The sequence below is a fragment of the Afipia sp. DC4300-2b1 genome (genome assembly GCF_049895725.1).
Taxonomy (GTDB): Bacteria; Pseudomonadota; Alphaproteobacteria; order Rhizobiales; family Xanthobacteraceae; genus Afipia; species Afipia broomeae.
The window spans coordinates 623,312-734,728 of record NZ_JAFCSX010000003.1 but is presented as its reverse complement, the minus strand read 5'-3'; the positions used below and the strand labels follow the sequence as shown (position 1 = coordinate 734,728).

Below are 111,417 nucleotides of genomic sequence, written 5' to 3'. Positions count from 1 at the left end.
ATCCTCATCGCGATCGAATCCCGCAGTCCCCATCCAGTCCTGCAGAGCGAGGTCATGGGAATCCTTGATGCCAAGCCGCCGCTGTTCGGGTGTATCGACAAGAAATAACCCGCCGAGCGACCAGAACGCCTGCCCGCCGAGATTCTGCTCGCCTTCCTGATCGACCACGATCACGCGCTTGCCGGCATCGGCCAGTTCGTTCGCGGCCACGAGGCCCGCCAGTCCTGCGCCGACGACAATTACGTCCGCATCATTCGCCATTTTTGATTTCTCCCCAGGTTCCGGATTGAAGCGCGACGCGCAAAGCCGGGTCAACGGAAATTGCGGCCAAAAATGGCAGCGCGCGCCTCAAGTCGTTCACTGGACCACGCACGCCATGTTCCAATTCGGGATCGGCCAGTGCAGGTGCAGCAAGCCAGCAACACTGCAATAGAATCCGTCCCCGCACTGCTGCGCGATCTGGACAAAATTCCAGACTCGCAACACGCTGATGTTGCCCCGATCGATACAGGCAGGGGGCGACGGGGCCGGCAATGAAGATTGTGACGGGGTTTCTGACGGCGGTGCTTATCCTTGGCGGAGTGGGCTCGAGTCACGCTGTGGTTCGGATTGCTGAAGACCGCGGCGGCCGGATCGGGACCTATGTCGACAAGTATCAAAGCCTCAAAGGCTCCGGTGAGACTGTTGTGATCGACGGCCTGTGCGCGTCGGCCTGCACCATCGTGCTCGGCGCCGTGTCCCACGACAAGATTTGCGTGACCTCGCGCGCCAGCCTTGGATTTCATGCGGCCTGGGACTTCGGAGCCAGCGGCCGGCCGGTGACGAACCGTGAAGCGACACGGATGCTGTACGATATGTATCCGACGTCGATCCGGAGCTGGATTTCACGGCGCGGCGGCCTGAAGCCACGGATGATTTTTCTTCGTGGCCGCGAACTGACGAGCATGTATCGTCCGTGCTATATGGACGCCCAAGCCTCCGCACACGTTCGCTAACGCCAAAACCCCAGATCGGGCAGACGGTTGCTCCCGGTCATGTGATCGGGCATGCCCGCGCGACACTTGCTCGCCATGGCTGTGCGCTCTATCCCATGCCCAACCTGGAACAAAGCGGCCAGCCTGACGCGGCCTGCTGCTGATTGAGGAATTTATTGCGATGGACAGGACGACCCGGCCGCTGGTGATTATCGCGGCGTTTGCCGGCAGCCTTGCGATCGGTCTGCTGGTCACGTTGTGGCTGCTGGGTGGCTTGCGCGGCGCCACCGCGCCGGCTGCGATCGGGGGGCCGTTTCGCCTGACCGATCAGACAGGACAAACGGTCACTGAGAAAAATCTCGTCGGCCGCCCAAGCATCGTCTTTTTCGGCTTCACGCACTGCCCGGATGTTTGCCCGACAGCACTGTTCGAGATGTCCGAGGTTCTGCGCGCCATGGGCCCCGATGCCGGCAAGCTGAACGCGTATTTTGTATCCGTCGACCCCGAACGCGACACATCATCGGTGATGAAGGATTACATTGCGAGTTTCGATCCGCATCTCAAGGGACTGACCGGCAGCCCGGATGAAATTGCCAGGATGATTTCTGCCTATCGGGTTTACGCCAAGAAGATTCCCCTGAAGGACGGCGATTACACGATGGATCACACAGCGCTGATCTATCTGATGGACAAAAATGGAAACTTCGTGCGTCCGTTCGATCTGAAGCGCAAGCCCGAGGAAGCCGCGGCGGATCTCAAGCGCTATCTCTGATCCGCCTTAGTCGCTCTGGCCGCGCATCCCGTCCGGTTGAGATCTCCGTACAGACATGCGTGACGTTTGCGCGAGACCGTGCTCGGTCTTCTCCCAGTGATAGGGTTCGGTTAGCAACTGATAGAGCGCGCGCCAGGCTGCGAGGGACAGGAAAATCCAGTAGACCGGAGTGAGAGCGAGCACCCATGCTTCGCGCAGCAAATTCCGCTTCGCAAGGCCGATCAGTCCGATCACGATGGTGGTCAGATAGCCTGCCGCAATCGTCGCCAGATAAAGTTCGATGAATGGTTTGGCAAAGAATGACGCAACGCTGTCGTCAAACGCGCTCATCACACCCCGCACCAGAAGTTCGCCAAGCAGGAACGGATGCGCAAGCGCGGTCAGAACGTTTCCACCCACGATAATGTTGAGGGTGAAGAAGCCGCCGGCGCCGGCATCGCGCCAGAGCTTGCGCGGCGAGCGCATGTGAACGCTCCAGGTTTGCATCCAGCCCTTCATCCATCGCGAGCGCTGCCGCAGCCATGCCGTGAACCGTGCCGGCGCCTCTTCATAGGTCGTTGACGGAAACATCACGCAACGATACCCGAAACGCGCGAGCCGGAAGCCGAGATCTGCGTCTTCGGTCACGTTATAGGGGTCCCAGCCGCCGACCTCGCGCAGCACGCTGGTGCGGAAATGATTGGACGAGCCGCCGAGCGGCAGCGGCATCTCGAAATTGGAAAAGCCCTGCAGGAAGACATCGAATTGCCCGGCGTATTCGGCGGTGAACATCCGCGGTATCCAGCCGTCTGCGGTGTTGTCGATGCAAAGACTTGCCTGGGCGCAGGCGACTTCTGGTCCGTAGGTCCGGAAGACATCGAGCGCATCGCGAAGCTGGCCCGGTTCGGGCCGGTCCTCGGCATCGAAGACCGTGATAAAGGTGCCGCGCGCGAAGTTCAGCGCGCAGTTGAGGGCCTTGGGTTTTGTGCGGGGGCCCACGTCGGGCGCGATGATGACCTGCACATGCGGCATAGGTCCGAGCCTGGCGATCGCCGCGCGGGTTCCGAGATCGTCGGTCTCGATGACGAGCTTGATGTCGAGTTTTTCGGGAGGATAGTCCAGCGCACCGATGTACTGCATCAGCGGCGCGACGGATGAGGCCTCGCGATACAGCGCTGCGATCACGGTGTAGATGGGCAATTGACTGTCAGGCAGCCGGGGGCGCTGACGCCGCCGTTTGGGCGGCGAAAGACACCCTGCAAGCCGCAGACTCGTAAACAGCAAAAACCATATGGCGAGGATCAGGCCGAAGGTGTCGATCACCAGCATGGGTGCCAGCGTCAGCAGCGCAACGGGAGCCGCAAGCCGCAGAAGATTGCGGCCGAAACGAAACAGGCGGCTGCTCGAAGCTGGAACCGGTGCGGCTGACAGCGGGGGAAAACGCGTGAGGAGGTTTTCCGCTGCGGTGCGGGCCAGGATATTGCCGGATTGATTTTCGAGAAATGCGTTGAACCGTGCGGTCGATGCGAGCCGAACGCGCGGGAGAAGAGATGGATACTCCGTGATCAGCCGGATGATGCGCCGTGCGGTGTATCCGTGTGGTGCGGACACATACGCCAGTTCCCCCCGCTGCCGGATGGGAAGGATGCCGTGCCGCGCGCAGAGGTGAAGGCCGTCATCGGGCAGGAGACAGTCAGCAAGGCTGAGGTCGTCGAGGGTTTCGATTTGCAGTCCGGTATGGATGGCAAGCTGGTCGAGATATGCGTCTTCGCTGATGACACCCCACTGGATCAGAACCCGTTCAGCGCCGACCCCGATCTCGTTGCTGCGCCGCTCGGCCGCGGCGATCAGCGAAGGGGCGAACAGGTGGCGCAGGCAATCGAGCTCCACCGCTGGACCGGGCTCGCGTATCCCCGGCCGGTTGTCGTTCTGTGAGGGTGGAGGCCCGAGCAGTCCAGCGATGTATGACGTGAGATTCCGGGCGGACGCCGTCAGGCTCGCGAAACGTTGCGGCCTGGCCCCGTCAACCTCGCTTGCCCGCCCAGCCACGGCCATCAGACCGCTACCCCACGCCACAAACGCACTCGAATCCGCCTGTGAATGGTCTATAAGACCCGATACGCGGAACCCCGGGTCAATGCAACCACAGATGGTATCTTCCTTCAATGTCCAATTGCGCGGCGCTGTCCATGCAGCCGCCGGTTTGGCCGTCTGGGCTGCTGTGACGTGGCTCGTGCCGCCAGCACTCGCGCAAGGCGTTCCAGCAACCTCCCAGTCGCCTTCGCCTGCGGTCATTCCGCAGCCCGCAGCGCCTCAGGCTGTGCCGGGATTCTGGGATCCGCGGCGCCGGCCGGATCGGCCCGACCTGTCGCGCCTGACTGTCATCCGGTTCCTGACAGAGACGGACTATCCGCCCTTCAACTTCACGGGACCGGACGGCAACCCGGCCGGATTCAATGTCGATCTTGCCCGGCTGATCTGCGATGAAATCAAGGTGGCATGCACCATCCAGATGCGCCGGTTCGAGACGCTGGTGGACGCGATCAACGGTAACCGCGGCGATGCGATCATCGCGTCGCTGGCTGTGACGCCGCAGCTTCGCGCCAAGCTCGATTTCAGCGATCCCTACTACCGCTCGCCCGCGCGCTTCGTGTCGCGTAAGGACGCTGTGATGGCGGAGGTCCGTCCGGAATACCTCGAGGGCAAGAAGGTCGGGGCGATCGCGGGCTCGTCCCATGAAGCCTATCTGAAGACGCTGTTTACCGACGCGCAGATCGTCAGCTTTCCGAATGACGACGCGCTTCGCGTTGCGCTGCGCCGGGGCGAAGTCGATTTCATTTTCGGCGACGCGATTTCACTGGCGTTCTGGATCAACGGAACCGATTCCGGCGACTGCTGCGCTTTCAGCGGGGGCCCCTTCACGGAGAGCCGGTATTTCGGCGAGGGCGTCGGAATCGGGGTCAAGCGCGGCAACGACGTGCTGCGGCAGGCGCTGAACTGGGCGATGTTCCGGCTCTGGGAAAAGGGCCGCTACACCGATTTATGGCTGCGCTATTTCTCGGTCAGTCCGTTCTAACGTCTCGGATGCGGCAATGACTTTGACGCGAACGGCGAAACTCAAGCGAACCGCCGCGGCGCTTCTTGCGCTGCTGGGATGGGCGACGCTCCTGCTGCAGTATTGGCTCTTGATGCGAACCGCTGGCGTGATGGCGCTTTCGCCGCTTGAGGCCACCATCCGCTTTTTCTCCTACTTCACGATCCAGTCGAATATTCTGGCGGCCCTGGTGCTGACCGCATTTGCCATCAAGAGCGGCCCGGAGGAATGGCTGGTGCATCCGTTCGTGCGCTCTGCGGTGGCGGTTTACATCGCCATGGTTGGATTGGTTTATGCCGTGCTGCTGCGGCAGCTCTGGTCGCCGGTGGGCGCGCAGTGGATTGCAGACGCGATGCTGCATTACGCCATGCCGGTGGCCTACCTGCTGTTCTGGCTGACCTGTGTGAGCAAGGCGGGGCTGCGCTGGTACGATCCGCTGCTGTGGCTAATCTATCCGCTGTTCTATCTTGGCTTCGTCCTGGTGCGCGGAAAGATATCCGGCTTCTATCCGTACCCCTTTATCGACGCCAAGACCTTGGGTTATGCAGGTGTTGCGGCTAATACAGCCGGATTGCTGATCGTCTGCGCTGCGATTGGCATGTGTCTGGTGATGACCGGCTGGTGGCTCGCGCGCCGGCAGCCGGTTTGATTTTTGCGCGGAGATTCTTGATGTCGACTGAAATGCCTTCATCCGCGAGCGACCTGCGGGCGCTTGCCGAACAATCCAACGCCTGGCCGTTCGAACAGGCGAAGCAGATTGTCGCGCGGCTGAAGAAAAAACCCAAGGACGAGGTGCTGTTCGAGACCGGCTACGGTCCCTCCGGGCTGCCGCATATCGGCACCTTCGGCGAGGTGGCGCGCACCACCATGGTGCGCCATGCGTTTCGCGTGCTGACCGAGGACAAGATCAAGACCAAACTGCTGGCGTTCTCCGACGACATGGACGGCCTGCGCAAGGTGCCGGACAACGTGCCGAACAAGGAGATGCTGGAGCAGGATCTCGGCAAGCCGCTGACGCAGGTGCGCGATCCGTTCGGTACCCATCCGAGTTTCGGCGAGCACAACAACGCGCGGCTGCGCGCGTTCCTCGACACCTTCGGGTTCGACTACGAATTCGCCTCATCCACGCAGTACTACAAGTCGGGCCGCTTCGACGCGACGCTGCTGAAGATGCTGGAGAACATCGACAAGGTGATGGCGATCATGCTGCCGTCGCTGCGCGAGGAGCGCGCCGCCACGTACTCGCCGTTCCTGCCGATTTCGCCGCGCACCGGGGTCGTGCTGCAGGTGCCGATCGTTGAACACGATGCGAAGGCCGGTACGATTTCGTATGACGATCCGGACACCAGGGAGCGCGTCACCGTTCCGGTTACCGGCGGGCATTGCAAATTGCAATGGAAGCCGGATTGGGCGATGCGCTGGGTTGCGCTCGGCGTCGATTATGAGATGGCGGGTAAGGACCTGATCGATTCGGTGAAGCTGTCGGGCAAGATCTGCTCGGCGCTCGGCGGCACGCCGCCGGAAGGCTTCAACTACGAACTGTTTCTCGACGACAAGGGCCAGAAGATTTCCAAGTCGAAGGGCAATGGCCTGACCATCGACGAGTGGCTGCGCTACGCCTCGCCGGAATCGTTGTCGCTGTTCATGTATCGTGAGCCGAAGGCGGCGAAGCGGCTGTATTTCGATGTGATCCCGCGCAATGTCGATGACTATCAGCAGTTCATTGACGGCTATCCGCGTCAGGACGGCAAGCAGCGCCTCAGCAATCCGGTCTGGCACATCCACGCGGGCAATCCGCCGCTGGCCGATATGCCGGTGACCTTCCAGTTGCTGCTGACGCTGGTGTCGTCATCGAACGCGGAGAATGCCGAAACGCTATGGGGCTTCATTGGCCGGTATCGTCCGGGTGTCACGCCGAAGACCCATCCGAAGCTCGACGACATGGTCGGCTACGCGATCAACTATTATCGCGACTTCGTGGCGCAGACGAAGACCTTCCGCCAACCGACCGAGAGCGAGCGCGCAGCTTTGACCGATCTGCGCAACGCGCTGGCGCAACTGCCGCCTGAGGCATCCGCGGAAGACATTCAGAACGTGGTCTATGAAATCGGCCGCCGCGAACCGTTCCTGGATCACAAGAAGGCCGGCAAGGACGGCCGCCCGGGCGTGTCGCTCGACTGGTTCAACATGCTCTATCAGGTGCTGCTCGGCCAGGAGAAGGGCCCGCGCTTCGGGTCGTTCGTAGCGGTCTATGGCGTGGCGAACGCGATCGCGATGATCGATGCTGCGCTGAAGCGAGCGGCGGCCTAGCCGCCGCCTCGGAGCCACGCATGTCGAAGGTGACGCGCGCGACCAAGATGCTTGAACAGGCCGGCGTCGCCTTCACCGTTCACACCTATGATTACGATGGCGACGCAGACCGGATCGGATTGCAGGCCGCCGAGGCGCTCGGCGAAGATCCATCGCGCGTGCTCAAGTCGCTGATGGCGCTGGTCGACGGAAAGCCGGTCTGCGTCATCGTTCCTTCCGATCGTGAAGTGTCGATGAAAAAGCTCGCCGCTGGGTTCGGCGGAAAATCCGCGCAGATGATGAAGCCGGCCGATGCGGAACGCCTGTCGGGCTACAAGGTCGGCGGCATCAGCCCTTTCGGACAATCGAGGCCGCCGCGCGCAGCCATCGAGGAGCAGGCGATGGCGCAGGATCTTGTCTACATCAATGGCGGGCAGCGCGGATTGCAGGTGCGGCTCAATCCGCGCGACGCGGCAAAAGTGCTGGGCGCGATTGTTGCGCCGCTGGTGGCTTGAGGCGGAGTTTTACTGGCTCGCCCAGACGATGCGCGCGATCCATTCGACGTTCTTGGCGTCGATGACGCGGTCCTTGTGCGCCGGATTGAGCGATTGCAGTTCGATGACTTTCGCGGTCCGGCGTTTCAGTTCCTTGACCATGACCTCGCCGTCCTTGGTCTTCACCACGACACGGTCGCCGCGCCGGATCGGTGAGCCAGGTGAGACGATGATGACATCGCCGTCACGATAGGCGGGCTTCATCGAGTCGCCGGAAATTTCCAGCGCATAGGCATGCTCGTCGTTGACCGAAGGAAGCCCGACTTCATCCCAGCCCTTGCCGACCGGAAAGCCGCCGTCGTCGAAATAGCCGCCGGTGCCCGCTTCAGCGAAGCCGAGCAGCGGCACCGCCTGCACCGAGCGTGCGGTGTCCTCGATGAACTGCACGAACGTGTCGACGGTGGTGCCGGTCGCGGCCAGCGCTTTCGCCACCGATTCAGTCGATGGCCAGCGTTCGCGTCCGTCCGGCGTGATCCGCTTCGATTTGTTGAAGGTGGTGGGATCGAGGCCCGCACGTTTGGCCAATGCGGATGCCGATAAACCCGCGCGTTCGGCGAGGCGATCGAGCGCATTCCAGATTTGATCGTGGGTCAACATGGGATGGCCGGATGTCTGGCCCAGCCGACCGGACCGGGCAGTGAATTTTATCAGGAACTAGGAATTATTACCTCGAAACGGGCGTCTCTGCAATGCATAGCGATCAGATGAACGCTGCCCTTGAAGTGGCCGGAGCGCGCCGATACGGTCTGCGGGGCGCTCGGCAGAGCTCCGAAAAATCCCAAATGAATTCAATAACTCACGAGAGTCCGCCCGCCGTGTCCACGATCTACAAGATTTGCCCCGCGTCGGCCTGGCGCGAGGCCGAGCGGCAGGGCGCCTTTCGCGGCAGTGCCGACGACAAGCGCGACGGCTTTATCCATTTTTCCACCGCGTCCCAGGTGGCGGGGACCGTCGCCAAGCATTTCGCAGGGCAGACGGGGCTGTTTCTGATTGCGGTCGATGCCGAGGCGCTGGGCCCGGCGTTGAAATGGGAACGCTCGCGCGGCGGCGAGTTGTTTCCGCATCTCTACGGCGAACTCGACACCGGCGCTGTGACAGACATCCTCGACCTGCGTGCGCGCTCCGACGGTTCGCACGATATTCCGGAGCTTGCGTCGTGATCCGCGCTTTCGATGCTCTCACGTTGCCGCTGCTGCGCCGGCTCGATCCGGAAGACGCCCATCGGCTGGCGATCGGCGGGCTGCGGCTGTTGCCGCCGGCCAAGCCGCGCCCCAGCGATCCCAAGCTTGCGGTGCGTGCCTTCGGCCTGAACTTCCCCAATCCTGTCGGCATGGCCGCGGGTTTCGACAAAAATGCCGAAGCACCGGACGCGTTGCTGCGGCTGGGTTTCGGCTTTGTCGAGATCGGATCGGTGACACCGAAACCGCAGGACGGAAATCCGCGCCCGCGGCTGTTTCGCCTCGAGCAGGATTCCGGCGTCATCAATAGGATGGGTTTCAACAATGACGGGGCGGAAGCCGTGCTTCGGCGGCTCGCCGCGCGCTCGCGTCTCGGCGGCATCGTCGGCGTCAATGTCGGCGCCAACAAGGATTCGATGGATCGCACGGCGGACTACGTCCGGCTGATTGAGCTGTTCGCGCCGGTGGCGAGCTACTTTACGGTCAACGTGTCGTCGCCCAACACGCCTGGCCTGCGCAATCTGCAGCAGGCGGCGGCGCTGGACGATCTTCTGGCGCGGGTGGTCGATGCGCGCGAGCGCGTGCGCAAGAATGCCGGCGATTCGCCGCTGCTTCTGAAGATCGCGCCGGATCTGACTTTGCAGGAACTCGACGATGTTGTGCACATTGCCCGCTCGCGCCGGGTCGACGGCATGATCGTCGCGAACACCACGCTGGCGCGGCCCGCCTCACTGCGCGAACAGGCCCGCGCGAAGGAGCAGGGCGGATTGTCCGGGCGGCCGCTCTTGAGGTTATCCACGCGCATGGTCGCGGAAACATACGTACGCGCTGAAGGCGCGTTTCCGCTGATCGGCGTCGGCGGAATCGATTCTGGCGGGGCTGCGCTGATGAAGATCCGCGCCGGCGCCACTCTGATACAGCTCTATTCGTCGCTGATCTACAAGGGCCTCGGACTGGTCGAAGACATCAAGGCCGACCTCGTATCCACGTTGCGGCGGACCAGCCGCGACAGTCTCTCCGAAATCGTCGGCGCGGATGCTGCGACGATTACCGCGGAGCCGTGGCCGGACTAAGCTTTCCGTTGCCGAATGAAGCCCTGAACAGCGCGGGATAACGCAGCGCCTGCAAGCCGCCGCGCGCGACATAATGAATCAGGAGCGCGCTCCACAGGCCCGCATTGCCGAACGGCCGCAGCAGCGCCCAAGCCGTGAGGAAGATCACCAGCGACAGCAGCATGAGATTGCGCATGTCGCGCGCCCAGGTCGCGCCGATGAAAATGCCGTCATAGGCGAATGCGAAAAAGCCGACGAGCGGCGCGAGAATGACAAAGACGAGATAGTCGTTCGCCACGCCCTGAATATCGAGATTCGGCGTCATCACCGCGATCAGACCCGATCCGAAAAAGAAGTAAGCGGTGCTCACGGCGAGCGCGAACACCGATCCCCACAGCATGATGAGTCGGGTTGCGGTCAGGAAGCCCTCGCGGTCGCGCTTGCCGTAGGTGCGCCCGCAAATCTGTTCGGCGGCATTGGCGATGCCGTCGAGAAAGAAGGCGCTGATCAAAAGGAAGTTGTTGAGTACCGCATTGGCGGCGAGCACGGTGTCGCCGGCGCGTGCGCCTTGCGACGTAAAGAAAAGAAACGCGGCGATCAGGGCCGCGGTGCGAATCAGAATGTCCCGGTTGACCGCGAACATGTGCAGCAGCCGCTCGCGATCGAACAGCCGCTCCGTGCTGATATCGAATACACCGCCGAGCAGACGCCAGGCCAAGGCCGCGCCGACAATAAATCCGGTGGTTTCCGCCAGCACAGCCGCTATCGCCGCACCCGCGATGCCCTTGTTCAGCACCAGGACGAGCCACGCGGTCATTGCGATGTTGGCGACATTGATCAGGATTTGCAGGGCAAGCGCGGTTTTCGCGCGCGCCTGGCCGACGAACCAGCCGAGCAGAACATAGTTGCCGAGCGCCATCGGCGCGGACCACAGGCGGATCGCGAAGTATTCGCGCGCGGCCGCCGTCACAGGCTCGCTGCCTCCCATCAATGACAGGATGACAGTCCCGAGAGGTTTGCTCACGGCAATCAGTAGCAGGCCGATAGCCGCCGCGATGATAATCGCGCGAAACAGGGTTGCGCGAATTTCAACATGATCCCGCGCGCCGAGAGCCTGCGCGGTGAACGCGACAGTGCCCATGCGCAGGAAACCGAACAGCCAGAACAGGCAATCGAAAACCACCGATGCGATGGCGACGCCGCCGAGCAGGGCGGGGTCACCCAGTCTGCCGATACAGGCCGTCGCGACGACACCGAGCAGCGGCGTCGTGAGGTTGGCCAGCATCGCCGGACCGGCGATGCTGAAAACCTGTGCGGTTGTAACTTTGGCCGCGTCTCTCAATCAGCGCGGCCGCTGGGTGCTGAACAGCCGCGAAATCAGCCAGACCGGGATCACGATCACTGCGCCGAGCAGGAAGTAACGCCACACGCCGTTGATGAAATCGAAGCCCAGATTCCAGATCCAGTCGATCAGCCGGCGGATGCTGTAGATGATGTTCCACGGATCGAAGCCGATCGCGGCGAGCACGACGCCGACCAGCAGCGACAGCAACACCAGCCGCAGCAGCACCGCCAATGGCGAGCCGCCGAGAAAACGCGACAGATTGTCGTCGTTCCTGGCTGGGATTTCTCTCACGTCGTCCGGCATTGTCGTCTCCTCGGTGGGTGCGCCATCGCACAATAGCACGCCACATGGGGAACTGTCTCGGTTGCGTCAATGGCCGCTGGCGGTCGCCGGAGAGGAAATCTCGCTCTCGGAGATTAACATCCGTTCAAGTGTCTCCAGCCGGTCGGCATCGCGCGGCGGCTTGTCCCACCGCAGCCGGCTGATCCGGGGGAAGCGCATGGCGACGCCGGACTTGTGCCGCGCCGAGCGCGCCAGTCCCTCGAAAGCCACCTCGAACACCAGTCCCTGATCGGGCTCGTGCACCACATGGCGCACCGGGCCGAACTTCTCGGTGGTGTGGCGGCGGACGAAGCGGTCGATTTGAATCAACTCCTCGTCGGTGAAGCCAAAATAGGCCTTGCCGACCGGCACGAGCTGATCGGCGCCGTCGATGCTGGTCCAGACGCCGAAGGTGTAATCGGAATAATACGACGAGCGCTTGCCGTGGCCGCGCTGCGCATACATCAGCACGGCGTCGATGATGTGCGGATCGCGTTTCCATTTCCACCACTGGCCTTTCGGCCGGCCCGGCAGATACGGCGCGTCGCGGCGTTTGAGCATTACACCTTCGACGGCCTCCGAATCTTCCCCGGCTCCGGCGCTGGCCGGATCGGCCCGCGCGGCGGCGAGATCGTCCCAGGTCTTGAACGGCACCTGAGGTGACAGGTCGATATGCGGATCATTGAGTTGCGCCACAAAGGCTTCGAGTTTTGAGCGCCGCTCGGCGAAGGTCAGCATGCGCAGGTCGTTGTCGCCGTCACTCAGCAGATCGTAGGCGCGCAGATGAATCGGATAGTCCTTCATCAGCTTCGGCGTCACGGACTTCCGGTTCAGCCGCTGTTGCAAAACGTTGAACGTCTGCACGCGTCCATCGCGCAGCACCAGCAGTTCTCCGTCGAGCGCGCCGGGAAATCTTAAGGATGGCACCAGATCAGGAAAGCTCTTGGTGATGTCTTCGCCGGTGCGCGAATAGAGACGGGTGAGGATGTTGCCGCGCTCGTCCCTACCGCTCACAGCCTGCACGCGGATGCCGTCCCACTTCCATTCAGCGGTGAAGTCGTCCGGTGCGAGATTGGCGAAATCCGTATCCTCGATGGCATGCGCCAGCATCACCGGACGGAACGGCGCCGGATCGCGGTTGACCGGCTTGTCGGCGCGGCCTTCCAGCCACGCGAACAGATCGAGATAGGGCGGCACAAGTCCTGGCCAGATCAGTTCGACATCGTGGGCGTCCTTGTCGCCCAGCGCCGCAGCGGCGGTTTTTGCCAGCCGTGCCGACACGCCGATGCGCAGGCCGCCGGTGACGAGTTTCAGCAGCGCCCAGCGACCGGTCTCATCCAGTTCGTCGAGCCAACGTACGAGCTGTGCCGGGATGCCTGTCTTGCCGAGGGTGTTAAGGGTGGTCACGACTTCCGTCAGCGTCGGAGGCGGCGGAGAGTTGGTAGCGCGCTTGTCGGCGGGCCACATCAGCGCAACTGTCTCAGACAGGTCGCCGACATAGTCATACGACAGCGCAAACAGTGTCGGATCGGTGCGCGCGGCAATCAGGTCGCGGATCAATCCTGCCTTGGCGTGACGAAACGACAGCGCGCCGGTCAGCGCCGCCAGCGCCCAGCCGCGATCTGGGTCCGGCACCTCGCGAAAGTAGTTTGTGATCAGCCGCAGCTTGTTGTTGCGGCCGGGCTCATAGGCAAGGCGGTCGAGCAGATGCGCAAACCGGTTCATGACGTCGCCTCTTCCGGCGCAGCGCCTTCGTCCTCGTCACCGTAGCCGACCAGATCGAGCGGCCGCGCTTTGAGGCCCTTCGACTGACACCAGTGAACCAGTGCGTCTTCCTGGCCATGCGTCACCCAGACCTCGCCTGCGCCGGTCGCGTCGATGGTCGCACATAATCCGTCCCAGTCGGCGTGATCGGAAATCACCAGCGGCAGTTCGATCCCCTTTTGCCGCGCGCGGGCGCGCACCCGCATCCAGCCCGATGCAAACGCCGCGACCGGATCGGGAAACCGCCGCGTCCAGATGTCGGTGATCGCCGAAGGCGGCGCGAGCGTAATGGTCCCGGCAAGGTCAGTCTTCTTCACGCCTTTCGCCAGCCGCAGCTCGCCGAGGTCGATGCCGCGGCTCTCGTAGTAGCGCGTGATTTTCTCCATCGCCCCGTGCATGTAGATCGGCGCGGTGTAGCCTGCCGCGCGGATCATCGCGATGACGCGCTGGGCTTTGCCGAGTGAATACGCGCCGACCAGATGGGCGCGCTCCGGAAACAGCGCGACCGATGCCAACAGTTTGGCAATCTCGCCCTCGACGTTGGCGTGGCGGAACACCGGCAGTCCGAAGGTGGCCTCGGTGATGAAGACGTCGCACGGCACCACCTCGAACGGCGCGCAGGTCGGATCAGGCGTGTCCTTGTAGTCGCCCGAGGCGACGATTTTGGTCTTGCCGCTGCTGACGGCGATCTGCGCCGAGCCCAGCACATGCCCGGCGGGATGGAATGTGACGCTGACTCCGCCCAGTTTGATTGTCTCATCGTAGGAAATCGCCTGCGTGCTGCCGGCGAAATTGTCGCCGTAACGCAGCCTCATGATGTCGAGGGTTTCCCGCGTCGCCAGCACCGCACCATGGCCAGGGCGGGCATGATCGGAGTGGCCATGGGTAATCAGCGCCCGCTCCACCGGCCGTACCGGGTCGATATGAAAGCCGCCGGGCTTGCAGCAAAGTCCGGCGGCGACGGGCATCAGGATGTCTTGCGGGCGCATCTCTAGTGGTCCGATTCTAACATTCGCATCGCGTCTCGGCAGGCACCCTTGCGAATGTTAGAATCAAGGGACCACTAGCAAATACAGGTTTCTAGTGGAGTTTTGGATTTGACATTCGCTTGCGGACTCGCGGGAGCAGGTAGCGAATGTCAAATCCACTCCACTAGGTTATATAGTCGCTCGGAAGCTGCATTGGAGTCTGGTAAGTCGTGAGCGGCTTCCGTTTTGGGGTTCAGATCAAGTCCATGCCTGCGTCCTTGTTCCTGTCATCGGGGAATCTCATCGCCGACCGGCGCTATGATTTCGGACGCGACCTGCAGTTGCGCGGCGATCTTGCCGCCGCCGCCGATCTGATGATGCAGGCAGCGGAACTCGAACCCGGCTTTGCGTCGGCGTGGTTCGCGCTCGGCGATCTACGCGAGCAGATGGGCCAGCGCGACGACGCGGTGAACGCCTATCTCCGTGCCCGCGATGCCGACCCGGACGATCGCCACGGCGCGAAGCTGCGGCTGATGCGTCTTGGCGTCGAAGATCTCTCCGCCATGCCACCGGGTTATGTGCGTGCGCTGTTCGATCAGTATGCGCCGCGGTTCGACAAGACGCTGGTGAACGATCTGGAGTACCGCGGGCCGGCGGTGTTGCTGAAGGCGGTGCTGGCGGCGCGTCATGCGGCAAAGCTGCCGGCGCATTTCAAGCGCGCGATTGATCTTGGCTGCGGGACCGGCCTTGTCGCGCGCGAGTTCGGCTCACTCGCCGATGAATTTATCGGCGTCGATCTGTCGTCCGGCATGATCGAGCGCGCGCGTGACACGGGCCTTTATGCGCGTCTGGATGTCACGGACATGCTGCAGGGCTTGCAGGCCGAGAGTGACGCGAGCGCAAACCTGGTCATCGCGGCGGACGCCTTCGTTTACGTGCCGGAACTGGATGCGTTGCTGGTCGAGACGGCGCGTGTTCTGACGCCGCAGGGTTTGCTGGCGTTCACGGTGGAGACGCACGTTGGCAAAGGTGTAATTCTCGGTCCCGGGCTGCGCTACGCCCACAGCGATGCCTATCTGCGCAAGGCAATTGCCGATGCCGGATTGACGCTCTGTGAGATTACCGCGGTATCCACCCGCATCGAAGCGAACGAGCCCGTACCGGGACTGGTCGTCACCGCAAGCAAGGCCTGACCGCTGCGATCAGTACTTCGCGGTCACCGGCGCATCGAAGTGGTAATTCACGCCGGTGCGGAAGATGTGATTGGTCTCTTCTGTCGTCAGGTTGTGCTGAACGCCGTTGAGATTATAGCTGTTCGATGCGCTGCCGAGATCGATGTAGAGATACTCGGTCTTTACGGTCCACTGACCGGGCTTGAACCAGTCGAACAGTTCGAGCGGCGTTTCGACGCCGGCGCCCAGCGCCCAGCCGGCGCGCACATCCTTGAAACTTGCGGTGCCGTTGATTCCAAGCGTGGTGATGTTTTCGGTGACGCGGGTCTTGACCTCGCCATAGGCGAGACCGCCGGTGGCGTAGAACAGCGTCGGGCCGACGCCGTATCCGATGCGCGCGCGAACGGTGCCGAACCAGTCAAGCTTCTGACGATAGACGGCTGACGTAGCTGCCGTGCAGGTGAACAGGCAGCTTCGATCGGTCTCCTGGGTCGAATACTGGATGTCGCTCTCAAAACCGTACACGACATTGCCGCGCTGCCAGTTGTAGCCGGCCTGCAGGCCGCCATTGTAGCCGCGCGGTGCAAGGTCGAAATTGTTGCTGGCTGTGACGCCGGACAGGACGGTATGGGTCGTGGCATCGCGCGCGATGCCTGAACCGCCGTTGCCACCGGCGTAGAAGCCGGTCCAGTTCGCGGCAGGCGTCTGCGCAAACAGGCTGCCGTTGCCACCAATGCGGTAATTCACGCCTGCACGGAAAATGCTCTCGCGCACCTCGGTGCCAATCACATGGGGCGTTCCACCAAGCACAAAGGCCTGGTTGATCGATCCGAGATCGACATAGAGATATTCGATCTTCGCGGTCCAGTTGCCGCCGACCGCCGCCTCGATGCCGCTGCCCAGAGCAAACCCGGCCCTCGTCTGCTCAACTGCGAAAGTGCCAGCGTTGACGCCGATGAGGCGTTCAGTATCGCTGACCTTGACGCCGCCATAAGCGAAACCGCCGGTGAAGTAATTGAGGATCGGGCCGGAGGCATAGCCGACGCGGCCGCGCACGGTGCCGAACCAGGTCATGTCCTGCCTGAGTGCGGCGGCGCTCGGCACGCTGCAGGTCAGGATGCAGTTGGCGTGATTTTCCGTCCCGATGCTCTGAATGTCGGCTTCCGCGCCGATCACCCAGTTGCCGAACTGATAGTTGTATCCGGCCTGGCCGCCGCCAACGACGCCCAGCGAGGCGAGGTTGAAGGTTTCGAACGAGCCGCCGAAGCCGAGCACATTGAGTCCGGAGCGGCCTTCGCCGCCAACAGCAACGCCGGCATTCACGCCGGCATACAAACCGGTCCAGTCATAGGTCGTCGATGCGACAGGCGCTTTCCTGAAGACAAGTTTGGCAGGAAGGTCCGCAGCTTGGGCGCTTACCGTCATTGCGACAAGCGCGGCCGCGATCAAAAACTTCTGCATGCTATTCCAATTCAAAACCCGGGTGCTGTTTAGCGGGCGGCGAGGTATTCCGCTGTACCTTCCCGGCCACACATGAGCCAAATTGTCGCGGTGCGGCTTCACGAAATTTTGCTGGAGCTAGAGGCGGTTACGGCGCGGGCAAGCAAAATGACCCGGCGGGCGTGCAAAACGATCGGGGTGACGTCAAAACGCAAGACAGGGCTCCCGAGCACGGCAGGATGCCGTGATCTGCGTCCGACCCGGGATGAATCGCCGGAAAAAAATCAAAGGCATCGCAGAATGCTGCTGGACCAATTCAGGGAGACAACACGAAAATGAAAACGACGATGACATCGTTCGCGGCCGGCGCGGCGCTCGCCGCTGCCGTCCTGATGGGAGCGTCCAGCGCGCAGGCCCAGAAAAAATACGATCCGGGCGCTAGCGACACCGAAATCAAACTCGGCCAGACCGTGCCGCATTCGGGACCGGGCTCGCTCTATGGCGTGATCGGCCGCACCCAGGCGGCGTATTTCCAGATGCTGAACGAAAAGGGCGGCATCAATGGGCGCAAGATCACGTTCCTGACGCTGGATGACTCGTACAGCGCGCCGAAGACCGTGGAGGCGACGCGGCGTCTGGTCGAGCAGGAGGAAGTGCTCGCGTTGTTTGGCTCGCTCGGCACCGGCCCACAGACGGCTGTGCAGAAATATCTCAACGGCAAGAACATCCCGCAGCTCCTGCTCAACACCGGAGCCGGACGCTGGAACGATCCGAAGAATTTCAAATGGACCACGCCGGGTCTGCCGCTCTATCCGACCGAGGGCCGAATCCTTGCGCGCTACCTCTTGCAGAAGAAGCCGGACGCCAAGGTCGCCATCCTCTACCAGAACGACGAGTTCGGCCGCGACTACATGAATTCGTTCAAGGAGATTTTGACGGAAGCCGGCGACAAAGTGAAGGTCGTCGCGGAGGCATCCTATGATCTGACCGATCCGACCATCGATTCACAGATGATCAATCTGTCGAAATCCGGCGCGGATGTTTTCTACAATATCTCCACCGGCAAGGCGACGTCGCAGTCGATCCGCAAGGTTGCCGAGCTTGGCTGGAAGCCGCTTCATCTTCTGGTCAGCACATCGAGCGGACGGTCGATTTTGAATGCCGCCGGCGCGGATAATGCCATTGGCATCGTGGCCGCGAGTTACACCAAGGAAGTCGGCAGCCCGAAATGGGCGGATGATCCCGATGTGAAAGGATTTCAGGAACTGCGGACAAAATACCTGCCGAACGTCGATCAGGACAACACGATCGCGTTTCAGGGTTATTCGCAAGCGGTGACGATGGCGCGCATTCTCGAAAAGTGCGGTGACGAACTTACCCATGCCAATGTTCTGAAGCAGGCCACATCGCTGGCGGGTTACAAGGCACCGATCTTCCTGCCCGGCATCACCTACTCAACGTCTCCGGATGATTATTCGCCGATCAAGACGCTGTTCATCGGAACTTTCAACGGCAAGGACTGGGATCTAGATACAAAGCCGGTCAGCCAATAACCTAATACGTGCGAGGGCAGGGTGGAATTTCCACCGCTGCCCTCGACCGTGACCGCGCGACGTCTTACCTCTAGGGCGTGAAAACCAAAACCCCGGCATCGCCTGATTTGCTGCCCGAGATTTTCCAGCGCTGGTTCGCGGCGCGGGGCTGGTCGCCGCGCGTGCATCAGCTCGATCTCCTGGCAAAGGCGCGGGACAACCGGTCAGCTCTGCTCATCGCACCGACGGGTGCGGGCAAGACGCTGGCAGGATTTCTGCCGACGCTGGTGGAACTGGGCACGCCTCAGCCGAAATCCGCGAAGACGATATCGACCGGCCGCAGCGTGGTGCGCAGCGGTGGTCTGCACACACTCTATATTTCTCCGCTCAAAGCGCTGGCGGTGGACATCGCCCGCAATCTAGAACGTCCTATCGCCGATATGAAACTGCCGGTCCGTGTGGAAACCCGCACCGGCGACACGCCGGTGTCGCGGCGGCAGCGACAGCGTAAATATCCGCCGGATATTCTGCTGACCACGCCCGAGCAGCTCGCGCTACTGCTGTCGTCCGACGATGCGCCGTATCTGTTCTCATCGCTGAAGCGGATCGTGCTCGACGAACTCCACGCGCTGGTGACATCAAAGCGCGGCGATCTGCTGTCGCTTGGTCTCGCGCGGCTGTGGCGGCTTGCGCCGCAGGCGACGGCGGTGGGCCTGTCGGCGACGGTCGCGGAGCCTGACGATCTGCGGCGCTATCTGGTGCCGCAGACCGGCGGCGTGCAGACCATGGCCGATCTTGTCATCGCGGATGCTGGCGCTGCGCCGATCGTCGAGATGCTCGATACCAGGGAGCGGCTGCCGTGGGCCGGCCACATGGCGCGTCATGCGCTCGGCGAGATTTACGATCTGGTCAAGTCTAACAAGACCTCGTTGATGTTCGTCAACACCCGCGCACAGGCGGAAATGCTGTTTCAGGATCTCTGGCGCATCAACGACGACGGTCTGGCGATTGCGCTCCATCACGGTTCGCTCGATGTGGCACAGCGCCGCAAGGTCGAGGACGCGATGGCGGCGGGCAAGCTGCGCGGCGTGGTCTGTACCTCGTCGCTCGATCTCGGCATCGACTGGGGCGACATCGATCTCGTCATCAATGTCGGCGCGCCGAAAGGCGCGTCGCGGCTGATGCAGCGGATCGGCCGCGCCAATCATCGTCTCGATGAGCCGTCGCGCGCCGTCATGGTCCCGGCGAACCGGTTCGAGGTGCTGGAGTGCCGCGCCGCCATCGATGCGGTCGCGGAGAATGCGCAGGACACGCCGCCGCAGCGCACCGGTTCGCTCGACGTGCTGGCGCAGCATGTGCTTGGCTGCGCCTGCGGCGAGCCGTTTCTCGCCGATGAACTTTACGCCGAGGTACGGAGTGCCGCGCCGTATATGGATCTGCCGCGCAAGGATTTCGACGATGTGATCGATTTCGTCGCCACCGGCGGCTACGCGCTGAAAAGCTACGAGCGTTTTGCCCGTATCAAGCAGGACAAGGCCGGCAGGTGGCGGGTCACCAATCCGCGGGTGCGCCAGAGCTACCGTCTCAATGTCGGCACCATTGTCGAAGAGCCGATGCTGAAGGTGAAGCTGGTGCGTGGCAGCAACAAGGGGGCCGGCTCGACCGGAGCCATCGCGCGCGGCGGGCGGATGCTGGGCCAGATCGAGGAATATTTCATCGAGGGACTCGTGCCGGGCGACACCTTCGTCTTCGGGGGCGAGGTCGTGCGTTACGAAGCGCTGATGGAAGACGAGGTTTATGTCTCGCGCAGCAACGACGCCAATCCCAAGGTGCCGTCCTACATGGGCGGAAAGTTTCCGCTCTCGACCTATCTCGCCGAACGCGTGCGTTTGCTGCTGGCCGACCAGCGCGCATGGAAGGGCCTGCCCGATCAGGTGCGCGAGTGGTTGTCATTGCAGGCCGCGTTCTCCCGTGTGCCGGATTCGCGCGAACTGATCGTCGAAACCTTTCCGCGCGCCGACAAGCACTATCTCGTCTGCTATCCGTTCGAAGGGCGGCTTGCACATCAGACGCTCGGCATGCTGCTGACGCGGCGGCTGGAACGCGCGCGTGCCAAGCCGCTCGGCTTTGTCGCCAACGAATATGCGCTCGCCGTGTGGTCGCTCGGCGATATGTCGGCGATGGTCCGCAATGGCCGTCTCAACCTCGACGCGTTGTTCGATGCCGATATGCTCGGCGACGATCTCGAGGCGTGGCTCGCAGAATCCGCGCTGATGAAGCGCACGTTCCGCACCTGCGCGGTGATTTCAGGATTGATCGCGCGCCGCTTCACCGGCGAGGAGAAATCGCGGCGGCAGGTGCTGTTCTCGACCGACCTCGTCTACGACGTCTTGCGCAAGCACCAGCCTGATCACGTGCTGCTGCGCGCCGCGCGGTCTGATGCCGCAACCGGCCTTTTGGATATTCGCCGCCTGAGCGATATGCTGACCCGCATCCAAGGCCGAATCACGCACAAGGAACTCGATCGGGTTTCGCCGCTGGCGGTGCCGGTGATGCTGGAAATCGGCCGCGAAGCGGTTTATGGCGAAGCATCGGACGAGTTGCTGGCGGAGGCCGCCGAGGAACTCGTGAAAGAGGCGATGCCGCCCGATCAGGATTGACAAGAGATGCAAGGGGCGCAGGCGACAGATCGAATTCAGGCCGTTACCGTCGCCGGCATTACCTTTTTAGCTGACCTCGCCGGCGCGCTGTTCTGGGAAGACGAGCGCCTCCTGGTTGTCTCCGATCTGCATCTGGAAAAAGGGTCCAGCTTCGCGCAGCGCGGCGTGCTGCTTCCGCCGTTCGATACGGCGGCGACGCTGGCTCGGCTCGGTGCCGTGATGGCGCGGCATGACCCGCGCATCGTGATTGCGCTCGGCGACAGCTTCCACGACCGCGACGCGCATGAGCGGCTGTTACCGGACGACCGCGATGCGCTGTCCGCCTTGCAGGTACGGCGCGACTGGATCTGGATTTCGGGCAATCACGATCCGGCCTTGCCGCGCGATCTCGGCGGCACGGTCGCGGATGAAGTCGCGATCGGGCCGATCATGTTTCGTCATGAGCCCACCGGATCTGTGGGCGAAATCGCAGGCCATCTTCATCCCAAGGCGCGGGTCTCGACGCGTGGACGCTCCGTCGAGCGGCGCTGTTTTGCCAGCGATGGCGAACGCGCGGTGATGCCGGCGTTCGGTGCCTATACCGGAGGCCTCAGCATTCGCGATGTCGCCTTTGCGGCGATCTTCCAGACGCTGGCTTTCACTGCACATGTGCTGGGTGACCGGAAAGTGCATAGCATCGCGGCGTCGCGCTGTTACTGAGATCTAAGCTGCTGGCGGCTGCTGGGTGCTTTTGCCTATCTCGTGTTGCTTGGCTTGATCCTTGTTCGTGTAGATGGTGCTCGGCGAACACGTCGCGGCATGGGACCTGCTCGGCATCGTTCCGGTTGCGCTTGGTATTTATCTCGTGACCGGCCACGGGCGCCGTCCATCAAGGCGTGAAGGAACCCTCGCGCGCGACAGCCGTTATCTGCCGCGGCTGGATATGGGCATGGCAAACCACAAGATCGATCATCGAAAGACAGATCATCCGGGACGGGTGGCTCAGCACGATAGCAAGCCTGAGCCGTTCAGCCTGCGCGGCTTTCTGAAAACCCTTGGCCCCGGCCTCGTCACCGGTGCCTCGGATGACGATCCGTCCGGCATCGGGACTTATAGCCAGGCGGGCGCGCAACTCGGTTACGGCATCGGCTGGACCATGCTGCTGACATTCCCGCTGATGGTGGCGATTCAGGAAATCTCTGCCCGTGTTGGTCGCGTCACAGGCCTTGGCATCGCCGGCAATGTCTGCCGCCACTACCCGGTCTGGGTGCTCAACATCATCGTGGCGCTGCTCTTCATTGCCAACACGATCAATATCGCGGCGGATCTGGCAGCCATGGGCGATGCGCTCAAGCTATTGATCGGTGGTCCGGGCTTTCTCTACGTGCTGGTGTTCGGTGTTGCCTCGACGGTTGCCCAGATTTTTCTCGACTACAAACGTTACAGCGCCGTGTTGAAGTGGCTGACTCTCAGCCTGTTCGCTTACGTCGCCGCGCTTGCGGTGACGAAAGTCTCGTGGGGCGATGCCTTGCGCGGAATCGCCATTCCGCATGTGCAATGGACTTCGGCCTTCCTGACCACGCTGGTCGCCATCCTCGGCACGACCATCTCCCCCTACCTGTTTTTCTGGCAAGCCTCTCAGGAAGCGGAGGATCAGCGTATCGATGCGAAGAAGCAGCCGCTGGCAGAGAAGCATTACGGCGCACAGAAGGAGTTTCACCGCATCCGCGCTGACACCATTGTGGGAATGGCGTTCTCGAATCTGATTGCGGTCTCGATCATCATCACGGCAGCGGCGACACTGAATGCCGCGGGTAAAACCGACATCGAAACGTCCGCGCAGGCGGCGGAAGCACTCAAACCGATTGCCGGAGTTTTTGCCGAGTTCATCTTTGCGCTGGGAATCATCGGCACCGGGTTGCTGGCTGTTCCGGTGCTCGCGGGGTCCGCAGCCTACGCGATCGGCGAGGGCCGCAGATGGCCGGTCGGTCTTGCCCGAAAGCCGCGTGAAGCGAGGGCGTTCTATTCGGTGCTGGCATTGTCGGCCGGTATCGGCATCGGTCTTAATTTTACGCCGATCAATCCGATCTCGGCATTGTACTGGAGCGCTGTGATCAACGGCGTGCTCGCGGTGCCCGTCATGGTTCTGTTGATGGTCATGGCGCGCCGCCGCGATGTGATGAGCAAGTTTGCGATCACCGGTCCGCTGTTCTGGCTGGGGTGGCTGTCGACGGCAGCAATGGCGATTTGCGTTGTGGCGATGATCGCAGGTTTCTTCTTCTAGTCCCTGCGGAAGACGACAGACGCCAGCCATCCGGTCATGATCGCCATCATCGCGGTCGCGAGACCATAGAGCAGCCCATGATAGCGGGCGGAATTGGCGACGAACTGTTCGAAGCCGACCTTGACGATTTCAAACGCGGTTTCCGTTTTGGCGAGAACCGCGCCGTCGGCGAACAGCTTGATGTCGACCGTGTAGGTTCCGGTCGGCACCTCCGCGGGCAGCGGAATTCCGGTCCGAAACAGCGTCGGCGTAAGGAATGTCACCGCATTGGTCTGTTCGCGGTAAAGCCCGTGGTCGGTACGCAGCCGGACGAAGGCGGTTCGGAACGGGTCGCTCGCGACCGTGTTGGCGACATCCGGCCCCATGCGCTGCGGCAGCGGGAAACTGGCCATGCCGATCTGCTGTCGGCGCTGCACATCCGGCGCGGCGATGTTGTCGATCGGGCGGTTGGCGAAGATCCCGAGATAGGCCGGGACCTGAATGAACTCGCGTGAATCGACATTGATCCAGATGCCGAGCTTGCGTTCCTTGCGCCGCGTGACCATGTCGGCGCGCGGCCCGCTCACCGTCACCACGATGTCGTAGGCTGTGCCGGGCGGCCTGGATTTGCTGTCGCGTTCGATCGATCCGAACAGCACGAGTTCTTCGCCGGAATAATTCGGCGTCACCGTGATGCGGTGGTTGGAGACCGAGACGATCAGGTTCTCCGCGCTCGCAGTCATGCTCGCGGCGAGGGCGAGCAATAGCGCGGCGAAGAAGGGGAGTGCGCGATGTTTCATCCGCCAATCCCCAGATCGCGAATGGAGTAGAGTTCATTCGGCCGGATCACCAGTTCAACCGCAAAGCGAACCCCGACCGACAGGATCAGAAGCCCGAGCAAGAGGCGCAGATGTTCACCGCGGATTCGCTGGCCGGCCCGCGCGCCGAACTGTGCGCCGATCACGCCGCCCACCATCAGCACCAGTGCCAGCACCGCATCGACCAGATGATTGGTTACGGCATGCAGTATGGTTGCGACCACCATCGTCACCAGTGTCAGCGCCATCGAGGTGCCGATCACGGTCGCGGTGGGCACCCGCAGGACATAGATCATGATCGGAATCAGCAGGAAGCTGCCGCCGATGCCCATGATGGCGCCGAGAAAACCGACCAGCAGCCCGATGGCAACGACCGGGATCACGGAGAGATAGATCTTGGAGCGCTTGAAGCGCATCTTCAGCGGCAGGCCGAGTATCCATCCCTGAGCGCGGGCCCGCCGGGTGATGGCCGTGTTGCCGCGCCTTGCACGCAAGATGGCGCGCAGGCCTTCGAGGAACATCAGGGTGCCGACGGCGGTCAGCAGCACCACGTAAGACAGCGCGATGATGAGGTCGAGCTGACCGACCGATCGCAGCAGTGCGAAAATCCAGACGCCCAGCGCGGTGCCAGTGACGCCGCCGCAGAGCAAAACCATTGACAGCGCCGGGTCGATCGCGCGCTTGCGCCAGTAGGATAATGCGCCGGAGAAAGACGACGCCGCCATGTGGCTGGATACCGAGGCAACGGCGACTGCGGGCGAGATCCCGACGAAGATCAATAGCGGGGTCATCAGAAACCCGCCGCCGATGCCGAACATGCCGGACACGAATCCCACCGCCGCACCCATCGCCAGGATGAGAAACACATTGATCGGAATGTCGGCGATGGGGAGGAAAAGTTGCACGCGCGTTCGCTTGAATTTTGGCGCGGGGCCGGGCCCTCGCAGCAGTGGATATGCCGCGACGCGGGTTATGCGCCGCGCCCCTGCTTAGCCGAAATCGTTTGCGGGCGCGCTAAGGAATCCGGCAAGCGGTCCGAAAAATGCGCAGTGTGGTTTCGGGATTGCGCCGCGTTAATGTTAACGCGAGCGCGGGCCCCGGCGCCGCAGCTTCGGGGATTTACGGGACGCGGCTCGCGCTCTTAGCGGCCGTCTTGGCGGCCGGCTTCGCCGCTGGGGTTGCAGGCGCGGCAACGTCCCATCCGCCGGCAGGCGCGCCAACGGCGGTGGCCTCGTCTGGCTGTGCTTCGGGCACGAAAGTCTGTGTCGCGAGCTTCGCTGCGGCAAGCGACTGGGCATCTAGGCGCTTTGCGATGTCATCCCGCTTGCGGCCGGAATCCGCGTCGCCCTGGGCCGCGGCCAGGCTGAACCACTTGAAGGATTCAGCGAGATTCTGTTCCACGCCGATGCCGCGGGCGTAGAGAATTCCGAGATTGAACTGGCTGTCCGCGACGCCGCGTTCGGCCGCCTTGCGGAACCATTGCGACGCGCTCTTGTAGTTCGGTCCCGCACCGCCGCCGTCAGCGTCGAGCACCGCGAGATTGTGCATGGCCTTGGCGCTGCCCTTCTCGGCGGCCTGCAGGTAGAGGTTGCGCGCGGTCTCGACGTCTTTCTTGAGACCGAGACCCTTCTCGTACAGCGTGCCAAGACGGAATGTCGCCGGGACGATGCCGCCCTCCGAGGCGCGCTCATACCATTTCGCGGCCGTGGCATAGTCCGATGCAACACCGCGGCCTTCGGCGTAGCGCACGCCGATTTCAAAGGCTGCCCCCGGCTCGCCCCTGTTGGCCGCGTTACGCAGCGCGGCGCTGCCGATCGTCTCGGGCAACTTGTCCGCGACCGGGGTCAGCTTGATCTTTGGATTGGTCTTCGGCGCGGGCGGGACTGTCACGGAAACCCGTTCACGCGGCGTGGCGATCGAGCCGGTGACATCGGGCGCAGCAGGAGCGGCAGCAGGCACGGCGACAGGTTCAGCCGGTGCCGCAGCGGGGATCGCCGGCATCTGGGGGACGGAAATGATCTGTGGGCCGCTCATTGGCGACTGGCGCGTGAGCAGCGTCGGCGACGTCATCGACGGCGTGATCGCAGGCGAAGCATCGGAGCGCGGTCCGTCTTCCGGCGCAGGCGGTGGTGCCGGCGGCGTCACGCTGGATTCGGCGGGGAGCGACGAGCTCGAACTGTCGTGTCCGCTCAGCAGGTTCATACCCATCTTGACGGTGCCGAGCACGATCACGACCACGCTCGCGCCCACCAGGAGCGCGCGGATCTTCGAGGAGATGCCGGAATCTCCGATCGCCGCAGCCTTGGCGGCGTTGCGGGCAGCATCGTTGAGCGCGGTCACGCGGTTTGGTTTCGGCCCCGTTGCCGCGGGGGGTGCAGCAGCGGCGGCCTGCGCGGCGCGGCGTGCGGCCTGAATGAAGTTGGTCGAGCTGACGGGTTCCTGCTTGCTCGCGGAAATCTCGTTCAGAACGATTTCCGACGCGGCAATGCGCTCGGACGGACTGGATCCGCCGCGCGATGCTTGCATGCGGGTTCCCGGCTCAAGCGGATGATCCGGCGGCAGGCTGGGATCGATGGGGCTGCGCGGGCTCGGCGGCGGGCGCACCGATGCGGGTGCGGCAGAAGGCGCTTCCACGCGGGAAGGCGGCGCGATGTCGAGTGCCTGCGCGGCAGATTGCGCGACTTGCGGACGTGCGATGGGAGCCTGCGCCGCAGCCGGATTTGGCATTTCGGGACGCGGCACCGGTGCGAAGGATGTTGCCGGACGCGGCGGCTCCGGCGCATAAGCCTCGCGCGCGCGGGGTTCGGGCATCGCCTGTTCGCGCGGCATCTCGCGCGGTGCGGAAGCCGTTCGGGCATTGCGCAGGTCGCCCTCGATCTGAGCCAGCCGATCGACGACGTGGCCGAGCGTATTGTGAACCGCTTCGAGCGAGTCCTGCGTATTCCGGTTGGTTTCCGACTGGCTGAAACGGATGTCGGTCAGTTCGCGCTTGATGGTATCGACAAGCTCGCTGTCCATCGGCGGCGCCATGCGCAGGCCTGGATCGGCGGCTGCGCTGCTGGTGCGCTGATTTTCAAGATGACGGAGAATGTCGGACAGGCCTTCCTCGACCCGTGCGAGATTGCCGCCGCGGGTCTCGGAGGCTTCAAGCCGTTCGAGCAGATGATGGACGCGCTGCTCGACATGGCTGAGCGACGCGGCGCTGTCGTTGCCGACCTGAAGGTTGTCGAGCCGGTCCGAAATCGTGCGGACGGCATTGTCGAAATAGACGGTGTCGCCCGCGGGCGGACGGTCGCGCTGCTCAAGCGCCGTGGTCAGCACGGCGATACGCTGTTCGAGCGCCGACAGGATATCGCCGCTGCCGCCCGCTCGTGCGAGTTGATCGACCTTGACCGACAGTGTCTGGACATGACCGGCGAGTTCGTTCAGCGCGTCATTCGATGCGACATTCGAGACGATCACCTTGAGCGCTGCGATGGCGTCTTCAAGCTGGCGCACCGTTGCCGGATCGTGGCTGGACCGCACGATGGTGTCGATCTTGCCGCCAAGATTGCGGATCGCATCGTCAAAGCCGGCGAGCTGTTCGGCGGGCTTGAGTGCGCGCAGTTCGCTGTAGATGTCGGACAGCGCGCGTTCGATCCCTGACAGCGCCGTGCTGTCGATGCCGCTGGAGCGCGTCTCGTCGATGCGCCGTCCGAGCGAGCGGATTTCGCCTTCGAGGGATTCGATCGCGCGGCGCGGCATCGCCTCGGTGATCGCCTGCCGGATCTCACTCAGCTCGCTGCGGAACGAGGCGATCGACTGCTCGATGCCATCGGGCCGGCGCAGCATTTCGATCTGGCTGGTGATCTGGGACAACTGCCGTTCGAGGCCGGAGAAGTCGGCCTGCGGCTGGATCGGTGGTGCATGGTTCACGAACGACGGCGGCGGCATCCGCGTGGACGATTGCGGCATGGCACGAGGCGCACCGTCGAGTTCGCCCTGCCGCGCAACGATTTCCGCGATGGAGAAATCCATCGGAGACAAACTGGGCGACATCGCGGGCGGCATGACAGGGGCAGCGCGGGTGGCCGGAGCAGGCTGATAGGGCGGATGAGAGGACGGAGCGCCGGCCGAGATCTGCGACAGCCGCGCGTCCAGCCGCGAAATGGCGTCGTTCAATTGCCGGGCCACGGCAGGATCGTTTTTCGGGGCACCCGGAGCACGCGACATGTGCTCGACCTGGCGGCTGATGGAGTCCAGCCGCTTGTGAATTTCGGCGACGTCCTGGGCTTCGCGGGGTGCGGCTGCGGGCGTCCCAATTGCCGAATTCAGCCAATCTCCCAAGGACATACCGGCACGGCGCGCGGAAGCTTCGGCCCTTTCGCGGACCGATGGCTCGATTCCGTCAACACTCCACGATACGCGCGCTGTCATGCCTTGGTCCGGTCTTGGCGCTGGCTCCTGCCAGTGCGCTTCAGACCCCCGCGTCCCATTGAAGAGACAATCAAATTTCGACGCGAGACGTCTGTTTCCAGCCCCGACTTTTTCGCGTTACGGTAAATACCGGGTTAATGAAACGGCAGCGGCCGGATTATTAATTCGGCCTTATGACTTTGTGGGCCGGAGGCGTCAGTTCGAGGACGGCCGGGTGAACAGGCCGCTGAGATCGCCGAGATCCGCTTCGGTGATCGTTCCATGAGCGGAATTCATGACCGACGACTGCCCGATATAGGCCCAGTAAATGAACTCCGCGCGGGGCATCGACGCCTTGGCGTCAACGCCGGATTCGCGAAGAAGCTTGGCGATATAGGCGACACGCTTGGCATCGACCGTTGAGACGACCTTGGCGGCATCGGCATCCGTGGCAGCCCATGAGCGGAAGGCGCGATCGAGGCTTCTGTCTTCCTTGAAGGCCAATTTCATCAAATAAGTCAGCCGGGCAGGTCCCGTGATCGACGAATCGATCTCGCGGACCACGCCATCCGTCGCGCGTTCTTGCCAGGTCGCCAGAAGCTGGGTGCGAAAATCGGCAATGCTCTCGAAATGCCAGTAGAAGCTGCCCCTTGAAACCTGCAGTCCCTCGGCCAGCATGCCGGTTTTCAGGGCCGCGGCGCCTTGGCGGGCAAGAGTCCGCAGCCCGTGAGCAATCCATTGCTCGCGGGTGAGGCGGTCTTTCGAGAGTGAAGATTCGGCAGTTTCCACCATGCACAAGTGTATTGACACAAAACGGCGCCTCACGCTAGGCTCCGTACAGATGTGTACGGAGAAATGTGACACCGGAACTGGCGTCGGTATGACTGGTGCCCGATACTCTCGCGCCTGCTGATGACGGCGCGTATCGCGCATTTCCATGTCATGGTGAGGTCATCGACGGCAGTCCATTTGCTCAAGCGACGCATCGCCAACAATTCGCGCATCCACGTCCAATTGTGAGCCGAGAGACATTCCATGACGATCTATAAAGCACCCGTCGAAGACGTGACCTTCCTTCTCAACGACGTCTTTCAGATCGACAAATACAACAACCTTCCAGGCTTCAGCGACGCGACGGCGGATGTCCGCGCCGCGATTTTTGACGAGGCCGCCAAGTTCGCCGAGCAGGTGCTTCATCCGCTGAACCATAGCGGCGACCTTGAAGGCTGCACGCGCCACGACGATGGCCGTGTCACCACGCCCAAGGGATTCAAGGAAGCGTTCAAGCAATTCGCCGATGGCGGCTGGATCGGTCTGGCGGCTCCGCAGGAATACGGCGGGCAGGGCCTGCCGGCGTCGCTGTCGGAAACCGTCAGCGAATTCATGTCGTCGGCCAACATGGCCTTCGGCATGTACGGCGGCCTGACCCAGGGCGCGATGGCGGCGCTTCTCGTGCACGGCACGCCGGAGCAGAAGAAAACCTTTGTGCCGAACATGGTCACCGGCAAATGGACCGGCACCATGAACCTCACCGAGCCGCAATGCGGCACCGACCTCGGTCTGATGCGCACCAAGGCGGTCAAGCAGGCCGACGGCACCTACAAGATCACCGGCACCAAGATTTTCATCTCCGGTGGTGAGCAGGATCTCACGGAGAACATCGTTCACCTCGTCCTCGCGCGTATCGAAGGCGCGCCGGCCGGCATCAAGGGCGTCTCGCTGTTCGTCGTCCCGAAAATGAAGCTCAACGCCGACGGCTCACTCAGCGGCGAGCCGAACGGCGTGTCGTGCGGCTCGATCGAACACAAGATGGGCATTCACGGCAATTCGACCTGCGTGCTGAATTTCGACAACGCGGTGGGAACGCTGGTTGGCCTTGAGAACAAGGGCATGGAGGCGATGTTCGTGATGATGAACGAGGCGCGCCTCGGCGTCGGCGTTCAGGGCCTGTCGCAGTCCGAAGTCGCGTACCAGAACGCAGCCGCCTACGCGAAAGACCGCCTGCAGGGCCGCTCCATCAGCGGCGTGAAGGCCCCCGACAAACCTGCCGATCCGATCATCGTTCATCCCGACGTGCGGCGCACGCTGATGTCGATCCGTGCGTTTAACGAGGGCGCGCGCGCTCTTGTGGTGTGGACATCGCTGAAAGGCGACGTGGCGCATCGCTCCGAAGACCCGAAGGAGCGCGAGGCCGCCGACGACCACATGGGCCTTCTGACGCCGGTCATCAAAGGCGTGCTGACCGATCAGGGCTTTGCCAACGCGGTCGCCGCCCAGCAGATGTTCGGCGGTCACGGCTTCATCGTCGAGACCGGCGTCGAACAGTTCGTGCGCGATGCGCGCATCACGATGCTGTACGAAGGCGCCAATGGCATCCAGGCGCTGGATCTGGTCGGCCGCAAGCTCGGCCGCGCCGGCGGACGTGCGATCACCACGTTCTTCAACGAAGTCGCTGCCTTCTCCAAGGAGAACGCCGCCAATGAAGCGATGAAGCCCTACATCGCGCCGCTCAGCGCGGCGGTGAAGGACCTTCAGCAGGCGACCATGTGGCTGATGCAGAATGCGATGGCCAAGCCGGACAATGCCGGTGCGGCGTCCACCGACTACATGCATCTCTTCGGTCTGGTCGCGATCGGCTACATGTGGGCGCGCATGGCGAAAGTCGCGCAGGACAAGCTGGCGGAATCCGGCGAGCAGCCCTACCTGAAGTCCAAGCTGGTGACGGGCAGGTTCTTCATGGAGCGGATGCTGCCTGAAACCGCGCTGCGTCTCTCGCGCATCCAGAGCGGCGCGGACTCCATGATGGAATTGTCTGCCGAGGCGTTCTGAGCTTTCAAGTTTCCTCGCGCCGGGCTCCGGCGCGAGGTCCTGTGCAAATTCATCAATCACCGGGATTCCAGGGAGGGCGTCATGCCTGAGGCATTTATCTACGATCATGTCCGCACGCCGCGCGGCAAAGGCAAATCCGACGGCTCGCTGCACGAAGTCACAGCGCTGGCGCTGGCGACCGCGCCGCTGAAGGCCCTCAAAGAACGTAACAATCTTCAGGAAGACACGGTCGATGACGTGATCCTCGGTGTGGTCGATCCGGTTGGCGAGGCCGGCGGCGACATCGCGCGCTTCGCAGCGCTGGGCGCCGGTCTCGGCGAGGCGGTTCCGGGGATCCAGATCAGCCGCTTCTGTGCCTCCGGTCTCGACGCCGTCAACTTCGCTGCCGCACAGGTCATGTCGGGGCAGCACGAACTCACCATCGGCGGCGGCGCGGAATCCATGAGCCGCGTCGGCATTCTGTCGTCGGGCACGGCGTGGCCAGTGGACCCCTCCATGGCGGTGCCGAGCTACTTCATGCCGCAGGGCGTCGCGGCGGATCTGATCGCCACCAAGTACGGCTTCTCCCGCGATGACGTCGATGCCTACGCGGTACAAAGCCAGGATCGCGCGGCCAAGGCGTGGAGCGAAGGGCGCTTCAAGAATTCCGTGGTTCCGGTGAAGGACATCAACGGCATCACCATTCTCGACAAGGACGAGCATATGCGTCCGGGCACGACGATGCAGTCGCTCGCACAGTTGCAGCCGTCGTTCGCCGTAATGGGCACCATGGGCGGCTTCGATGCCGTCGCCGTGCAGTCGCATCCGGAAATCGAGGGCGTGAACTACGTGCACCACGCCGGCAATTCGTCGGGCATTGTTGATGGCGCAGCTGCCGTGCTGCTCGGCAGCGCCGAAGCCGGCAAGAAGCGCGGCCTGAAGCCGCGCGCCAAGATTCGTGCGTTCGCCAATATCGGCTCCGAACCTGCGATGATGCTGACCGGTCCGGTCGATGTCACCAAGAAGGTGCTGGAGCGTTCCGGCATGAAGCTGTCGGACATCGATCTGTTCGAACTCAACGAGGCGTTCGCCTCGGTTGTGCTGCGCTACATCCAGGCTTTCGACATCGACAACGAGAAGATCAATGTCAACGGCGGCGCGATCGCCATGGGCCATCCGCTCGGCGCGACCGGCGCGATGATCCTCGGCACCGTGCTCGACGAGCTTGAGCGCACCAACAAATCCACCGCTCTCGTCACGCTGTGCATCGGCGGCGGCATGGGCACCGCGACCATCATCGAGCGCGTTTGAGGCAACCGCAGCACGTCATCCTGAGGTGCGAGGGCAACGCCCGAGCCTCGAAGGATGACGGAGAGTTTCATCAGATCATCCTTCGAGGGCCGCGCAAAAAGCGAGGCCACCTCAGGATGACGACAGGAAATTGGGAGCGATCACATGACCTACAAGAATTTCAAGGTTGAGACCGACGCCGACGGCATTGCGCTGGTGACGTGGGATATTCCCGGCAAGTCGATGAACGTGCTGGACGAAACCACCGGCACCGAGCTCGCCGCGATCATTGATGCGACCACCAAGGACGCAGCGATCAAGGGTGTCGTCATCACCTCCGGCAAGGAAGCGTTCTCCGGCGGCGCCGACCTGACCATGCTGGAAGGCATGAACCGCAATCACGCGGAGATGCTCAAGACCAAGGGCGAGGAAGCCGCCAACAAGTACGTGTTCGACGAAGTCTCCAGGCTTTCGCAGAACCTGCGCAAGATCGAGACATCGGGCAAGCCGTGGGTCGCGGCGATTAACGGCCTCGCCTTCGGCGGCGCATTCGAACTGGCGCTGGCCTGTCACTATCGCGTTGCGTCGGACAATCCGAAGACCCGTCTCGGCCTGCCCGAGATCAAGGTCGGTCTGTTTCCAGGCGGCGGCGGCACGCAGCGGCTCCCGCGCATGATCCAGCCGATGGAAGCGGTGCAGATGTTGCTCAAGGGCGACGCCATCGATCTTAAGAAGGCTACGGCGCTCGGCATCGTCGGCGCGGTGGTGCCTGCGGCTGACCTTATCAAGACCGCGAAGGACTGGATCAAGGCCGGCGGCAAGGCCGTCGCGCCGTGGGACGAGAAGGGCTTCAAGCTGCCCGGCGGTGCGGTCTATTCCAAGGCCGGCATGCAGTTCTTCCCGCCGGCGAATGCGATCCTGCGCCGCGAGACTTACGACAACTATCCTGCCGCGCGCGCGATCATGCAGTGCGTCTATGAAGGCTTGCAGTTGCCGATGGATGCGGCGCTGCGCGTCGAGTCGCGTTACTTCTCCAAGATCCTGCGTTCGAAGGAAGCGGCGGCGATGATCCGCTCGCTATTCGTTTCGATGCAGGAACTGAACAAGGGCGCGCGCCGTCCCGCCAACATTCCGCCGACCAAGGTCAAGAAGCTTGCCGTGATCGGCGCGGGCTTCATGGGCGCCAGCGTCGGCTTCGTGTCGGCGCAGGCCGGCATCGACGTGGTGCTGATCGACCGCGATCAGGAAAGCGCCGACAAGGGCAAGGGTCACGCCAAGACCATGCTCGACGGCCAGATCGCCAAGGGCCGCATGAAGCAGGACAAGGCCGATGCCATCCTCGCCCGCATCACCGCTACGCCGGACTATAACGCGATCAAGGACTGCGATCTGGTGATCGAGGCCGTGTTCGAGGACCGCAAGGTCAAGGCCGAGACCTACGCCAAGGCTCAGCCGCTGCTGCGCGAGGGGGCGATTTTTGCGTCCAACACCTCGACACTGCCGATCAACTCGCTCGCCGAGGAATGGAAGGACCAGTCGAAGTTCATCGGCATCCACTTTTTCTCGCCGGTCGAGAAGATGATGCTGGTGGAGATCATCGTCGGCAAGAATACCGGCGATCTGGCGCTTGCCACCGCGCTGGACTACGTGAGGCAGATCAACAAGACGCCGATCGTGGTCAATGACTCGCGCGGCTTCTTCGCTAACCGTTGCGTGCTGCGCTACATCTCCGAAGGCTACGAGATGTTCAAGGAAGGCGTGCCGCCTGCGATGATCGAGAATGTCGGCAAGATGGCCGGCATGCCGGTCGGCCCGCTCTCGCTCAACGACGAGGTTGCCATAGATCTGTCGCTGAAGATCCTCAAGGCTACCGAGGCCGACATGGGTCCGCAGTCCGTCGATCCGGAGCAGAAGGCGCTTCTGGTCGAGATGGTGGAGAAGCGCGGACGCTTCGGCCGCAAGAACGGCAAGGGCTTCTATGACTATCCCGAGAAGGGCAAGGGTCAGAAGAAGCTGTGGCCGGAATTGACCTCGCTGCAATCCAAGCATCTCGATCCGGATACGCTGGATGTCGAGGAGTTGAAGCAGCGTTTCCTCGTGGTGCAGGCGGTGGAGGCCGCGCGGACCGTCGAGGATCACGTCATCACCGATCCGCGCGAGGCCGATGTCGGCTCGATTCTCGGATTCGGCTTCGCGCCGTTCACCGGCGGCACGCTGTCCTACATCGACTTCATGGGCACCAAGAACTTCGTCGAACTGTGCCACAAGCTCGAGAAGAAGTACGGCTCGCGCTTCACACCGCCGAAGCTTCTGGAAGACATGGCGGCCAAGGGCGATACGTTCTACGGCCGCTTCGCACCGAAGAAGGCCGCGGCGTAATGGACTTCACCTCTCCCCCTTTACGGGAAGAGGTCGCCCGCATATGCGGGCGGGTGAGGGGCTCCTCACGAATTCCAGAAAGATTTGCCCCTCACCCCAACCCTCTCCCCGCAAGCGGAGAGAGGGAGAGCATCTTTGCCGCTGATGGCGCATGGCAAAACAAAAGGCGGGATCATCGATCCCGCCTTTTTCATTCTCAAAGTTGCGAGCGCTCTTACGACGCTTTCAGCAGCCCTTCGGCGGTGAGGGCTTCCTGCACTTTCGGCCGCGCTGCAACACGCGCCTTGTAGCCAACCAGATTCGGAAGGCCGGAAATATCCAGGCCCACGCGATCCGCCCAGGCGAGCATCGTGAAGAGATAGGCGTCCGGCACGGTGAAGTGCTGGCCCATCACGTAATCCCGGCCCGTCAGCGCCTGGTCGATGTACTTGAACTTGCCCATCAGGCGGTCCTTGAAGAACGCCTTGGTGTCGTCGGACAGGGCCGGCTGGAACAGCGGGCTGAAGTTCTTGTGCAATTCGCTGGCGATGAAATTCAGCCATTCCTGCAGCTTGTAACGCTCGCTTGAGCCGTGGGCGGGCGCGAGGTTCTTGTGCGGCGCCTTGTCGGCGATCATCTGGACGATCACGGCGCCCTCCGTCAGCAGATCGCCGCTTTCCAGCCCGAGCGCCGGGACCTGGCCCTTGGGATTGATCTGGGTGTAGTCGCTACCGTCCTCGAGTTTCTTCGCCTTCAAGTCGACCCTGACCAGGTCGAACGGGAGACCGGCCTCTTTCAGGGCGATATGGGGGGACAGCGAGCAGGCGCCGGGCGAATAATACAGTTTCATGGGAGGTATCCCTTTTTAAAATTTGAACATTGGGGCATTGGCAAGGCCTATGACCGTCTCCTAAATGCAGGTATGTCAAGATTGATGCAACTGCATTTATTGGGGTAGGATCGGAAAAGCCCCAAGGCACGGACGACACCATGAAGCGCAAACCATCCACCGAAGCGACAGAGGTCTGGATCCGTCTGATGCGGGTTCAGGGCAAGGTGCTCGGCGCAGTCGAGCAGGATCTCAAGAAGGCCGGCTTTCCGCCGCTCGCCTGGTACGACGCGCTGCTCGAGCTGTCGCGCGCGCCAAGCGGTGAACTGCGTCCGGTCGAACTCGAGAAGCAGATGCTGCTGCCGCAGTATTCGACGTCGCGGCTGATCGATCGTCTGGTCGAGGAAGGTCTTGCCGCGCGGCGCGAATGCAAGATGGACAAGCGCGGCCTGTTCGTCGAGATCACGGATGCCGGACGCGAATTGCAGAAGAAGATGTGGAATTCATATTCCGCCGCGATCGAGCGGCATATCGGCTCGAAACTCTCCGACGCCGATGCCGTAAAGCTGAGCGGGTTGCTCGATCGCCTCGGATGTTGTGCGGGTGCGCCGCAGGCTGTCACTGTCACCAGAGAAGCCGTCAAAGAATCAGCCAAAGAAAACACGTCGGCGCGATGATCCTTTCTTTACCTCTCGCGGTTACGGATGCCCGCGTCCGTGGCATCCGCCTGCATCGTGCACTGACTGTCAAACCGAAGCCCCTTACCTGGATGTCCCATGGCGCGTGATCAGATCGATATGACACCGCTGGATTCGCGGGATGAACTGGTCGCGTGGCTGGAGGCTGGCGTAAAGCCGAAGTCCGAATTCCGCATCGGCACCGAACACGAGAAGACGCCGTTCACGCTGGAGGGCCACAGGCCCGTGCCTTATGAAGGCACGCGCGGCATCGGCGCTCTGCTGGAGGGAATGCAACTCCTGCTCGGCTGGGAGCCGATCACGGAGAACGGGAAAATCATCGGGCTGCATGATGTCACTGGTGGCGGGGCGATCTCGCTGGAGCCCGGCGGACAGTTTGAACTCTCCGGTGCTCCGGTCGAAAACGTGCACCAGACGTCTTCCGAACTGATGGCGCATCTGGCGCAGGTCCGCGAAGTCGCGACTCCGCTCGGAATCGGATTTCTTGGGCTGGGCATGACGCCGTCATGGTCGCGCAAGGAAATGCCGGTGATGCCGAAGGGCCGCTACCGGATCATGACCAACTACATGCCGAAAGTCGGTCAGTACGGCCTCGATATGATGTACCGGACCTGCACGGTGCAGACCAATCTCGATTTCTGTTCCGAAGCTGACATGGTCAAGAAGCTGCGCGTGTCGGTGGCGTTGCAGCCCGTCGCCACCGCGCTGTTCGCGAACTCGCCGTTCACCGAGGGCAAGCCGAACGGCTTTCTGTCGTTTCGTTCCGAAATCTGGCGCGACACCGATAACGCCCGCGCCGGCATGATTCCATGGGCGTTCGAGGACGGTATGGGTTTCGAGCGCTGGGTCGATTATGCGCTCGACGTGCCGATGTACTTCGTCAAGCGCGGCGACGACTACATCGACGTGTCCGGTTCGTCGTTCCGTGATTTCTTCGACGGCAAGAACAAGATGATGCCGGGCGAGAAGCCGACCCTGTCGGACTGGGCCAATCATCTCTCGACGATTTTCCCCGAGGTGCGCCTGAAGCGTTATCTCGAAATGCGCGGCTCCGACGGCGTGCCATGGCAGCAACTGCCGTCACTGCCGGCATTCTGGGTCGGGCTGCTCTACGACAACGACAGTCTCGAAGCGGCGTGGGACATCGCCAAGCGCTGGAATGCGCATGAGCGGCAGGCGCTGCGCGACGACGTACCGCGGCTCGGCTTCAAGGCGAAAATCGGCAACCGCTATCTGTTCGAGGTCGCCAAGGATTGCATGGCTCTGGCGCACAAGGGTCTCGCCCGGCGCGGCAAGATCGACCATCTCGGCCGCGACGAGACGCGGTATCTGGAGCCGCTGGATCACATCATGGATACGGGGCATACGCCGGCCGAGGAACTGCTTGAGAAGTTCAACGGCGCCTGGCGGCATTCCGTCGATCCGGTCTATAGCGAATACGCGTTTTAACTCAGCAAGTTACCGTCATCACGCGAATGTTGTTCCGGCATTTATCTGCCGTTCATCTGCCATACATCCGCGCGGCGATTGAATAGGCGTCACCAAAGTCATCACGCCTGTTCTCCGCTGAAAGCGATGGCATGCTTCCAATCTGCAATTTCAGATCATGCATCAGCTTTTGCGTTGCATTGGTAGCCGCGCTGGCGCTGTCGTGTCTTGTCAATGTTCAGCCAGCGCGTGCGCAGGCAAGCTTCGACCGTCCCGGCAATGATTATTTGCGGACACCGATCCCGTCGGGCGATCCAGCCCTGTGCGCTCTTCAATGCGAGCGTGATCGCCGCTGCCGCGCATGGAGCTTCAACTATCCGACGGTGAGTGACGAAAGCGCGATCTGCTGGCTCAAGAATGCCGTGCCGACACGGGTGCCGAGCAATTGTTGTGTCTCCGGCGTGCGGGGCGCAGGCGTTGTGGAGCCGCGCAACAGCGCGCTTGAGGTCGAGACCGACCGTCTCGGCGGTGATTATCGCAGTGTCGACGTGGACGTCGATCCGAAAGGCGAGACCTGCAAGACGGTGTGCGATGAGGATCAGAAATGCCGCGCATGGACCTATGCGCGGCCCGGCTATATCGGGAAATCAGCGCGCTGTTTCCTGAAAGACCACGTCAAACCGCCGCGCCGCAAGCCGGGGTTCATTTCCGGTGTGGTGCGATAGCCGGTTCCGCAGCCAAACAATACTCCGATTTGTGAGTTAAGGCTGGGACCGAACCACGTCAGGAGCGTCCCGATGATGCCTGTCCGCGCCGTACCCGCCATTCTTTCGATCGTCGTGCTCACGAGCGCAGCCGCGTTCGCGCAGCGCGGGTGGGAGAGTTATGACGCCGGCCATCCGGTCACCGTGGAGGGGTCGATCCTGGTCAGCACGTTTGAGGATCCGCAGGCGACGATTTCTGTAAAGGGCGCTGACAAGATCTGGACGGTGACGCTGGCGCCTGTCTCGCAAATGATCGAGCGCGGCGTGAAGGCGGATCTTGTCGCGGTCGGCAAGAAGGTGTCGGCTTACGGATATCCGTCGAAAATCGAGATGAATGAAATGCGCGCCGAACGAATCTCGATGGACGGCAAGACCTACGAACTGCGCTGACAAGGTCAGCGTTCGGGCAAACCCTCGAATGCCTTGAACGTCATCGCTGCGGGTCCGGTTCAATGCACCGACGTGAACGATCGTGCGAGCCGAAGCCCGGACAGCCACGTCCAGACCGGCTGGCTTTTCATGCCGAGGTCCCACGAGCCGACGATGGCATCGACGCGCCCGACCAGATTTTCGACCGGCAGCAATCCGACGCCGCCATCGGCGACGGACACGCGGCTGTCGGAAGAATTGTCGCGGTTGTCCCCCATGACAAACAGGTGGTCCGGCGGCACCGTGACCTCGCGGGTGTTGTCGAGGAAGCCGTGCTCTTTCAGCTTGAACAGGGTGTGCTCGCGCCCGCCCGGCAATGTTTCAGCAAAACGTGCGGCAGGTGTGACCCGGCCGTTTTCATCTTCAGCCTGAGCGCGGCCGTCCGGCCGCATCGCGACCGGCTCGCCGTTGATCCACAGCCGGCCGTCGCGCATCTGCACGCGATCGCCGGGCAATCCGACCACGCGCTTGACCCAGACCTGCGATGTATCGCCGGGCCAGCGAAACACGACAACGTCGCCGCGATCGGGCAGGGCGCCGAACACCCGTCCCGTCGCGGGCAGCGCCACGTTCACCGGCAGCGATGCCGCGCTGTAGCCGTAGGGATACTTCGACGCGAGCAGTGCGTCGCCGATCAGCAGCGTCGGCTCCATCGAGCCCGACGGCACATAGAACGGCTCGGCCAGCGCGCCCTTGGCGGCCATCACGACCAGAAATGCTGCAACGATCTCGGCCAGCGAGCGCGTCCACGAGCGGGACGGCTTTTGCGCGGCCGCGGCGGTGTCTTGCTGGTCGGACATGATCGTCTCCGTATGCCGATGGTTTTCGAGGTCGCGCGCTAGCCTGTGCCGCCGACCGTGATGCGGTCCATGCGCAGCGTCGGCTGCCCGACGCCGACCGGCACGCCCTGGCCCTGCTTGCCGCAGGTGCCGATGCCGTCATCGAGCTTGAGATCGTTGCCGACCATCGAGATGCGATGCAGATCGGTGGGGCCATTGCCGATCAGCATGGCGCCCTTCAGCGGCGCGCCGAGCTTGCCGTTCTCGATCCTGTAAGCCTCGGTGCACTGGAACACGTATTTGCCCGAGACGATGTCGACCTGACCGCCGCCGAAATTCGCGGCGAAAATTCCGTTCTTCACCGATGCCAGAATTTCCGCCGGATCGCGGCCGCCGGCGAGCATGTAGGTGTTGGTCATGCGCGGCATCGGCACGTGCGCGTAGCTTTCACGGCGTCCGTTGCCGGTCGGCTTCATGTTCATCAGCCGCGCGTTCTGCCGGTCCTGCATGTAGCCGACAAGAATGCCGCCTTCGATCAGCACGGTGCGGTTGGTCGGCGTGCCTTCATCGTCGATGGAGAGCGAGCCGCGCTTCGACGAAATGGTGCCGTCGTCCACCACGGTGACGCCCTTGGCCGCGACCTGCTGGCCCATCAATCCGGAGAATGCGGAGGTCTGCTTGCGGTTGAAATCGCCTTCGAGCCCGTGGCCGACAGCCTCATGCAGCATCACGCCGGGCCAGCCGGGACCGAGCACCACGTCCATTTCACCCGCAGGCGCGGGGACTGATTCCAGATTGACCAGCGCCTGGCGGATTGCGCCGTCGGCGGCCGAGCGCCATGCCTTGGTTTCGATGAAGCGCGCATAGCCTTCGCGGCCGCCATACCCGGCGCTGCCGCTTTCCTGCCGATCGCCATTGCCTGCGACCACTGAAATGTTCACGCGCACCAGCGGACGGATGTCGCGATAGCTCTCGCCATCGGGACGCACGATTTCGACCACCTGCCAGGTCGCGCCGAGCGACACGGAAACCTGCCGCACGCGCGGGTCCTTGTCGCGGACATAGGCGTCAATCTCGGCGAGCAGCTTGACCTTGGTCTCGAAGCTCTGGCCGTCGAGCGGATTTTCATCGCCATAAAGACGCGTATTGGTATGGCCGGGCGCGGCGGCGAATGTTCCCGAATATCCGCCGCGCACGGCGCTGACGGTATCGGCGGCGCGGATCAGGGCGGGCAGGGAGACATCGGAAGAGTGGGCGTAGCCGACAGCATCGTCCTTGACCGCGCGCAGGCCAAAACCCTGGGCGGTATCATAGGTCGCCTGCTTGAGACGGCCGTTGTCGAAACCGAGCCCTTCGGACTGGCGGTATTCAAGAAATAACTCGCCGTCATCGGCGCCAGCCAGCCCGCGCACGATTTCCTTGCGGACGGCATCGCGGTCGAGCCCCGCGCGATCGATCAGGGACGTGGTCACGGGTACGGCGTCGGACGGATGACTCATGAAGGAACTCCGGGATCGCGGGATTGCAGCGAGGATCAGGCCTTCAAGATAGGGACGATCATGCCGGAGGGCGAGGGGCCCGGAATATGGGCGGCTGCCTATGGCAGCTTGTCATAGCCCTCGCCGAGGCCCTTCAGGCTGAGCGGGAAGCCGATGCCTTCTTCCGGTGTCTCGAAAATAATGAAGGTCGCGGTCTTGGCGGTCTTGAGCTGGTTGAGCAGTGTATCTTCCATCACGACCTCGGCGACGCAGCCGTTGGGCAGGCAGCGTACGAAGCCGGCCCGTCCCACGTCCTTGTCGTCGAGCTTGAGGCCGAGGCCGGACGGCAGCAGCACGCCCAGCGGCGCGACCACCCGCATCAGCTTGCTCTTCTGGTCGGCGGTCTTGAGAATAATGACCGTGAGGCCCGCGTTGGAGCGGTCCTCGGCCACAACGCTTTGAATCAGGGCACATTGTTCGGCCTGCGCACCGGCGGGGGTGTCGCAGCGGATTTGCCAGTCGCCGTGGACCGATTTCACGGCTCCCTGCGCCTGAGCGGCGGCCGGGGCGGCCAAAACGGACATCCCTGCGACGATCGCAAGCCAGATCCGCGCCCTCGCACGGCTGCGGATTGAGAAAGGTTGGTTTCGCACGCCCATCAGGCTCGATTCCTTGGCAATGATCTCGGCAATTCCCGACGATTCCGGCGGTTTCCCGCAGTTTGGCCCGCCTGATAGCTGGATTGACAGCGCAATGACGGCGTCTTGAGGGCAAGCCTGTTGAGGGCAAGGCCTATCGCCGGGATGCACCACCTCGCAGCCGCGAATCGGGCTTTCGCCGCATATCTGCCCGTGGGTACAACGGACAATCCAAGTGTCAAGCATTCTCCAGCCGCCGGACCGCCGGTTTTGGCCCATTTGCCAATGGGATTCAGGCTGTGCGCGCACCTTATTACGTGCATTGCGGTAGTCATGGAATTATGGTTTGAGAAGCGGGAAATTCGACGCGTTCTAACCTTTGGCCTTCGGCCGAAATCATGACCGCGGCTGATAAACAGGCTTAAGGCAGATCTCGCCGCCCGGTGGGATCGCTGGGGTGACGAGAGCAGGAGCGAGAGCGGCATGAAGATGTCGAAGGGCCAAAATGGCCGCCGAGTACTGGGTTTTGCGGTGGCTGCCACCGTGCTTGCCGCGGCCGGGGCAGCTTTCGCAGCAGGCGGGACACTGGGTCAGCCGTCGCCATGGGAATATACGCTCCAGCCATCCGCCTCGCCGGTGATGGACAACATCACCTGGTTCCACAACTTCCTGCTCTGGATCATCACCGCGATCACAATTTTCGTCGCGATCCTGCTGGGCATCGTGGCGGTGAAGTTCAACGCCAGGGCGAACCCCGTACCCTCCAAGACCACGCACAACACGCTGATCGAAGTGGTCTGGACCATTGTGCCGGTCCTGATTCTGGTCGGTATCGCCGTGCCGTCGTTCCGCCTGCTGTTCCAGCAGCTCGACATTCCGAAGGCCGATCTGACGATCAAGGCCACCGGCAAGCAGTGGTACTGGACCTACGCCTACCCGGATAACGGCAAGTTCGAATTCGATTCGCTGATGGTCGCTGACAAGGCGCCGCGTCTGCTGGCCGTGGACAACGAGGTTGTCGTGCCGGTGAACAAGGTGATCCGTGTCCAGACCACGGGCGCCGACGTGATCCACTCCTTCGCCATCCCGGCGTTCGGCATCAAGATCGACGCCGTCCCCGGCCGTCTCAACGAGACCTGGTTCAAGGCGACCAAGGAAGGCATGTATTACGGTCAGTGCTCCGAACTGTGCGGCAAGGACCACGCCTATATGCCGATCGCGATCAAGGTCGTGAACGATCAGGAATTCACCACCTGGGTCGAAGCGGCGAAGAAGAAGTACGCAACCAACCCCGCGAATTCGTACGCGTCGATCGGGGCTGCTGCGCAGTAAGCGCATTGACGGACAAGGGCGGGCCGGGCGCACGGCGCTCACACCGCAAGGCTGACGGGACTGCAAGGCTTAAAGGATTTGAAAATGGCCACCTCCGCTGCAACACATGATCACGCTCATGACGACCATGCGCACGATCACCCGACCGGGTGGCGGCGTTACGTCTATTCGACGAACCATAAGGACATCGGCACGATGTACCTTATCTTCGCGATCGTGGCGGGCGTCATCGGCGGCGCGATGTCGGTCGCGATCCGCATCGAGCTGATGTATCCCGGCGTCCAGCTTTTCCACGAAGCCCACACCTACAACGTGTTCGTCACCTCGCACGGCCTGATCATGATCTTCTTCATGGTGATGCCGGCGATGATCGGCGGGTTCGGCAACTGGTTCGTGCCGCTGATGATCGGCGCGCCGGACATGGCCTTCCCGCGCATGAACAACGTCTCGTTCTGGCTGCTGCCGGCCTCGTTCGCGCTGCTCCTGATCTCGACCTTCGTCGAGGGCGAGCCGGGCGCCAACGGCGTCGGTGCGGGCTGGACGATGTACGCTCCGCTCTCGACCTCGGGTCATCCGGGGCCGGCGGTGGACTTCGCAATTCTCTCGCTCCACATCGCAGGCGCGTCGTCGATTCTCGGCGCGATCAATTTCATCACCACCATTTTCAACATGCGCGCGCCGGGCATGACCCTGCACAAGATGCCGCTGTTCGTGTGGTCGATCCTGGTCACCGTGTTCCTGCTGCTGCTGTCGCTGCCGGTTCTCGCCGGCGCCATCACCATGCTGCTGACCGACCGCAACTTCGGCACCACCTTCTTCTCGGCTGAGGGCGGCGGCGATCCGGTGCTGTTCCAGCATCTGTTCTGGTTCTTCGGCCACCCCGAAGTGTACATCCTGATTCTGCCGGGCTTCGGCATGATCTCGCAGATTGTCTCGACCTTCTCGCGCAAGCCTGTGTTCGGCTATCTCGGCATGGCCTACGCGATGGTCGCCATCGGCGGCATCGGCTTCGTGGTCTGGGCGCATCACATGTACACGGTGGGCATGTCGTCGGCGACGCAGGCCTATTTCGTCGCGGCAACGATGGTCATCGCGGTGCCGACCGGCGTGAAGATCTTCTCGTGGATCGCCACCATGTGGGGCGGCTCGATCGAATTCCGCGCTCCGATGCTGTGGGCGATGGGCTTCATCTTCCTGTTCACGCTGGGCGGCGTGACCGGCGTGGTGCTGGCTAACGCCGGCGTCGATCGCGTCCTTCAGGACACGTACTACGTCGTCGCGCACTTCCACTACGTTCTGTCGCTGGGCGCCGTGTTCGCGATCTTCGCGGGCTGGTACTACTGGTTCCCGAAGATGTTCGGTTACATGTACTCGGAGACCATCGCCAAGCTGCACTTCTGGGTCACTTTTATCGGCGTGAACCTGATCTTCTTCCCGCAGCACTTCCTTGGCCTGTCCGGCATGCCGCGCCGCTACGTTGACTATCCAGACGCGTTCGCGGGCTGGAATCTGGTGTCGTCGATCGGCTCGTACATCTCGGCCTTCGGCGTGCTGATCTTCATCTACGGCGTGATCCAGGCCTTCGTCCGCAAGGAGCAGGCTGCCGACAATCCGTGGGGTGCAGGTGCAACGACGCTGGAATGGACGCTGTCGTCGCCGCCGCCGTTCCACCAGTTCGAGGTTCTGCCGCGCGTTCAGTAACGCGGCAAAGAGACATCCGCCGCGGCCGCGTGGTCACGGCGGATGAAACGATCAGGAAGTGAGTTAGATCTTGTCGATTGTCGACCATCACGCGATCGGTCTGTCGCCTCGTATCTCCGAGGCAGGCGTCGCTGATTACATCGCGCTGCTGAAGCCGCGCGTGATGTCACTGGTGGTGTTCACTGCGCTGGTCGGCCTCGTCATCGCGCCCGGTCATTTCCATCCTGTGCTCGCGATCACGTCGATCCTTTGCATCGCCGTCGGCGGTGGTGCGGCGGGTGCGCTGAACATGTGGTACGAACACGACATCGACGCCCTGATGTCGCGTACTGCCAACCGTCCAATTCCGCGCGGGCGCATCCTGCCTGGTGAGGCGCTGGCGTTTGGCCTGACGCTGGCCTTCTTCTCGGTGATGACGCTCGGCATTCTGGTGAACTGGCTGGCCGGAGCGCTGCTGGCTTTCACGATTTTCTTCTACGTCGTCATCTATACGATGTGGCTGAAGCGCTGGACCGCACAGAACATCGTGATCGGCGGCGCCGCTGGCGCGCTGCCGCCGGTGGTGGCCTGGGCCGCCGCGACGGGTTCGCTGTCCCCTGAGCCGATCCTGCTGTTCCTGATTATCTTCCTGTGGACGCCGCCGCACTTCTGGGCGCTGGCGCTGTTCCGCACCGACGATTATCAGCGCGCCAACATCCCGATGCTGCCGAATGTCGCCGGTCCCGATGCCACGCGGCTGCAAATCCTGCTGTACACAATACTGCTGGTTGCGGTCGCAGCGTCGCCCTGGCCGCTGGGTTATTTCAGCGCGGTTTACGGCGTGACGTCGCTGGTGCTCGGCGCGGGTATGCTCTGGTATGCCGTGAGCGTGTACCGTCATCGCACCGGCAGCGCCGGGCTCCGTGCCACGCGCGGGCTGTTCAAGTTTTCGATCCTGTATCTCTTCGGATTGTTCGCCGTGTTGCTGGCTGAAGTTCTGGTGTCCGCAGCCGCGCGGATGATCTGGTCATGAGCGCGGGCATCGTCATGGACAGCAACAAGAAGCCGCAGCAGGGTATCGTCCTCACGCCGGAGCAGAAGAAGCGCCAGCGCGAGCGGTCGATCGCCATAGCGGTTGCGCTGGGTATTCTGGTGATCCTGTTTTTTGCGGTCACCCTGGTGAAGGGCCCTGCCGTCCTTCATCGGCCGATCTGACGGGGATGCGGGCGAGATGACGCAGCAACCCACCAGCAAGAAGCCTCGCCTCAGCCGCGATGTCATGGTCGCGTCGATCTGCGGCTTCGTCGTTGCATTCATGGTCGGCGCATCCTACGCGGCGGTGCCGTTCTACGACTGGTTCTGCCGCGCCACTGGCTTCAACGGCACCACGCAGGTTGCGACTTCTGCGCCGGAAAAATCGCTGGAGCGCCGCATCGCGGTTCGCTTCGACTCCAATGTCAGCGGCGGTCTGCCGTGGAAATTCCAGCCGGAGCAGAACGAAATCACGGTCAAGATCGGTGAAGTCGTCACCGTCTACTACACCGTCACGAATCAGGCCGCGCGCGCGACCACAGGCGTTGCCGCGTACAATGTCGCGCCTCTCACCGTCGGTGCGTTCTTCCAGAAGATCAATTGCTTCTGCTTCACCGAGCAGACGTTCGGTCCGGGCGAGAAGCGCGAGATGGCGGTTGTGTTCTATGTCGATCCGGCGCTCGCCGCCGATCGCGAATACGACGATCTCAACACCATCACGCTGTCCTATACGTTCTACCCTGTGAAAGATCCGGCACCGAAGCCGCTCGCGGCAACGGAGACGGACAAGCGCAAGGGCAATCTTTGAGTTTTCGGCTATAACGCGACACGCGCCGGATAAGACCGGCATCACGGAGAGACCACATGGCAACGGGCCAAGCCAAACACCACGACTATCATCTCGTCGATCCGAGCCCGTGGCCGGTCGTCGGCTCGATCTCGGCCTTCATCATGGCCGTCGGCGCCGTCGCATGGATGCACAAGATGTTCGCAGGCGCGCCGATCGTGTTCGGTGTCGGCACCATCGGCGTGCTGTACACCATGGCGAGCTGGTGGGGTGACGTGATCCGTGAAGCCCAGAACAAGGGCGACCATACCCGCGTCGTGCAGTTGCATCACCGCTACGGCATGATCCTGTTCATCGCCTCCGAAGTCATGTTCTTCGTGGCGTGGTTCTGGGCCTACTTCAACGCCGCATTGTTCCCGGCTGACTCGGTGCACTATGTCCGCGACGCTCTCTTCGGATGCGGCGCCGGTGTGTCTCCGGCGGATTGCAAGGTGCCGGGAGTCTGGCCGCCGAAGGGCATCGAGACCTTCGATCCGTGGCACCTGCCGCTGCTCAACACCCTGATTCTGCTGACCTCGGGCACCACGGTGACCTGGGCGCATCACGCGCTGCTCGAAGGCGACCGCAAGGGCCTGAAGTGGGGTCTGATCCTGACCGTGCTGCTCGGTGCGCTGTTCACCTGCGTTCAGGCGTTTGAATACAGCCACGCTGCGTTCAGCTTCGCCGGCAACGTCTACGGCGCGACCTTCTTCATGGCCACGGGTTTCCATGGCTTCCACGTGCTGGTCGGCACCATCTTCCTGCTGGTGTGTTTGTTCCGCGCGTACGCGGGTCATTTCACGCCGAAGCAGCATCTCGGTTTCGAGTTTGCGGCCTGGTACTGGCACTTCGTCGACGTGGTCTGGCTGTTCCTGTTCATCTGCATCTACGTCTGGGGACACGGCGCATCAACCATGGCGCACGGCGCGCACTGATTGCGTAACCGGTTCATCATTCAGGGCGGCCTTCGGGCCGCCCTTTTTCGTGATCGGTTATGTCTTGCGGACGAGCGGTTGCGGGCGTAGCGAAGGCGAATGAAAGCATGCCATGACCGATAGTCCTGCTTCTGCCAGTGTGTCACAGGCCGCGCTCCGCGGTCTTGCCTGCAGGTGTCCGCGCTGCGGCGAGGGCAGGCTCTATGCAGGGTTTCTCACGCTGCGCCCGTCCTGCGATGTCTGCGGTCTCGACTACGCCTTCATCGATGCGGGTGACGGCCCGGCTGTGTTCATCATCATGATCGCGGGCTTCATTGTGGTCGGTGCTGCGCTGGTTGTGGAGATGAAGTATCAGCCGCCGTTCTGGGTGCATGCCGCGCTGTGGGCGCCGCTGATTCTCGCGACGACCCTGCTGCCGTTACGGTCGATGAAGGCGTTGCTGATCGCCTTGCAGTATCATCACAAGGCCGCGGAAGGTCAGTTGATCGGACGCGAGCCGAAATGAACCAGACGCAGACAGCGGCGCCTCGCCGACGAGGCATTTTTGGTCTCGCCTTGATCGCGCTCATCATGGTGTCGGTGCTCGCGAGCCTCGGCGTCTGGCAGCTTCGCCGCAAGGACGAGAAGCGCGCGCTGATTTCGGCGTTGACCGAGCGGCTCGCCGGTGTGCCGGGTGCGTTGCCGGCGGTCGTGGAGTGGCCGGCGCTGACACCGGCGCGTGACGAATTCCGCCGCGTCAGTTTCAGCGCGAGCTTCGAGTCCAAGCCGGACGTCATGGTCTACAGTTCCGGCTCCGCCGTGCGCGACGATATCAACGGGCCGGGCACCTGGGCGTTTGTGCCCGCGCGTCTGGCGGACGGCCGCAGCGTCGTCATCAATGCGGGGTTTGTGCAGAACACGATGCAGGACCGCGCGCAGCAGGATCGCGCGGTGAAGCCGCTCGTCACCGGAGCGCCGGTGACATTGACCGGCTATCTGCGTTTTCCGGAAACAGCCGGCACGCTGACACCGGCGGATGATGTGGCCAAGCGGCTGTGGTTCGTGCGCGACCATCGCACCATGGCAAAAGCGTTCGGCTGGGGCGAGGTCGCGCCGTTCTATATCGATCTGGAATCTCCAGCGCCGGCGTCGGGCGTTCCGAAACCGGGTCCGCTGCACGTCCATCTCAAGGACGATCATCTGCAATACGCCATCACATGGTTTGGCCTGGCGCTGGTGGTTGCCGCGGCCTTCGGATTCTGGGTCGTGGGCCAGCGCCGGAGCTAAATCATCGCAGGTGGCTTTCCTTGTGAAGCCGGATCGCAGCCGATATGGTGCGTTTCGATTTCGCCCAAGGCGAAGTTAATAATCCAACTTTATCAAAGGCTTGCTTCAGGCTTGAGCCTTTGGAGGGTCGCTTGACGAGCTATATTTCGACACGGGGCGAAGCCCCCCGGCTGGGCTTTTGCGATGTGATGCTGACCGGGCTTGCCCGTGACGGCGGCCTCTATGTGCCGGAGGTCTGGCCGCAGCTCAGCCCCGAGACCATCGCCGGATTTTTCGGCCGCCCGTACTGGGAAGTCGCGGTCGAGGTGATCCGCCCCTTCGTTGCGGATGAAATCTCCGAAGCCGATCTCGGCCGCATGGCGATCGAAGCTTACGCGACCTTCCGGCACCCGGCGGTGGTGCCGCTCAATCAGATCGCGCCGGATCGCTTTGTGCTTGAGCTGTTTCACGGTCCGACGCTCGCCTTCAAGGACGTGGCGATGCAGTTGCTGTCGCGGCTGATGGATCATGTGCTGGCGAAGCGCGGCCAGCGCACGACCATCGTGGTTGCGACATCCGGCGACACCGGCGGCGCCGCGGTCGATGCCTTTGCCGGCCGCGACAATGCCGATCTCATTGTGCTGTTTCCGAACGGGCGCATTTCCGACGTGCAGCGGCGCATGATGACCACGAGCGGCGCGGCGAACGTCCACGCGCTGGCGATCGAGGGCACCTTCGACGACTGTCAGGGCATCGTGAAAGGCCTGTTCAATCATCACAAGTTCCGCGATTCCGTCTCGCTGTCGGGCGTGAATTCGATCAACTGGGCGCGCATCGTCGCGCAGGTGGTTTATTACTTCACGTCGGCGGTTGCGCTGGGCGCGCCTGCGCGCGAAGTCGATTTCACCGTGCCGACCGGAAATTTCGGCGACATCTTCGCGGGCTATGTCGCCAAGCGGATGGGCCTTCCGGTCCGCCGTCTGCGCATTGCCGCCAACGTCAACGACATTCTGGCGCGCACGCTCAAGACCGGCATCTACGAGGTGAAGCAGGTCCACGCCACCACATCACCGTCGATGGACATTCAGATCTCGTCCAACTTCGAGCGCTTGCTGTTCGAGGCCACCGGCCGCGACAGCGCGGTGATCCGCGCATTGATGGGGTCGCTGGCGCAGTCGGGACGCTTTGTGCTGAGCGATGCGGTGTTGAAGCAGGTCCGCGAAGACTTCGATGCTGGCCGCGCCGACGAAACGGAAACCAGCGCCGCGATCCGCGCTGCCTGGAAGGAAGCGGGCGAACTGGTCGATCCGCACACCGCCGTGGCGCTTGCGGTCGCCGATCAGGACAAACCGGTCTCGACCGTGCCGAACATCGTGCTCTCCACTGCGCATGCCGCCAAGTTCCCCGATGCTGTCGAGGCGGCGTGCGGAGTGCGGCCGCCGCTTCCGGCATGGCTCGACGGCCTGATGACAAAGTCCGAACACATCAAGGTCATGAAGAACGATCAGACCGAGGTCGAACGGTTCATTCTTTCGGTGAGCCGCGCTGCCAAGCAGGGAGTCGCTGGATGAGCGTCAACATCACAAAGCTGCCTTCGGGTTTGACCGTGGTCACCGACACCATGGCGCATCTCGAAACCGCGGCGCTCGGCGTGTGGACCGGTGTCGGCGGCCGCGACGAAAAGCCCGACGAACACGGCATGTCGCATCTGCTCGAGCATATGGCGTTCAAGGGCACGACGCGGCGGACGTCGCAGCAGATCGCCGAGGAAATCGAAGCGGTCGGCGGCGATCTCAATGCCGCGACCAGCAACGAGACGACCGCGTATTATGCGCGGGTGCTGAAGGCCGATGTGCCGCTGGCGCTCGACGTGCTGTCGGACATTCTTGCCAATCCGTCGTTCGATGCCGAGGAACTGGAGCGCGAGAAGAGCGTGATCGAACAGGAAATCGGCGCCGCGCAGGACACGCCGGACGACTTGGTCTTCGAGCACCTCAGCGAGTTGAGCTATCCGGATCAGCCGATGGGCCGCTCACTGCTCGGCACGCCGCAGACCCTTGCCGGCTTCAGCCGCGACAATCTGCAAAACTATCTCTCGACGCACTATCACGGTCCCGACATGGTGGTCGCTGCCGCCGGAGCAGTCGATCACAAGAGCGTCGTCGCCGAAGTCGAACAGCGTTTCGCGAGTTTCGAGGCTACGCCGGCGCCGAAGCCGTCGCCTGCGATGTTCGGCAAGGGCGGTTCGCGCGTCATTCACCGCGATCTCGAGCAGGCGCATCTGACGCTGGCGCTTGAAGGGCTGCCGCAGTCGGATCTGTCGCTGTTCAGCTTGCAGGTGTTCACCAATATTCTCGGCGGCGGCATGTCGTCGCGGCTGTTCCAGGAAGTTCGCGAGAAGCGCGGGCTTTGCTATTCGATCTACACTTTCCACGCCGCCTATTCCGACACCGGATTTTTCGGGCTCTATACCGGCACAGATCCCGCCGATGCGCCCGAGATGGTGGAGGTCATCGTCGATGAGATGAACAACGCGGTCGAGACCTTGACCGAAAAGGAAATCGCTCGCTCCAAGGCGCAGATGAAGGCCGGCCTTTTGATGGGGATGGAAAGCTGCAGCGCCCGCGCCGAGCAGATGGCGCGGCATATGCTGGCCTATGGACGACCGCTGACGGTGGATGAACTGGTGGCGCGCATCGATGCGGTCACCGTCGAAACCACCCGCGATGCCGCGCGCGGATTGCTGAGCCGCAGCCGTCCGGCAGTGGTGGCGCTGGGTGGGGGCCGCGGCCTTGACACTGCGGTCAGTCTGGCCGAGGGCCTGGCGCGGCCGAAGGCCAAGGCGCTGCTGCACTGACGAAAGATCCCGCATGTAACGAGGTGAGCAGCGATCCTGTAAGGGCTCCGCGCTTCTCCCGTCTTGTGCGGGCTCTCTTCCTAGGCCTTGGATTCGTCTTCGTTGCGCTTGGCGTGATCGGCGCTTTTTTGCCGGTGCTGCCGACAACGCCTTTCCTGATCGTGGCAGCCGCATGTTTCGCGCGGTCCTCTCCCCGGTTCGAGGCGTGGCTTCTGGAGCACGAGCGTTTCGGGCCGACCTTGCGCGCGTGGCGCTCGCGCGGCGCCATTCCGCGCAAGGCGAAGATGGCGGCGCTTGCCGGAATGATCGTGGGCTTCACCCTGTTCTGGTTTGCCGCCAATCCCGGCCTGCCGCTCACCCTCGCCGTCTCGGGGTTGATGCTGACCGGCCTTGCCTATGTGTTTTCGAGGCCGTCATAGGATCGCAACCGGGGCGGACGAGCCGGAAAACTGTGCTAGAAAAGGTATGTGGATGCATGTGTGCATCCGCTTACGGGAGGGGTTTCGGGATGGCCCTGTTTCGCTTGCCCACAACAACGGCTCCGGCGCTCGCCCCGCGCGGACACGGGCTCCTGCTGCGCGCCCCGCAGATGCCGGATTACGTGCAGTGGAGCGAATTGCGCGAAATGAGCCGGCTGTTCCTGACGCCATGGGAACCGATCTGGCCGTCCGACGACCTGACGCGTTCGGGATTCCGTCGCCGCCTGCGCCGCTATACCGAAGATATTGCCGAGGACAGGGCCTATCCGTTCCTGGTGTTTCGCGAGCACGACGGCGTGCTGGTGGGCGGCGTGACCCTCGCCAATGTGCGGCGCGGGATCGTGCAGGCGGGCACGCTTGGCTACTGGGTGGGCCAGCCGTATGCCGGCAAGGGTTACATGACCGCGGCTTTGCGGGTGTTGCTGCCGACCCTGTTCGGCGAGCTTAATCTGCATCGCATCGAGGCCGCCTGCATCCCCACCAACCAGTCCTCGATCCGGGTGCTGGAGAAGTGCGGCTTCGCCCGCGAGGGCTTGGCGCGGCGCTATCTGTGCATCAACGGCGTCTGGCAGGACCATTACCTGTATGGCCTGCTGGATGAGGACTTCCGCGGTTAACCAGCCCTGCCTGAGCGTGGTGTTGCGCCTTTGGTTCGCCGTCTTTGGCCTGCTATAAGTCCGCCTGATCCTTTCCTTTTTCCTACAATCCTTGGGGCTGACTGGAAGCAATGATGGCTGATGGCAGGCGTTTGAAGCGCGCGGCAATGGCTGCGCTGGCTGTGGCGGCAGGGGCCGCCCTGTCGGGTTGCGGCGGCGGCAGCATGTTCGGCGGCTCCTCCGGCAGTTCGTCCACCGGCTCGTCGATCGGCAGCAGGTTCAACCAGTTGTTCGGGTCCAACACGCAGGAAGCCAGCACGTCATCCACCCCCTCCACGCAGTCGACCCAGAACAGCGAACTGACCTGTCCAAGCGTCGCGATCCGCTTCGGAGCGTCGACGCTCTCGGTCGGGCTGCCCGGCAAGCCGGCCTCGGGCAGCGATCTGCGCTACCAGGGCACGATCACACGCACCGCGCGCGACTGTAATTTGCAGGGCGGGCAAGTCACCGCGCGGATCGGCGTGATCGGCCGGATTATCACCGGTCCTGCGGGCGCGCCGCCGACCGTCGATGTGCCGATGCGCGTCGCCGTCGTGCAGGAGGGCGCACCGGAGAAGGTGATCGTCACCAAGGCGTTCCGCACCGCGGTTGCGCTCGAGGGCGACAACACCGAGTTCAGCATCGTCGCCGAGGACGTCACCTATCCTGCGCCGACGGAAGCTGCGAACGACAAGTATATTTTCTATGTCGGCTTTGATCCGGCGGCGCTGAAGCCCGAGCCTGCGGCGCGCAAACGCAAGAAATAGCGCGCGCGGGTTTCGATCGAAAAAAGCCGGCCTCGCATCAACGAGGCCGGCTCTTTTTGTCAGAGAATGTGAAGCGTCAGTTCAGCTTGCTGCGAACGTCCTGGATGCCCTTGGCGATCAGGTCGCCGGCGACCTGACCCTTGACCGACTGCGTCATGATCGAGGATGCGGCGGACACGGCGGCTTCGGCAGCGGCTGCGCGGACATCCGCGATGGCCTGGCTTTCGGCCTGGGCGATCTTGTTTTCCGCAGTCTTGGTGCGGCGGGCGACGAAATCTTCCATCTTCGCCTTGGCTTCGGCCGCGATGCGCTCGGCATCGGCCTTGGCGCTGGCGACGATGTCCTGCGCTTCGCGCTCGGCGCTGGCGCGGCGGGCACGATACTCGGCGACCAGCTTCACGGCCTCTTCCTTGAGGCGGCGGGCGTCGTCGAGTTCTTTCTGGATACGGTCGCGGCGACGATCGAGCGCCTGCAGGATGGTGCGGTGAACGCCGAAATAGCCGAACACACCCATCAGGATGACGAAGGCGACGGCGACCCAGAATTCTGCTTGGAACATCGTCGTTATCCCTTCAAGGACGCATCGACGGCGCTGTCGACAGTCTTGCTGTCGGGCGCAACGCCGGTGAGGCGCTGAACAATGGCTGTCGCCGCATCCGATGCGATCGAACGGACATTACCCATCGCGGTTGCGCGCGTTGAGGCAATGGTCTTTTCGGCATCGGCCAGCTTGGCCGCGAGGGTTGCTTCAAGCGCCTTGCGGTCGCTTTCGGCTTGCGCGTTCAGCTTGTCGCGAGTCTCGGATCCGATGGCCTGAGCCCGCGCCCGCGCATCGGCGAGTTCGGTTTCATAAGCCTTCAGAGCCTGATCGGACTCGTCCTTCAGCTTCTGCGCCTCAGCGAGATCGTTTTCGATCACGCCTTCGCGGTTCGCGATGATGCCGCCGACGCGCGGAAGCGCGAACTTCGACACGATGAAGTAAAGCAGCGCAAAGGCGATCGCGAACGACACCAGCTGCGAGGCAAACGTCTCCTTCTGGAAAGGCGGAAAGCCCGCCTTGCCATGACCGTCTGCTTCGGTGTGGGCGGTCGTGCCCTTTGCAGTGCCCTGACCCGTCGCCATGAGCGTCTCCTGTTGGCGTCAGCCGCGGCTCGAGCGAGTCCGCGGCAAACGCATCATCCGGTCTGACTTAGACGGCGAACAGCAGCAGCAGCGCGATCAGCAGCGAGAAGATGCCGAGCGCTTCCGTCACGGCGAAGCCGAAGATCAGGTTAGCGAACTGGCCCTGCGAAGCCGACGGGTTGCGGAGCGCGCCGTTCAGGAACTGGCTGAAGATCATGCCGACGCCGATGCCTGCGCCGCCCATGCCGAGACAAGCGATGCCGGCGCCGATGTACTTTGCTGCAACTGGATCCATAGTGAAACTCCTTCTTGGGATGTTGGTGTCAGTGGATAAGTGAAATCCGGCCAGTGTCTGAATTCAGTGTCCGGGATGAAGTGCGTCGTTGAGGTAGATGCAGGTCAGGATGGTGAAGACGTAGGCCTGCAGGAAAGCCACGAGAATTTCGAGGCCGGTGAGCGCGGTCGTCATCGCCAGCGGCAATATCGAACCGAAGATGCCCACAGCGCCGAGCGCGCTCAGCGACGTTACGAATCCCGCAAACACCTTGAGGGTGATGTGACCTGCCAGCATGTTCGCGAACAGACGCACGGAGTGGGACACCGGCCGCGACAGGAACGAGATCACCTCGATCACCATGATGAGCGGCAGGATATAAAGCGGAATGCCTGACGGGACGAACAGCTTGAAGAACTTCAAGCCGTTCTTGTACAGCCCGTAGAGCAGCACGGTCAGGAACACCATCAGCGCCAGCGCCACGGTCACGATGAGATGGCTGGTGACGGTGAAGGTGTAGGGAATGATGCCGATCATGTTCGCAGTCAGGATGAACATGAACAGCGAGAACACGAACGGGAAGAACTTCATGCCTTCGTCGCCGACGCTCTCTCTCAGAGTGTTGCCGACGAATTCGTAGGATAGTTCGGCAACGGACTGGAAGCGGCCCGGAACGAGGGCGCGCGCGGCGCTGCCGCCGATCATCAGTAGCGAAACGACTGCGACCGCGCCGAACATGTAGGCGGACGAATTGGTGAAAGCGATCTCCTGACCACCGATGTGGCCCAGGGTGAAGATCTTGTGGATCTCAAATTGATGGATTGGATCGGCCATCCACGTTCGTCTTTCATCTTTGCCGGCGTGCCGGACAGTCATACCCGCCAGCAAGCTGGCTTGAAATTCCAAGAGCGATCCCGGTGGATCCTGTCAGGAGCGATCCGACGCATCGCTGTTTGCGAGGCCGGCTGCCCGCATCACGTTGATCACGCCGGCGGTGAAGCCAAGCAGAAAAAACACGATCAGACCCCAGGGGGACGTCGAAAAAAGACGATCGATGCCCCAGCCGATGACCGCTCCGACAAGGACGCCTGCAATCAATTCGGAGGAGAGGCGAAAACCCCGTGCCATCGCGGACGCGTTGGCGGAGGCTGCCCCACTTCCTGACTGATCTGTCTGGTTTTTGCGGTTATTCCGGACTTCGGAAAGCCGATGTTTCAGACGGTCGAGCCTTGCGGAGAGCGCAGCTTCGTCGGCAGGCGGTTTGTTTCGTTCCCCTTCGCCGCGACCGTTGCTGTGCGTGCCGTTCGCCATTTGCTATCGACACCCCATGCCCCGTCGCGCGATTTCAGAGAAAAACGCCCCGCCACCCACGAAAACCGCGCGGACCATACTGACGGCATACGGTCAAGTCAAGATTGCCTGATTGACATGTATCGCTTTGAAATAACTTATGAAATCGGAGAAAAAATCAGATCGCTGCGCGCACTCGCCGCACTGCGATAAATGAAATGCGCAATCGTGTGTTTGCCGGCATGGTTTTACTTGTTGTGATATGACCGGAGCTTGCCGAAATCATGCAGCCGGGAGGGCCGATGGCGCGCCAGATTGACTACTATTTTTCCATCCAGTCGCCATGGGCTTACATCGGGCATGCGCTGTTTCAGGACCTCGCGGCCGCGCATCAGTTGAAGGTCGACTACAAGCCGGTTCTGCTGATCAACGTGTTTTCCGAAACGGGAGGCCTGCCGCTGGCGAAGCGTCATCCGGCGCGGCAGCGCTATCGCATGATGGAATTGCAGCGCTGGCGCGACAAGCGCGGCCTCAAGTTCAATCTCAAGCCGCAGTTTTTTCCGGGCGATCCGCGGCTGGCCGATGGTGTCGCTGTGGCTGCAACGGTTGCCGGACTAAACCCCGAGCCGTTTATGCGCCGCGCCTTCGCGGGCCTCTGGGAGCAGGAACTCAATCTTGCGGACCCCGCGACCGTGACGAAGCTGGCCGATGAATCAGGGTTGCCGGGCGAGAAGCTTGTCGCGCAGGCGGTCTCCGACGAGATCAGTGCGGCCTATGAGCAGAACCGTCAGGATGCGATTGCGGCGGGCGTGTTTGGATCGCCCTGCTGGGTGCTCGATGGCGAGGTTTTCTGGGGTCAGGACAGGATCGAATTGCTGGCCGATGCGTTGAAATCCGGTCGCAAGGCCTACACTTCAGACGTCTGAGGACGAAACGACAGACGGCGGGTGTGTCGCGATGAGGGAGCCCATGCGTCCAGATGTCAGGTTTGCCGTAATGGCATTGGCGGTGACGGGGATGCTCGCTCCCGAGGCGCGCGCCCAGGCCGCGCCCGAGACCGAGAACGGACGGTTCACGCTGTCGCCTGTGACAGACGGATTCCTGCGGCTCGATACCCGCAACGGCGTGGTGTCGATCTGCACCAACAAGAGCGGCTGGACCTGCCGGCTGGTGCCGGACGAGCGTGCCGCGCTCGATACCGAGATCGGCCGGCTTCAGGCCGACAACAAGAAGCTGCGCGACCAACTGGCCCAGCGCGACACGGTCACCGGGAAGACCGACGCGCCGCTGGCCAAGGAAGATTCGAAGAAGAGCGCACAGGCTGCGCCCGACGGCAAGGCGTCGCCCGACGGAAAGATCGAACTGCAATTGCCGCCCGAGCACGAAAAGCTGATGGCGCTGATCGAGCGGGTCTGGGAGCGGCTGATCGATATGGCGAACCGCATGCAGAAAAAACTGTCGGAGAAAATCTGAAATTCCAGAATCCTGAAATCCAATGCCGCAAAAAAAGGCCGCGGATTGCTCCGCGGCGTTTGTGTTTGAAAGGTCAGGCGGAGCGAGCCGCCTGACCTTCAATCGTTACTTGCTGATATCGACGTCCTTGGTTTCCGGCAGGAAGAAGAAGCCGATCACCACGGTGATCAAGGCGAAGATCACCGGATACCAGAGACCTGCGTAGATATCGCCGGTCGATGCCACGATCGCGAAAGACGTCGCGGGCAACAGGCCGCCGAACCAGCCGTTGCCGATATGGTAGGGCAGCGACATCGAGGTGTAGCGGATCTTGGTCGGGAACAGTTCGACCAGCATCGCGGCGATCGGGCCGTACACCATGGTGACGTAGATCACGAGGACGAACAGCAGTCCGATGATCGCGGCCACCTGCGGTTTGAAGATATCGAACGGGTTCGACATCTTCACGATCGTCGTATTGGCAGCGCCGGGCTTCGGATAACCGGCTGCCTGGAGGGCGGCGGTCGCGCCAGCGTTCGATGCTGCCGGCGTGGTGTAAGGCACGTCGGTTCCGTTGATCTTGATCAGCACAGGCGAGCCAGGCGCGCCGGCGACGGTGTCATACTTGACCGAGGACTTCGCCAGGAAGTCACGGGCAAGGTCGCAAGGCGCGGTGAACACGCGGGTGCCGACCGGGTTGAACAAGTCGCCGCAGGCCTTCGGATCGGCAACGACCGAGACCTTCACCGTCTCGATGGCCTTTTCCAGCGCCGGGTTGGCGTTGGTCGAGATCATGCGGAAGATCGGGAAGAAGGTCAGCGCCGCGATCAGGCAGCCTGCGAGGATGATGGGCTTGCGGCCGATCTTGTCCGACAGTGCGCCGAACACGATGAAGAAGCCGGTACCCAGCAGCAGAGACCACGCGATCAGAAGGTTCGCGGTGTAGCCATCGACCTTCAGGATCGATTGCAGGAAGAACAGCGCGTAGAACTGGCCCGTGTACCAGACCACGCCCTGGCCCATCACGCCGCCGAGCAGCGCGATCAGCACGAGCTTGGCGTTGCTCCAGTTGCCGAAGGCTTCGGTCAAAGGTGCTTTCGACCCCTTGCCTTCATCCTTCATCTTCTGGAACACCGGCGATTCATTCAGCTTGAGCCGGATGATGACGGAGACGCCGAGCAGAACGACCGAGAGCAGGAACGGAATGCGCCAGCCCCATGCCGCGAATTCGGCTTCACCGAGAATGGTGCGGGTGAAGAGAATGACCAGCAACGACAGGAACAGGCCGAGTGTCGCGGTCGTCTGAATGAACGAGGTGTAGTAGCCGCGCTTGCCGGGAGGCGAATGCTCCGCGACGTAAGTCGCAGCACCGCCGTACTCGCCGCCGAGCGCGAGGCCCTGCAGCAGGCGCAGAATGATCAGGATGATCGGAGCCGCGATGCCGATGGTGGCAGCGTTCGGGAGCAGGCCGACGATGAAGGTCGACAGACCCATGATGAGGATCGTGACGAGGAAGGTGTACTTGCGGCCGACGAGATCGCCGATGCGGCCGAACACGATGGCGCCGAACGGGCGCACCAGGAAGCCGGCGGCGAAAGCCAGCAGTGCGAAGATGTCACGGGTCGCCGGCGGATAGGCGCTGAAGAACTGCGCACCGATGATCGCGGCGAGCGATCCATAAAGATAGAAGTCGTACCACTCGAAGACGGTGCCGAGCGACGATGCGAAGATGACGAAACGTTCGTCCTTCGTCATGCCGCCCGCTCGTGGCGAGGTCGTAGTCATTGTGGCCATTTCAAAGCTCCCCAAACGTGTTGCTGAAAAATTCGCTTCTGCGCGCCGCTCTTTCGCCGGCTGAAAAAGTGCGAGAAGTTCGCAATCAAGGTAACATCGGCGTGAAACTCAGCCCTATAAGACTTTCGGCCAGCCAAATTGGTGGGCGGGGACACCGTGCAGTGCACAATCGTTGCAATCGGAGACCGCGAGCTTGTTGTTTTTGTTCCCGGGTTGCATGACTGAACGGCACGGTAAACACTCGGAATCCAATATCGTTGTCGGGCTTAATCAGCTATTGCATGCGGGATAAATGACCATCGTTACCAGCACACATCTCGTTGTCGCCGACGATCATCCGCTCTTTCGCGACGCCCTGCGACAAGCCGTCGCGACCGTCGTCGCGTCGGCGCGGGTCGATGAGGCGGGGTCGTTTGAGGAGTTAACGGCGCTGCTCGATCGAGAATCCGACGTCGATCTGATCCTGCTCGATCTGTCGATGCCGGGAATCAGCGGTTTCTCCGGGCTGATTTATCTGCGCGCGCAATTCCCGGCGATCCCGGTCGTCATCGTCTCGGCCAGCGACGACGCCAGTACCATCCGCCGGTCGATGGACTTCGGCGCGTCCGGCTTCATACCCAAGCGCTTTGGCGTCGAGACCTTGCGCGAGGCGATCGGCAAGGTGATGAACGGCGACGTCTGGATTCCGGCCGATGTCGATCTCTCCGCCGCGGCTGATCCTGATATGACCAAATTGCGCGACCGGCTGGTGACGCTGACGCCGCAGCAGGTGCGGGTGCTGATGATGCTGTCGGAAGGCCTGCTCAACAAGCAGATCGCCTACGAGCTTGGGGTGTCGGAAGCCACCATCAAGGCGCATGTGTCCGCCATCCTGCAAAAGCTCGGCGTCGAAAGCCGGACCCAGGCCGTGATCGCCGCCGCGAAAATCGCGGGCGGAGAGTGGAAACAGGCCGACCCGGCGAAATAGTGCCGCAGGTGCCCGCGCGCGAAACGACTCCGGCAAAAGCGATGGATCATGATTGAAGCAGTGATTTGGGATTTTGGCGGGGTGCTGACCACGTCGCCGTTCGAGGCTTTTGCGCGGTATGAAAAGGAGCGCGGGCTTCCCGTCGATATTATCCGGCGGACAAACGCCGCGAACCACTTCGAGAATGCGTGGGCGAAATTCGAGCGCGCCGAAGTGGATCTTGCAACCTTCGATGAACTGTTTGCCGCCGAATCGCTCGCGCTCGGCGCCGAGGTGCGGGGACGCGATGTCGTGCCGCTGCTGTCGGGCGATCCGCGTCCGGAAATGGTCGAGGCGCTCCGCCGGGTGAAGCAGCATTTCAAGACCGGCTGCATCACCAACAATCTTCCCGCGAACGCCATGGGCAGCTCGGGCGGCCGTGCGCTTTATGTCGCGGAAACCATGGCGCTGTTCGATCATGTCATCGAGTCGGCGAAGATCGGCCTGCGCAAACCCGATCCGCGGATCTATCAAATGATGGTCGCGGCGCTGGACGTCGATCCGAAGAAGTGCGTCTATCTCGACGATCTCGGCGTCAACCTGAAGCCGGCGCGGGAAATGGGCATGACCACCATCAAGGTGATCGACGCGCCGCAGGCGATCCGGGATCTTGAAGCCGCAACCGGCCTCGCGCTCGGCGATCTCGTGCGGGCGTGAGCCCGGTTTATTCGGCAGCGACCATCTGCTGTGCACGCCATTGCGCGAGCAGCGCGCGAAGCGCCGCCGGCTTGACCGGCTTGTTGAGCACGACGATTCCATCCTCGCGCGCGGCGTCGCGCACATGCGGGCTGCGGTCCGCGGTAATCAGAATGGCTGGAATTCCATCGCCGAATCGCTGGCGGATGTCGCGGATCGCGGCGATGCCGTTGCCCCGGTCGAGATGATAATCGACCAGCAATCCGGTCACGCGCTCATTGGTCGCGGCAATGGCCTCCGCAGCGGTCACCGGATCGACCGCGGCGATCACCTTGGCGTCCCAGCCTGTCAGCAGCGTTTTCATGCCGTCGAGGATGGCGCGGTCGTTCTCGATACAAACGATGAGGGTGCCGCTCATCGGCGCCTTGGACGAGATACTGGTGCCGGACATGGTCGCCGTATGGGTGGCGGTCTTCGCAATCGGCATCGTGACGGAGAACCGCGACCCGCCACTGCGGTTCGAGTCCACCACGATGCGGTGATTCAGAACTCGCGCCAGCCGCTCGACAATCGACAGGCCGAGCCCCAATCCGCGCGCGATCCGGGCGCCCTGATCGAGGCGGTGAAACTCCTTGAAGATCTCGGCGCGCTTCTGAACCGGAATGCCGAGGCCGGTATCGTAGATTCCGATCTCGAGCGATTTGCCCCGGCGGCGGCATCCGACCAGAACCCGGCCCTTGGGCGTGTACTTGATGGCGTTCGAGATCAGGTTTTGCAGCAGCCGCCGCAGCAGCACGCGGTCGGAGGAAACCGCCAGCGAGCAGGGCATGAAAGTAAGCTTCAGCTTTCGTGCCTTCGCGATCGGTGTGAACTCCACTTCCAGCGATCGCATCAGATCGCTCATGCGGAAGCTGGAGATCGACGGCGTCATGGCGCCGGAGTCGAGCCGCGAGATGTCGAGCAGCGCACCCAAAATTTCCTCGATGGCTTCCAGCGAGTCGTCGATGTTGCCGACAAGGCGGGCGTCCTCGCCGCCGTCCTGCCGTTCGACAAGGCTGGTGACATACAGCCGCGCCGCATTGAGCGGCTGGAGAATGTCGTGGCTGGCCGCAGCAAGGAAGCGCGTCTTGGAAATATTGGCTTCCTCGGCGGTGCTCTTGGCCCGCGCCAGTTCGCTGTTGAGCCGTGTCAGTTCCTCGGTGCGTTCGCGGACGCGTTTTTCCAGCGTCGCGTTGGCGCGCTCCAGCGCTTCCGCTGCTTCAAAGCTCGGCGTGATGTCGGAGAAGGTGATCACCAGCGCGCCGCCCGGCATCCGGTTGGCGCGAACCTCCACAACCATGTTGCGATCGGTCAGCCGCTCCAGATAGGGCTCGCCCTCGGTGGTGTAGGCGGCGAGCCGTCGTTGCAGCATGGCGGGATCGGCATTTGCGTCCTGTCCGTTGCTGCCGATGAATTCCAGAATCTCGGCCAGCGGAATGCCGATTTGAGAATACTGCGCAGGCAGGTCGAGAATCTCGCCGAACTGCTGGTTCGACGTGATGAGCTGCAATTCCGGATTGAACACCGCGATGCCCTGGCGGACGTGGTTGAGTGCGGTCTGCAACATCTCGCGATTGAAATGCAGGGCGGTGTGCGCGTCGTCGAGCAGTTTCAGCGCGGCCTTGGCGGACACCGCGCGCTTGCGCAGCAGGAGTGACAGCACAAGTCGCGACGACGCCGCGCCGATCGATGACGCGATCAGATGTTCGGCATGGCGCAGCAGGCGGAAATCCGCAGGCGCCGCACGATCGATGTTGACGTGGTGGCTGACGGCGAAGGTTTCGAACGACTGCTGCGCGCGTTCCGGGCCGAGATACTGGGCGACCGTGGTGAGCAGATCCTGCACCGTCACCGTCGTGCGCCAGCGCCTGAAATTCGGCGCGATCGGCGCCAGTTCGTTCGGCACGAACAGATCGGCCTGCACCCGTTCGATCGATGTCGGCTGGCGCAGCAGCGACAGCACGATATAGGTCAGAAGGTTGAGCGACAGGCTCCAGAACACGCCATGGATCAGCGGTGCCATCTCGGTGCCGAGCAGTGCCCGGGGGCGCAGCGCCGCGATGCCGAACAGGCCTTCATTCAGCCAGATCACGCCACGCGGATCGACGTCGGCGAAGCTCGGCAGGAACAGCGTATAGGCCCACACCGCAAAGCCGATCATCATGCCGCCCATCGCGCCGCGCGCGGTGGCGCGGCGCCAGAACAATCCGCCGAAAAACGCCGGCGCCAGTTGGGCGACGGCTGCGAACGAGAGCAGGCCGATGGCGGCGAGCTGCGCATTGCCGAGCGCGTGGTAGTAGAGATACGCCATCGCCATGATGGCGAAGATCGCGACGCGGCGCACCTTGAGCAGAAAGCCGCCGAAGTTCGCCTTCCCTGCCTGCGCGGCAGGCCGCCGTTTCAACACCAGCGGCACCACGATGTCGTTCGACACCATGATCGCGAGCGCCACGCATTCCACGATCACCATCGCGGTGGCCGCGGAAAGGCCGCCGATGAACACGATCACGCTGAGCCATGTAGCGCCTGCCTGAATCGGCAGCGCCAGCACGTACATGTCGCTGTCCGATGCGCCGAACGGAAAGGTGACAAGGCCGGCAATGGCGATCGGGATCACGAACAGGTTGATGGCGATCAGATAGAGCGGAAACAGCCAGCGCGCGCGGCGAACCTCGGCCTCGGTGGAGTTCTCGACGACGCTGACGTGAAATTGCCGCGGCAGCAGCATGATTGCCAGAAACGACAGCAGCGTCATGGCGGCGAAATTGCCGATCGACGGCGCGGTCTCGATGGCACGCACCGCCTCCGGCGTCTTCATGGCGCGCTCCCAAAGATCGGCCGGCCCGAACATCACGAAGGTCACGAACACGCCGGCTGCGATGAAGGCCACCAGCTTGACCAGCGATTCTGTCGCAACCGCCAGCATCAGGCCGTGCTGGTGTTCGGTGGCGTCGGTCTGACGCGTGCCGAACAGCACGGCGAAGGCGGCGAGCGTAATCGTGACGATGAAGGCGATGTCGCCGATATAGGGAATGCTGGAAACGTCCTGATCCTGATTGAGGATCGTTTCCAGTGACGACGCGACGGCCTTCAATTGCAGCGCGATGTAGGGAACCGAGCCGATGATGGCGATGCCGGCGGCGGTGGCGGCCACAGCCTGGCTCTTGCCGTAGCGCGCGGCGATGAAGTCCGCGATCGAGGTGATGTTCTGCGACTTCGCGAGCTGGATGACGCGCATCAGCAGCGGCGTGCAGAACGCGATCATCAGGATCGGGCCGACATAGATCGCGAGAAATTCGACGCTGGTACGGGTCGCGAGTCCCACCGAGCCGAAGAATGTCCAGGACGTGCAGTAGATCGCCAGCGACAGCGGATAGATGATCGTGCCGAGGCGGCCGCGCTGAACCTGCGTCAGCCGCTCGCCGTAGCTCGCGACGACGAACAGCAGGCCGATGTAGCCGAAAGCGGCTGCGATCACGCCCCAGTCATGCAGCATCGAGTTGATCCCTGACGTCAGGGCACGATCCTCTCCGAAAACCGGTTCCCGCTTTTCGGGACCGCGCCTTGGCCAACGCCCGGTGCGACCTTAACCCGGTCCGCTGTCGCACGCACCCGGAGTGAGATGCTGTCCGCTGAACGAACAAAATATTGGCGTGGGTGGTCGAATCAGGTACTGCACGTAATGGTTGTATTACCAAACTAACGCACTCAGGGGCGGATTATGGGCCAGATGCTACCTATTTGGGATGCTCCAGTCGCCATCGTTGACGACGACACTTCGGTCCGCGACGCGCTATCGCTGTTGCTGAAAATCGAGGGCTTCGCCCCGGAGGCTTTCGCAGACGGGGAGTCGTTTCTTGGATGGCTCCAATCGTCCACGCCGTGTTGCGTCATCCTCGACCTTCAGCTCCCCGGCCGGTCCGGTCTCGCGGTGCTGAGGCAGCTTTCCGACATCCATTTTGCGCCGCCGGTCTTTGTGATCTCCGGCCAATCCGATGTCGCGATGGCCGTAGAAGCCATGAAGCTCGGTGCGCTGGATTTTCTTGAGAAGCCGTTTTCCGCCGGCGCCATGATCGAGCGCGTGCGCGAGGCCGCTCTGTTTTATCGCCGGTCGGCCGCCGGGCACATCGACGGTCTCGCCGATTTTCCGGGGATCGAGCTTCTCACCCGGCGCGAGCGGGATGTGCTGGGGCAGGTCGCTCACGGGGCATCGAACAAGGAGGCGGGACGGCGGCTCGGCATCAGCCCGCGCACCATCGAGGTTCACCGCGCGCGCATCATGGACAAGCTGGGTGCACGCAATGCCGCCGACCTGATGCGGATCGTATTGTCGAATGCACCGGCTCCGGCAATGGCACGGCAATTCGTCAGAGCCGTTTGATTCAGCAGCTGAGTTATTCCGCTGCCATGGGCTTGGCGTACAGCGGCAGTTCGAGCTGCTCCCAGACATGAACCAGCGCCTCGGCGAGTCCATCAATCAGCGCATCCTCGTGATACGGCGACGGCGTGATGCGAAGACGCTCCGTGCCCTTGGGCACTGTGGGATAGTTGATCGGCTGAATGTAGATGCCGTGCTCTTCGAGCAGGAGATCGCAGGCCTTCTTGCAGCGTTCCGGATCGCCCACGAACAGCGGCACGATGTGGGTATCGCTCGACATCACCGGCAGACCGGCCGCGGTGAGAATGGCTTTCACCCGCGCAGCGCGGTCCTGATGGCGCTCACGCTCCCAGCTCGATGATTTCAGGTGCCTGATCGCAGCGGTCGCGGCCGCGCAGATCGCGGGCGGAAGCGCGGTGGTGAAAATGAAGCCCGGCGCATAGGAGCGGACCGCATCGACCACCTTGGCGCTGCCGGCGATGTAGCCGCCGAGGCAGCCGAACGCCTTGGCCAGCGTGCCTTCGAGAATATCGATCCGGTGCATTACGCCATCGCGCTCGGCGATACCGCCGCCGCGCGGACCGTACATGCCGACCGCATGAACCTCGTCGACATAGGTCATCGCGCCATAGCGCTCGGCGAGATCGCAGATCTTCGCCAGCGGCGCGACGTCGCCGTCCATCGAGTAAAGGCTTTCGCACACGATCAGCGTCGGGCGGCCTGGATGCGCGCGCAGCAACTCTTCGAGATGCGCAACATCGTTATGGCGGAACACGAGGTATTCGGTGCCCGACTGGCGAATGCCCTCGATCATCGAATTATGGTTCAGCGCGTCCGAGAGGATCAGGCAGTTCGGAATCAGCTTCGCGAGCGTTGCGATGCCGGTCTGGTTGGAGACGTAGCCCGAGGTGAAGACCAGCGCCGCTTCCTTGCCATGCAGATCGGCGAGCTCCTGCTCAAGCTGGATCAGCGAATGGTTGTTGCCGGCGATGTTGCGGGTACCGCCTGCGCCGGTCCCGGTGCGGGTGGCGGTCTCGACCATCGCGCCCACCACCTTGGGATGCTGACCCATGCCGAGATAGTCATTCGAGCACCACATCACGACGTTGCGCTGGCCCTTGGGCGAGTGCCACACCGCGTGCGGGTAACGGCCGGCGATGCGTTCCAGATCCGCGAAAACGCGGTAACGCCGCTCGTTATGGAGGCGGCCGAGGGCATCGTCGAAGAACTTGTTGTAATCCATCACAAAAACCCTGGATGGGGACCCGGATTACGGCAGCCGGCCCAGGGATTTACCGAGGGGTCTTCTGTCGCGCGCAGGGTCTTTTTAGAGCTTTTCCAGGTTTAGTGTCGAGGCTGTTTTTGCGGTTCTTCCATGCGGCTGGCGCGGAGTTGATCGAGATCAATCCCGCCAGTCAGCGTGCGGTACCGAGATCAGGCCGCGGTGAAGCGCAGCACGCCGTCCGCGCCGACACTGGATTTCAGCCGGCCGTGGGCGAGCATGTGATTGACATGCGCGATCAGTTCGCCGGCGGCAAAGCCGGTCTGATGGGCGTCGAGCACATGCTTGTGAAACACCACCGGCACGAGTTCAGCCGAGGTCTTCGGCGATGTGCGGCATGCGTCAGCGATCAACTGGCAGCGCTCTTCGTGATGATCGGCCAGCTGCTTGATGCGGGTCTTCACGCCGTAAAACGGCACACCATGTCCCGGCAGCACCAGCACATCGTCCGGCAGCAGGCCGCTGAGTTCTGCAAGCGATGTGAGATACTCGCCGAGCGAATTCGCATCGGGCTCGACCGCCCACACGCTGACATTCGGCGAAATCTTGCTCAGCACCTGATCCGCCGACAGGAAGATGTTGTCGGCCGCGCAATACAGCATCACCTGATCGAGCGCATGACCGCCGCCGGTGATGACCCTGAACTTTCGCGCCCCGATCGTGATCTCGTCGTTCTTCGACAGGCGGCTGTAGGAGGCCGGAAGTATCGACACCCGCGCGAGGTAGTCCATGCCCCGCCCCAGCAGCGCTTCGGTGATCTCTTCGTTCATGCCGTGGCGCCGGAAGAACAGCCGCTGCGCCAATTTGCGCTCCGGCGAACCGCGATGCTGATGATACGCGGCTTGCAGGTATTCGACCTGCGACATGTGGAGCGGACAATTGAAACGCTCGACGATCCATCCCGCGAGACCGACGTGATCGGGATGCGCGTGGGTGACGATCAGCTTCGTGATCTTGAAGCCCTTGAGTGGACCCTCGAACAGCGCCGTCCATGCGGCGATGGTGGCTTCGTTGCCGATGCCGGTGTCGACCATTGCCCAGCCGTCGCCGTCAGCGAGCAGATAGATGTTCACATGGTTGAGACGGAACGGCAGAGTCAGCCGGACCCACATCAAACCGGGCGCAACCTCGATTGCCTCGTCGGGTTTCGGCGGGGTTTCGAAGGGGTAGCGCAGGCCATCGGCGGCTGCGGGCAAGGTGGCGGTCCTGGTGTGCATCGTCTCGCAATCGTGTTTTTCAACGTCCGGCTTAACGCGGCAACCGGTGCTGCGCTAGTGTCCTGACCAGCCAAAAGTCACGTTTTACGAGGCGTGCCGGCATGGTTGCCATGCAGGCAGCCATGCTTCGGCGTTTCAAACAGCATCAGGACGCGGCCGCGCCGGACACCGTAGCCGCGGCTGGCTTCGCGTCCACATGCGTATGGTTGTGCGGCTTGGCGTCGTCGAGCTTCGACTTGATGCCGAGGCGATCGAGCAGATCGGCGTCGCGCACGGTCTGCGGGTTCTTCGTGGTCAGCAGCACATCGCCGATGAAGATCGAATTCGCGCCGGCGACGAAGCACAGCGCCTGCAATTCGTCGGTCATGTACTGGCGGCCGGCCGACAGGCGAACGACGCTGCGCGGCATCATGATGCGCGCGACTGCGATCATGCGCACCAGCGCGATCGGATCGGGGCGCTCGGCGGTGTCGTTGACCGGCACGCCCTTGACCTCGTTCCACATGTTGATCGGAACGCTCTCCGGATGCTCGGGAAGATTCGCCAGCAGAGCCAGCATGCCGAGACGGTCATCGACCTGCTCGCCCATGCCGATGATGCCGCCGCAGCAGACCTTGAGGCCGGCTTCGCGCGCGGATGCCAGCGTGTCGATGCGATCCTGCATCGTGCGCGTGGTGATGATCTTGCCGTAGAACTCCGGCGAGGTATCGACGTTGTGGTTGTAGAAGTCGAGGCCGGCATCGTGCAGCCGCTTGGCCTGTGCGTCGGTCAGCATGCCGAGCGTGACGCAGGTTTCCATGCCGAGATCCTTCACGGCGCTGACCATGTCGCAGACCTTGTCGAGATCCTTGTCCTTCGGATTGCGCCATGCGGCCGCCATGCAGAAGCGTTCCGCGCCGGCTTCCTTGGCGCGCTTCGCGGTGGCCACGACATCGTCGTGATCCATCAGCTTCGATGCCTTGAGGCCGGTGTCGTATTTCGCGCTCTGCGAGCAGTAGCCGCAGTCCTCGGGGCAGCCGCCGGTCTTGATGCTGAGCAGGCTCGCGGTCTCGACGTGATTGGGATCGAAGTTGCGGCGGTGAATGCTCTGCGCCTGGAAGATCAGATCCGCGAAGGGGAGATCGTACAGCGCCTGCGCTTCGGCGCGGGTCCAGTCGTTGCGCGGCTCGATCAGCGCATCGCGCCCGACCGAAACTCCGCCTTTCACATCCGAACCCGGCACCATGCTCATGCGCTAACCCCTTGCGTGCGTAACCCAAAGTCTCGTTCTGGCGGACAGCACGGGATGCCCTGAGGCGACCGGCGTCCTTCATGTCCAGAGAGATTACCAAGGATCATGGGGGCCCAGAAGAGTCAATCTGGGCCCGGCCGCCGGGTGAAAGCAGCTATGCCTCACGGCATAGCGCATAAACGCAACAGGGCAGTTATGCCGCCCGGATGTTGAGCAGGAAGGCATCGACCTCTGCGCGCAGCGTATCGGCTTCGCGGCGAAGTTCGTTCGATGCATTCAGCACCTCGCCGGCTGCGGTTCCGGCCTCGCTCGAGGCGCGGCTCACGCCGACGATGTTGCTCGACACTTCCTGAGTGCCGCTCGCGGCGTGCTGGATGTTGCGCGCGATTTCGCGGGTCGCGGCACCCTGCTCCTCGACGGCCGCGGCGATCGCCGTGGTGACCTCGTTGATCTCGCCGATGGTCGAGCCGATGTTGCGGATGGCGCCGACCGCCGATGCCGTGACGTTCTGCATGCTGGCGATCTGGGTGCGGATTTCGTCGGTCGCCTTTGCGGTTTGCTCGGCGAGGCTTTTCACTTCAGACGCCACGACCGCGAAACCGCGCCCGGCTTCGCCGGCACGCGCGGCCTCGATGGTGGCGTTGAGCGCGAGCAGGTTGGTCTGCGATGCGATCTCCTGAATCAGGTCGACGACGCTGCTGATGCGGTTGGCGTTGTCGGCGAGACCCTGCATGGTCGTGTCGGTCTTGCCCGCCTCGGTCACCGCGTTGGCGGCGATCTTGGTCGAATTCGTGACCTGGCGGCTGATCTCCTGGATCGACGATGACAGTTCCTCGGTGCCGGCGGAAACCGTCTGCACGTTGACCGAGGTTTCTTCAGCCGCCGACGCAACGGTGTTCACCAGCGCGCTGGAATGCTCGGCAGATGTGGACATGCTCTCCGCCGTCGCCTGCATGACATTGGCGGAGGTCATCAGGCTGTCGAGCGCGGCGCGGACCTTGTCCTCGAAACTCACGATCTGCTTTTCGATGCGCGATGCACGTTCGGCCTTGGCGATACGGTCCTGATCCTGTTCGCTGCTCAGCGTGCGCGAGCGGATCATGCTGTCGCGGAACACTTCGAGCGAGTCGGCCATCACGGCGATTTCGTCCTGCTGGCGGCCGCGCTTGACCTCGGCATTGAGATCGCCCTCGGACAGGCGGCGCATCACGTCCTGCAGGTTGCCGATGCGGCCAAGGATGTTGCGGCCGACATAGAGCCAGACGAACAGCGCCGATCCGATCAGCGTCAGCACGCCGAGCGCGAGCATGGTCGTCGTTCCCAGCGTGATCGTGTTGTTTGCCTTGGCGGCAGCGGCGTCCGTCGCGACCTGCACGTCATCGACCAGCCGCTTGATGCTCATTTCGAGGCCGCGGTTGAGCTTGCCGGTCTCTTCCAGAATCAGCCGCCCGTAATCGGCGGAATCCAGTTCCTTCTGACGCAGCTTGAAAAGGCCGCTCTTCTTGTTGCCGAACGCCATCATCTGCGTGACGGCCTCCTTCAGCTTGTCGCCGTCGCCGGTATGACCAAGTGCCTTGAGGGAAATCTCGATGCTGTCGTACGTGACCGAGAATGCATATTCCTGATCGCTGAGCGTCTCGGCGTTGTTGGCGTTTGCAGCGGCGCTGATGTTGCTCGCGGCGAAATTGATATCTGCCAGCAGGCTGGCCAGCATATCCACGCCGCGCATGGCCTTGATGGCTTCCTTCGGCTCCGCATTCGGATTCACCAAAGCCGAATTGACGGCGGCTTTTGCATCTTCGGCTGCGCTGCTGATGATGGTGACGACGGCGCTATGGGCGGCGCGGGCGGCCTCGAACTTCTTGTTGTGCTCGGCGGCGAGATCCAGCCGCTCCTTCGCAGCCGCGCGCAGGCTGTTGATGGTATCGTCGAGCATTTTGACGTTCTCTTCCAGCGCTGACACCACGCCCGGATCGGCCTTGAGAGTCTTGATCTCCTGAAGTTTGGCCAGCGCCGCGGCCTGGACCTCTTTCAGGCCCTGGGTGCGGGATTGAAGGGTGCTTTCATCGTCAGAAGCCAGCATCGCGGGACCGCGGGCGGCGAGACTCTGGCTCAACCCGGACAGTTGGAGACTTGCTGTCAGACGAGGAATGTTCTGGCTGCTCAGTTCGTTCATCATGCCGCCGAGTTGGCCAAGCAGCAGGCTCGCTCCCGCGCTGATTGCGATCGCCATGCCGGCGATGACCGCGAAGGCCAGGAAGAGACTTCCCCGGACGCCAACCTTCACGTTCGGCAGTTTGAAACGAAACAGATTTTTTCCGACCTTGAACCGCAAAGCCATAACCCCGAATCCCCCGATTCCCCGTGAAAGCACGTGCGGGCGGAGTATCGTGATGCCTGGTTAAAAATTTCGGGAACTGGGGGCGTTTTCTGCCAAAAATTTCGTGCAGAGCTGCAATGCGAGGCTTTTGAGAGGGCTGGTGCTGCCAGACAGGATTGAACTGTCGACCTCTCCATTACCAATGGAGTGCTCTACCACTGAGCTACGGCAGCGAACGCCAGACAAGAAAGAGCCAGAACCGTACCGGGTACGTGAATCAGCTAAAAAGCCTTAAAGGCGCGCGTTCCTTTGCCATAAGGCAACTGGCGGTGCAAGCACGGAGCGGCCCGTTCTTGTCCCAACCGCCGGAACTCAGGCAGAAACAGCCCTGGCGGGCTTGTATTTTGCCAGTTCAGGGCCGATCCGGGCGCTCATCCGGGTGCTTAATGCCTCCAGGGCCTTGAAGGGACGGATCATCACCTCGAACTCGATGATTTTCCCGGCGGAATCGAATTTCACCAGATCGATGCCTTTTAATTGCAGATCGCCGATAGTGGCGCTGAATTCCAGCGCCACATCGTGCGATCCGGCCACGAAGGTGCGGTGATAGCGGAAATTCTCGAAAATCTGCACGACCGCGCCGAGGATCAGCAGGCTGGCGGGACGCCCCGGAATCGGCAGGTGCACGAATGGCGAGCGGAACACGGTGGTTTCGGCGAGCAGCGGCCGCAGCACGTCCTCGCTCTTGGTCTCAACGAAGCGATGCCAGCCCGTGAGCGTTTCCTGCGCGCAAGGCGCAAGTCCCGGTACGTCAGCCGTCATCACATTCTCCCCGTCACATTACCTGCCGTATTCGATATAAAATAGTTCGTCACACCGGGGACACCCGGTCAAGGAAAGCTGCAAGCAGGCCTGTCATGACGGACGACGTCAAAAATGAGCACACCGCCAAATCGGCCCGCCATGAGCGGCTGAAGTCGGCGCTCCGCGACAATTTGAAACGCCGGAAGTCGCAGGCCCGCGGCCGCGCCGGCATGGCGATCGTCACGCCGGATGACGATGCCATGGCGCGGGGCGATGCATCGGGCGCAATTTCGCACCGGCACGATGGCGACCAATGACCCGCCGCATTCAACCATCGCTTGATTGTTTGGCGGACAGACACGATCTAGCTTGATGAACGCGATCTCCAACGAGGGATATCGCTGATCTGTTCGAGCATGAGGATGCGTGAGATGGCGACGGACCAGGCAGCAGCAAATGGGCCGGGCGCCCCGCAGTCGGACGCTGCACGTGCGGCATTTCCCCGGTTCGAGCAGACGTTTCCGACATTGACGGAGACGGAGATCGACCGCATGCGCCGGTTCGGCGAGGTTCGTCAGTATAAGGACGGCGAACGGCTGTTCGAGACCGGCAAGGTCGGTCCCGGCATGTTCGTCATTCTGTCGGGCCACGTCTCCATTACCCAGCGCGACGGCCTGGGCCACGTCACGCCTGTGATCGAGCAGGGGCCCGGCCAGTTTCTCGCCGAGGTCGGGCAGTTGTCCGGCCGTCATGCGCTGGTGGACGGCACCGCCGAAGGCGATGTCGAAACGCTGCTGATTCCATCCCAGAGTCTGCGTGCGCTGCTTGTGGCCGAAGCCGATCTTGGCGAGCGCATCATGCGCGCGCTGATTCTCCGCCGTGTTGCCCTGATTCAAGCCGGCGTCGGTGGCCCGGTGCTGATCGGTTCGCCGTCTCTGGTCGGCGTGGTGCGGCTGCAAGGCTTTTTGTCGCGCAACGGCATTCCCCATCACGTGCTCGATCCTGCTACCGATACGGACGCGGCAGATCTGATCGCGCGCTATTCGCCATCGCCCGCTGATCTGCCGCTCGTGGTCGCTCCGGACGGCACGGTGCTGCGCAATCCCGGCGAAACCGATCTCGCCTATGCGATGGGCATGATCGGCGGTCCGATCAAGGACAAGCTCTATGATGTCGCCGTCGTTGGCGGCGGCCCCGCCGGACTTGCGACAGCGGTCTACGCGGCGTCAGAAGGATTGTCCGTGGCGGTGCTCGATGCACGGCATTTCGGCGGACAGGCCGGTGCCAGCGCTCGCATCGAGAACTATCTCGGTTTCCCGACCGGCATCTCCGGTCAGGCACTTGCAGGACGCGCCTACAATCAGGCGCAGAAGTTTGGTGCCGATCTGATGATTCCGGTCGAGGCCAAATCGCTCGACTGCTCGAAAGGCGGCGGCGCATTCGGATTGACAACCGAATGCGGTCATTTCCTGAAAGCAAAATCCATCGTCGTCGCCAGCGGAGCACGCTACCGGCGTCCCGCCATCGAGAATCTCGACAAGTTCGAGGGGCGCGGCGTCTGGTACTGGGCGTCGCCGATCGAGGGGAAGCTCTGTGCGCAGCAGGAGATCATTCTGGTCGGCGGCGGCAATTCCGCAGGGCAGGCCGCGGTGTTTCTGTCAGGTCACGCCAGCAAGGTGCGGATGATGATCCGCAGCGGCGGCCTCGCCGACAGCATGTCGCGCTATCTGATCGACCGCATCATGGCGACGCCGAACATCGAACTGATGATTCACACCGAGATCGTCAGGCTGGAGGGCGCGGAAGGCGGGCTCGAGCGCGTGCACTGGCGCAATCGCCGCACCGGCACCGAGACCGCGGGCGACATCCGCAATGTATTTTTGTTCGTCGGTGCGGATCCCGCGACCGCATGGCTGAAAGGCTGCGGCGTTGAGCTTGATCGGACCGGTTTTGTGGTGACCGGTTCGCAGTGCGAGGAAGGCAAACCGGTTTCGGGGCTGGAGACCTCGGTGCCGGGTGTCTTCGCCGTCGGCGACGTGCGCTCCGGCTCGGTCAAGCGGATGGGCGGGGCGATCGGCGAAGGCGCGCAGGTCGTGGCCGCGCTGCATGGTTTTCTTGGCGACAAACTCGCGCAGCCTCGTTAGCCTGCGATGGCCGGACAATTCTCTGACCAAGAGACCATGACATGCCCTGCAAGCACATCGCGGAGATCAAGAATGTCACGCCGAGCGCGCTGGGCTGCGAGGAATGCCTGAAGACCGGTAGCGTCTGGCTGCACTTACGAATTTGCCGGACCTGCGGCCATGTCGGCTGCTGCGACGATTCGCCGAACCGGCACGCCACCAAACATTTCCGCGCCACCCAGCATCCTGTCATCGAAGGGTATGATCCGCCGGAAGGATGGGGCTGGTGCTACGTCGATGAAGTCTTGTTCGACCTGTCGGACCGCAAGACCCCGCATAACGGTCCGATCCCGCGTTATTATTGAACGGCGTCTGCCGAGTATCTGAGCTTGCCAACCACCCTTGGATTGTCAGGATCGTGCCGATCCTCAAAAGGAACTTTTTAGCATGCTGTATTTCCGGCGAGCCATTCGCGGCGCGGCCTGCGCCGCGGCAATGGCTGCATCCATCTTTCTCGTGTCAGTCGGCTACGCGTCCGCGCAGTCGGCGCCGCAAAACCGCACCGCCGACGTCAACGGCGTCAAACTGAATTATCTGATTGCTGGCAAGGGCGATCCGGTCGTGCTGCTGCATGGCTATGCCGAGACCAGCCACATGTGGCGGCCGCTGTTTCCGGGACTCGTCAACAAGCACACCGTGATTGCGCCCGATCTGCGCGGGTTCGGCAAATCCGATGCGCCCGAGGGCGGCTACACCAAGAAGCAAATGGCGCAGGACATCCACGCGCTGGTGAAGAGCCTCGGATTTACCAAGGTCAGGATCGTCGGCCACGACATCGGACTGATGGTCGCCTATGCCTATGCGGCGCAGTATCCGGCCGAGGTCGATCGTATCGTGCTGATGGATGCCTTCCTGCCCGGCGTCGGCGACTGGAAGAGCGTCTGGCTGCTGCGCGATCTCTGGCACTTCCATTTCTACGGCAAAACGCCGCTGGCGCTGGTTCAGGGCCGCGAGCGGATCTATCTCGAACATTTCTGGAATGACTTCGCCGCCGATCCCGCAAAATCCATTTCGCAGAAGGATCGTAAAATCTACGTCAAGGCCTATGCGCAGCCGGGGCGCATGAAGGCGGGAATGGAGGTCTTCCGCGCCTTCGAGAAAGACGCCGACGACTTTTCGGATTTTGCAAAGACCAAGCTGCCGATGCCGATGCTCGTTCTCTCCGGCGAGAAGGCGGGAGGTGTCTTCCTGATCGAACAGGGCAAGCTCGTCGCGACCAATGTCGAAGGTGTTATCATCAAAGGCTCCGGTCATTGGCTGATGGAAGAAGCGCCGGGCCAGGTGATTCCGGCGCTGGTGGATTTTCTCAACCGCTAATCGCGCAACCGGAAAATCCTGCAAAAATTTGCGTGAGCGGGCCGTGCGGAAACGCAACTTCTGTTGCACTGCCATGCGTATCATGTAGCCTTGGATTTATTCTAACCAGGGGCGCATCATGATTTTAGGCATGTCGTTAGCGGGTTTCACGGTGTTTCATCTCATCATCAGCATGATCGCCATCGGCCTGGGCTTCGTGGTGGCGGGTGGGATGCTTGCATCGAACAGGCTGCCCGGCTGGACGCTCTGGTTTCTCGTCCTGACCATCCTCACCAGCGCGACCGGATTTCTGTTTCCTTTCACCAAGCTGCTCCCGTCGCACATCGTCGCGCTCATCTCGCTCGCGCTGCTGGCGATCGCGGTGTACGCGTTCTACGCAAAAGGCCTCGCCGGGATCTGGCGCACCGTCTATGTGGTCACCGCGATGCTCGCGCTCTGGTTCAATGTCTTTGTTCTGATCGCGCAGTCGTTCCAGAAGGTCGCGTTGCTGAACGTCTATGCGCCGACCGGTGCCGAGCCGCCGTTTGCGATCACGCAAGGAATCGTGTTGCTGTTTTTCATCGGCTTGATCATCCTCGGCATCAGGCGTTTCAAGGCGGCGTGACCCACGCTAGTGGTCCGATTCTAACATTCGCATCCCGTTTCAGAAGGTATTCTTGCGAATGTTAGAATCAAAGGACCACCAGGAAATGTAAGTTTCTAGTGGAGTTTGGATTTGACATTCGCTTTGCGGACTCGCGACCGAGAGGGTGCGAATGTCAAATCCACTCCACGAGGGGAACGGGAGCGCCGATGAAAGTCATTGTCTTCGGCGCGACCGGTATGGTCGGGCAGGGCGTTCTGATCGAGTGCCTGCGCGATCCCGATGTGACGGAAGTATTGACCGTCGGCCGCAGCGCCACCGGTCAGCAGCACCCGAAGCTGCGCGAGCTCGTGCACAAGGATTTTCTCGACTTCTCCGCCATCGAGAAAGACATCACGGGCTATGACGCCTGCTTTTTCTGCCTTGGCGTGTCTTCGATCGGTATGGACGCCGAGCGCTATCGCCATCTGACCTACGACATCACGCTGGCGGCGGCGCGCTCGCTGGCGCGGCTCAATCCGGACATAACCTTCGTCTATGTCACCGGCGCAGGCACGGACAGCACCGAGCAGGGCCGCGTGATGTGGGCGCGGGTCAAAGGCAAGACCGAGAACGATCTGCTCAAGCTGCCGTTCAGGGCGGCGTACATGTTCCGGCCCGGTGCGATCCAACCCTTGCACGGCGTGCGGTCGAAAACGGCCTGGGTCCAGGCGCTCTATGTCATCACCGGACCGCTGCTGGGTTTCCTGCATCAGGTCGCGCCCAAATATGTCACCACCACCGAGGAGGTCGGCCGCGCCATGCTGAGCGTCGCCAAGCTCGGCTATCCGACGCCGATCCTCGAAATGGACGACATTCACAAGGCCGGGGCCTGATCGTTCGGGCCGGACAGCCTTAAAGCTCCCGATCCGCCTGGATCGACACAATTCGAGCGATTTTTCAGGTATTAAGCTGGCCTGCCGGGTTCTTGGGCGTCCGGCGCGCGGTTTCCACCCCCTCCGAAACACGCTAAAAGCCATTTTATCCGCAACAGGGCAGGTTTGGCATGGATCGCATTCGCATTGTCGGCGGCAATAAACTCAACGGCACCATTCCGATTTCCGGCGCGAAGAACGCGGCTCTGCCGCTGATGATCGCAAGCCTGCTGACCGACGAGACCCTGATTCTCGACAACGTGCCGCGCCTGGCCGACGTTGCACAGCTTCAGCGCATTCTCGGCAATCATGGCCTCGACATCATGTCGAAGGGCAAGCGTCCGGGGGACCATGAGTATCAGGGCCAGACGCTGCATATTTCCGCAGCCAACATCATCGACACCACGGCGCCCTATGAGCTGGTCTCGAAGATGCGCGCCAGCTTCTGGGTGATCGCGCCGCTGCTCGCGCGCATGAAGGAAGCCAAGGTCTCGCTGCCCGGCGGCTGCGCCATCGGCACGCGCCCTGTCGATTTGCTGATCATGGCGCTGGAGAAGCTCGGCGCGGAATTGCAGATCGACGGCGGCTACGTGATCGCGAAAGCTCCCGGCGGACTTGTCGGCGCGGAGATCGATTTCCCCAAGGTCACCGTCAGCGGCACCCACGTGGCGCTGATGGCCGCGACGCTCGCTAAAGGCACGACGGTCATCACCAATGCCGCGTGTGAGCCCGAGATCGTCGATGTCGCCGACTGTCTCAACAAGATGGGTGCAAAGATTTCCGGCGCCGGCACGACGCGCATCGTGATCGAGGGCGTCAAGAAACTGCACGGCGCGCGTCACACCGTGTTGCCGGACCGGATCGAGACCGGCACCTATGCCATGGCGGTGGCGATGACCGGCGGCGATGTGCAACTCGCGGGTGCGCGGCCTGAACTGCTGCAATCGGCACTGGATGTGCTGACGGAAGCCGGCGCCACCATCACGCCGAACAACGAAGGCATCCGCGTTGCGCGCAACGGCGCGGGTATCAGCCCGGTCAAGGTCACGACCGCGCCGTTCCCCGGCTTCCCGACCGATCTTCAGGCGCAGCTCATGGCGCTGATGGCCTGCGCCAAAGGCTCGTCGCACATCACCGAAACAATTTTTGAAAACCGTTTCATGCATGTTCAGGAGCTGGCGCGGTTCGGTGCGCGTATTTCCCTCGACGGGGAGACCGCGATCATCGACGGCATCGCCAAACTGAAGGGCGCACCGGTGATGGCGACGGATTTGCGTGCCTCGGTGTCGCTGGTGATTGCGGCGCTCGCGGCGGAAGGCGAAACCACCGTCAATCGCGTGTATCATCTCGATCGTGGTTTCGAGCGGCTCGAGGAAAAGCTCTCGGCCTGCGGCGCGACCATCGAACGGATCAGCGGTTAGCTTTTCACGGCGGGGGCCATGTCTCAGAACAAAACGGCTCAGCAAAATACATCCCGGCGCAAGCTGGCCGCGCTGGATGAAGACGATCTTGCGGTCATTTCCGCCCATATTCAGGATGCGGCGGTGGTTGCGGGCGACATCCTCTGGCGGCAGAGCGAGAAGCGTCTGGTCGTCGCCATGCGGCGGATGGACTGCGAGGATATCCTCGCCGGCGATTGCGTTCCGCGCCGCCTGATTTCGGCGCTGCGTTTTGACCGCGTGCTGTCCTGCCAGTCGCGCGAGATCGACATGACCGCCCCGGAACTGCCCCTGACCCTGCTCGGGCTGGAATTCCATCCCGGCAAGAAACCGGGCGGCCAGGTGCTGCTGCTGTTCGCTACCGGCGGGGTGCTTCGGCTCGAAGTCGAGTGCCTCGAATGCGAACTGGCCGATCTGGGCCCGGACAATCTGGACACCGATCCGGTCGATCAGGCCGCAGCCACCTAATCTGCCAGCGCACACAGACATTTAGCAACCAACCCGGGCGGTCCCGCTCGCGGTTTCATTCCGGGAATGTTATGGGTTGACGGTGACGAGTGTGGCGGTTCGCAAGTCCGCAACATTTGTCAGCACGTCCATTTAGCGGACTTGCGAACCAAAGCCACACTAGCATCGCGCCAATGACCACGCCTTTAATTGATCCCCTGCCGGACCCTGGAATGCCGATCCGCCTCACCAGCCACAGCGCCGACTTCAGCGAGCGCTTCAACGCCTTTCTCGACATGAAGCGGGAGGTTTCCGCCGATATCGACGCGTCCGCGCGCGCCATCGTCGACGATGTAGCGAAGCATGGCGATGCGGCGCTGATCGCGGCGACGAAGAAGTTCGACCGGCTGGACATCACCGCGGGTGGTTTGCGCATTACGGCGGCGGAGATCGAAGCCGCGGTGAAGGCTTGCGATACCGCGACGCTCGACGCCCTGAAGTTCGCGCGTGACCGCATCGAGGTTTTTCACAGGCGGCAGTTGCCAAAGGACGAGCGTTTCACGGACGCCGCGGGTGTTGAATTCGGCTGGCGCTGGAGCGCCATTGAGGCGGTCGGCCTGTATGTGCCGGGCGGCACCGCGGCCTATCCGTCATCCGTGCTGATGAACGCGGTGCCGGCCAAGGTCGCCGGGGTGGAGCGCGTGGTGATGGTGGTGCCGTCTCCGGACGGCAAGCTCAATCCGCTGGTGCTGGCGGCGGCGCAGCTCGGCGGCGTGTCGGAAATCTACCGCGTCGGCGGCGCGCAGGCCGTTGCGGCGCTGGCCTATGGCACGGCGACCATCAAGCCGGTGGCGAAGATCGTCGGTCCCGGCAACGCCTACGTTGCTGCCGCCAAGCGTCTGGTGTTCGGCAAGGTCGGTATCGACATGATCGCCGGACCGTCCGAAGTGCTGGTGATCGCCGACCGCACCGCGAATCCCGACTGGATCGCGGCCGATCTGCTCGCGCAGGCCGAGCACGACGCCAACGCGCAATCGATCCTGATCACCGATGACGAGACGCTGGCGAATGATGTCGCGCGTGCCGTTGAAGCACAGTTGACCACGCTGCCGCGCGCTGACATCGCGCGCGCGTCGTGGAACGATTTCGGCGCGATCATTCTGGTGAAGTCACTGGACGAGTCGGTCGCGCTCGCCGATGCCATTGCCGCCGAGCATCTGGAAATCATCACCGCCGATCCCGAAGGCTTGAGCGCGCGCATCCGCAATGCCGGCGCGATCTTCCTTGGAGCGCATACGCCGGAAGCGATCGGCGATTATGTCGGCGGCTCCAATCACGTGTTGCCGACGGCGCGCTCGGCGCGTTTTTCCTCGGGCCTCGGTGTGCTCGATTTCATGAAGCGGACCTCGATCCTGAAGTGCGGACCCGACCAGCTTCGCGCCCTCGGACCGGCGGCGATGACGCTCGGCAAGGCCGAGGGGCTGGATGCCCATGCGCGGTCGGTCGGATTGCGGCTAAATCTGTCATGACGAGGCCCCCGACAGATGAGGACCGGGACAACCGCGTCGTCGCGGTGACGCTCGATGAAGAATCGATCGGGCGATCGGGGCCGGACATCGAGCACGAGCGCGCGATCGCGATCTACGATCTCATTGAGCAGAACCTGTTCGCGCCGGAAGGCGGTCACACCGGTCCGTTCACGCTGCATATCGGGATTACCGGCAACCGCCTGATGTTCGACATCAAGCGCGAGGACGGCACGCCCTGCGTCGTGCATCTGCTGTCGCTGACGCCGTTCCGCCGGATCGTGAAGGACTACTTCATGATCTGCGACAGCTACTATCAGGCGATCCGCACCGCGACGCCCGACAAGATCGAAGCCATCGACATGGGCCGCAAGGGCATCCATGACGAAGGCTCGCGGACCTTGATGGAGCGCCTTGAAGGCAAGGTGCGCGTCGACTTCGAGACCGCGCGCCGGCTGTTCACACTGATTTCTGTGCTGCACTGGAAGGGCGAGGGCAGTACATGACCCCGAAAAGTGTGATGCGCAAAATTTCCGGACGAGCCTGACGAATGGCGGCGCGTTCTCCGCAAGCGGTTCTGTTCATGTGCGGGCAGAACAGTGTCCGCTCTCCGACGGCAGCCTGTCTGCTGCGCCATCTCATTCCGCGCGGGCTCTACGTGCAATCCGCCGGCGTCAGCAAGGCCGATCTCGATCCGTTCGCGGTCGCGGTGATGAAGGAGATCGGGCTCGACATTTCCAATCACAAGCCGTGGACGGTCGCCGATCTGGAGGACTGGGAAGGGCTGAACTTCGATCTGATCGTGACACTGTCGCCGGAGGCGCATCACAAGGCGCTCCAGTTGACCGCGACCTCGGCCACCGAAGTCGAATACTGGCCGACGCCCGATCCGGTCGGCGTCGAAGGCCGCCGCGAGTTGCAGCTCGATGCCTACCGGCATGTCCGGGACAGTTTGCAGAAGCGTATTCGCGAGCGTTTCGCGCCGGCAGCCATCAAGAACGAGTAGGAAAAATCGTCAGAAATCGGACCCGGGCACGCCGCCGCGCTGTTGTCGGGGCCACGCCCTTCGGATAGTTTCCGCGCCCATTGACCCCTGACCGAACGACAAATCTCGCATGTTAGGCCGTCCCAAATTTGTCCTCGCCTCCGGCTCGCCGCGGCGCCTCAGCCTGCTCAATCAGGCCGGTATCGAACCCGATGCGCTGCGCCCTGCGGATGTCGACGAGACGCCGAAGCGCGGCGAGCTGCCGCGCGCCTGCGCCAATCGTCTCGCCCGCGCCAAGGCCGACGCGGCGCTCAAGTCCGTGCAGCTCGATGATGATCTTCGCGGGTCCTTCATTCTTGCTGCCGACACCGTGGTCGCGGTCGGACGCCGCATTCTGCCGAAGGCGGAACTGGTGGACGAAGCCTCGCAGTGCCTGCGCCTGCTCTCGGGCCGCAATCATCGCGTCTACACCGCGATCTGCCTGGTGACGCCGAAGGAGACATTCCGTCAGCGGCTGGTGGAAACGCGGGTGCGGTTCAAGCGGCTGAGCGAGGACGATATTCAGGCCTATATCGGCTCCGGCGAATGGCGCGGCAAAGCCGGCGGCTATGCGGTGCAGGGCATCGCAGGTTCGTTCGTGGTGAAGATGGTCGGCTCTTACTCCAATGTGGTCGGGCTGCCGCTTTATGAAGCGACCACGCTGCTGGGCGGGGAAGGTTTCCCGGTCCGCTTCGGCTGGCTGAATGCCAGTTGATGGCGCGAAATCCGCGCCCCGCGCGAAGCCATGCCCGATCTGCGGCAAGCCGCCGGTCGAGGCCTCCAAGCCGTTCTGTTCGGAACGCTGCCGCGATGTCGACCTGAATCGCTGGCTGTCGGGGTCCTATGCCATCCCGGCGCGCGAGAGCGACGAGGACGACGATATGGACGAGCCGAAATAAGGTCTTTCGGGCATTTTTCGGCCGCGCCGAAGTCCTTGAATTCGGGAGGATTTCGAGCCGCCGCCGGGCGGCGCGGCGGTCCTCGCAAAATTCGCCCGGTGGCTGGACAGCGCCGCCGCGTCTCACTATAAACCGGCGCTCTCCCTCCAAGCTGTTTTGGCAGCGTTCGAGGCGGCGCCCAGGTAGCTCAGTTGGTAGAGCATGCGACTGAAAATCGCAGTGTCGGTGGTTCGATCCCGCCCCTGGGCACCATTTCTCCCAACGCACGGCGTTTCCCGATCCTCACGCAGATAATGCGCTATTGAGCGCATCCGTGCGTTACTTGCACTCGTCGATCGGATACTGCTGGCCGCCGCCGGCACCGCCGTAAACTCCGATGAAGACTTTGGTGCCCTTCTTGCAGCGGCTGATGCATGCGGATACTTCGCGCGTACATTTCGCAGCATAGGTGGGGGCCTGGGCGCCCTGGCCGCCGGCCCAGACTTTGCAAGATTCTCCCTGCTGGGTGCAGGACACGGCGAACGCCGACGAGGATGTCAGGAAAATGGATGCCCCCAGAGCTGCCGCGGTGAAAAGCTCTTTCATAGTCACCCCCCGTTTTGATGAGACGTACCAGAGCGGACCGTGCGAGCAGATGTCTGTCGTTCACGATGTGACTTCACTTTGCCCGTATGCGTCAAGTGGATAGATCAGTCGATATCGAACCTCACGCCCTGGGCGAGCGGGAGGTCGTGGCCGAAATTGATGGTGCTGGTGACCCGGCGCATATAGGCCTTCCATGAATCCGAACCGGCCTCGCGGCCGCCGCCGGTTTCCTTTTCGCCGCCGAATGCGCCGCCGATCTCTGCACCGGACGGGCCGATGTTGACATTGGCGATGCCGCAGTCGGAGCCTCGCGCCGAGAGAAACTTTTCCACTTCATACATGTTGGTTGAGAAGATCGAGGACGACAGCCCTTGCGGCACGTCGTTGTGCTGCGCCAGCGCCTCGTCGACCTCCGAATATTTCATGACGTAGAGAATCGGAGCGAACGTCTCGCGCAGCACCGGTCCGGTCTGCGCCGGCATTTCAACGAGCGCGGGCGTGACATAATACGCGGTCCTGTTTCTCTTCGACGCGCGCGCCGCCGAAAACTGATCCGCCGAATGTCCGCGCCTCCGCCAGCGTTTCCTGCATTTTCTGAAAAGCCATCTCATCGATCAGCGGGCCGACGAGCACGTCATCTTTCGCGAGAGGATTGCCGATCCGGACTGATGCATAGACCTGCTTCAGCCTCCCGACAAAAGCATCATAAATACTGTGATGAAGGAACAGTCTTCGCAGCGATGTGCAGCGCTGGCCGGCGGTGCCGATGGCGGCGAAGGCGATGGCGCGAACGGCGAGGTCGAGGTCTGCCGACGGGCACACGATCGAGGCGTTGTTGCCGCCAAGCTCCAGAATGCTCCGGGCAAAACGCGCGGCGAGGCGCGGGCCGACCACGCGTCCCATGGCGGTGGACCCGGTTGCCGAGACCAGCGCGACGCGCTGATCATCGACCAGCAGTTCGCCGGCATCGCGCCCGCCGATCAAAAGCGCCGAAAGCCCGGCCGGTATGCCGTCGAGTTTTGCCGCTGCGCGCTCGAACAGCGCCTGCACGGCGAGTGCCGTCAGCGGCGTCTTTTCCGATGGCTTCCAGATCACCGGATTGCCGCAGACAAGGGCGAGGGCCGCGTTCCACGACCAGACCGCAACCGGGAAATTGAACGACGTGATGATTCCCACGGGGCCAAGCGGATGCCACTGCTCCATCATCCGGTGGTTGGGCCGCTCGCTTGCGATCGTGAGGCCGTAGAGCTGGCGGGAGAGACCGACGGCGAAGTCGCAGATGTCGATCATCTCCTGAACTTCCCCTTGTCCCTCCGACAGGATTTTTCCGGCCTCGATGGTGACGAGGCGCCCCAATGCGGTCTTGGCGCTGCGCAGTTCATTGCCGAGAATACGAACGAGCTCGCCGCGTTGCGGCGCAGGAATGGTTCGCCATTCGAGGAATGCATGTTGCGCCCGGGCGATCGCCTCTGTTGCGCTGCTGACGGTTGCATCCTGCACGCGGGCAATCGTCTCGCCGGTGAGCGGCGAGCGCACTGCGCGTGAACCCTGGCTATAGAGATGGCGCGAAACGCCGAGATCCTGAAGAAGCAGATCGACATCGTTTGCGAGAGTCATGCCGTGCTCCAGGAAATCTCAGCTTTCGGGCGGCGGAACGAAGCAGAGGATGCCTGCCTCGGGCGTGTAGCAGAGCACCGCGCCCCCGGTCGGGTTGTTGCGTTCGTCAAGAATTCTCTCCGCCGGCACCCGGAGCCAGAATGTCGACGAGACATGCCACTTGTGGTCGACCTTGACCTCATAGCCCTGGGCATCCCGCCGCACCTCGGCGGCGCGGCAATCGGCGACCGAGCAACATTCCGCACCCGTTCCCGGCTGTCTCAAACCCTTGAACCAGGGCGCCAGTGTCGGGTCCGCATTATCGGGCGGCGCTGCATGGACCGGCGCAAGGGACAGCATGATCGCGATTGCCTGCGTCAGGAATGTTCGCATGCGGACCTCCGTCGGGACATGTGCGACCGCTGCTCAGGTGACTTCCGTGAGGAGCATCCCGCTTCCGTTCCGGATCATCAACACAATAAGCCGTCATCCCGCCGCCGCAGCGGATAGCTGCAACCATTCCTTTTCAATACTGGCTCGTGATGAGTGGCCTCGATGCATGCGACATATTGCATCAGGCGTTTGTCGCCGCAGCGGGTGTTGTGCAGCACCATGTAGTTCTATTAAAGAACTTAACGATAACGCGTTGTCACGGAGATGCGTCTTGCAGTTCAATCGCCGTCAAATCCTGCGCGCTGGCGCAGCTTCCGTTCTGCTGCCGGCTGCTGCTTATGCGGCGCCTCAATGGCCTGAGCGGGCCATCCGGATCGTTGTCGGGTTTGCTCCGGGAGGACAGACCGACATTTTCGCGAGAACCTACGGCGAATTCATCGGCAAGCAGACCGGCGCGTCGGTCGTTGTCGAAAATAAAACCGGAGCCTTAGGCGCGCTGGCTGCAACGGAGGTCAAGCGCTCCGCGGCGGATGGATACACGCTGCTCTTCAATACCTCCGGCGCGATGACGGTGAACCGGGTTCTGATCAAGGACCTTGCCTACGATACGGACCGCGATTTCGAACTGGTGGCCGCGATGCCGACCGGTGGTCTTCCAATGTTCGCGAGCAGCAAGCTCGGGGTCAAAACACTCGGTGAGTTTGTTCAGTATGCGAAGTCCGCGCCCCGCGTCAGCCTTGGCACGTTCGGCGTCGGATCTCCGGGACACCTGACGATCATCGAACTCAACAAGCAGTACGATCTCAAGATCGAGCCGGTTCACTATCGCGGCGAAGCTCCGATGTTTACCGATATCGTCGGGCAGGTCATCGACGGCGGCATCGGAAGTTATATCGGCGCCCAATCCGTTCTTCAGAGCGGCGCGGGAGTTGCGATCGCGGTGCCGCGCAAGCGGCTGACTGTTCTTCCCGAAGTCAAGACATTCAAGGAGCAGGGGGCGACCGCTCCGCTGTTCGATCTCACGACGTATCAGTGCTGCGCCGTTCCCAAGGGAACGCCGCAAGAGGTCATTGAGCGCCTGTCCCAGATTCTCGTTCAGGGCGGAAAGAGCGAGAAGGCTCTCGAGATGTTCAAGATGTTTGGCATCGATGAAGGCGCGATGGACCTTGCGGCCACCCGTGCGCTGTATGCACGGGAATCGCCGGTCTGGATCGATCTGGCTTCGAAGATCAGCTGATTGATCGACGCTTGGTCCCGTCCCGACCGGGATTGAGCGGTCCTGTCCGCCGATCGGAAGAACGGCATTTGCGCTTCTGCGCAAACGCCGCAAGCGCGGAGCGCGATAACGGTAAATTACCGCGCTCCGATCCCGGCCTACGCCATGCTCAGTTCGTGGCGGCCGACAACCATCCAGTGCACTTCATCGGGGCCGTCGGCGAAGCGCAGATGCCGAACGTCGGCGTACATGTCGGCGAGCGGCGTCCATTCCGAAATGCCCGTCGCACCGTGGATCTGGATCGCCTGGTCGATAATCTTGCAGGTGCGCTCGGGGACCATGGCCTTGACCATGCTGACCCAGACGCGGGCCTCCTTGTTGCCGAGCACGTCCATCGCCTTGGCGGCCTTCAGCACCATCAGCCGCATCGCCTCGATCTCGCAGCGCGCCTGCGCGATGATCTGCATGTTGCCGCCGAGATGCGCGATCGGCTTGCCGAAGGCTTCCCGCGTCAGGCCGCGCGACACCATCAGGTCGAGCGCCTTTTCAGCCTTGCCGATCGTGCGCATGCAGTGATGGATGCGGCCCGGTCCGAGACGGACCTGAGAAATTTCGAAGCCGCGGCCTTCGCCGAGCAGGATATTCTCTTTCGGCACGCGGACGTTGTTGAACCGCATATGCATGTGGCCGCGCGGTGCGTGGTCGGCGCCGAACACATGCATCGGCCCGATGATTTCAACGCCGGGTGTGTCGACCGGCACCAGAATCTGGGATTGCTGCTTGCCCCGCGGTGCATCGGGATTGGTCTGCACCATCGCGATCATGATCTTGCAGCGCGGATCGCCGAGGCCGGAGATGTAATACTTCTCGCCGTTGATCAACCACTCGTTGCCGTCGAGCTTCGCGGTGGTCGTGATGTTCTTGGCGTCCGAGGATGCAACGCCCGGTTCGGTCATGGCATAGGCCGAACGGATTTCGCCGTTCAGGAGCGGCTTCAGCCACTTTTCCTTTTGCTCCCTGGTGCCGACCCGCTCCAGCACTTCCATGTTGCCGGTGTCCGGCGCGGAGCAGTTCATGGTTTCGGACGCCAGCGGATTTTTCGCGAGCTCGACCGCGATATAGGCGTAATCGAGATTCTTCAGGCCTTCGCCGGTTTCGCTGTCCGGCAGGAAGAAGTTCCAGAGGCCTTCCTGCTTGGCCTTCGCCTTCGCCTTTTCCAGCACTTCGATCTGTCCGGGTGTGAAGCTCCAGCGGTCGGTCTTGCCTTCGCCGTGCCGGGTGTATTCGACCAGCATCGGATCGACGGTCTCGCGGATGAACTTCTTGACGTGTTCAAACAGCGGCCGGACCTGATCCGACATGCGCAGATCGTTCAGTTCATCGCCCGGGTTGAGGCTGTAGTTGGTGGTTCGCGGGACGTACGCGTGAGCCTGTTTCATACAAAGTTTCTCCCATGGGTGTTTCCTTGCTGAAGTTCATAAAGCACGAACGCGCCCGTTGATAGGGACGAGCAGCGTTGCGCGGCGAGGGTCACTCATCGCACGGCGGATGTGCCGCATCGCAACGTATTGCGATTGCCGCAGCTTCCTGAAAAGATCGGCGAAATCCTGAGCCTTGCCGGGAGTCTTTCGATGGTTCGATTGCGCCTGATCCTCGCGTTGATTGGCATCGTCCTGCCGATCGATCCCGGCGTCGCGCAGGTCAAACCGCCGCCGAGCGAGTGTCTCGCGATCGCGCAGTCCATTCCCCGTGTCATGTTCGCGAGCCTGTCCACCGTCGCTGCGGAGAAGGGTGAGGTGACGATCACCTACGCCGGCCACTCGACCTACATCATCGAGACGCCCGGCAATGTCACCATCGCCACCGATTTCAGCGGCGCTTACACGGCCGGCAAGTCGCCCAATGTGGTGACGATGAACCGGGCGCATTCGACGCACTACACCCTCAATCCCGATCCGCGCATCGCCCATGTGCTGCGGGGCTGGAACGACGGCGAGGGTCCGGCCCGTCACGCGCTGATCGTCGGAGACACCCTGATCCGCAATGTGCCGACCGACATTCGCGGCGGCTGGCGTTCCGGGCCTGACACGGTGATGCAGAAGGACGGTAACTCGATTTTCATTTTCGAGGTGGCGGGCCTGTGCATCGGCCATCTCGGCCATCTGCATCATCCGCTTGACGAGACGCATTATGCCGCGATCGGCCGACTCGACATCGTGATGGTGCCGATCGACGGCACCTACACCCTGTCGCTCGACGGCATGTCGGAGATCACGCGGCGGCTGCGGTCCTCCATCGTGCTGCCGATGCATCGCTTCTCGACGCCGCTGAGCGATTTCATCGCGCGGATGAACGGGCAGTTCGAGATGGACATCCGGCCGGAGCGGTCGCTGTCGGTCTCGCGCGACACGCTGCCGAAGAAGCCGACGGTCATCATTCTGGATGGCGTGTAACAGGTCTTCGATATCCGGAAGGTGCTTTCAGGATTGCCTGATTTGCCAGAACCGAAGCAGTCGTTCCGCATTCGGTCTGGTCAATTTTGCAAATTCGGCTTCCAGTTTATCCGTCAGGTTTAGCGGCATGGATTCGGGCGGATATTTGCACGCCAGAACCGCGTGGGTCGTTTGCCAGCTGAGACCCGCTCCCTTGCAGGCAATCAGAAGTCCCTCGTCGCGCGGGCTTTCCATGAGGGGTTTGATGATTTCGATGGACGCCGCGCACAGAACTGAAAGGCCAGCCACAACCTCTTCGTATTGACGGTCCGCTGCAAATGCCCGCAGCTTGCCGTCGGTCAGTTCGCCGCGCTCTTTCAGAAGTTTCGTCAGACGCAGAGCAGTATCGAAGTTACGAGTCTTGTTGGAGTCACGCGCGACCTTTTCGGCGACTTCCTTGAGCGTGCGGTCGACCTCGTCCTGGAACTCGGGCGGCATTTTGGCCATCAGCCGCGCGCGAACGGCTTCGGTGGCCCGCAGCAGGAGTTCGCGCAGGAGCTGCAACGGCAAATCGAGACGCAGGCCGGTTTTCTCGGCCAGCGCGTCATCGGTTTCGGCTGCTTTCAGCAGCGTCGCAAAGCCATGCTCTGATATTTGTGCGCCTGCGTTGTTAACGACGCTGTGCCTGACTGCCCGGTTGCCGCGATCGAGCAGGATATCGGTAATTGCAGGCTCGACATTGGCGCGTTCCGAAATCGCGAACAGGTGGCCCTGACTTTTCGTTTTCGCGATTTCAACAAGGTCATGCGTTGTCAGGCGCGTGGAGTTTGTGAGAATGGGACCGGCGACCGCAATTTCATCATGGTGCGCCAGCTTCAGGGTGATCTCGCGCGGGGAGTTGTCGACCGGAGCAAGGCGTGTGCTGAGTTGCGCCAGCGCTCTGGTTTCGACCTTAAGGATCAGATGCCCGAGTACATCGTCGAATACGCGGATCTGGTCCTCATTAAGGCGATTTGCGTCGTAGAGAAAAAGGTCGGTGACGCGCCGAAGGATAGCGATGCGCTTTTCCGACGCTCCGCTTTGCAATGCGGCGTCGAGTTCATCAAACAAGGATGACGCGGGGTTTTGCATGACCGGCAATCTCTTGGCCGGCATTGCGCGGACGGTGAATCTTAAAAAAACAGTGACTGACTTTGAAATCGGTCCGTGAATGCCGAAGCGTATATGCACTTAAATGATGCGGGCCATGTTACCGGCAAAATGGAATTTTTCGATTAATGCGCGCTCGACTAACGCGATGATCTTGAAATGCTACTTCCGATTCACGTACCCCATTTGGGGTACGCATTCGTGCGCGGGTTCATTCGTGCGCGGGTTAAAGAGTCGGGTGATTGGAAACCGTGCAATCGATGGTCAAAACGCCGCGGCCAGATCCTTGGCGCCCTGAAGATTGACCTGGTTGTCCATCCGCGCATCCGTCGCCGCCAGCAGCTTGGCGACGGTGTTGTTGCGGATCGCCACCGGATTGCGCTCATAGCCGTTGCGCTGGAAGAAATTCGACGTCGGGACGATAGTGCGCATCGCCTGCGGCATCGACACCATGTCGAACCCGTTGCCATCGCCGGTCAGGTTCATCATCTCGAGTTCGGCGGCGGTGAGCGGCGCGGTGTAGCCCTTGCGCCTGGCGAAATTGACCGAGTCCATCAGTTTCAGCGTCTGCAACAGCGGCCCGACATCGACATCGAGATTGAGCGCATGAACGGCGATGCCGCGCGGCGTGACGCCGAGTTTTTCGTGGGCGCTCCATTCATTGGGCACGGTCTTGCAGAAGGCGATCATCTGCTGGACGATCGCAGCCTTGCGCTCAAGCGCGGCCTTCTGCGGTCCGGATGCCTGACGGATCTTTTCGCCGAGCGATTTAAGGATCAGGCCGCCGTGCTCGGCGAGCAGGTCGATGGTGTTGGTGGTGAGCAACTGGTTGTAGCCGAGTGCGGTGGAGATCGCGCGGGCGCCCGGGCGAGGGCTCTCCAGTCCGGCCTGCACGTCGTACTTGCCGTTGCCGCCGGATTCGAAGCTGTAGATCCGCACAGCCTGATCTTTGGTCAGGCCGAAGCTCGACGCCACCTGCGCGTAGGCGCGCTTGTATTCGATCTCGGAGGCGGGCTTGCGGGGCGCGAACTGGAAATGCTCCTGCGCGTTGCTCAGGAAATCCGCCACGACGGGAAGCGGCTTGCGCTCTGACGGCGGCTTGGCCGGTGCCGAGGGATCGATTGGCTTTGGCGGCCCGCCATAGACCGGCGGCTGAGTGAGCACATAGTCCTCGGCGACGATGGTCTCGCCGCTGCGCCGCTTGGCGTTCCGCGCCCGCCGGTTGTCGCTGATCGATGTCCAGTAGGCGGACGCCTTTTCGTCGAATGGCTGGCGCACGGCGTTGTATTCGGCAAGCTTGCGGCGATACTCCGCCATCGCCTGCGGCGCCTGTGCGACGGAACCGGACGACAGCGTCGCCGCGAGCAGGGCGATGGAAATCCATGACATCGTCCGCCGGAAAGGTCTCACATAAACACCGCGACGTTCTGCCGGCTGACCAGCACCGGCTGTCGATCCGCATTCCACAGGGTCGTGGATTGACTGGAATATCCGCCCACCACGTTTTCGGCCTTGGTCTGGAGCAACCACCAGCCGTCTCTGGTCTCCGGCCTGTCGGTCAGCAGATCGATTGTCCAGGTCATGGTGCTCATCGGTCCTGGCCGCTCGAACAGCACCAGCGCCGCGGGCGGCGGCGCGTCGGTGAGCGCGACCAGAGCCGCGATCGACGCCGGTTTCGCTTCATCCTGATGCCGCAGCCAGATCGAAAAGTTCGGCTGCTGGCTCTGGCTGAACGGAGGGCTGCCTCCCGCGAAACGTCCCTCGAAGTGCTGGATGAAGTTCAATCCGGGAATCTTGCGGAAGAACGGCGGACACGTGTCCGGTTCCGGCACCACGGGCGCTGCCAGGCTGCTGTATGCCGCGGCCGACGGACGGGCGGTGGCGTAGCAAAGCGTGGCCCGCGTTGCGAGGCCGGCTTCGCCGAACAGGTCGACGCCGACGAAGATCGTCGACTTGCCCTTGCGCAGAACGGCCGGCTTGATCGTGACCGTGCCGGTTGCCGGGCCGACGAACCCGAATTGTGCAGAGCGCAACGGCGGCAGTTCCCCGAACTGGCGCGCCACGCTTTCGAGGCAGAAGGCCGCGGACAGGCCGCCATAGATGGTGCGGCCCTGAAGCCAGTCCTCTGTTGCCGTGACCGAACAGGTCTCGCCGCTGACCGTTATGGTGTCCATCAGTGCGGTGAAATCGATCATCGTGCTGCGCCTGCTCCTCAAAATCGCGCCGCGGCTGCGGGCATGGCTGCCATGATCGCTCAATCGGGCGAATCGCGCAGCAGAACTTCTCGCGCAATCTCGCTTGGACTCACCGCAGACTCAATCGGTCAGTAAAGCTGACCGAATCAAGTTATCAACAGGCGTTTGAGCGACTCTTTCGAATCATTCTCGCTTCGCGATAGGAGATGGTTTCAGATGTGACGCTTGCGTGACTGTAGCGTTCGTGTGCGGGGCGACGATCATGAACAAAATTGTTTCGCCGAAGGGTTTTGTTTCGAACGAGTTGTCGAAGTTGTTCGGCGACGTACCGAAGCCGGACCGCGCCGAGTGGGAGAAGACACTCAAGGCGCTCAAGCCGTGGCTCAGCCCGGAAAAATTCGCAGAGACCGAAGTCATTCACTGGCGCATGTTCGAGCGCGCCAACCGCTGGCACGAGAGCAAGTCGTCCTCCTCGAAGGACTGATGTTTCTGTTCGTCACTGCGAGGAGCGAAGCGACGAAGCAATCCAATCCTTGCTTCTGAAGAATTGCTTCGCTTCACCCGCAATGAGGCTGTTCAAGTCCCTGCCGGCGCGGCGATCTCGGAGCAGCCGCGCTCACACGCCGCTGCTGGCTGGCGTCTCGATCGGCACGTCATTCGCACGGGTGCGATCCGGCGTCTCGTCCTTCCACCGCACCGATCCCAGTGGCCGTTCCAGCATGCGATGAACCTTGATCGGCTCCGGCCCGGTGTGAAATTCGATCGCGCGCAGATGCAGATCGCGCTCGGACTGGGTCGAGCGGTTGCGCTGGCGCAGATAGTCGAGCCAGGTCGGGCAGTGATATCGCTCGGTCCATAGCTCGGGATCGGCGATGTCGCGGGAAAGAGACCAGTCGTAGGCCCCGTTGCGCTGGCGGGTCGCCTGGACTTTCAGCATGACGTCGTAGAACTCACGCGCCCGTTCGGTGGCCACGCGATACTCGACCTCGATGACGATCGGTCCGCTGCGCGGTGTGATCGACAAATTCACCTCCGGCTCCGCCAGCGCATCGACCGCGTCATTGTTGGCGCCTTCGGTCGACGGCATGCGCAGCCAGATCGCAAGGATTGGCGAGACGAACATCACCGCACCGGCAATCATGAGCGCCTTGTCCACACCGACGCCGTTGGCGACATATCCCCACAGCCAGCTACCGATCGCGACGCCGCCCGCGATCGCAGCCTGATACGCGGCCAGCGCGCGGCCTGCGACCCAGCGCGGTGTCGAAAGCTGCACGCCGATGTTGAACAGCGTGACCGCAATCATCCATGACGCGCCCGCCACGACCAGCGCCGCGCCGGTCAGCGCTGGCCACCGGCTGAGCGCGAGGACCCCGATCGCAAGTCCCATGGTCAACGCGCACAGGCGAACCGCGTATTCACCGCTCAGATGCGCGCGCACACTCGAGATGTTGAGGGCGCCGAGCACGCCGCCCATGCCGAAACAGCCCAGCATGATGCCGTAGGTCTGGGCGCTGCCGTGCAGGATGTCGCGTGCCACCAGTGGCAGCAGTGCCAGCACTGAACCGCCCGCGATGCCGGTCACAAGTGTCCGGTAGAGCACGATACGGATCGGCGGAGAGTGAATGATATAGCGCACGCCCGACACGACCGCGCGGCGCAGCCGCTCCGGCGGCAATCGCGATGGTTCCAGCGTGCGCTGCCAGAAGTAGAGCACCACGATGAGTGGAACATAAAGCAGCACGTTGCAGATGAACGCGGCCACCGCGCCTGCCGCCGCGACGATGATGCCGCCCAGCGCCGGGCCGAAACTGCGCGCGATGTTGTAGCTGATGCCGTTCAGCGCGACCGCCGAGGGGAGCGTTTCGGCGGGCACCTGCTCACTGACCGAGGCCTGCCACGCCGGGCCGAACAGCGCCATGCTGCTGCCGATCAGGAAACAGAACAGCAGCAGACTGTGGGGCGTGATCGCGTTGAGATAGGCGAGCACGGCCAGCGTCACGCCGCCCAGCAACCCGAGCGACAGCGCGGTGAGGCCGACGATGCGGCGGTCGTACATGTCGGCGATGGCGCCCGCCGCCAGCGACAGCAGCATGATCGGCAGCATCAGCGCGGTCTGGACCAGCGCCACCATGCTGGCCGACGATGTCATCTGGGTCATGGACCAGGCGGCGCCGACGCCGTTGATCATCAGGCCGAGATTGGTCAGCAGGCTTGCCAGCCAGATCCGCCGGAACACCGCGTGGCGCAGGGGGGCTGCAATACCGTCGGCCGACAGCGGGGATCGTTTGGCGGGCTTGTCGGTCGTCGTATTCAAAACAGAAATCCCCAAAAGAACTGAATCATTAATGGACCGGCAGGCACGCGATATGAAGCCGGAATGTGGTCCAATGAAAGCGGCTTGAACAGGGATTTGCTACCAGCGCCACTGGCCGTCGGGCGTCCAGCGGGAGCGGTGGCCGACAAGACGCATCCAGCGGGTGACGATCTGGTCGAACCCGGTCACATAATCGCAGGCCTTGTCGCGCTTCCACTTCGCGTCGGCCCTGACATCGGCAAAGGTCTTCTCGCTCGCATAGGAGTAGAGCTGCAACGGTTTCGATGAGTCGCTGATCTCGGCGCGGTTGGCGATCAGTTCCCGGTCCAGCGTGTTGAACACCACGCATGGCGTGCTGGCGTAAGTCATCCGCAGATCGTCGGCGATGACCTTGGCGTTATCGGGCGGCTGCTCGACTTTATAGGACATCAGAAACGCGGCCGCGGCGAGCAGTGCGGCAAGGGCAGCGCCGCTTAACACCGGCCAGATGAGCCGGGGACGCCTGACAGCTTCTGCTTGGTTCGGTTGCGGCATGAACTCGACGCTAGTGTCCCGTATCCGACGTTTGCCTCATTTTGCGGCGCCTTCCGTGCAAACGTCGGATACGAAAGGACATTAGCAAATGATGATTCCAGTGATCCTTTGGTTCTGACATTCGTAAATGTGCCTGCGAAAGATGTGAAACGAATGTCAGAACCGGATCACTGGTGTTGCCGGCGGGAATGTTCCCCGACGCCGCAGCGGATCAAAACCTGCCACGGCGTCAGGGCACAGCGATTACTCAGGCTTGATCTTCGCGAACTCGGCGACCTTGCCCCACTTCTCTGTCTCCGCGATGACGAACGCCTGCATTTCCTCGGGCGTGTTGCCGATCGGTTCGCCGCCGAGCTTGCGGATACGGTCGATGCCGTCGGGCGACTTGATGTACTTGATGATGCTCGCGTTGAGTTTCATCACGATGTCCTTCGACACCTTTGCCGGGGCGGCCACGGTGAACCAGGCGGCCGCGTCATAGCCCTTCACGGTTTCGCCGATCGAGGGGATGTTGGGGAGCAGCGGCCAGCGTTCCGCAGTGCTGATGGCCAGCGCGCGCACATTGTTGTTTTCTGCGAAGGGCAGAACCGCCGGCAGGTTGTCGATCATGACATGGACCCTCCCGGCCACCAGATCGGTAAGCGCAGGTGCGCTGCCCTTATAAGGGACATGCACGATGTCGATGCCGGTCATCGACTTGAACAGTTCGGTGGCAAGATGCGCCGTGCTGCCGAGGCCGGGGGTGCCGTAGAACAACTGCCCGGGCTTCGATTTCGCCAGCGCGATGAATTCCGCGACCGTTTTCGCAGGCACCTCCGGATTGACCGACATCAGATTCGGAACGCGGGCGATGATGGTGACCGGCTGGATGTCCTTGATCGGATCGTAAGGCATGTTCTTCTGAACATACTTGTTGATCGCGTGGGTGCCGGGCGTGCCGACAATGAAGGTGTAGCCATCGGGCTCGGCCTTCGCGACGAAATCGGCGGCGATGTTGCCGCCCGCGCCCGGCTTGTTCTCGACGATGAACTGCTGGCCGTAGTCTTCCGAAAGTTTCTGCGCAACGAGACGTCCCAGAATATCGGTGGTGCCGCCGGCGGCAAACGGCACGACAAACTTGACCGGGCGGTCCGGCCATGCGGCGGCGCTCGAGGCGCGGCTCAGGAACGGTGTCGCGCCCAGCGCTGCGGCGCCGGCAAGAACCGTGCGGCGGGTGAGGTGCGCGGAAGCAGGTCGTTTCGTCATATCAATAAAGTCTCCCGATTTAACCCGCTGCGCGGGTCTTGTTCTTTGATCGCCGCTGGCCGGCCACGCACAAGGTTCTAGAGCAAGCTCGGCGCGTCTGCGAGCGTTGCGATTTTTCGCAATGCAGCAAATTTGTGTGACGGTTGTTCAGGCGCACGAACGGCCACCCAGCCGGTTCCTCATACCTACGTCTAACTGCGAGGCAGAACGCGCCACTTCCGCTCTTCAGCGGGTTGACCGCGACCGCTCATCCGTCCACTTTCCCGCGAAATTCAAAAAGGAAGATGGAATGAAAAAGACTGTCCTGGCGGCCGCTGTTCTTTCTGTAACCGCGCTGTCCGCTCCTGCCGCTCATGCCCAGCAATTCATCAACATTCTGACCGGCGGCACCTCCGGCGTTTATTATCCGCTCGGCGTCGCCATCGGAAAAATCTATGGCGACAAGATTTCCGGCGTGAAGACGCAGGTGCAGGCCACCAAGGCGTCGGTCGAGAATCTCAACCTGATCGAGCAGGGCCGCGGCGAACTCGCGTTCACCCTCGGCGACTCGCTGAAGGCGGCGGTCGACGGCGACGAGGAAGCCGGCTTCAAGAAGAAGCTGGAGAAGCTGCGCACCATCGGCGCGATCTATCCGAACTACATCCAGATTGTCGCGACCGCTGACAGCGGCATCAAGACGCTAGCCGACCTCAAGGGCAAGACGTTGTCTGTCGGGGCGCCGAAATCCGGCACGGAACTCAACGCGCGCGCGATCCTGAAGGCGGCGGACCTGAGCTACAAGGATCTCGGCAAGGTCGAGTATCTGCCGTTCGCTGAATCCGTCGACCTGATGAAGAACCGTCAGCTCAACGCCACGCTGCAGTCGGCGGGCCTTGGCGTCGCATCGCTGAAAGATCTGTCGAGCTCGACCGAAATCAACGTGGTTTCGGTGCCGAAGGCCGTTGTCGACAAGATCGGGCCTCCGTTCGTCTCCGTCGTCATTCCGGCCGGAACCTATACCGGCCAGAAGGAAGACGTGCCGACGGCAGCCGTGGTGAACTATCTCGTCACCAGCTCGGCCGTGTCAGACGATCTCGCCTACCAGATGACCAAGCTGATCTTCGAGTCGCTGCCGGAACTGGCGAACTCGCATGTCGCCGGCAAGGACATCAAGCTGGAGACCGCGGCGACCGGCAGCCCGGCGCCGCTGCATCCGGGCGCGATCCGCTATTACAAGGAAAAGGGCCTGATCAAGTAAGGTCTGGTCCGGCAACGACTGTTGCTCGCGGTTATTCAAAACATGTCATTGCCGGGCTTGACCCGGCAATCCGTGTTTTCGTCATTGCGAGGAGCGTGAGCGACGAAGCAATCCAGCTTTTACCTGGAATGGATTGCTTCGCTTCGCTCGCAATGACGAGTTGGGATATATGGGCTGAGACGCTGTAAGGCGCGAGGATTCAAGATGTTGCACGAGCACGGCACCGAAGAAAAAGTCAAAGTCGAACTCGACAATTTCGAGCATGGATTTCCGGAAGGCTTCGGTCCGGGGATATGGGGCCATCTGGCCTATGTGATCGGAATTGCCTTCGCGGTGTTCCAGCTCATCATCGCGGCGTGGAATTTCCTGCCCAGCCAGGCGGTGCGCGGAATCCATGTCGGCTTCCTGCTGCTGCTGACATTCGGTCTGATCGCCAACTTCACCGCCAGGACGAATTTCCAGCGCGCCGTGGGATGGATCATCGGCGGCGTCGGATTTTTCTGCGGCCTCTATCAGTATCTGTTCTACGCCGAACTGATCCAGCGCGACGGCGATCCGACCCGGCTCGATCTCGTGGTCGGCACCGTGCTCGCCGTCCTGATCTTCGAGGGCGTGCGGCGGATGATGGGTCTGGCGCTGCCGCTGATGTGCGGCGCGTGTCTGCTCTACTGGTTTTTCGGGCAGTATCTGCCCGCGCCGCTCAATCACCGCGGCTATGACTTCGACCAGATCGTCACTCATCTGTCCTACGGCACCGAAGGCTTCTACGGCGTGCCGATCTATGTGTCGGCGACCTACATCTTCCTCTTCATCCTGTTCGGCTCGTTCCTCGAGCGCGCCGGAATGATCAAGCTGTTCACCGACGTGTCGCTCGGCATGTTCGGCGGCACGCGCGGCGGTCCGGCGAAGGTCGCCGTCGTCGCCTCCGGCATGATGGGCACGATCTCCGGCTCCGGTGTCGCCAACGTGGTCACCGTCGGCCAGTTCACGATTCCGCTGATGATCAAGTTCGGCTATCGCCGCGCGTTCGCGGCGGGCGTCGAAGCCACCGCATCGATGGGCGGCCAGATCATGCCGCCGGTGATGGGCGCGGTCGCCTTCATCATGGCGGAAACGCTGGGCGTCGACTACTCGGTGATCGTGAAGGCCGCCGTCATTCCGGCGATTCTCTACTTCGCCTCGGCGTTCTGGATGGTGCATCTCGAAGCCGGCAAATACGGCCTCACCGGCATGAAGAAGGACGAGATCCCGAGCGCGATCAAGGCGCTGACCAACGGCTGGTTCCTGGTGTTGCCGCTGGCTGCTCTGGTGTTCATGCTGTTCGAGGGCTTCACGCCGCTCTACGCAGGCAGCATGGGCCTTGCGCTGACGGTGGCGCTGATCCTCGGCGCCAGCATTGTGCTCGGCTTTTCCAACATCGCGCTGCGCTATGTCTTTTGGATCGGCCTTGCATTGATCGCGGGATCGCTTTTCCGCAACGGTAGCTCGGTCGACATCCGTTATGTCGCGGGCATCGTCGGCGTGCTTGTTCTCATCGCCGCACTCACCCAGGGCGGCCGCGCGACGCTGGCAGCCTGCCGGGACTCACTGGCGGACAGCGCCAAGTCGGCGCTCACGGTCGGCATGGCCTGCGCCATCGTCGGCACCATCATCGGCATGATGACCCAGACCGGCGTCGGCACCATTTTCGGAAGCTGGGTGATCGGTCTCGGTGAGAAGAGCCTGTTTCTCGCGCTGATCATGACCATGCTGCTGTCGATCCTGCTCGGCACCGGCATTCCGACGATCCCGACCTACATCATCGTCGCCGCATTGGCGGCGCCTGCGCTCGCCAAGCTTGGCGTGCCGCTGATCATCAGCCACATGTTCGCGTTCTACTACGGCATCATGGCGGATCTCTCGCCGCCGGTTGCGCTTGCGGCGCTGGCTGCTGCGCCGATTGCGAAAGAGAATCCCGACAAGATCGGCTGGGAAGCGATGCGCATCGCGCTCGCCGGCTACGTGATCCCGTTCATTGCGGTCTATTCGCCCGCGCTGATGTTGCAGAACGGCGATCCGATGCAGGCGCAGCTCGGCTTTTACGGCGCGGTGGCCTATGCCTTCGTCAAGGCGGTTGTCGCCATCGGCCTGTTCGGGATGGTCGCCATCGGCTTCCTGTTCACGCGGATGACGGTGGCCGAGCGCGTGGTGTCGTTCATCGCGGCGCTGTGTCTGCTGGGTGAATTCCAGTACAGTGACTGGGTCGGCTTTGCGATCGCGATCGGCGCGGTGATCTGGCAGTGGCGCAAGAAGCCTGTGCCGGCTGCGATAGCTGCTTGAGAACCACCTCTGAGGTGATGATGTGAGTCTGTGTCTTGCCACCGCGGGCGTCGTGAAGTCGCTGGCGGTTGCGGCATTCACACTGTCGTGGACCCATTCGGTCGAAAAGATCGATTGGCAGGAGGACTGGCGTGTCACGCCGCAGGGACTCGAAATCATCGAGGCCCGCGTCAAGGGCTCGGGTGCGGGCATGGAGCCGCCGCCCGAGGCGCGGCTGGCCGATGGCTGGTTTCGCTGGAAGCCGCAGCTCCCGATCCTGCCTGAAGTCGCGCTGGGAAATTCCGGACTGGCGGGCGAGTGGCGGGTATGCCGCGACGGTGCTTGTCAGGATCTGTCCGCCATTCTCGGCCGTCCGGTCGGCACTGCCGTTACGACCATGAGCGTGTGCAAGCCGGATCAGGTCACAAAGGCGCTGGATGCAAAGACGCTTCTCGCGCGCGGCGACGATTTCAACATCAAGGGCGAGTTTGAGCGCGCCATCGCCGACTACGATGCGGCGCTGAAGGCCGATCCGGCGTTTGCCGAGGCGCTCAACAGCCGCGGCATGGCGTGGCGCGCCAAGGGCGACCGCCGCCGCGCGCTGTCGGATTTCGATGCCGCGCTCAAGCTCAAGCCGGACTATCAGGCCGCGCGGGTCAACCGGAAAAGCCTGTTCAGCGAGATCGAGCGCCTCGGCGCGCAGATGCCGCTGAAGGAGCCCGCCAGGAAGTAGATGTTCTGCAAGGCCCTCAGCACAATGTCGCAGCCGTTGCCGCTTGAACTTGTGGCATCAGGCTGACAATGCTGGTGCCGACAACAAGAAAAGTCCGCTACAATTTGGCGTCCAGGAGTGATCGTAAATGAGTGCCATATCCAACAGCCGCTACGCTGAAGTTCATGCGCGTTCGCTGCGCGATCCGGAAGGCTTCTGGGCCGAGGCTGCGCGCGAGATCGACTGGATCGAGCCGGCGAAAAAGGTCTTCGATCCTTCGATGGGGCTTTACGGCCGCTGGTTCGCGGGCGGCGTGGTCAACACCTGCTACAACGCGCTGGATCGTCATGTCGCGGGCGGGCGCGCCAATCAGCTTGCGCTGATTCACGACTCGCCGCTGACCGATACTGTCACCAAATTCACCTACGCGGAGCTGCTGCATGAAGTGCAGACGCTCGCTGCCGTGATGCAGGATTTCGGCGTCGTCAAGGGCGACCGCGTCATTCTCTACATGCCGATGGTGCCGCAGGCGATGGTGGCGATGCTGGCCTGCGCGCGCATCGGCGCGATTCACTCCGTGGTGTTCGGCGGCTTCGCGGCGAAGGAACTTGCGACGCGCATCGAGGACGCCGAGCCGAAGCTCATTCTGTCCGCGAGCTGCGGCCTCGAGCCGGGCCGGATCGTCAAGTACAAGCCGCTGCTCGATGAGGCGATTAGCCTCTCAAGCGTGAAGCCGCAGGCCTGCATCATCCTGCAACGTCCGCAGCAAACCTGCGATCTGATCCCCGGCCGCGATCATGACTGGAACGAACTGCGCGAGGCTGCGATCAAGGCGAAGAAGGCCGCTCCCTGTGTCCCGGTGCTGGCGACAGATCCGCTGTACATTCTCTACACATCAGGCACGACCGGAAAACCCAAGGGCGTTGTGCGCGACAATGGCGGGCATCTGGTCGCGCTGAAATGGTCGATGTTCAATCTCTATGGCGTGAAGCCGGGCGAGGTGTGGTGGTGCGGCTCCGACATCGGCTGGGTGGTCGGACACAGCTACATCATCTACGCACCGCTGTTTCATGGCGCGACCTCGATCATGTACGAGGGAAAGCCTGTCGGCACGCCGGATGCCGGCGCGTTCTGGCGCGTGATCTCGCAGCACAATGCGGTGGCGTTCTTCACCGCACCGACGGCATTCCGCGCCATCAAGAAGGACGATCCGAACGGCGATTTCATCCGCAAGTATGACCTGTCGAAATTCCGCACGCTGTTTCTGGCCGGCGAGCGCGCCGATCCGCCGACGGTCGAGTGGGCCGAGCAGCAGTTGAAGGTGCCGGTGATCGATCACTGGTGGCAGACGGAAACCGGCTGGTGCATCGCCGGCAATCCCGTCGGCCTCGGCACGCTGCCGGTGAAGCATGGTTCGCCGACGGTGCCGATGCCCGGCTATCAGGTCGATGTCGTGGACGAGGCCGCAAAGCCGCTGCCGCCGAACACCATGGGCTCGATCGTGATCAAGCTGCCGCTGCCGCCCGGCAACCTGCCGACGCTGTGGCAGCAGGACGAGCGCTGTAAGGAAGCCTATTTCACGGAATTCCCCGGCTACTACAAAACCTCCGACGCCGGATACGAGGACGAGGACGGCTATATCTTCGTGATGGGCCGCACCGACGACATCATCAATGTCGCGGGACATCGTCTCTCCACCGGCGGCATGGAAGAGGTGCTGGCCTCGCATCCCGATGTCGCCGAATGCGCCGTGCTTGGAATCAAGGATTCGGTGAAGGGCGAGGTGCCGTGCGGCTTCCTCGTGCTCAAGGCCGGTGTGACGCGCCCCGTCGCCGAGATCGAGAAGGAAATCGTTGCGCTGGTGCGTGAGAAGATCGGTCCCGTCGCAGCATTCAAACTTGCGATCACTGTGGCGCGGCTGCCGAAAACCCGCTCGGGAAAAATCCTGCGCGGCACCATCAAGAAGATCGCCGATCACGAACCGTGGACCATGCCCGCGACCATCGAAGACCCGGCGGTGCTGGACGAAATCAAGACGGCGCTGCAGGGCCGAACCTAACGAACTTAAACGAGGCCACAATGAACGAAGACGTCTTCAACACCAGTGTGCGTAAGTTTCTCAAGCAGGTCGGCGTCACCTCACAGCGTGAGATCGAAAAGGCGGTCCGCGATGCGGTCGCCGCCGGCCGCCTGAAGGGCGATGAAAAGCTGCCCGCCAAAATGGTGCTTACGGTGGGCGGGGTCGCGCTCTCCTTTACGGTCGATGGCGACATCGAACTCGGATAATTCCGGTCTGATGTGCCGTTTCTGCCGCGAGGGCGCCATTGTGGGCTTGTAAACCGCGCATTCCGGACCGAAGGTCGCGGCCAAATCCGGCTGCGCCGGCAACAACAGGATCGCGGATGCCCGCAACAAAACCAGCCTATCTGCTCGCTTTCGCCGCCGCCGCGTTTCTGCTGGGAGGCTGCGCCCAGTTCGAGCGCAATACCGCGCCACAGGCCACCGTGGATGATGACGCGCTCTGCCGGGCTGAAGGGGAGCCCGGATCGCCGGCCTATGTGGCCTGCCGCAAGAACCGCGACGTCCAGAGCAGCCGCGCGTCGGGCAATTCGCGGATCGAGCGTTCCCATCGCAATCTCGCGGAAGACATGCTCAACAATCCGCGATAGTGCTCATTCGCGCCGCACTGTATGTAGTTTCTGACAAAGGCGTGATGGTATAGCGCGTCGCAACCCTTACGATGTCATCCCCGCGAAGGCGGGGATCCATAACCACCGGGTTTGGTTTTATCCCGAATGGGATCAGATGAAGACCTGCGCTTACCGGAAACACACGACGTATGGGTCCCCGCTTTCGCGGGGACGACATTCGGAATTCTCTGATGCGCCGCGTAATTCTTGAAAGACTGACCTTATGACTTTCCTCCCCAGATTTTTTCCCGGCCTCGCCGCCGCAATGCTCGTGCTGACGTTCCTGGCTTTCGAGTCCGCGCAAACCGCGCCGGCGCAGGAGCAGGGCGGTGCCTCCGATGTGCTGAGCAAGGATGCGGTGCTGCGCGATGCCGACAATCCGGTGCTCGGAAATCCGAAGGGCGACATCACCATCGTCGAGTATTTCGATTACCAGTGCCCCTACTGCAAGAAGATTTCGCCGGTGCTCGATCAGGTGATCAGCGACGACAAGAATGTGCGGCTGGTGCTGAAGGACTGGCCGATTCTCGGCGATCCGTCGGGATATGCCGCGCGTCTGGTGCTGGCTGCGAAGTATCAGAACAAGTATGAGGCCGCGCACCGCGCGCTGATTGTCAAGGTCGGCCGCCTGACCGAAGCCGCCATCGACGAAACGCTGACACAGGCCGGCGTCGATGTCGCCAAGGCCAAGGCCGATCTTGCGGCCAACAAGGCTTCGGTCGATGCGCTGCTCAAGCGCAACAGCGAGCAGGCCCAGGCGTTCGGCTTCCGCGGCACGCCCGTCTTCATTGTCGGGACGTTCCGCATCCCCGGCGGCCTGACCGCGGAGCAGTTCAAGCTCGCGATCGCCGATGCAAGGAAGGCTGCGAAGGACGGCGGGGCGAAAGGGAAGTAAGGGTGCAGTCGTGTTCGCCGGGGACCCGGCGTCACTCGTCTCTTTTCAGTTCCGGCTTGTCGTGCAGAACCGCGTGCAGCAGCGATGTATGGACCTCGATTTTTCCATTGTAGCTGATGAAGCCGAGCTTGCGGAACTTGTTCATGAAGAAGCTCACGCGTGACCGCGTCGTGCCGATCATTTCCGCCAGCGTTTCCTGACTGATCTTTGTGTCGATGGGCTGCGGACTTTCGTCCTTGCCGAAATTCGCCAGCAGCAGAAGCAGGCGCGCGAGTCGTCTCTCGCTCGAATTGAACAACTGATCGATCAGGTCTTCTTCAATCCGGTTGTTGCGGGTCAGCAGATACGCCATGAACAACTGGGAAAATTTTGGCTCGCGTTGAAGGGCTGCTACCATGGCTTTCTTGGTGATGGCTGTAATTTCACAGGCCTCCATCGCCTTCGTGGTCGCGATCCGGACCGATTGTCCGTTCAGACAGCCTTCGCCGAAAAACTGTCCTGAGCCCAGAATGGCAACGACGGCTTCCTTGCCTTCCTGGGAGACGACGATCAGTTTGACCTTGCCCTTTTGAATGTAGAACACCTTATCCGCGACATCGCCTTGCGCGAAAACGCTTTGACCGGTCCGAAATTTCAAATTTACCTTGCCCGGTCCGACGCTGTCGAGGAACCCCTGCGGATCGAACGGTTTCTTGGCGGCTTTTCTCAATTTGTTTTCCCTGAAATCGTAACGCCCGGTTGCTCCGGCGTCAGCGCGGGATGACCACGCGCAAATGGGAGCCCCGTGTTGGAAACAGGACTCCCACTATAGTCCAGACGGACGGATTTGGGGGCGTGTTGTCACGCCTGGCGGCGGCAATCTTGGGAGATGCGAAACCGGAAGTCTGAGCAATTTTGATCATGCGAGCGAAAAAAAGCCGCGCCAATGGGCGGCTTTATCTCGACGGCTTAAGCAATTTCACTGCCTCGTCCGTCCGCGGACGACACATTCTCTTTCAAAGACCTCCGTGATTTCAGTTTTCCATCGGCGAATCGGTCACGCCATGATGACGGTTTTTTCAGTGCCGCAATTGCTGCACTGATAGACGATCAAATCGTCCCCTCGGAACATCGCAGGGCGGATGGTCTTGATGTTCATCAGATGCGGCTTCTTGCAGTTCGGGCACTGGAACAGGAAAGCACAGTGCCGGTCGTGGGCAGGCTCGGATGGCTGCGGATGATGCATGACTCGTTCCTCTCTTGAGAGGCGGGAGCGCGATACTCTCAGGCACCGGTCGTGGCCTATGAAGGACGCCGATGAGCCACCGTGCCGTGGCAGGCCGCGGATTGATGGTCAATTTTGATCACCGCACGAAAACGTTAACGCGACAGCGAAGCGGATCACGCCAAGGGACTGCGGCACGCCCGTCTTCATTGCCGGGACGTCCGCACCCCCGGCGGCCTGACCGCGGAGCAGTTCAAGCTCGCGATCGCCGATGCAAGGAAGGCTGCGAAGGACGGGGCGGGGAAGTAGGGATTTGCTCCTGAAGCAGCTTTACAAAGCCGAACTTAATTTGGTTTTCCGGTCGCGCCGATAAATTCCGAAAACCGGGTGAGAAATTCGGGAGCGAAGCTGCGTGGGCGCGGCGCAGCCGGTTTTGCATATTTCTGGCAGAAATAGACGCAAGCCTGCGTGTTGCAGGGTTTCGGCCCGCGCGCGCGTTTGAATGTGCCGGCGAGAACATTTCCATAGACCGTCGGCCCGCCGCAGCGGATGACCTCTCCCGTCGGTTCCAGTTTCACGAACCGGCGTCCCGCTTCGCAGGACTGCCCGGCGAACGATGGCTCGCCATAAAGCAGATCGTCATCCCTGAACATGTCGATACTCGGCCGCTCCGCCGCGTTCGCCAGCGAGGGCTCATAAAAGTCGCGCGCCAGCGCGGCGAACCTGCGAAACCTTTCCCGATCGGGCTCTGTGTACGCTTCGGGGAAAACCTGACCGTTGTAGGGTCCTCGCATCACTTTGGGGATGGGGACAATCCCGATCTGCGCGAGAAGGTCGCTCGCTTCCTGAAAGCGCGCGAGTGTGCTTGGGCTGGCGACGATCGACACCAGAACCGGGAAGCCTCTTGATCGAAGCAGCTCCACGTTCCGGAAAAAGGCGGAATTGTCGGACCGGTGCTCACGCTCCTCGAAATGAAATCCCGAATTGATGAAGCTGACGCGGGCCGGATCGATACGCTCTGCGAAAGATTGAAACGGCCGGCTGAGATTGGAATTGAGAGAAATGAAATGCCGTTTGGTCAGCGCTTCGCATAAGTCGGTGAACGAAGGATAGATGCTCGGTTCACCCCCGGTGAGGTGCAGCAGCCAGGTATAACCCGTGGCATCGAAAGCCGACTGCCATTGCTGCGGCGATGCGTAAGTCTGTAATTTCTGGCCGAGCACGTCAGATGAAAAAAAGCAGTAACCGCAACGGTAGTTGCAGGTGTAAAGCAAATGCCAGTCGGCCTCGATATCGTATTGCATCAAATCCCTTGCCGTGCGGCGCGAAGAACGGGTCTTGTCTGATATCGAAACCTACCTGCTGAAGGCGGATGACGATAGTCAAAGACGCAGGTGGCCCCGGCTTGACTATATCACGATATACGGAATATAATCCTATCACTGTTCCGGCTGATTGATCGCCATTCGGAACGGCTCGCGAAGTGACGACGGTGGAGCGCCGGGAGGCGCAGCGCCAAAGTCATTTGGCGCGCGCGGTCCTCGCAAGACCGCGCAGGCGGGCCGATCGCAAGGTTCGCCTTACGGGTGTCTCGCAAGCACCCCGGCGCCTCCCGAGGCTCCATCGCCTTCGCGCATTTGCGCGGAGCACGTCACACCTCGGACGCGTTCAATCGCGCCGCGAGATCGTGTCGGCACGTGAAGTTGTTGTCATCTTAAGATTGAATGCGGCCAAACATTCGATGTCATCCCCGCGAAGGCGGGATCCATAATCACCGAACGAGTTTTTGTCCGCGAAGAGTCGATGCCGCTATTTCGGATCGATCGAAAAGTCAGGGGGTCTGGGTCCCCCTTTCGCAGGGGCGACGAAATTGCTCGCGGGGACGACGAATGTGCTCGTGGGGTGCGAGCCGGTTACGGCTTGTCAGCGGGCTTGTCGAAGCACTCGGCGACAAATTGCGGCAGTTCGCGCTTCTGAATTTTCGCGATCTTCGCGGCGTTGTTGCATTCGATCAGTTTGACCTGCTCGGCACGGCGCTTTTCGGCAGCCTCGCGAAACTCCGGCGCAACCGTGCTGGGATCGACAACCTTCTCGGCGCGCGCCGGTGCGCCGCTGATAGCGGAGACGAGGGCGGTCAGGGCCGCGACAAGAAAAAGGAGCGAGACACGGTTGCGCATCACACCCCTATACCACTCATCCGGCGGTTAGGACATGCCCCGTCTGGGGCATGATCCCGAAAAGTGGAAGCCGGTTTTCGGAAAGATCATGCCCACTTGATATGGGCAAGATCCCGAAAAACTTATTCGTCTTCGGCCTTCTTGCCGCCGATGGTCTTCAGCTTGGCGAACACGGCGTCGACATTCATGTCGTCGCGCTGCTTCTCGGTGGTGGTGGCAGCCTCGTGCTCGGCGTCCTTGCGGGTGGTCTCGGAGGCCGGCAGCAGGGTCGCGCCGCCGTACTGCGTGGCTGCGGGCTTTTCCTTGGCCGCACGCTGCACCTCGAAATCGAGTTCGATCTGCGAGCACAGGCCGAGCGTCACAGGGTCCATCGGCGTCAGGGTCGAGGCGTTCCAGTGGGTGCGGTCGCGAACGCTGGCGATCGTCGTCTTGGTGGTGCCGACGAGGCGCATGATCTGGCTGTCTTTGAGTTCCGGATGATTGCGCACCAGCCACAGGATCGCGCTCGGCCGTTCGTGGCGGCGCGAGACCGGCGTGTAGCGCGGGCCCTTCTTCTTCTTGGCCTCTGGCAGGATCACCTTGGACTCGCCGAGTTTCAGCCGATAGTCCGGGTCGGCTTCGCCGCGCTCGATCTCCTCGCGGGAGAGCTGCCCGGTTGAAATCGGGTCCATGCCCTTGATGCCCTGCGCCGCGTCGCCGTCGGCGATGGCGCGGATTTCGAGCGGATGCATCTTGGTGAACTCGGCCACCTGGTCGAACGTCAGCGCAGTGTTATCAACCAGCCACACGGCAGTCGCCTTCGGCATCAGCGGTGCATTGCTCATGGCAAATCTCCTTTACGCTTCGCCCGCCAGATTTTTTGGGGGGTAAAGCCGTCTGGTCATCGGTGATGACGGGAATTCGTCCCTATATAGTCTGCCGAGGGCGGACCATTCAATGGTTTTGATCGCCCTTGACAGAACGGGGAAGGCAGCCCCAAGTCCCCTTTATTGGTTCCGAAACCCTTGATTCCGGCTCAAAATGACCCCTGACGCTCAAAAACCGCAGCTTTCAGTCGTGCTTTGTTCCCCCCGAGGCTTTTGCGCCGGGGTGGTCCGGGCCATCGATACGGTGGAACGCGCGCTGAAGCTCTATGGCGCGCCGGTCTATGTCCGTCACGAAATCGTGCATAACCGCTATGTGGTGGAAAGCCTGCGCGAAAAGGGCGCGATTTTTGTCGCGGAACTGGACGAGATTCCGCAGACCAATGCCCCGGTGGTGTTTTCCGCCCATGGTGTGCCGAAGGCCATTCCGAACGAGGCCGACAAGCGCAATTTCTTCACCCTTGATGCGACCTGCCCGCTGGTGACCAAGGTTCATCGCGAGGCGGCGATCCATTTCAAGCGCGGCCGTGAAATCATTCTGATCGGCCATGCCGGTCATCCGGAAGTGGTCGGCACGCTGGGCCAGTTGCCGAAGGGCGCGGTCGTCCTGATCGAGACCATGGACGCGGCGCGGACCTTCCAGCCGAAGGATGCTTCCAAGCTCGCCTTCGTGACGCAGACCACGCTGTCGATCGACGACACCGCGGAGATCGTTGCCGTGCTCAAGGAGCGCTTCCCCCACATTGACGGTCCGCACAAGGAAGACATCTGCTACGCCACAACCAACCGCCAGCTCGCGGTGAAGAAGGTCGCGCCGCAGGTCGAAGCCATGATCGTGGTCGGCTCGCCGAATTCCTCGAACTCGCAGCGCCTGCGCGAAGTCGCCGAGCGCGAAGGCTGCAAGGTTTCCGTGCTGGTGCAGCGCGCGTCCGAACTCGACTGGTCGAAGTTCGAAGGCATCAAGACCCTCGGCATCACCGCGGGCGCCTCGGCGCCGGAAGTGATCGTCGAGGAAATCATGGATGCGTTCGCGGCCCACTATCATCTGAAGGTGGAAACCGTGTCGGCGGCGATGGAGAACGAATTCTTCCCGCTGCCGCGCCCGCTGCGGAACGACGCGGCGGAGTAAACCTCTCGGTGTGGCGGATTTGAAGTTCCTGTCAATTGGCCGCGAGTCCGTTTAGGAACTTCAAATCCAAAGCCGCACCGGAATCATGATCATCCTAGTGTCCCTTTGATTCCGAAGTTCGCATTAAGGGGTACTGCAAACACATGCGAACTTCGGAATCGGGACACTAGATGGCGGTTTACACCGACGTCACCGCCGAAGAGCTTGCGGATTTTCTCGTCCCTTACGGAATAGGCGACCTGCTCTCCTACAAGGGCATCGCCGAGGGCGTGGAGAATTCCAACTATCTTCTGCACACCAGTGGCGGCTCTTTCATTCTGACGCTGTACGAGAAGCGGGTCGCCAAGGGCGATCTGCCGTTCTTTCTCGGGCTGATGGGCCATCTTGCGTCCCACAACATCACTTGCCCGCAGCCTGTCGTGAATCAGCAGGGTGAAGCGCTGGGCATGCTCGCCGGTCGCCCGGCTGCGATCATCACCTTTCTGGAAGGCGTGTGGCCGCGCAGGCCGAATGCAACGCATTGCGCGGGTGTGGGTGCGGCGCTGGCGAAGATGCATCTGGCCGGCGCGGATTTCAAAATGTCGCGCGGCAATTCCCTGTCAGTGTCCGGCTGGCGTCCGCTGTTCGATCAGGCGGCCGAACGCGCCGACAGCGTGCAAAGCGGGCTGCGCGATTTTCTGCGCGCCGAACTGGATTTTCTTGAAAGCGCGTGGCCGAGTGCGTTGCCACGCGGCGTGATCCACGCCGATCTGTTTCCCGACAACGTGTTTTTCCTCGGCGACAAGCTGTCGGGACTGATCGACTTCTACTTTGCCTGCAACGACATGCTCGCCTACGATGTCGCGATTTGCGTGAATGCGTGGTGTTTCGAGCCCGATCACTCCTTCAACGTCACCAAGGCGCGGGCGTTCCTTAATGCCTATGCCCGCGAGCGCAAGCTCTCCGCCGAAGAGCAGGACGCGCTGCCGCTGCTGGCGCGGGGCGCCGCGATGCGCTTCCTGCTGACGCGGCTGGTGGACTGGCTCAACGTGCCGCCCGGCGCGCTGGTCAGGCCGAAGGACCCGCTGGAATATGTCCGCAAGCTGCGCTTCCACCAGAGCGTGAAGAGCATGCGCGACTACGGCGTCGAGCAGTCCGGGATGGTGGCGTGAGCGACGCAAAACTTCCGCATGTCACGATCTTCACCGACGGCGCATGCTCCGGGAATCCGGGGCCGGGCGGCTGGGGCGCGATCCTGCGGTTCGGCGACGTCGAAAAGGAATTGAAGGGCGGCGAAAATCCATCCACCAACAACCGCATGGAATTGATGGCGGCGATCTCGGCGCTTGAAGCCCTTAAAAAGCCGGCGCTGGTCGATCTCACCACCGACAGTCAGTATGTCCGTCAGGGCATCACGCAGTGGATTCACAACTGGAAGCGCAATGGCTGGAAGACCGCGGACAAGAAGCCGGTCAAGAATGCAGATCTGTGGCAGCGGCTCGATGCGGCGCTGAAGGCTCACACGGTTCGCTGGCACTGGATCAAGGGCCATGCCGGT

At 62.3% G+C, this 111,417-nt stretch carries 107 protein-coding genes, 2 tRNA genes and 1 pseudogene (2 of these 110 only partly in view); 66 read left to right on the top strand and 44 right to left on the bottom strand.

Annotated features, from left to right (window positions below; genetic code table 11):
* A protein-coding gene (locus ACP7AL_RS15980) for an FAD-binding dehydrogenase (protein ID WP_425992730.1) crosses the window boundary here: on the bottom strand, positions 1-261 show its 5' end (the start). Its footprint begins 1,398 nt before the window's first position; only the first 261 of its 1,659 coding nucleotides appear in the window; the start codon lies at positions 259-261; its stop codon lies off the left edge, out of view.
* A 272-nt stretch (positions 262-533) separates the two neighbouring features.
* Between ACP7AL_RS15980 and ACP7AL_RS15975 the strand changes: the two genes are divergently transcribed.
* On the top strand, positions 534-995 hold the full coding sequence (locus ACP7AL_RS15975) for a hypothetical protein (protein ID WP_425992728.1): 462 nt from the start codon (positions 534-536) through the stop codon (positions 993-995).
* 160 nt (positions 996-1,155) lie between these two features.
* Complete coding sequence (locus ACP7AL_RS15970; protein ID WP_006022961.1) at positions 1,156-1,746, top strand: SCO family protein; 591 nt, start codon at positions 1,156-1,158, stop codon at positions 1,744-1,746.
* 6 nt (positions 1,747-1,752) lie between these two features.
* On the opposite strand, the gene ACP7AL_RS15965 is transcribed toward ACP7AL_RS15970, so the two are convergent.
* A complete protein-coding gene (locus ACP7AL_RS15965; protein WP_425992999.1) occupies positions 1,753-3,780 on the bottom strand; it encodes a glycosyltransferase family 2 protein in 2,028 nt (675 codons plus the stop codon).
* An 82-nt stretch (positions 3,781-3,862) separates the two neighbouring features.
* Between ACP7AL_RS15965 and ACP7AL_RS15960 the strand changes: the two genes are divergently transcribed.
* From ACP7AL_RS15960 to ybaK, 4 genes are read left to right on the top strand one after another with little or no spacing between them, the layout of a single operon-like run.
* Entirely contained in the window at positions 3,863-4,801 is a 939-nt protein-coding gene (locus tag ACP7AL_RS15960; RefSeq protein ID WP_425992726.1) for a transporter substrate-binding domain-containing protein, read from the top strand.
* A gap of 16 nt (positions 4,802-4,817) precedes the next feature.
* Positions 4,818-5,468, top strand: a complete 651-nt coding sequence (locus ACP7AL_RS15955) for a Pr6Pr family membrane protein (protein WP_425992724.1) — start codon at positions 4,818-4,820, stop codon at positions 5,466-5,468.
* Positions 5,469-5,488: 20 nt separating this feature from the next.
* Positions 5,489-7,129 (top strand): lysine--tRNA ligase, encoded by a 1,641-nt coding sequence (locus ACP7AL_RS15950; protein WP_425992722.1) that lies wholly within the window; start codon positions 5,489-5,491, stop codon positions 7,127-7,129.
* Positions 7,130-7,149: 20 nt separating this feature from the next.
* Positions 7,150-7,623 (top strand): Cys-tRNA(Pro) deacylase, encoded by a 474-nt coding sequence (ybaK, locus tag ACP7AL_RS15945; RefSeq protein ID WP_024920322.1) that lies wholly within the window; start codon positions 7,150-7,152, stop codon positions 7,621-7,623.
* A gap of 9 nt (positions 7,624-7,632) precedes the next feature.
* Here the strand turns inward: ybaK and ACP7AL_RS15940 are convergent, their stop codons facing one another.
* Complete coding sequence (locus ACP7AL_RS15940) at positions 7,633-8,259, bottom strand: S24 family peptidase (RefSeq protein WP_006022928.1); 627 nt, start codon at positions 8,257-8,259, stop codon at positions 7,633-7,635.
* Positions 8,260-8,477: 218 nt separating this feature from the next.
* Here ACP7AL_RS15940 and ACP7AL_RS15935 point away from each other — a divergent pair, with 218 nt between their 5' ends.
* Positions 8,478-8,822 (top strand): DUF952 domain-containing protein, encoded by a 345-nt coding sequence (locus ACP7AL_RS15935; protein ID WP_425992997.1) that lies wholly within the window; start codon positions 8,478-8,480, stop codon positions 8,820-8,822.
* Complete coding sequence (locus tag ACP7AL_RS15930) at positions 8,819-9,913, top strand: quinone-dependent dihydroorotate dehydrogenase (protein WP_006022926.1); 1,095 nt, start codon at positions 8,819-8,821, stop codon at positions 9,911-9,913. Before ACP7AL_RS15935 ends, ACP7AL_RS15930 begins: the two co-directional genes overlap by 4 nt.
* Here the strand turns inward: ACP7AL_RS15930 and ACP7AL_RS15925 are convergent.
* The 4 genes from ACP7AL_RS15925 to ACP7AL_RS15910 all read right to left on the bottom strand — a co-directional run bounded on the left by ACP7AL_RS15925 (position 9,888) and on the right by ACP7AL_RS15910 (position 14,311).
* Complete coding sequence (locus ACP7AL_RS15925) at positions 9,888-11,177, bottom strand: MATE family efflux transporter (RefSeq protein WP_425992995.1); 1,290 nt, start codon at positions 11,175-11,177, stop codon at positions 9,888-9,890. The genes ACP7AL_RS15930 and ACP7AL_RS15925 overlap by 26 nt on opposite strands.
* 57 nt (positions 11,178-11,234) lie before the next feature.
* A complete protein-coding gene (locus ACP7AL_RS15920; RefSeq protein ID WP_006022924.1) occupies positions 11,235-11,540 on the bottom strand; it encodes a DUF6460 domain-containing protein in 306 nt (101 codons plus the stop codon).
* A gap of 66 nt (positions 11,541-11,606) precedes the next feature.
* Entirely contained in the window at positions 11,607-13,283 is a 1,677-nt protein-coding gene (locus ACP7AL_RS15915; RefSeq protein ID WP_425992718.1) for a cisplatin damage response ATP-dependent DNA ligase, read from the bottom strand.
* Positions 13,280-14,311: a ligase-associated DNA damage response exonuclease gene (locus ACP7AL_RS15910; protein ID WP_425992716.1), complete on the bottom strand. Its 1,032-nt coding sequence runs from the start codon at positions 14,309-14,311 to the stop codon at positions 13,280-13,282. Before ACP7AL_RS15910 ends, ACP7AL_RS15915 begins: the two co-directional genes overlap by 4 nt.
* A gap of 245 nt (positions 14,312-14,556) precedes the next feature.
* On the opposite strand from ACP7AL_RS15910, the gene ACP7AL_RS15905 reads away from it, so the two are divergent.
* A complete protein-coding gene (locus tag ACP7AL_RS15905) occupies positions 14,557-15,483 on the top strand; it encodes a methyltransferase domain-containing protein (protein ID WP_425992714.1) in 927 nt (308 codons plus the stop codon).
* A 9-nt stretch (positions 15,484-15,492) separates the two neighbouring features.
* Here the strand turns inward: ACP7AL_RS15905 and ACP7AL_RS15900 are convergent, their stop codons facing one another.
* The gene (locus ACP7AL_RS15900) at positions 15,493-16,923 is read right to left on the bottom strand and encodes an outer membrane protein (RefSeq protein ID WP_425992712.1); all 1,431 of its coding nucleotides are present in this window, start codon (positions 16,921-16,923) and stop codon (positions 15,493-15,495) included.
* A gap of 314 nt (positions 16,924-17,237) precedes the next feature.
* Between ACP7AL_RS15900 and ACP7AL_RS15895 the strand changes: the two genes are divergently transcribed.
* From ACP7AL_RS15895 to ACP7AL_RS15880, 4 genes are all read left to right on the top strand, one after another.
* Positions 17,238-18,455, top strand: coding sequence for an ABC transporter substrate-binding protein (locus ACP7AL_RS15895; protein ID WP_425992710.1), 1,218 nt, complete (start codon positions 17,238-17,240; stop codon positions 18,453-18,455).
* Between the two features lie 77 nt (positions 18,456-18,532).
* Positions 18,533-21,094, top strand: a complete 2,562-nt coding sequence (locus ACP7AL_RS15890) for a ligase-associated DNA damage response DEXH box helicase (protein WP_425992708.1) — start codon at positions 18,533-18,535, stop codon at positions 21,092-21,094.
* 6 nt (positions 21,095-21,100) lie between these two features.
* A complete protein-coding gene (pdeM, locus tag ACP7AL_RS15885) occupies positions 21,101-21,793 on the top strand; it encodes a ligase-associated DNA damage response endonuclease PdeM (RefSeq protein ID WP_425992706.1) in 693 nt (230 codons plus the stop codon).
* A gap of 229 nt (positions 21,794-22,022) precedes the next feature.
* Positions 22,023-23,357: an NRAMP family divalent metal transporter gene (locus ACP7AL_RS15880; RefSeq protein WP_425992992.1), complete on the top strand. Its 1,335-nt coding sequence runs from the start codon at positions 22,023-22,025 to the stop codon at positions 23,355-23,357.
* Here ACP7AL_RS15880 and ACP7AL_RS15875 read toward each other — a convergent pair.
* The 4 genes from ACP7AL_RS15875 to ACP7AL_RS15860 all read right to left on the bottom strand — a co-directional run bounded on the left by ACP7AL_RS15875 (position 23,354) and on the right by ACP7AL_RS15860 (position 29,482).
* Positions 23,354-24,136, bottom strand: coding sequence for a TIGR02186 family protein (locus tag ACP7AL_RS15875; RefSeq protein WP_425992704.1), 783 nt, complete (start codon positions 24,134-24,136; stop codon positions 23,354-23,356). The two genes, ACP7AL_RS15880 and ACP7AL_RS15875, sit on opposite strands and share 4 nt — an antisense overlap.
* Positions 24,133-25,059: a sulfite exporter TauE/SafE family protein gene (locus ACP7AL_RS15870; RefSeq protein WP_006022914.1), complete on the bottom strand. Its 927-nt coding sequence runs from the start codon at positions 25,057-25,059 to the stop codon at positions 24,133-24,135. Before ACP7AL_RS15870 ends, ACP7AL_RS15875 begins: the two co-directional genes overlap by 4 nt.
* A gap of 214 nt (positions 25,060-25,273) precedes the next feature.
* Complete coding sequence (locus ACP7AL_RS15865; RefSeq protein ID WP_425992701.1) at positions 25,274-28,570, bottom strand: hypothetical protein; 3,297 nt, start codon at positions 28,568-28,570, stop codon at positions 25,274-25,276.
* 195 nt (positions 28,571-28,765) lie between these two features.
* Complete coding sequence (locus ACP7AL_RS15860; RefSeq protein ID WP_425992699.1) at positions 28,766-29,482, bottom strand: TetR/AcrR family transcriptional regulator; 717 nt, start codon at positions 29,480-29,482, stop codon at positions 28,766-28,768.
* A 102-nt stretch (positions 29,483-29,584) separates the two neighbouring features.
* On the opposite strand from ACP7AL_RS15860, the gene ACP7AL_RS15855 reads away from it, so the two are divergent.
* From ACP7AL_RS15855 to ACP7AL_RS15845, 3 genes are all read left to right on the top strand, one after another.
* The gene (locus ACP7AL_RS15855; protein WP_425992697.1) at positions 29,585-31,378 is read left to right on the top strand and encodes an acyl-CoA dehydrogenase C-terminal domain-containing protein; all 1,794 of its coding nucleotides are present in this window, start codon (positions 29,585-29,587) and stop codon (positions 31,376-31,378) included.
* 81 nt (positions 31,379-31,459) lie between these two features.
* On the top strand, positions 31,460-32,668 hold the full coding sequence (locus tag ACP7AL_RS15850; protein ID WP_006022910.1) for an acetyl-CoA C-acetyltransferase: 1,209 nt from the start codon (positions 31,460-31,462) through the stop codon (positions 32,666-32,668).
* Between the two features lie 144 nt (positions 32,669-32,812).
* Positions 32,813-35,026 (top strand): 3-hydroxyacyl-CoA dehydrogenase NAD-binding domain-containing protein, encoded by a 2,214-nt coding sequence (locus tag ACP7AL_RS15845; protein ID WP_425992695.1) that lies wholly within the window; start codon positions 32,813-32,815, stop codon positions 35,024-35,026.
* A gap of 214 nt (positions 35,027-35,240) precedes the next feature.
* Here ACP7AL_RS15845 and gstA read toward each other — a convergent pair whose 3' ends face one another.
* Complete coding sequence (gene gstA / locus ACP7AL_RS15840) at positions 35,241-35,855, bottom strand: glutathione transferase GstA (RefSeq protein WP_425992693.1); 615 nt, start codon at positions 35,853-35,855, stop codon at positions 35,241-35,243.
* 140 nt (positions 35,856-35,995) lie between these two features.
* On the opposite strand from gstA, the gene ACP7AL_RS15835 reads away from it, so the two are divergent.
* The 4 genes from ACP7AL_RS15835 to ACP7AL_RS15820 all read left to right on the top strand — a co-directional run bounded on the left by ACP7AL_RS15835 (position 35,996) and on the right by ACP7AL_RS15820 (position 39,114).
* Positions 35,996-36,511 (top strand): MarR family winged helix-turn-helix transcriptional regulator, encoded by a 516-nt coding sequence (locus ACP7AL_RS15835; protein WP_006022907.1) that lies wholly within the window; start codon positions 35,996-35,998, stop codon positions 36,509-36,511.
* Between the two features lie 99 nt (positions 36,512-36,610).
* A complete protein-coding gene (locus ACP7AL_RS15830; RefSeq protein WP_006022905.1) occupies positions 36,611-37,981 on the top strand; it encodes a glutamate--cysteine ligase in 1,371 nt (456 codons plus the stop codon).
* 131 nt (positions 37,982-38,112) lie between these two features.
* Positions 38,113-38,685: a PAN domain-containing protein gene (locus tag ACP7AL_RS15825; protein ID WP_006022904.1), complete on the top strand. Its 573-nt coding sequence runs from the start codon at positions 38,113-38,115 to the stop codon at positions 38,683-38,685.
* Between the two features lie 72 nt (positions 38,686-38,757).
* A complete protein-coding gene (locus ACP7AL_RS15820; RefSeq protein ID WP_425992690.1) occupies positions 38,758-39,114 on the top strand; it encodes a hypothetical protein in 357 nt (118 codons plus the stop codon).
* Positions 39,115-39,173: 59 nt separating this feature from the next.
* Here ACP7AL_RS15820 and lepB read toward each other — a convergent pair whose 3' ends face one another.
* The 3 genes from lepB to ACP7AL_RS15805 form a co-directional block, all read right to left on the bottom strand.
* Positions 39,174-39,953 carry a signal peptidase I gene (gene lepB, locus ACP7AL_RS15815; RefSeq protein ID WP_425992688.1) on the bottom strand — a complete coding sequence of 260 codons (780 nt, stop codon included), beginning with the start codon at positions 39,951-39,953 and terminating at the stop codon, positions 39,174-39,176.
* A 38-nt stretch (positions 39,954-39,991) separates the two neighbouring features.
* Positions 39,992-41,431, bottom strand: coding sequence for a metalloprotease TldD (tldD, locus tag ACP7AL_RS15810; RefSeq protein ID WP_425992686.1), 1,440 nt, complete (start codon positions 41,429-41,431; stop codon positions 39,992-39,994).
* Positions 41,432-41,529: 98 nt separating this feature from the next.
* Positions 41,530-42,069, bottom strand: coding sequence for an invasion associated locus B family protein (locus ACP7AL_RS15805; protein WP_425992683.1), 540 nt, complete (start codon positions 42,067-42,069; stop codon positions 41,530-41,532).
* A gap of 462 nt (positions 42,070-42,531) precedes the next feature.
* Between ACP7AL_RS15805 and coxB the strand changes: the two genes are divergently transcribed.
* From coxB to ACP7AL_RS15740, 13 genes are all read left to right on the top strand, one after another.
* Positions 42,532-43,380 (top strand): cytochrome c oxidase subunit II, encoded by an 849-nt coding sequence (gene coxB / locus ACP7AL_RS15800; RefSeq protein WP_024919704.1) that lies wholly within the window; start codon positions 42,532-42,534, stop codon positions 43,378-43,380.
* A gap of 84 nt (positions 43,381-43,464) precedes the next feature.
* Complete coding sequence (ctaD, locus tag ACP7AL_RS15795) at positions 43,465-45,081, top strand: cytochrome c oxidase subunit I (protein ID WP_425992680.1); 1,617 nt, start codon at positions 43,465-43,467, stop codon at positions 45,079-45,081.
* Between the two features lie 70 nt (positions 45,082-45,151).
* Entirely contained in the window at positions 45,152-46,093 is a 942-nt protein-coding gene (locus tag ACP7AL_RS15790; protein WP_006022897.1) for a heme o synthase, read from the top strand.
* The gene (locus tag ACP7AL_RS15785) at positions 46,090-46,275 is read left to right on the top strand and encodes a hypothetical protein (protein WP_006022896.1); all 186 of its coding nucleotides are present in this window, start codon (positions 46,090-46,092) and stop codon (positions 46,273-46,275) included. Before ACP7AL_RS15790 ends, ACP7AL_RS15785 begins: the two co-directional genes overlap by 4 nt.
* A gap of 16 nt (positions 46,276-46,291) precedes the next feature.
* The gene (locus tag ACP7AL_RS15780) at positions 46,292-46,900 is read left to right on the top strand and encodes a cytochrome c oxidase assembly protein (protein ID WP_425992678.1); all 609 of its coding nucleotides are present in this window, start codon (positions 46,292-46,294) and stop codon (positions 46,898-46,900) included.
* A 56-nt stretch (positions 46,901-46,956) separates the two neighbouring features.
* On the top strand, positions 46,957-47,853 hold the full coding sequence (locus tag ACP7AL_RS15775) for a cytochrome c oxidase subunit 3 (RefSeq protein WP_006022894.1): 897 nt from the start codon (positions 46,957-46,959) through the stop codon (positions 47,851-47,853).
* A gap of 112 nt (positions 47,854-47,965) precedes the next feature.
* Positions 47,966-48,358 carry a DUF983 domain-containing protein gene (locus ACP7AL_RS15770; protein WP_425992675.1) on the top strand — a complete coding sequence of 131 codons (393 nt, stop codon included), beginning with the start codon at positions 47,966-47,968 and terminating at the stop codon, positions 48,356-48,358.
* A complete protein-coding gene (locus ACP7AL_RS15765; protein WP_425992673.1) occupies positions 48,355-49,119 on the top strand; it encodes an SURF1 family protein in 765 nt (254 codons plus the stop codon). Before ACP7AL_RS15770 ends, ACP7AL_RS15765 begins: the two co-directional genes overlap by 4 nt.
* Before the next feature lie 131 nt (positions 49,120-49,250).
* A complete protein-coding gene (gene thrC / locus ACP7AL_RS15760; RefSeq protein ID WP_425992671.1) occupies positions 49,251-50,669 on the top strand; it encodes a threonine synthase in 1,419 nt (472 codons plus the stop codon).
* Positions 50,666-51,955 (top strand): M16 family metallopeptidase, encoded by a 1,290-nt coding sequence (locus ACP7AL_RS15755; RefSeq protein WP_425992669.1) that lies wholly within the window; start codon positions 50,666-50,668, stop codon positions 51,953-51,955. Before thrC ends, ACP7AL_RS15755 begins: the two co-directional genes overlap by 4 nt.
* Before the next feature lie 65 nt (positions 51,956-52,020).
* Complete coding sequence (locus tag ACP7AL_RS15750; protein WP_425992990.1) at positions 52,021-52,374, top strand: YbaN family protein; 354 nt, start codon at positions 52,021-52,023, stop codon at positions 52,372-52,374.
* Between the two features lie 89 nt (positions 52,375-52,463).
* The gene (locus ACP7AL_RS15745; RefSeq protein ID WP_006022888.1) at positions 52,464-53,051 is read left to right on the top strand and encodes a GNAT family N-acetyltransferase; all 588 of its coding nucleotides are present in this window, start codon (positions 52,464-52,466) and stop codon (positions 53,049-53,051) included.
* Between the two features lie 113 nt (positions 53,052-53,164).
* Positions 53,165-53,836 (top strand): hypothetical protein, encoded by a 672-nt coding sequence (locus ACP7AL_RS15740; RefSeq protein WP_024919695.1) that lies wholly within the window; start codon positions 53,165-53,167, stop codon positions 53,834-53,836.
* A gap of 76 nt (positions 53,837-53,912) precedes the next feature.
* On the opposite strand, the gene ACP7AL_RS15735 is transcribed toward ACP7AL_RS15740, so the two are convergent.
* From ACP7AL_RS15735 to ACP7AL_RS15715, 5 genes are all read right to left on the bottom strand, one after another.
* Complete coding sequence (locus tag ACP7AL_RS15735; protein ID WP_006022886.1) at positions 53,913-54,395, bottom strand: ATP synthase subunit B; 483 nt, start codon at positions 54,393-54,395, stop codon at positions 53,913-53,915.
* Between the two features lie 5 nt (positions 54,396-54,400).
* A complete protein-coding gene (locus ACP7AL_RS15730) occupies positions 54,401-54,958 on the bottom strand; it encodes a F0F1 ATP synthase subunit B' (protein ID WP_425992666.1) in 558 nt (185 codons plus the stop codon).
* A gap of 67 nt (positions 54,959-55,025) precedes the next feature.
* A complete protein-coding gene (locus ACP7AL_RS15725) occupies positions 55,026-55,253 on the bottom strand; it encodes a F0F1 ATP synthase subunit C (protein ID WP_006022884.1) in 228 nt (75 codons plus the stop codon).
* A gap of 63 nt (positions 55,254-55,316) precedes the next feature.
* Entirely contained in the window at positions 55,317-56,066 is a 750-nt protein-coding gene (locus ACP7AL_RS15720) for a F0F1 ATP synthase subunit A (protein ID WP_006022883.1), read from the bottom strand.
* A 93-nt stretch (positions 56,067-56,159) separates the two neighbouring features.
* Positions 56,160-56,543, bottom strand: coding sequence for an AtpZ/AtpI family protein (locus tag ACP7AL_RS15715; protein ID WP_425992663.1), 384 nt, complete (start codon positions 56,541-56,543; stop codon positions 56,160-56,162).
* On the opposite strand from ACP7AL_RS15715, the gene ACP7AL_RS15710 reads away from it, so the two are divergent.
* From ACP7AL_RS15710 to ACP7AL_RS15700, 3 genes are all read left to right on the top strand, one after another.
* On the top strand, positions 56,442-56,735 hold the full coding sequence (locus ACP7AL_RS15710; protein ID WP_425993004.1) for a hypothetical protein: 294 nt from the start codon (positions 56,442-56,444) through the stop codon (positions 56,733-56,735). The two genes, ACP7AL_RS15715 and ACP7AL_RS15710, sit on opposite strands and share 102 nt — an antisense overlap.
* A gap of 89 nt (positions 56,736-56,824) precedes the next feature.
* Entirely contained in the window at positions 56,825-57,448 is a 624-nt protein-coding gene (locus ACP7AL_RS15705) for a 2-hydroxychromene-2-carboxylate isomerase (RefSeq protein WP_425992661.1), read from the top strand.
* A gap of 43 nt (positions 57,449-57,491) precedes the next feature.
* Positions 57,492-57,995 carry a hypothetical protein gene (locus ACP7AL_RS15700; RefSeq protein WP_425992659.1) on the top strand — a complete coding sequence of 168 codons (504 nt, stop codon included), beginning with the start codon at positions 57,492-57,494 and terminating at the stop codon, positions 57,993-57,995.
* A 105-nt stretch (positions 57,996-58,100) separates the two neighbouring features.
* Here ACP7AL_RS15700 and ACP7AL_RS15695 read toward each other — a convergent pair whose 3' ends face one another.
* Positions 58,101-59,768 (bottom strand): MFS transporter, encoded by a 1,668-nt coding sequence (locus ACP7AL_RS15695; RefSeq protein ID WP_425992657.1) that lies wholly within the window; start codon positions 59,766-59,768, stop codon positions 58,101-58,103.
* A 292-nt stretch (positions 59,769-60,060) separates the two neighbouring features.
* On the opposite strand from ACP7AL_RS15695, the gene ACP7AL_RS15690 reads away from it, so the two are divergent.
* Entirely contained in the window at positions 60,061-60,735 is a 675-nt protein-coding gene (locus ACP7AL_RS15690; RefSeq protein WP_024919693.1) for a response regulator, read from the top strand.
* Between the two features lie 48 nt (positions 60,736-60,783).
* A complete protein-coding gene (locus ACP7AL_RS15685) occupies positions 60,784-61,431 on the top strand; it encodes an HAD-IA family hydrolase (protein WP_006022877.1) in 648 nt (215 codons plus the stop codon).
* A gap of 7 nt (positions 61,432-61,438) precedes the next feature.
* Here the strand turns inward: ACP7AL_RS15685 and ACP7AL_RS15680 are convergent, their stop codons facing one another.
* Positions 61,439-64,945 carry a PAS domain-containing hybrid sensor histidine kinase/response regulator gene (locus ACP7AL_RS15680; protein WP_425992654.1) on the bottom strand — a complete coding sequence of 1,169 codons (3,507 nt, stop codon included), beginning with the start codon at positions 64,943-64,945 and terminating at the stop codon, positions 61,439-61,441.
* 225 nt (positions 64,946-65,170) lie between these two features.
* Between ACP7AL_RS15680 and ACP7AL_RS15675 the strand changes: the two genes are divergently transcribed.
* Positions 65,171-65,830, top strand: coding sequence for a response regulator transcription factor (locus ACP7AL_RS15675; RefSeq protein WP_425992652.1), 660 nt, complete (start codon positions 65,171-65,173; stop codon positions 65,828-65,830).
* Between the two features lie 13 nt (positions 65,831-65,843).
* Here the strand turns inward: ACP7AL_RS15675 and hemA are convergent, their stop codons facing one another.
* The 6 genes from hemA to ACP7AL_RS15645 all read right to left on the bottom strand — a co-directional run bounded on the left by hemA (position 65,844) and on the right by ACP7AL_RS15645 (position 72,699).
* Positions 65,844-67,070, bottom strand: coding sequence for a 5-aminolevulinate synthase (hemA, locus tag ACP7AL_RS15670; protein ID WP_425992650.1), 1,227 nt, complete (start codon positions 67,068-67,070; stop codon positions 65,844-65,846).
* Between the two features lie 191 nt (positions 67,071-67,261).
* Positions 67,262-68,326 (bottom strand): MBL fold metallo-hydrolase, encoded by a 1,065-nt coding sequence (locus ACP7AL_RS15665; protein ID WP_024919689.1) that lies wholly within the window; start codon positions 68,324-68,326, stop codon positions 67,262-67,264.
* Between the two features lie 145 nt (positions 68,327-68,471).
* A complete protein-coding gene (gene bioB, locus ACP7AL_RS15660; protein WP_081758575.1) occupies positions 68,472-69,551 on the bottom strand; it encodes a biotin synthase BioB in 1,080 nt (359 codons plus the stop codon).
* Between the two features lie 199 nt (positions 69,552-69,750).
* On the bottom strand, positions 69,751-71,898 hold the full coding sequence (locus ACP7AL_RS15655) for a methyl-accepting chemotaxis protein (RefSeq protein WP_425992648.1): 2,148 nt from the start codon (positions 71,896-71,898) through the stop codon (positions 69,751-69,753).
* Positions 71,899-72,035: 137 nt separating this feature from the next.
* Positions 72,036-72,110: transfer RNA gene (locus ACP7AL_RS15650), tRNA-Thr, on the bottom strand.
* 139 nt (positions 72,111-72,249) lie between these two features.
* Positions 72,250-72,699, bottom strand: a complete 450-nt coding sequence (locus ACP7AL_RS15645) for a nuclear transport factor 2 family protein (RefSeq protein WP_425992646.1) — start codon at positions 72,697-72,699, stop codon at positions 72,250-72,252.
* 95 nt (positions 72,700-72,794) lie between these two features.
* On the opposite strand from ACP7AL_RS15645, the gene ACP7AL_RS15640 reads away from it, so the two are divergent.
* The 14 genes from ACP7AL_RS15640 to ACP7AL_RS15575 all read left to right on the top strand — a co-directional run bounded on the left by ACP7AL_RS15640 (position 72,795) and on the right by ACP7AL_RS15575 (position 83,265).
* The gene (locus tag ACP7AL_RS15640; protein WP_425992644.1) at positions 72,795-72,998 is read left to right on the top strand and encodes a hypothetical protein; all 204 of its coding nucleotides are present in this window, start codon (positions 72,795-72,797) and stop codon (positions 72,996-72,998) included.
* A gap of 114 nt (positions 72,999-73,112) precedes the next feature.
* Positions 73,113-74,825: an FAD-dependent oxidoreductase gene (locus ACP7AL_RS15635; protein WP_425992642.1), complete on the top strand. Its 1,713-nt coding sequence runs from the start codon at positions 73,113-73,115 to the stop codon at positions 74,823-74,825.
* 41 nt (positions 74,826-74,866) lie between these two features.
* Positions 74,867-75,169 carry a UBP-type zinc finger domain-containing protein gene (locus ACP7AL_RS15630; protein ID WP_006022866.1) on the top strand — a complete coding sequence of 101 codons (303 nt, stop codon included), beginning with the start codon at positions 74,867-74,869 and terminating at the stop codon, positions 75,167-75,169.
* Between the two features lie 82 nt (positions 75,170-75,251).
* Complete coding sequence (locus ACP7AL_RS15625) at positions 75,252-76,181, top strand: alpha/beta fold hydrolase (RefSeq protein ID WP_425992640.1); 930 nt, start codon at positions 75,252-75,254, stop codon at positions 76,179-76,181.
* 118 nt (positions 76,182-76,299) lie between these two features.
* Positions 76,300-76,785 carry a hypothetical protein gene (locus tag ACP7AL_RS15620; RefSeq protein ID WP_425992638.1) on the top strand — a complete coding sequence of 162 codons (486 nt, stop codon included), beginning with the start codon at positions 76,300-76,302 and terminating at the stop codon, positions 76,783-76,785.
* A gap of 188 nt (positions 76,786-76,973) precedes the next feature.
* Positions 76,974-77,639 carry an NAD-dependent epimerase/dehydratase family protein gene (locus ACP7AL_RS15615; protein ID WP_425992636.1) on the top strand — a complete coding sequence of 222 codons (666 nt, stop codon included), beginning with the start codon at positions 76,974-76,976 and terminating at the stop codon, positions 77,637-77,639.
* 170 nt (positions 77,640-77,809) lie between these two features.
* Entirely contained in the window at positions 77,810-79,099 is a 1,290-nt protein-coding gene (murA, locus tag ACP7AL_RS15610; RefSeq protein ID WP_024919682.1) for a UDP-N-acetylglucosamine 1-carboxyvinyltransferase, read from the top strand.
* An 18-nt stretch (positions 79,100-79,117) separates the two neighbouring features.
* Positions 79,118-79,585: a DUF2948 family protein gene (locus ACP7AL_RS15605; RefSeq protein WP_024919681.1), complete on the top strand. Its 468-nt coding sequence runs from the start codon at positions 79,118-79,120 to the stop codon at positions 79,583-79,585.
* 212 nt (positions 79,586-79,797) lie between these two features.
* A complete protein-coding gene (hisD, locus tag ACP7AL_RS15600) occupies positions 79,798-81,093 on the top strand; it encodes a histidinol dehydrogenase (RefSeq protein ID WP_425992633.1) in 1,296 nt (431 codons plus the stop codon).
* Positions 81,090-81,596, top strand: coding sequence for a UPF0262 family protein (locus tag ACP7AL_RS15595; protein ID WP_006022859.1), 507 nt, complete (start codon positions 81,090-81,092; stop codon positions 81,594-81,596). Before hisD ends, ACP7AL_RS15595 begins: the two co-directional genes overlap by 4 nt.
* A 44-nt stretch (positions 81,597-81,640) precedes the next feature.
* A complete protein-coding gene (locus ACP7AL_RS15590; RefSeq protein ID WP_006022858.1) occupies positions 81,641-82,096 on the top strand; it encodes a low molecular weight phosphatase family protein in 456 nt (151 codons plus the stop codon).
* 109 nt (positions 82,097-82,205) lie between these two features.
* Positions 82,206-82,829, top strand: coding sequence for a Maf-like protein (locus ACP7AL_RS15585; protein WP_006022857.1), 624 nt, complete (start codon positions 82,206-82,208; stop codon positions 82,827-82,829).
* Positions 82,819-83,013 carry a DNA gyrase inhibitor YacG gene (gene yacG, locus ACP7AL_RS15580; RefSeq protein WP_425992630.1) on the top strand — a complete coding sequence of 65 codons (195 nt, stop codon included), beginning with the start codon at positions 82,819-82,821 and terminating at the stop codon, positions 83,011-83,013. Before ACP7AL_RS15585 ends, yacG begins: the two co-directional genes overlap by 11 nt.
* Positions 83,014-83,189: 176 nt before the next feature.
* Positions 83,190-83,265, top strand: a tRNA-Phe gene (locus ACP7AL_RS15575).
* A 66-nt stretch (positions 83,266-83,331) separates the two neighbouring features.
* Here the strand turns inward: ACP7AL_RS15575 and ACP7AL_RS15570 are convergent.
* From ACP7AL_RS15570 to ACP7AL_RS15560, 3 genes and pseudogenes are all read right to left on the bottom strand, one after another.
* Complete coding sequence (locus ACP7AL_RS15570; RefSeq protein WP_425992628.1) at positions 83,332-83,598, bottom strand: hypothetical protein; 267 nt, start codon at positions 83,596-83,598, stop codon at positions 83,332-83,334.
* A 104-nt stretch (positions 83,599-83,702) separates the two neighbouring features.
* A pseudogene (locus ACP7AL_RS15565) lies at positions 83,703-85,215 on the bottom strand (aldehyde dehydrogenase family protein).
* A gap of 18 nt (positions 85,216-85,233) precedes the next feature.
* A complete protein-coding gene (locus ACP7AL_RS15560; protein ID WP_425992626.1) occupies positions 85,234-85,587 on the bottom strand; it encodes a hypothetical protein in 354 nt (117 codons plus the stop codon).
* Positions 85,588-85,858: 271 nt separating this feature from the next.
* Here ACP7AL_RS15560 and ACP7AL_RS15555 point away from each other — a divergent pair, with 271 nt between their 5' ends.
* Positions 85,859-86,824 carry a Bug family tripartite tricarboxylate transporter substrate binding protein gene (locus ACP7AL_RS15555; RefSeq protein ID WP_425992624.1) on the top strand — a complete coding sequence of 322 codons (966 nt, stop codon included), beginning with the start codon at positions 85,859-85,861 and terminating at the stop codon, positions 86,822-86,824.
* 137 nt (positions 86,825-86,961) lie between these two features.
* Here the strand turns inward: ACP7AL_RS15555 and ACP7AL_RS15550 are convergent, their stop codons facing one another.
* A complete protein-coding gene (locus ACP7AL_RS15550; protein ID WP_425992622.1) occupies positions 86,962-88,242 on the bottom strand; it encodes an acyl-CoA dehydrogenase family protein in 1,281 nt (426 codons plus the stop codon).
* A 192-nt stretch (positions 88,243-88,434) separates the two neighbouring features.
* Here ACP7AL_RS15550 and ACP7AL_RS15545 point away from each other — a divergent pair, with 192 nt between their 5' ends.
* A complete protein-coding gene (locus ACP7AL_RS15545; protein WP_425992620.1) occupies positions 88,435-89,256 on the top strand; it encodes an MBL fold metallo-hydrolase in 822 nt (273 codons plus the stop codon).
* A 27-nt stretch (positions 89,257-89,283) separates the two neighbouring features.
* Here the strand turns inward: ACP7AL_RS15545 and ACP7AL_RS15540 are convergent, their stop codons facing one another.
* The 3 genes from ACP7AL_RS15540 to ACP7AL_RS15530 all read right to left on the bottom strand — a co-directional run bounded on the left by ACP7AL_RS15540 (position 89,284) and on the right by ACP7AL_RS15530 (position 92,579).
* Positions 89,284-90,366 (bottom strand): DUF2336 domain-containing protein, encoded by a 1,083-nt coding sequence (locus ACP7AL_RS15540; protein WP_425992618.1) that lies wholly within the window; start codon positions 90,364-90,366, stop codon positions 89,284-89,286.
* Between the two features lie 282 nt (positions 90,367-90,648).
* Positions 90,649-91,773, bottom strand: coding sequence for a hypothetical protein (locus tag ACP7AL_RS15535; RefSeq protein WP_425992616.1), 1,125 nt, complete (start codon positions 91,771-91,773; stop codon positions 90,649-90,651).
* A gap of 17 nt (positions 91,774-91,790) precedes the next feature.
* Positions 91,791-92,579 (bottom strand): thioesterase family protein, encoded by a 789-nt coding sequence (locus tag ACP7AL_RS15530; RefSeq protein ID WP_425992614.1) that lies wholly within the window; start codon positions 92,577-92,579, stop codon positions 91,791-91,793.
* Positions 92,580-92,841: 262 nt separating this feature from the next.
* Here ACP7AL_RS15530 and ACP7AL_RS15525 point away from each other — a divergent pair, with 262 nt between their 5' ends.
* The gene (locus ACP7AL_RS15525) at positions 92,842-93,063 is read left to right on the top strand and encodes a hypothetical protein (protein WP_081758561.1); all 222 of its coding nucleotides are present in this window, start codon (positions 92,842-92,844) and stop codon (positions 93,061-93,063) included.
* 132 nt (positions 93,064-93,195) lie between these two features.
* Here the strand turns inward: ACP7AL_RS15525 and ACP7AL_RS15520 are convergent, their stop codons facing one another.
* From ACP7AL_RS15520 to ACP7AL_RS15510, 3 genes are all read right to left on the bottom strand, one after another.
* Positions 93,196-94,896, bottom strand: a complete 1,701-nt coding sequence (locus tag ACP7AL_RS15520; protein ID WP_425992612.1) for an MFS transporter — start codon at positions 94,894-94,896, stop codon at positions 93,196-93,198.
* Positions 94,897-94,995: 99 nt separating this feature from the next.
* Positions 94,996-95,430 carry a hypothetical protein gene (locus ACP7AL_RS15515; protein ID WP_425992610.1) on the bottom strand — a complete coding sequence of 145 codons (435 nt, stop codon included), beginning with the start codon at positions 95,428-95,430 and terminating at the stop codon, positions 94,996-94,998.
* Positions 95,431-95,673: 243 nt separating this feature from the next.
* On the bottom strand, positions 95,674-96,675 hold the full coding sequence (locus ACP7AL_RS15510) for a Bug family tripartite tricarboxylate transporter substrate binding protein (RefSeq protein WP_425992608.1): 1,002 nt from the start codon (positions 96,673-96,675) through the stop codon (positions 95,674-95,676).
* 289 nt (positions 96,676-96,964) lie between these two features.
* Between ACP7AL_RS15510 and ACP7AL_RS15505 the strand changes: the two genes are divergently transcribed.
* From ACP7AL_RS15505 to ACP7AL_RS15475, 7 genes are all read left to right on the top strand, one after another.
* The gene (locus ACP7AL_RS15505; protein WP_006022831.1) at positions 96,965-97,912 is read left to right on the top strand and encodes a TAXI family TRAP transporter solute-binding subunit; all 948 of its coding nucleotides are present in this window, start codon (positions 96,965-96,967) and stop codon (positions 97,910-97,912) included.
* Positions 97,913-98,116: 204 nt separating this feature from the next.
* Positions 98,117-100,231: a TRAP transporter permease gene (locus ACP7AL_RS15500; RefSeq protein ID WP_425992605.1), complete on the top strand. Its 2,115-nt coding sequence runs from the start codon at positions 98,117-98,119 to the stop codon at positions 100,229-100,231.
* 22 nt (positions 100,232-100,253) lie between these two features.
* The gene (locus ACP7AL_RS15495) at positions 100,254-100,943 is read left to right on the top strand and encodes a DUF1850 domain-containing protein (RefSeq protein WP_425992603.1); all 690 of its coding nucleotides are present in this window, start codon (positions 100,254-100,256) and stop codon (positions 100,941-100,943) included.
* A gap of 127 nt (positions 100,944-101,070) precedes the next feature.
* The gene (locus ACP7AL_RS15490; RefSeq protein ID WP_425992602.1) at positions 101,071-102,981 is read left to right on the top strand and encodes a propionyl-CoA synthetase; all 1,911 of its coding nucleotides are present in this window, start codon (positions 101,071-101,073) and stop codon (positions 102,979-102,981) included.
* 20 nt (positions 102,982-103,001) lie between these two features.
* The gene (locus ACP7AL_RS15485; RefSeq protein WP_006022827.1) at positions 103,002-103,208 is read left to right on the top strand and encodes a DUF6494 family protein; all 207 of its coding nucleotides are present in this window, start codon (positions 103,002-103,004) and stop codon (positions 103,206-103,208) included.
* A gap of 116 nt (positions 103,209-103,324) precedes the next feature.
* Complete coding sequence (locus ACP7AL_RS15480; RefSeq protein WP_006022826.1) at positions 103,325-103,591, top strand: hypothetical protein; 267 nt, start codon at positions 103,325-103,327, stop codon at positions 103,589-103,591.
* A gap of 244 nt (positions 103,592-103,835) precedes the next feature.
* Positions 103,836-104,507 carry a DsbA family protein gene (locus ACP7AL_RS15475; protein ID WP_425992599.1) on the top strand — a complete coding sequence of 224 codons (672 nt, stop codon included), beginning with the start codon at positions 103,836-103,838 and terminating at the stop codon, positions 104,505-104,507.
* 31 nt (positions 104,508-104,538) lie between these two features.
* On the opposite strand, the gene ACP7AL_RS15470 is transcribed toward ACP7AL_RS15475, so the two are convergent.
* From ACP7AL_RS15470 to ACP7AL_RS15450, 5 genes are all read right to left on the bottom strand, one after another.
* Complete coding sequence (locus ACP7AL_RS15470) at positions 104,539-105,216, bottom strand: Crp/Fnr family transcriptional regulator (RefSeq protein WP_425992597.1); 678 nt, start codon at positions 105,214-105,216, stop codon at positions 104,539-104,541.
* Between the two features lie 327 nt (positions 105,217-105,543).
* Positions 105,544-105,732: a hypothetical protein gene (locus ACP7AL_RS15465; protein ID WP_425992595.1), complete on the bottom strand. Its 189-nt coding sequence runs from the start codon at positions 105,730-105,732 to the stop codon at positions 105,544-105,546.
* A gap of 323 nt (positions 105,733-106,055) precedes the next feature.
* Positions 106,056-107,015, bottom strand: coding sequence for a radical SAM protein (locus ACP7AL_RS15460; protein WP_425992592.1), 960 nt, complete (start codon positions 107,013-107,015; stop codon positions 106,056-106,058).
* Positions 107,016-107,624: 609 nt separating this feature from the next.
* Positions 107,625-107,888 (bottom strand): hypothetical protein, encoded by a 264-nt coding sequence (locus ACP7AL_RS15455; RefSeq protein ID WP_425992590.1) that lies wholly within the window; start codon positions 107,886-107,888, stop codon positions 107,625-107,627.
* 122 nt (positions 107,889-108,010) lie between these two features.
* Entirely contained in the window at positions 108,011-108,712 is a 702-nt protein-coding gene (locus tag ACP7AL_RS15450) for a DUF1013 domain-containing protein (RefSeq protein ID WP_006022821.1), read from the bottom strand.
* A gap of 196 nt (positions 108,713-108,908) precedes the next feature.
* Between ACP7AL_RS15450 and ispH the strand changes: the two genes are divergently transcribed.
* The 3 genes from ispH to rnhA form a co-directional block, all read left to right on the top strand.
* The gene (gene ispH / locus ACP7AL_RS15445) at positions 108,909-109,880 is read left to right on the top strand and encodes a 4-hydroxy-3-methylbut-2-enyl diphosphate reductase (RefSeq protein WP_425992588.1); all 972 of its coding nucleotides are present in this window, start codon (positions 108,909-108,911) and stop codon (positions 109,878-109,880) included.
* Positions 109,881-110,050: 170 nt separating this feature from the next.
* Entirely contained in the window at positions 110,051-111,031 is a 981-nt protein-coding gene (locus tag ACP7AL_RS15440) for a homoserine kinase (protein ID WP_024919661.1), read from the top strand.
* Positions 111,028-111,417, top strand: partial view of a ribonuclease HI gene (rnhA, locus tag ACP7AL_RS15435; RefSeq protein ID WP_006022818.1) — the 5' portion only. It continues 60 nt past the right edge of the window; the window shows 390 of its 450 coding nt (coding positions 1-390); its start codon is at positions 111,028-111,030; its stop codon lies beyond the right edge, outside the window. The genes ACP7AL_RS15440 and rnhA overlap by 4 nt, the downstream gene beginning before the upstream one ends.

What these genes read in the sequence shown, in the direction of transcription:
- ACP7AL_RS15975 (WP_425992728.1), top strand. Translation starts at nt 534, where the DNA reads ATGAAGATTGTGACGGGGTTTCTGACGGCGGTGCTTATCCTTGGCGGA.
- ACP7AL_RS15970 (WP_006022961.1), top strand. Translation starts at nt 1,156, where the DNA reads ATGGACAGGACGACCCGGCCGCTGGTGATTATCGCGGCGTTTGCCGGC.
- ACP7AL_RS15965 (WP_425992999.1), bottom strand. Translation starts at nt 3,780, where the DNA reads ATGGCCGTGGCTGGGCGGGCAAGCGAGGTTGACGGGGCCAGGCCGCAA.
- ACP7AL_RS15960 (WP_425992726.1), top strand. Translation starts at nt 3,863, where the DNA reads ATGCAACCACAGATGGTATCTTCCTTCAATGTCCAATTGCGCGGCGCT.
- ACP7AL_RS15955 (WP_425992724.1), top strand. Translation starts at nt 4,818, where the DNA reads ATGACTTTGACGCGAACGGCGAAACTCAAGCGAACCGCCGCGGCGCTT.
- ACP7AL_RS15950 (WP_425992722.1), top strand. Translation starts at nt 5,489, where the DNA reads ATGTCGACTGAAATGCCTTCATCCGCGAGCGACCTGCGGGCGCTTGCC.
- ybaK (WP_024920322.1), top strand. Translation starts at nt 7,150, where the DNA reads ATGTCGAAGGTGACGCGCGCGACCAAGATGCTTGAACAGGCCGGCGTC.
- ACP7AL_RS15940 (WP_006022928.1), bottom strand. Translation starts at nt 8,259, where the DNA reads ATGTTGACCCACGATCAAATCTGGAATGCGCTCGATCGCCTCGCCGAA.
- ACP7AL_RS15925 (WP_425992995.1), bottom strand. Translation starts at nt 11,177, where the DNA reads ATGCTGGCCAACCTCACGACGCCGCTGCTCGGTGTCGTCGCGACGGCC.
- ACP7AL_RS15920 (WP_006022924.1), bottom strand. Translation starts at nt 11,540, where the DNA reads ATGCCGGACGACGTGAGAGAAATCCCAGCCAGGAACGACGACAATCTG.
- ACP7AL_RS15915 (WP_425992718.1), bottom strand. Translation starts at nt 13,283, where the DNA reads ATGAACCGGTTTGCGCATCTGCTCGACCGCCTTGCCTATGAGCCCGGC.
- ACP7AL_RS15910 (WP_425992716.1), bottom strand. Translation starts at nt 14,311, where the DNA reads ATGCGCCCGCAAGACATCCTGATGCCCGTCGCCGCCGGACTTTGCTGC.
- ACP7AL_RS15905 (WP_425992714.1), top strand. Translation starts at nt 14,557, where the DNA reads ATGCCTGCGTCCTTGTTCCTGTCATCGGGGAATCTCATCGCCGACCGG.
- ACP7AL_RS15900 (WP_425992712.1), bottom strand. Translation starts at nt 16,923, where the DNA reads ATGCAGAAGTTTTTGATCGCGGCCGCGCTTGTCGCAATGACGGTAAGC.
- ACP7AL_RS15895 (WP_425992710.1), top strand. Translation starts at nt 17,238, where the DNA reads ATGAAAACGACGATGACATCGTTCGCGGCCGGCGCGGCGCTCGCCGCT.
- pdeM (WP_425992706.1), top strand. Translation starts at nt 21,101, where the DNA reads ATGCAAGGGGCGCAGGCGACAGATCGAATTCAGGCCGTTACCGTCGCC.
- ACP7AL_RS15880 (WP_425992992.1), top strand. Translation starts at nt 22,023, where the DNA reads ATGGCAAACCACAAGATCGATCATCGAAAGACAGATCATCCGGGACGG.
- ACP7AL_RS15875 (WP_425992704.1), bottom strand. Translation starts at nt 24,136, where the DNA reads ATGAAACATCGCGCACTCCCCTTCTTCGCCGCGCTATTGCTCGCCCTC.
- ACP7AL_RS15865 (WP_425992701.1), bottom strand. Translation starts at nt 28,570, where the DNA reads ATGACAGCGCGCGTATCGTGGAGTGTTGACGGAATCGAGCCATCGGTC.
- ACP7AL_RS15860 (WP_425992699.1), bottom strand. Translation starts at nt 29,482, where the DNA reads ATGCGCGATACGCGCCGTCATCAGCAGGCGCGAGAGTATCGGGCACCA.
- ACP7AL_RS15855 (WP_425992697.1), top strand. Translation starts at nt 29,585, where the DNA reads ATGACGATCTATAAAGCACCCGTCGAAGACGTGACCTTCCTTCTCAAC.
- ACP7AL_RS15850 (WP_006022910.1), top strand. Translation starts at nt 31,460, where the DNA reads ATGCCTGAGGCATTTATCTACGATCATGTCCGCACGCCGCGCGGCAAA.
- ACP7AL_RS15845 (WP_425992695.1), top strand. Translation starts at nt 32,813, where the DNA reads ATGACCTACAAGAATTTCAAGGTTGAGACCGACGCCGACGGCATTGCG.
- gstA (WP_425992693.1), bottom strand. Translation starts at nt 35,855, where the DNA reads ATGAAACTGTATTATTCGCCCGGCGCCTGCTCGCTGTCCCCCCATATC.
- ACP7AL_RS15835 (WP_006022907.1), top strand. Translation starts at nt 35,996, where the DNA reads ATGAAGCGCAAACCATCCACCGAAGCGACAGAGGTCTGGATCCGTCTG.
- ACP7AL_RS15830 (WP_006022905.1), top strand. Translation starts at nt 36,611, where the DNA reads ATGGCGCGTGATCAGATCGATATGACACCGCTGGATTCGCGGGATGAA.
- ACP7AL_RS15825 (WP_006022904.1), top strand. Translation starts at nt 38,113, where the DNA reads ATGCTTCCAATCTGCAATTTCAGATCATGCATCAGCTTTTGCGTTGCA.
- ACP7AL_RS15820 (WP_425992690.1), top strand. Translation starts at nt 38,758, where the DNA reads ATGATGCCTGTCCGCGCCGTACCCGCCATTCTTTCGATCGTCGTGCTC.
- lepB (WP_425992688.1), bottom strand. Translation starts at nt 39,953, where the DNA reads ATGTCCGACCAGCAAGACACCGCCGCGGCCGCGCAAAAGCCGTCCCGC.
- tldD (WP_425992686.1), bottom strand. Translation starts at nt 41,431, where the DNA reads ATGAGTCATCCGTCCGACGCCGTACCCGTGACCACGTCCCTGATCGAT.
- ACP7AL_RS15805 (WP_425992683.1), bottom strand. Translation starts at nt 42,069, where the DNA reads ATGGGCGTGCGAAACCAACCTTTCTCAATCCGCAGCCGTGCGAGGGCG.
- coxB (WP_024919704.1), top strand. Translation starts at nt 42,532, where the DNA reads ATGAAGATGTCGAAGGGCCAAAATGGCCGCCGAGTACTGGGTTTTGCG.
- ctaD (WP_425992680.1), top strand. Translation starts at nt 43,465, where the DNA reads ATGGCCACCTCCGCTGCAACACATGATCACGCTCATGACGACCATGCG.
- ACP7AL_RS15785 (WP_006022896.1), top strand. Translation starts at nt 46,090, where the DNA reads ATGAGCGCGGGCATCGTCATGGACAGCAACAAGAAGCCGCAGCAGGGT.
- ACP7AL_RS15780 (WP_425992678.1), top strand. Translation starts at nt 46,292, where the DNA reads ATGACGCAGCAACCCACCAGCAAGAAGCCTCGCCTCAGCCGCGATGTC.
- ACP7AL_RS15775 (WP_006022894.1), top strand. Translation starts at nt 46,957, where the DNA reads ATGGCAACGGGCCAAGCCAAACACCACGACTATCATCTCGTCGATCCG.
- ACP7AL_RS15770 (WP_425992675.1), top strand. Translation starts at nt 47,966, where the DNA reads ATGACCGATAGTCCTGCTTCTGCCAGTGTGTCACAGGCCGCGCTCCGC.
- ACP7AL_RS15765 (WP_425992673.1), top strand. Translation starts at nt 48,355, where the DNA reads ATGAACCAGACGCAGACAGCGGCGCCTCGCCGACGAGGCATTTTTGGT.
- ACP7AL_RS15755 (WP_425992669.1), top strand. Translation starts at nt 50,666, where the DNA reads ATGAGCGTCAACATCACAAAGCTGCCTTCGGGTTTGACCGTGGTCACC.
- ACP7AL_RS15745 (WP_006022888.1), top strand. Translation starts at nt 52,464, where the DNA reads ATGGCCCTGTTTCGCTTGCCCACAACAACGGCTCCGGCGCTCGCCCCG.
- ACP7AL_RS15740 (WP_024919695.1), top strand. Translation starts at nt 53,165, where the DNA reads ATGGCTGATGGCAGGCGTTTGAAGCGCGCGGCAATGGCTGCGCTGGCT.
- ACP7AL_RS15735 (WP_006022886.1), bottom strand. Translation starts at nt 54,395, where the DNA reads ATGTTCCAAGCAGAATTCTGGGTCGCCGTCGCCTTCGTCATCCTGATG.
- ACP7AL_RS15730 (WP_425992666.1), bottom strand. Translation starts at nt 54,958, where the DNA reads ATGGCGACGGGTCAGGGCACTGCAAAGGGCACGACCGCCCACACCGAA.
- ACP7AL_RS15725 (WP_006022884.1), bottom strand. Translation starts at nt 55,253, where the DNA reads ATGGATCCAGTTGCAGCAAAGTACATCGGCGCCGGCATCGCTTGTCTC.
- ACP7AL_RS15720 (WP_006022883.1), bottom strand. Translation starts at nt 56,066, where the DNA reads ATGGCCGATCCAATCCATCAATTTGAGATCCACAAGATCTTCACCCTG.
- ACP7AL_RS15710 (WP_425993004.1), top strand. Translation starts at nt 56,442, where the DNA reads ATGTTTCAGACGGTCGAGCCTTGCGGAGAGCGCAGCTTCGTCGGCAGG.
- ACP7AL_RS15715 (WP_425992663.1), bottom strand. Translation starts at nt 56,543, where the DNA reads ATGGCGAACGGCACGCACAGCAACGGTCGCGGCGAAGGGGAACGAAAC.
- ACP7AL_RS15705 (WP_425992661.1), top strand. Translation starts at nt 56,825, where the DNA reads ATGGCGCGCCAGATTGACTACTATTTTTCCATCCAGTCGCCATGGGCT.
- ACP7AL_RS15700 (WP_425992659.1), top strand. Translation starts at nt 57,492, where the DNA reads ATGCGTCCAGATGTCAGGTTTGCCGTAATGGCATTGGCGGTGACGGGG.
- ACP7AL_RS15695 (WP_425992657.1), bottom strand. Translation starts at nt 59,768, where the DNA reads ATGGCCACAATGACTACGACCTCGCCACGAGCGGGCGGCATGACGAAG.
- ACP7AL_RS15690 (WP_024919693.1), top strand. Translation starts at nt 60,061, where the DNA reads ATGACCATCGTTACCAGCACACATCTCGTTGTCGCCGACGATCATCCG.
- ACP7AL_RS15685 (WP_006022877.1), top strand. Translation starts at nt 60,784, where the DNA reads ATGATTGAAGCAGTGATTTGGGATTTTGGCGGGGTGCTGACCACGTCG.
- ACP7AL_RS15680 (WP_425992654.1), bottom strand. Translation starts at nt 64,945, where the DNA reads ATGCTGCATGACTGGGGCGTGATCGCAGCCGCTTTCGGCTACATCGGC.
- ACP7AL_RS15675 (WP_425992652.1), top strand. Translation starts at nt 65,171, where the DNA reads ATGGGCCAGATGCTACCTATTTGGGATGCTCCAGTCGCCATCGTTGAC.
- hemA (WP_425992650.1), bottom strand. Translation starts at nt 67,070, where the DNA reads ATGGATTACAACAAGTTCTTCGACGATGCCCTCGGCCGCCTCCATAAC.
- ACP7AL_RS15665 (WP_024919689.1), bottom strand. Translation starts at nt 68,326, where the DNA reads ATGCACACCAGGACCGCCACCTTGCCCGCAGCCGCCGATGGCCTGCGC.
- bioB (WP_081758575.1), bottom strand. Translation starts at nt 69,551, where the DNA reads ATGGTGCCGGGTTCGGATGTGAAAGGCGGAGTTTCGGTCGGGCGCGAT.
- ACP7AL_RS15655 (WP_425992648.1), bottom strand. Translation starts at nt 71,898, where the DNA reads ATGGCTTTGCGGTTCAAGGTCGGAAAAAATCTGTTTCGTTTCAAACTG.
- ACP7AL_RS15645 (WP_425992646.1), bottom strand. Translation starts at nt 72,699, where the DNA reads ATGACGGCTGACGTACCGGGACTTGCGCCTTGCGCGCAGGAAACGCTC.
- ACP7AL_RS15640 (WP_425992644.1), top strand. Translation starts at nt 72,795, where the DNA reads ATGACGGACGACGTCAAAAATGAGCACACCGCCAAATCGGCCCGCCAT.
- ACP7AL_RS15635 (WP_425992642.1), top strand. Translation starts at nt 73,113, where the DNA reads ATGGCGACGGACCAGGCAGCAGCAAATGGGCCGGGCGCCCCGCAGTCG.
- ACP7AL_RS15630 (WP_006022866.1), top strand. Translation starts at nt 74,867, where the DNA reads ATGCCCTGCAAGCACATCGCGGAGATCAAGAATGTCACGCCGAGCGCG.
- ACP7AL_RS15625 (WP_425992640.1), top strand. Translation starts at nt 75,252, where the DNA reads ATGCTGTATTTCCGGCGAGCCATTCGCGGCGCGGCCTGCGCCGCGGCA.
- ACP7AL_RS15620 (WP_425992638.1), top strand. Translation starts at nt 76,300, where the DNA reads ATGATTTTAGGCATGTCGTTAGCGGGTTTCACGGTGTTTCATCTCATC.
- ACP7AL_RS15615 (WP_425992636.1), top strand. Translation starts at nt 76,974, where the DNA reads ATGAAAGTCATTGTCTTCGGCGCGACCGGTATGGTCGGGCAGGGCGTT.
- murA (WP_024919682.1), top strand. Translation starts at nt 77,810, where the DNA reads ATGGATCGCATTCGCATTGTCGGCGGCAATAAACTCAACGGCACCATT.
- ACP7AL_RS15605 (WP_024919681.1), top strand. Translation starts at nt 79,118, where the DNA reads ATGTCTCAGAACAAAACGGCTCAGCAAAATACATCCCGGCGCAAGCTG.
- hisD (WP_425992633.1), top strand. Translation starts at nt 79,798, where the DNA reads ATGCCGATCCGCCTCACCAGCCACAGCGCCGACTTCAGCGAGCGCTTC.
- ACP7AL_RS15595 (WP_006022859.1), top strand. Translation starts at nt 81,090, where the DNA reads ATGACGAGGCCCCCGACAGATGAGGACCGGGACAACCGCGTCGTCGCG.
- ACP7AL_RS15590 (WP_006022858.1), top strand. Translation starts at nt 81,641, where the DNA reads ATGGCGGCGCGTTCTCCGCAAGCGGTTCTGTTCATGTGCGGGCAGAAC.
- ACP7AL_RS15585 (WP_006022857.1), top strand. Translation starts at nt 82,206, where the DNA reads ATGTTAGGCCGTCCCAAATTTGTCCTCGCCTCCGGCTCGCCGCGGCGC.
- yacG (WP_425992630.1), top strand. Translation starts at nt 82,819, where the DNA reads ATGCCAGTTGATGGCGCGAAATCCGCGCCCCGCGCGAAGCCATGCCCG.
- ACP7AL_RS15570 (WP_425992628.1), bottom strand. Translation starts at nt 83,598, where the DNA reads ATGAAAGAGCTTTTCACCGCGGCAGCTCTGGGGGCATCCATTTTCCTG.
- ACP7AL_RS15560 (WP_425992626.1), bottom strand. Translation starts at nt 85,587, where the DNA reads ATGCGAACATTCCTGACGCAGGCAATCGCGATCATGCTGTCCCTTGCG.
- ACP7AL_RS15550 (WP_425992622.1), bottom strand. Translation starts at nt 88,242, where the DNA reads ATGAAACAGGCTCACGCGTACGTCCCGCGAACCACCAACTACAGCCTC.
- ACP7AL_RS15545 (WP_425992620.1), top strand. Translation starts at nt 88,435, where the DNA reads ATGGTTCGATTGCGCCTGATCCTCGCGTTGATTGGCATCGTCCTGCCG.
- ACP7AL_RS15540 (WP_425992618.1), bottom strand. Translation starts at nt 90,366, where the DNA reads ATGCAAAACCCCGCGTCATCCTTGTTTGATGAACTCGACGCCGCATTG.
- ACP7AL_RS15535 (WP_425992616.1), bottom strand. Translation starts at nt 91,773, where the DNA reads ATGTCATGGATTTCCATCGCCCTGCTCGCGGCGACGCTGTCGTCCGGT.
- ACP7AL_RS15530 (WP_425992614.1), bottom strand. Translation starts at nt 92,579, where the DNA reads ATGATCGATTTCACCGCACTGATGGACACCATAACGGTCAGCGGCGAG.
- ACP7AL_RS15525 (WP_081758561.1), top strand. Translation starts at nt 92,842, where the DNA reads ATGAACAAAATTGTTTCGCCGAAGGGTTTTGTTTCGAACGAGTTGTCG.
- ACP7AL_RS15515 (WP_425992610.1), bottom strand. Translation starts at nt 95,430, where the DNA reads ATGCCGCAACCGAACCAAGCAGAAGCTGTCAGGCGTCCCCGGCTCATC.
- ACP7AL_RS15510 (WP_425992608.1), bottom strand. Translation starts at nt 96,675, where the DNA reads ATGACGAAACGACCTGCTTCCGCGCACCTCACCCGCCGCACGGTTCTT.
- ACP7AL_RS15505 (WP_006022831.1), top strand. Translation starts at nt 96,965, where the DNA reads ATGAAAAAGACTGTCCTGGCGGCCGCTGTTCTTTCTGTAACCGCGCTG.
- ACP7AL_RS15500 (WP_425992605.1), top strand. Translation starts at nt 98,117, where the DNA reads ATGTTGCACGAGCACGGCACCGAAGAAAAAGTCAAAGTCGAACTCGAC.
- ACP7AL_RS15490 (WP_425992602.1), top strand. Translation starts at nt 101,071, where the DNA reads ATGAGTGCCATATCCAACAGCCGCTACGCTGAAGTTCATGCGCGTTCG.
- ACP7AL_RS15485 (WP_006022827.1), top strand. Translation starts at nt 103,002, where the DNA reads ATGAACGAAGACGTCTTCAACACCAGTGTGCGTAAGTTTCTCAAGCAG.
- ACP7AL_RS15480 (WP_006022826.1), top strand. Translation starts at nt 103,325, where the DNA reads ATGCCCGCAACAAAACCAGCCTATCTGCTCGCTTTCGCCGCCGCCGCG.
- ACP7AL_RS15475 (WP_425992599.1), top strand. Translation starts at nt 103,836, where the DNA reads ATGACTTTCCTCCCCAGATTTTTTCCCGGCCTCGCCGCCGCAATGCTC.
- ACP7AL_RS15465 (WP_425992595.1), bottom strand. Translation starts at nt 105,732, where the DNA reads ATGCATCATCCGCAGCCATCCGAGCCTGCCCACGACCGGCACTGTGCT.
- ACP7AL_RS15460 (WP_425992592.1), bottom strand. Translation starts at nt 107,015, where the DNA reads ATGCAATACGATATCGAGGCCGACTGGCATTTGCTTTACACCTGCAAC.
- ACP7AL_RS15455 (WP_425992590.1), bottom strand. Translation starts at nt 107,888, where the DNA reads ATGCGCAACCGTGTCTCGCTCCTTTTTCTTGTCGCGGCCCTGACCGCC.
- ACP7AL_RS15450 (WP_006022821.1), bottom strand. Translation starts at nt 108,712, where the DNA reads ATGAGCAATGCACCGCTGATGCCGAAGGCGACTGCCGTGTGGCTGGTT.
- ispH (WP_425992588.1), top strand. Translation starts at nt 108,909, where the DNA reads ATGACCCCTGACGCTCAAAAACCGCAGCTTTCAGTCGTGCTTTGTTCC.
- ACP7AL_RS15440 (WP_024919661.1), top strand. Translation starts at nt 110,051, where the DNA reads ATGGCGGTTTACACCGACGTCACCGCCGAAGAGCTTGCGGATTTTCTC.